This window comes from Pseudomonas sp. VMV1 (genome assembly GCF_056790235.1).
In genome coordinates, this window is the sequence record NZ_JBXGSE010000011.1 from 1 (window position 1) to 81,441 (window position 81,441).

Sequence of the window (81,441 nt, forward strand, 5' to 3'; positions counted from 1 at the left end):
AAGAAAGTCGAACGGAGTTCGGGCATGCCGTTGCTGAACCTGCTGAGTGATGGAAAATTTCATTCCGGCGTCGAGCTTGGTGAGGCCTTGGGCGTCTCCAGGAGTGCCATCTGGAAGCGGCTGAAGACGCTTGAAGAAGACTTTGGCGTCGAGGTGTTCAAGGTTCCGGGGCGGGGTTACCGCCTGGAGGAGCCCCTGTTCCTGCTCGATGCCGAGCGCATCGCTCGGCAGGGTGGGTGGCCAGTCACCGTCCTGGCTTCGATAGATTCCACCAATGCCGAGGCGCAACGCCGGCTGCACCAGCACGAGCAACCACCCTTCGTCTTGCTGGCCGAGCATCAGCAGGCCGGGCGCGGACGTCGAGGTCGTGCCTGGGTCAGCCCCTATGGCAAGAATCTCTATCTCACCGCCGTGGTGTCCAGCCAGGGTGGCATCCAGAAGCTGCAGGCACTGAGCCTGACCATGGGCCTGGCCGTGATCCGTACCCTGCAACGGCTGGGTGTCGAAGATGCCTGGCTGAAGTGGCCCAATGACGTCCTGGTTCGTGGTCGCAAGCTGGCTGGCATTCTGATCGAGCTGTCGGGTGATCCGCAGGACGTCTGTCAGGCAATCATCGGAATTGGCATCAACGTCAACATGCGCCTGGCCGAGAACATCGATCAGCCGTGGATCTCCATGGCCGAGGCGCTGGGTGGCCTGCAGGATCGCAACGAGGTCGCCAGCCTCCTGCTCCAGGAGATAGACAACCTGTGGCGTATTCATCGCCAGTCGGGATTCACCGCCCTGCGGGACGAGTGGGAGCGTTATCATGGCTGGCAAGGTCGAGCGGTAACCCTGTCTTCGGGGGTTCGCTGTATCCAGGGCACAGTGGAAGGAGTTGCCGAAGATGGGGCTATCCTCATGCGCGTAGACGGGCAGACGCAGGCTTTCAGCGGTGGCGAATTGAGCCTGAGCCTAGATCATGATTCTTGAACTCGATTGTGGTAACAGCCTGATCAAGTGGCGGCTCTTGGCCAAGGGTGGCGACGTGGTCGCTACCGGCATCGTCGACAGCGACGAAGCCCTGATCACCGCGTTGTCCCAACCGGACACACCCGCCCTGACGGCCTGTCGCCTGGTCAGCGTGCGCAGTGACGAAGAGACCCAGCAGCTCAAGGAGCTTCTCACGGCGACCTTCGGTATCGTCTGCCACCAGGCCTTGCCAGTAGAGATCTGGAACGGCGTGCGCAATGGATATCGGGACCACCAGCGCCTGGGCATGGACCGTTGGCTGGTGATCCTGGCAGCGGTGCAGTTGGCAGAAGGCAAGGCTTGTGTAGTGCTTGACCTGGGTACTGCGGTCACCGCCGATCTGGTCGACGCCCAGGGCGAGCATCAGGGTGGGTTCATCTGTCCGGGTATTCCGTTGATGCGTCGGGAACTGCAGACCCATACCCGTCGTATCCGCTACGATCCACATTGGGCCAGTGGTGAACGCTACGAGGCGCCGGGACGTACGACCATCGAGGCCGTGGAGCGTGGGTGTCTATACATGCTCAAGGGTTTCGTCCGTACTCAGTACGAACTGGCTCAGGATATGTTCGCCGAAGGTTGCGAAGTGTTTCTGACCGGGGGTGACGCAGAACTGGTCAAACATGTCGTTCCGGGTGCGCGAATCGTGCCCGATATGGTGTTTGCTGGATTGGCATTGGCGTGTCCGCTCGAGAACGAATGATGCGTTGGTTGTTTCTGCTATTGGCGGTACTGAACGTTTTCTACTACATATGGCACCAACAGCAGGCGCCTTTGTTAGGTAAGGAAATCGCCCCTCTGGCGTTGTACAAAGGCGAGCGTGAGAACATTCGCCTGTTGAACGAGACGGCATCCGGTGACGCTGTGCGGCGTCAGTGACGGCGGTACCCTTCGATGAGGAGCGAAGATGCTGACGCTAGGTAATCTCTGCCTGTTACTGGGCGCAGTCGGCATTGGTCTGTGGTTCTGGCATGCCCATGGCATTCGCGAACAGGCTCTGAGGTTGGCGGAGCAGGAGTGCCGCCGCCGCAAGGTCATCCTGCTCGATGGCGCTGTGGCTTTTTCACGTTTTCGCTGGATGGCCGATGCCAAGGGGCGCAAGCGCCTGGCGCGGCTATTCGCCTTCGAGTTCACCGTGACGGGTGAAGAGCGGCTGAACGCCTCTCTTGCGCTGTTTGGCAAGACGCTGGCCAAGGTCGAGTTCGCCTCCTTCGTGGTACCCGAGGTCGAACGGCCGTCGTCGGACTCAGTGGTGGCTTCGGCTCCCGTCTATCAGGCCAAGCCCGAGCATGGCCAGGTGGTCTATCTGGATCAGTGGCGGCAGCGCCAGCGTACCGATACCAGCAGGCGCCAAGAGCCGGAGTAAGATCCGGCGCTTCTTTCAAACCCTTTCCTTTCTTGGTCTCGACGATCAGCGCGTGCTGGTCCGTTCTGGCTTTTCGCTTCCTTTCATGTGATCCCTGATGTTCAGCCCTCTAGTTACCTTTCCTGCGCTCTATTTCGCCACCCTGTTGATGTTGGCCGGCTCCGGTCTGTTCACCACCTATATTGGCCTGAGACTCACTCAGCAGGGGGCTGGCGACCTCTGGACCGGCGCCCTGATGGCGGCCTATTACTTCGGGCTGGTGTGCGGGGGCAAGTTCGGCCACCGGCTCATCGCCGGAGTCGGCCATATCCGCTCCTATGTGGCCTGTGCCGGTGCCGCCACGGTCACCGTCCTCATCCATGCTTTGGTCGACGACCTGAACGTCTGGATCGCGCTGAGATTCGTCATGGGCATAGTGATGATGAACCAGTACATGGTGATCGAGAGCTGGCTCAACGAGCAGGCGGAGAATCATCAGCGCGGCAAGGTGTTCGCGGGCTACATGGTTGCGGTGGACCTGGGTCTGGTGATCGGCCAGGCGCTGCTGGCCTGGCATCCGCAACTGGATTACAAGCCGCTGTTGCTGGTCGCGATCTGCTTTGCCTCTTGCCTGATTCCCCTGGCGATGACGCGGCGGGTACACCCGGCCAAGCTGGTGGCGGCGCCCCTGGAGATCCGCTTCTTCTGGCAGCGTGTACCTCAGTCGCTGGTGACCATCTTTACCGCGGGACTGCTGGTGGGCGGCTTCTATGGCCTGGCACCGGTATTCGCCAGCCGTAGCGGGCTGGACACGGCGCAGTCGAGCTTCTATGTCGGGTTGTGCATCGTGGCGGGTTTCTGCGCCCAGTGGCCGCTGGGTTGGCTGTCGGATCGTCTCGATCGCTGCAAGCTGATCCGCGCCAATGCGGTATTGCTGTGCCTCGCGGCGGTGCCGCTGTGGGGCCTGATCACCTTGCCCTATCCCTGGCTGCTGGCCGCGGGATTCGTCTCGGGGATGCTGCTGTTCACCCTCTATCCGCTGGCCACGGCCTTTGCCAATGACCATGTCGAGCCCGAGCGGCGGGTGGAGTTGTCGGCGATGCTGCTGACCACCTATGGCGTGGGTGCGTGCATTGGTCCTCTGCTGGCCGGCGCCGCCATGGAGCACTTTGGCCCGGGCATGTTCTATGTGCTGACCTCGGCCTATGCGCTGATCCTGATCTTCTTCGTGCAACCGCGCTTCGTGAGTGGCGAGCACCGGCTGGACGCGGCGCCGTTGCATCACGTGGCCATGCCCGATTCGGTGAGTCCGATGGCGGCGGCACTGGACCCGCGGATCGACGAGGTGCCTCAGGAGCTGAGCGTGGACGCACCCGCCAGCATCGGGCCGGGCAGCGAAAAGATTCATTGAGCGAGCCCGGCGCAAGGCCGGGCAGGAAGGCGCGGATAAGGCTTAGGCCTGGCGGGTCTGGCCGGCCTTGATCAGGCGGTCGAGGGTCTGGGCCGACCCATTTTCAGCCACTTCATCGCTATCCAGGCGCTGTTGCTGGTCTTCGATGACCTGACCCAGTGGGCGCAGGCTGGATTCTTCGGCGACCCGGTGTTCCTGCAGCTGCCGTTGCTGCTGCTTGATGATCTGGCCCAGGGGACGCAGGCTGGATTCCTCGGCGAGGGTGTGTTCCTGCAGGCGCTGCTGCTGTTGCTTGATCAGCTGGCCCAGCGGGCGTTGGCTGGATTCCTCGGCGATCTGGGTCGCAGCGCTCGGAGCAGAGACGAAGTCCTGGGCGAAGGTGTTGAGGGCAAGAGCGGTCAGGGCAAAACCGAAGGCGATACGCAGGTTCATGGTGGTGTCCTCTGGGGAGACTGGTCTGGAGTGAGTTCAGTATCCCGAGCAGGGCCGCCCGAAAAAAATAGACTGGCGAGATAGTGACTATCAGCGCCGTCGATGGCTTTGCGAAAGTGTCTAGCCTCCTGTCGATGATTCTCGCTTTTCCGCTTCGCTCAGGTGCGCGCCACCGAACAGTTCGCGCAAGGCGGCGGCATAGTCGCGCGTGCCGATCACCATGCTGTTGGAGTGAGTGCCGCCCGGGATCAACAGCAGCCGCTTGGGCGGTTGCGCGGCTGCATAAAGCGCCTCGCTGAAGCGGGGCGGCACATAGCGGTCGTCGCCGCCGTGGACGATGAGCACCGGGATATGGATTTCCGGGATCTTGTCCAGGGAATCGAATTTCTCCGACATCAGCCAGCGCAGGGGAAAGCGGGTGTCGACCACTGCCGAGGCGGCGTCGGCCAGGGTTGTGAAGGTGGATTCGATGATCAGCCCGGCCGCGGCGGGATAGTCGCCTGCCGGATCTCCGTCGCGGGCGATGCGCCAGGCAAGGTCCACCGCCACCGCACCACCCAGTGAATGGCCATAGATGTATCTCTTGCGGGGATCGGGCTGCAGGCTCTGCAGGTGCTTCCAGGCGATGCGGGCATCTTGGTAGACGCTGCGCTCCGACGGGACGTCGCCAGGGCTTTCGCCGAAGCCGCGATAGTCGATGGCCAGCACCGAATAGCCGAGTTGTCGCAGGGTGGCGATGCGCCGGACCTGCGCCGTGAGGTTCCAGCGGGTACCGTGCAGATAGAGCAGGGTGGGGGCGTCCGGACGGCGGGCGGGCCACCACCAGGCGTGGAGGTAGTCGGTGCCGGTCAGGCCACCCGGGACGGGAAGGTTGAACTGGCGGACGCCTTCCGGCACGCCAGTGAACCAGCTGGCATTGCCGGGCTCGATGCTGAACACCCACTGACGTTCGCGATAGGCTAGTTCCGAGCAGCCATAGGGGACACCTACACCTACCAGCAGGATGACGAAGAGCAGCGGGATCCAGCGGCGGCGGAGCAGGGCGGCAAGGGACATGGCGTTCTCTGAAGACTAAGGCGGGGGACAGGAGCGTTCGTCGCCTGGCGCGAACCCCCGTTTCGGTTGGACAGTCATCCTAGAGTCAACGACTGCAATGTCTCCAACTTGAGGTGAGCCATGAGTGCCACGGCCAAGAAGAGCGACCCCGAACTCTGGGAAAAGGTGAAGCAAGAAATTACCGCGGGCGACAAAGGCGGCAAGCCCGGTCAGTGGTCGGCGCGCAAGGCGCAGCTGGCGGCCCAGGAGTACCAGAAGCGCGGTGGTGAATACCAGGGCGGCAAAGGCAAGGACAACCATCTGCAGCAGTGGACCGACGAGAAGTGGGGCACCCGCTCCGGCAAGAAGTCCGAAGCGACCGGTGAACGCTATCTGCCGGAAAAGGCACGGGATTCCCTGAGCAAGGAAGAGTACCAGCGCACCACCGCGAAGAAGCGTCGCGATACGCGACGCGGTAAGCAGCATTCCAAGCAGCCTGCCGATGTGGCACGCAAGACGGCGACCGCGCGCGAATCGGGCCTGGCCGGTCTGACCAGGGACGAGCTGATGAAGCGTGCCGCGCGCCGCGAGGTGCGGGGCCGGTCGCGCATGAAGAAAGACGAACTGGTGAAAGCGTTGCAAAAGGCAGGTGAAAAATGAGCACCAAGAAAGCTTCCGACGACGACCGGAAAGAAGTACGCAGTGAATTCAAACAGGTGGTCAACATGACCCCGAGCCAGCTGCGCAAATGGCTCAGCGGTGACACCAGCAAGGGCGTCGGCATGACCAAGGGCGGCAAGAAGGTCACCGCAGCCAACGACGGCAAGGCGGTCGGCCACGCCATGGGCGAGCGTATCCTGGAGCTCAAGGGCAAGCGCCAGGCCGAGCTGGAAGACGATGACTACCAGGCCATGCGCAAGGTCATCGGCTATGTCCATCGCCATCTCAAGCAGCGGCCGGAGGGCGATATCGAGGATTCGCGCTGGCGCAAGTCGCTGATGAACTGGGGCCACGACCCCCTGCGCGACAAGCGCAGTGCCTGATCCCGACTAACCGCAGCCCAGGCTGCGGTTTTTCTTTTGCAGAGAGTGACTGGCCGATTTTGTGGGCAACTGTGACGCCGCAGCGCGGACACAAAGGAGTAGGGTAGCCGCCTATCTATCTGAACGCGTTCAAGGAGTTGTCGATGGCACCCCGGGATCTGTTGCTGGCACTGGTCGTCATCCTGGCCTGGGGGGTGAACTTCGTCGTCATCAAGCTCGGGCTGCATGGGGTGCCGCCCATGTTGCTGGGCACCTTGCGCTTCTGCCTGGCGGCCTTTCCAGCGATTCTGTTCGTGCGGCGACCCCAGGTGTCTTGGCGGCTGCTGCTGGCCTACGGGCTGACCATCTCCCTGGGGCAGTTCGCATTCCTGTTCTCGGCCATGTACGTGGGCATGCCGGCCGGCCTGGCCTCGCTGGTGCTGCAGGCGCAGGCCTTCTTTACCCTGGCGTTCGCCGCCACGTTGCTTGGGGAAAAGGTAAGACGTGCCAGCCTGGTAGGGCTGGCGGTGGCGGCCCTGGGGCTCTTGCTGATCGGTACCGAGCATGGCGTCACCATGACCCTGGCTGGTTTCCTGCTCACCCTGGCGGCCGCAGCCATGTGGGGCCTGGGCAATATCGTCACCAAGAAGATCGGCAAGGTGGACATGCTCGGTCTGGTGGTCTGGGGTAGCCTGATTCCGCCGCTGCCCTTCCTGGCCCTGTCGCTGCTGCTGGAAGGCCCGGAGCAGATCTTCACTGCACTGACGTCGCTGTCGGGCGGGTCGGTCTTCGCCATCGTCTACCTGGCCTTTATCGCCACCCTGGTTGGCTACGGCATCTGGAGTCGGCTGCTGTCGCGCTATCCGGCCGGTCAGGTGGCGCCCTTTTCGCTGCTGGTGCCGGTGGTTGGCCTGACGTCAGCGGCCGTCGTGCTGGGCGAGCAGATGACCACTCAGCAACAACTGGGTGGGCTGGCGGTCATGCTGGGCCTGCTGATCAATGTCTTTGGCGGTCGCTGGCTGGATGCTCGGAAAAGCGTGTCACCTAACGCATGATGTTGCACGTTTGTATTTGATTGTGCATGATCTGCTGATCCTCTTGGAGTATCGGTATGAGTGCAGCCATCCATCTTCCCGAAGAACGCCAGGCCGCGATCCTGGCCCTGTTGCGTGAGCAGGGACGGGTCCTGTCCGCCGAGCTGGCCGCGACCTGGGGCATTTCCGAAGACAGCGTGCGCCGTGACCTGCGCGAGCTGGCCCGTCAGGGCCTGTGCCGACGGGTATACGGAGGGGCGCTGTCGCTGTTGACGGCGCCGGAGCCGCTGCCGACCCGTATCGGCCAGGACGAAACCGCCAAGCAGTCCCTGGGGCGGGCGGCGGCCCGGCTGGTGCAGCCGGGCCAATTGCTGCTGCTGGACGCCGGCTCGACCAACCTGGCCATCGCCCAGGCGCTACCGGGCGATCAGCAGTTGACCGTGGCGACCAATGCGCCAGTAATCGCGGCGGCGCTGCTGCAGCGCCAGGGTATCCGGGTGCTGATGATCGGCGGGCTGGCCGCTCCGGAGTCGGGCGCCTGCCTGGGTGCACGCGCGATGCGCGATCTGCGCGGTGTCCGTGCGGACCTGGCTTTCCTTGGCGCCTGCGCCCTGGCAGTGGAAACCGGGGTGACCGGCTTCGATCTGGAGGAAGCCGAATTCAAGGCAGCCGTGGCCGAGCAGAGCAGCCAGGTCGCCGTCGCGGTGACTGCCGAGAAGCTCGACAGCGTGGCCTTCTATCATGTGCTGAAGCTCGATCAGGTGAACCACCTGGTGCTGGAGCCGGGTCTGAGCGAGGGGCGCCTCCAGCCCTATCGCGACGCCGGTCTGCAGCTGCATTCGCTCGCCAGTGACCGTTAGCCTCTCGCCCTAGGATCCCCATGACCACTGCCGTCTTGCGTCGCCAGCGCCGCGCCACCTTTACCGTCTTTCTCGCCAATGGTTGCGGGATTGGCGGCTGGGCGGCGGCCATTCCCGAGCTCAAGCGCAATCTGGCACTGGGGGACGGTCAGTTGAGCCTGGTGCTGCTGGCCGTCGCCCTGGGCGCCATGCTCACCATGCCCTTCGCCGGGGTGCTGGTGCCGCGGCTCGGCGGCACCGGACGCCTCACCCGCTTGAGTATCCTGGCCTTCGTATTGGTGCTGATCTGGCCCGGAGTGGCGCCGTCACTGGCCTGGCTGCTCCTCTGCGCGCTGCTGCTCGGCGCCTGCAATGGCCTGATCGACGTGGCCATGAACGCCCATGCCAGTGATGTCGAAAGCCGTTGGGACAGGCCGCTGATGTCGTCTTTCCACGCCGCCTTCAGCCTGGGCGGCTTCCTCGGTGCCGGCCTCGGGGCGCTGGTGCTGCACCTGGGCGCCTCGGCATTGCTGGTGCTGCTGGCCGCGGCGCTGGTGGCGCTGGTGCTGGCGTTGCCGGCCGCCCTGGCGCTGGACCAAGGTGACCGCAGTCCGGTGAGCCATGCCCTGCGGCTGCCGGATCGACGGGTGCTGGCGCTGGGGTTGATCGCCCTGGGCTGCCTGATGCTCGAAGGCGCCATGACCGACTGGAGCGCTGTCTACCTGGGTCAGGTGGGTGGGGCGACGCCGGTGGTCGCCACCCTCGGCTACGCCGCCTTTTCGCTGACCATGCTGGTGGGCCGTCTGTTTGGCGATGGCATTCGCCACCGCTTCGGCGGGCCCCAGGTGATCTTTGGCGGGGCCCTCCTTGCCACTCTTGGCCTGGCACTGGCGGTGATCCTGCCGGCGCCCTGGAGCGCCATCCTCGGCTTCGCCCTGGTGGGACTGGGTCTGTCCAACGTGGTGCCCGCAGCCTTCAGTGCCGCAGGCCAGGTGGCCGAGACCCCGGCCGCCGGTATCGCCATGACCGCCACCGCCGGCTATCTGGGCTTCCTGCTCGGCCCGCCGCTGATCGGGGCCGTGGCGGGGCAGGTGGGACTGCGCGGCAGTCTGCTGCTGCTGACCCTGATCGGGGTGGCGGTAGCGCTGCTCGCCCTGCGCCAGCGCAAGGCATGACGTCTATCCAGGGAACCCCGCTGCGCTGAGCAGACCCAAGAGGGAACGGAAATCCAAGGAGGCGGCCATGACGCGCCCACGCAAGATCCTCGCCTGGCTGCTGGGAATCATCCTGCTGCTGCTCGTCCTGCTGGTGGTGGTCCTCGCCACCTTCGACTGGAATCGGCTCAAGCCAACCATCAATGAGCAGGTATCGAGCGCTTTGCACCGACCGTTCGCCATCGAGGGTAACCTGGGCGTGGTCTGGCACCGCGAGCCGGACCAGGGCGGCTGGCGTGCCTGGATCCCTTGGCCGCACATCGCCGCCGAAGATCTGACCCTGGGCAATCCGGACTGGGCCAAGGAAAAGACCTTCGTTCATCTCGACCGGGTGCAGTTGCGGATCTCGCCGCTGGCGCTGCTGGCCAAGCAGATCTATATCCCGCGCATCGACCTCACCGGGCCGGTGGTCAATGCTCAGCGGCTGGCGGATGGGCGCAACAGCTGGACCTTCGAGACCGCTGAAAAGGATCCCAAGGCCGAGCCTTCGGCCTGGACGGTGGACATCGGCACCATCGGCTTCGATGCTGGCAAGGTGGGCTTCGACGATGCCCAGACCGCCACCCGGCTAAAGGCGCGCATCACCTCCCTCGATGCTCCCATCGCCTATGCCGACCTGGTCGGCAAGCAGGGCACCTCGCGCCAGCGGTCCAACGTCAAGCAGACCCAGGCCTTCCAGTTCGCCCTGGCGGTGGAAGGCAGCTACAAGCAGGTGCCGGTCAATGGCCGTGGCCAGATCGGTGGTCTGCTGGCCTTGCAGGATGCCGACACGCCGTTTCCCATCCAGCTCGATGCCCGGGCGGGTGAGACCCGGGTGCAGGTGTTCGGGACCCTGACCGATCCGCGACGCCTGGGCGCCCTTGATCTGCATCTGGTGCTGGAAGGCAAGAGTCTGGCGCAGCTCTATCCGCTGACGGGCGTCACCCTGCCGGAAACGGCACCCTATGCCACCGACGGTCATCTCACCGTCAAGCTCAACGATCCGGCTGGCGCCCGCTTCAGCTACGAAGACTTCAACGGCCGGGTAGGCAAGAGCGATCTGCATGGCGAGGTGCTGTTCACCGGTGGTAAGCCACGACCCAAGCTCAGCGGGACGCTGCGCTCCGATCAGTTGCTGTTCGAAGACCTGGCACCACTGATTGGCGCCGATACCAAGGAGCAGCAGGCCGCCAAGGGTGAAACCAGCCAGCAGCCGACGACCAAGGCGCTGCCCGTGTCCGAGTTTCGCACCGATCGGTGGCGCGCCATGGATGCCGACGTGCGCTTCACCGGTAAGCGCATCGTGCAGAACGCGCAGTTGCCGATCACCGACCTCAACACCCATGTACGCCTGACCGATGGGGTGCTGTTGCTCGATCCCCTGCGCTTTGGCGTGGCAGGGGGCGACCTGAACACCACGGTACGTCTGGAGGGCGACAAGACCCCACTGCGGGGGCGTGTCGACCTGCATGTACGACGGGTCAAGTTGAATCAGCTGTTCCCTACTGTGGAGACGATGAAGCGCAGCATGGGTGAGCTCAATGGCGACGCCACCCTGAGCGGCACCGGCAACTCGGTGGCGGCCCTGCTGGGCACCAGCGATGGTGAGCTCAAGCTGCTGATGAACGATGGCCGCATCAGCCGCAGCCTGATGGAGCTGGCCGGCCTCAACGTCGGCAACTACCTGGTCGATCGGCTGTTCGGCGATGACGAAGTGGAGATCAATTGCGCGGTTGCCGATCTCGACTTCAAGAAGGGCCTGGTGCAGCCCCAGGTGTTCGTGCTCGACACCGAGAACGCCCTGATCAACATCACCGGCACCATCAACCTGGCGAGCGAACGACTGGATCTCACCGTCGATCCCCACAGCAAGGGCTTGCGCATCTTTTCCCTGCGCTCGCCGCTCTATGTGCGCGGTACCCTGAAGAATCCTTCGCCTGGCGTGAAGGCGCTGCCTCTGGCCGCCCGGGGTGCCGTGGCGGCGCTGCTGGCGACCTTCGCCGCGCCTGCCGCCGGTCTGCTGGCGCTGGTGGCGCCCAGCAATGAGCAGGGTGCCCAGTGCAGCGCGCTGCTCCAGCAAATGCGGGCCGCGCACTGAGGTAAAGCCGCTGAAAAGGAACTTGACAGGCGACCGTTCGGCGGCGTCGGACGAGCGGAAAAGAACCGGTTTGGTTGGTCGAGTTCTATAACAATAACCCGAGTCGGGCAGCCTTTTCGCGGAGACCCCTCATGCGTGACGACACCGATAGCCATTACGAAATTCACTACAAGTTGCTGGGCGAAAGCTATACCGACCGTATCAGCAATCTGGATGTACCCATCACCGACGTGGTCCGCGATCTGGCCTGCCGGCACCTGGATGCCATCAACGATGAGCGTTTCCAGTTGGCCGACATCGAGTCCGGTCAGGCGCTGGTGGCCCTGCATGATGTCTCCATTCATCGTGTCTCGCCGGAAGCGCCATGAGTCGCCTGGCAAGCGGTGGCGTGCTGGCCCTGACCCTCATGGGGCTGGCGGCCTGCTCCACCGAAACAGTGGTGACCCTGCAGGATGGCACCCAGTACATCACCGAGGATCGTCCCACTACCAAGACGGCTGACGGCTTTTATGAATTCACCGATGTGGCGGGTCGTCACGTGCGGGTGAAAGCCGGTGAAGTAGCCACCATCAAGGCTGAAGACTAATCGGGAGATTGCCATGCCTCGCGGCGACAAGTCCAAGTACAGCGACAAACAGGAGCGCAAGGCCGAGCACATCGAGGAGAGCTACGAGAAAAAGGGCGTCTCCAAGGATGAAGCCGAAGCGCGGGCCTGGGCGACGGTGAACAAGCAGTCCGGCGGTGGTGAAAAGGCAGGTTCCGGCAAGGCCAAGAGCGGCACCGCCAAAAGCGCGGATCGCAAGGATTCCGCCCGGCGGGCGGTGGCCACCAAACAAGGCCAGTCGCCCAACAGCGGACGTGCAGCGGCGCGTCGCTCGCGCAGTGGTAGTACCTCGCTCAGTGACCTGACCCGCGACGAACTGGTGAAGAAGGCAGCCGAGCAGAATGTGCGGGGTCGTTCGCGGATGAAGAAGGACGAGTTGATCCGCGCGCTCAGCTGAGGTTTGAACACGCACAAAAAAGCCGGACCTGGTCCGGCTTTTTCTTGGCCTGGCGTCTTAGCTGGGCAGCAGACGGCAGGTGAGGCTCTTGATGTAGCGGGTTTCCGGAATGGCCGGGTGTACCGGATGATCCGGGCCCTGGGCGCCGCGTTCGAGGATCTGCAGATTGCGATCCAGATGGCGGGCGCTGCCGAGCAGGATGTTCTGCAGGTCGTCTTCGGGGAGGTGCATGGAGCAGGAGGCACTGACCAGGATGCCGTCCTTGTTCAGCAGACGCATGGCCTGCTCGTTGAGGCGACGGTAGGCGGCCTCGCCGTTCTTCAGGTCCTTGCGCTTCTTGATGAAGGCCGGCGGGTCGGCAACGATGACATCGAATTTTTCTTCACCGGCCTTGAGTTCCTTGAGCGCCTCGAAGACATCGCCCTCGACGCACACCAGCTTTTCCGCCAGGCCGTTGAGAGTGGCATTGCGCTCCACGCCGTCGAGGGCGAAGCCCGAGGCGTCCACGCACATGACTTCGCTGGCACCGAAGGCCGCGGCCTGCACGCCCCAGCCGCCGATGTAGCTGAACAGGTCGAGCACCCGCTTGCCTTCGACATAGGGCGCCAGGCGCGCACGATTCAGGCGGTGGTCATAGAACCAGCCGGTCTTCTGGCCTTCACGCACCGGGGCCTCGAAGCGCACGCCGTTCTCTTCCAGCCCCACCCAGTCGGGGACCTCGCCGTAGGCCACTTCCACATAGCTGGAAAGGCCCTCGGCCACACGGGCGCTGCCATCGTTCTTCCACAGCACGCCCTGGGGTTTGAATACCTGCAGCAGGGCGGCGAGGATGGCGTCGCGCTGGCGCTCCATGGTCGCCGAGGCGATCTGCACCACCAGGATATCGTTGAAGCGATCCACCACCAGGCCAGGCAGGAAATCCGAATCGCCATAGACCAGGCGATAGCAGTGGCTGCCGAACAGCCGCTCGCGCAGGCTCAGGGCGACCTTGAAGCGATGCACCAGCAGCGACTTGTCCAGCAGGTAGCCGGTGTCGCGGGAGAACAGGCGGGCGCAGATCAGGTTGTTGGGCGACAACGCCACCAGGCCCAGCGGCTTGCCGCTGGTGGTTTCCAGGATGGCCTGGTCGCCTGGTTCGAAGGCGGTGAGCGGCGTGGCGACCACGTCCACCTCGTTGCTGTACACCCAGAGGTGCCCGGCGCGCAGACGGCGGTCGGCATTGGCTTTGAGGCGCAGGCGAGGCAGGGTCATGAATCACTCCAACGAAGGGGGGCAAAAGCGCGGAATTATAGCGCAAAGCCACCTGCCTGGGCCGGCCGTCAGTCCCGCTGGCTGATCTCGATGTCGCTCAGTCCGGCTTCCTGGGCGCGGCGGGCGATGCTCGGCTGGGCATGACGCTCCCAGGGTGCATCGACCACCACCTGGGGTTCCTCGACGTGCTTGATGAGCAATTGCAGCAGCGCTTCCTCCTCGGTGACCGGCTCGAAGCTCTCCAGCTCGTGGCTGAGTGGCTCGCCATTGAGGCGATAGCGGATCTGGTAGTGGTGCAGGGTCTGCATGGTGGTGCCTCGGTAGCGGGGGGATAACCGATGGACCCCGCTGGGCGGCAGCGGTTGCGTCAGCCGCCCAGGCTATCGAGGATCGGGCAGTCGGGGCTGGCATCGCCGTGGCAGCAGGAAACCAGTTCGCCCAGGGTGCTGCGCAGCCGCGTCAGCTCGGCGATCTTCTGGTCCAGCTCGGCGATGTGCCGCTTGGCCAGCGCCTTGACGTCGGCACTGGCACGCTGCCGGTCCTGCCAGAGACTGAGCAGCTGGCGGATCTCCTCCAGGCTGAAGCCCAGCTCCCGCGAGCGGCGGACGAAGGCCAGCACCCGCAGGTCTTCGGCGCCGTACTGGCGATAGCCGCTGTCGGTGCGCCCGGCGGGTGCCAGGAGGCCGATGCGCTCGTAGTAGCGCAGCATCTTGGCGGTAAGCCCGCTGGCCTTGGCGGCCTGACCGATATTCATGACGGGGAGTCTCCGGACGGGCGCCAGCGGCCGAGCAGCAGGGCATTGGCCAGGACACTGAAGCTGGAAAAGGCCATGGCGGCTCCGGCATAGACCGGGTCGAGCAGGCCGAAGGCCGCCAGGGGCAGGCCGATGACATTGTAGACGAAGGCCCAGAACAGATTCTGGCGGATCTTGCGCTGGGTACGCCGGGCGATGTCCAGCGCCGCGACTACCTGGCGCGGGTCCTCCTGCAGCAGGGTGATGCCGGCGGCATGGCGGGCGGCCGCGGTGCCCGAGCCCATGGCGATGCCCAGCTCGGCAGCGGCCAGTGCCGGGGCGTCGTTGAGGCCGTCGCCGACCATGGCGACGCCCCCCTGGGTCGCTTGCAGGCGGGCGACCACCGCGGCCTTGTCGGCGGGCAGTACCTCGGCCTCCCACTGCGCGATGCCCAGCGCCTCGGCCACCTGGCGGGCGCTGCCGCGGTTGTCACCGGTCAGCAGCCAGCTGTCGATGCCGTCCGCGCGCAACTGGGCGATGGCCTGGGTGGCGCCCGGACGGATCTCGTCGCCAAAGGCCAGCAGCCCCAGCACCCGCGCCGGGGCACCGGTCTCCAGCAGCCAGGACAGCGTGAGGCCCTGGTCTTCCCAGTCGCGGGCCGCCTCGGCCAGCGGGCCGGCAGCCAGGCCCTGTTCGGCCAGCAGCCGGGCATTGCCGAGGAGCAGCGCGCGCCCCTGCCAGCTACCGCCCAGGCCGCGGCCGGGGAGGGCGCGGACGTCGCTGGCTGGTGGCGTATCCAGGCCATGCGCGCGGCAGGCCTTCAGCACCGCCGTGGCGAGGGGGTGTTCGCTGCCCCGTTGCAGGCTGCCGGTCAGGCTCAGCAGCTCGTGTTCCTCGATTCCTGGCGCCGTGGCCCGCTGGCGCAGGCGCAACTGGCCGGCGGTCAGGGTGCCGGTCTTGTCGAACACCACGGTGGTGATGCCCTGGGCGCGTTCCAGGGTTTCGGCGTCCTTGATCAGGATGCCGTGGCGCGCCGCCACCCCGGTACCGGCCATGAGCGCGGCTGGCGTCGCCAGACCCAGGGCGCAGGGGCAGGCGATGACCAGTACGGCGACGGCGGCGAGCAGGGCGGGTTCCAGGGCGTGTCCGGTCAGCAGCCAGCCAGCCAGGGTGAGGAAGGCCAGGCCGATCACTACCGGGACGAAGATCCGGCTGATGCGATCCACCAGTTGCTGGATGGGCGCCTTGCTGGCCTGGGCGTCTTCCACCAGGCGGATGATGCCGGCCAGCACCGTCTCGCCGCCCAACGCGCTGACCTCGATGTGCAGATTGCCCTCGCCATTGATGGCGCCTCCGACCACCTCGTCACCGGGGCCTTTGGCGACCGGGCGGCTCTCGCCGGTGAGCAGGGCTTCGTCCACCTGGCTTTCGCCCAGCAGGATGCGACCGTCGGCCGGAATGCGTTCGCCCGGGCGAATCTGCAGGCGGTCGCCCAGCCGCAGCCGATTCAGCGCGACTTCTTCTTCCTCGCCGTCCGCGTTCAGGCGCCGGGCCTGCTCGGGGCGCAGTGCCTCCAGGGCGCGCAAGGCGGCACCGGTACGGCGCTTGGCGCGGGCCTCCAGGTATTTGCCCAGGCGGACCAGGGCGATGACCATGGCCGCCGTCTCGAAATAGAGATGGGGACTGTCCTTGACCAGCCAGAGGTAGAGGCTCAGGCCGTAGGCAGCACTGGTGCCCAGGGCGACCAGCACATCCATGTTGCCGCTGCGGGCGCGCAGGGCATGCCAGGCGCCGCGATAGAAGCGGGCGCCGACCAGGAACTGTACCGGTGTCGCCAGCAGGAATTGCAGCCAGGCCGGTGGCATCAGGTGCCAGCCGAAAGGTGCCAGCAGCATGGGCAGGATCAGCGGGGCGGCCAGCAGCAGTGCCAGGGCCAGCTCCAGTTGCTCCCAGGGCAGCCCCGCACGCCCCGGGGCAGGGCGGTCATCCTCGGCGAGGCGGTCCTGGGCGCCGTAGCCTGCGGCTTCCACCGCGGCGATCAGGGCGCCGGTCTCGACCGCGGCCAGGGTTTTCACACGGGCACGCTCGCTGGCGAGATTGACCTCGGCCGACAGGACCCCGGGCACGGCGCGCAGGGCCTTTTCGATGCGCCCCGCGCAGTTGGCGCAACTCATGCCGGACAGCGCCAGGTCGTGCTCGGCCTCGGCTACCCGGTAGCCGGCCGCCGTGATGGCTTCGGCCAGGGCCGGGGCCGCCTCGGGTGGTGCGCTGACGCGGGCCTTTTCGCTGGCGAGGTTGACCCCGGCCGCGCTGACCGCCGGCACCTTCTGCAGGGCGCGCTCGACCCGCCCGGCGCAGGCTGCGCAGGTCATGCCGCTGATGGAGAGTTCGAATTCGTGCATGGGCACCTCCTGACATCAGTGTTGACCTTGACCACGGGTCAAGGTCAACACTGGAACCCGGTCCTGGCGTTTGGCGTCAGGAGAGATAGGTTTCGTCAGACAGGAGCAGACCATGCATGTCATCAAGGTAGTCGGAATGAGTTGCGCCCACTGCGTGAGCGCGGTCGAGGCGGCGGTCCTCAAGGTCGATAGCCGGGCCCGGGTCGAGGTGGACCTGCAGGCGGGCGAAGTGCGCATCGACAGCGCCGAAGTGGATGCGCCTTTCCGCGCGGCCATCGAGCAGGCGGGTTATACCGTCGCTGACTGAGCCCAGTCGCGCACGATGGCGCGGAAGAAGGTGGTGAACACCTGCTCGGTGGCCAGCAGCGGCGCGAAGGTCTGTTCGTCACGCAAGAGATCGGACAGGGTGCCAAGAAACAGGCTGTGCAGCAGTCGGCTGGCCAGTTGTGGTGTCACGCCCGGCTGCAGCCGGGCCGCCTGGGCGGTGAAAAGGGCGTCGGTGATGCGGATGAACTGACGCAGGAACTGCAGATCGCGTTCCTCCGCCTCGCGCAGTTCCTCGGTGAATTCGCAGCGGTGCAGCATGATCGTCATGACCCGCTGTTCACGTCCGGGCTTGGTGAATTTTTCCATGCCTTCGATACAGAGCTTGAAGAGTCGCTGCAGGCTGTCTTCCTCGCCATCGACGCGCAGACGCTCGGTCAGTTCGTCGGCTGGGATTCTTATCTGGCTAAGCATTTCGTGGAACAGGTGGGCCTTGTTCTGGAAATGCCAGTACACTGCACCCCGGGTGACGCCGCATTCGCGGGCGATCATTTCCAAGCTGGTACGCGCCACGCCATTGCTCAGGAACAGGGCTTCCGCCGCATCGAGAATGGCTTGGCGAGTCTGTTCGGCTTCTTCTTTCGTACGACGCATGGGCGATCTGATTGGCAGTGGGTCTGCCATGCAGTTTAGCGCGCCTTGGCACTTTTACAAACATCATTGTATGTAACTGCGCGGCATTTCCGCTTCCACCGGATTGGCTTTCATGACCTTTCGCTTACTGTTGATTCTCGGGGCCCTCTCGGCCTTCGCTCCTTTCGCCATCGACATGTACCTGCCCAGCTTTCCTTCGCTGGCACTGTCGTTCGCCACCGACATCGAGCATGTGCAGCTGAGTCTGGCGGTGTATTTCGCCGGCCTCGCCAGCGGCCAGCTGTTCTACGGTCCCCTGGCAGATCGCTTCGGCCGACGGCTGCCGCTGCTGATCGGCATCGGCCTGTTCTGCCTGGCCTCGCTGGGTTGCGCCCTGGCGCCGAGCCTGCCCTGGTTGATCGCCGCGCGCTTCGTCCAGGCCCTGGGCGGCTGCGCCGGCATGGTGATCGCGCGCGCCGTGGTGCGCGATCTCTGCGAGCCGGTGGCGGCGGCACGGGCCTTCTCGCAGATCATGCTGGTGACCGGTATCGCCCCCATCATCGCGCCCTTCGCCGGCAGTCTGCTGCTGAGCACCTTCGGCTGGCAGGCCATCTTCGTCAGCCTCGCGCTGTTCGCCGCCGCCTGCGGCACCGCCGTGGCGCTCTGGTTGCCTGAATCCCTGCCGACGCACCATCCGCGGCCACCGCTGCGCGGGGCCTTGCGCAACTACCTGCGCCTGCTGCGCGATCGCGGCTTCATCGGCCATACCTTGACCGGTGGCATCGCCATGGCCGGCATGTTCGCCTACATCTCCGGCTCGCCCTTCGTGCTGATCGAACTCTATGGTGTTGCCCCCGAGCACTACGGCTGGGTGTTCGGTCTCAATGCCGCCGGCTTCATCCTGCTCGGCCAGCTCAATGCGCGTCTGGTGGTTCGCCAGGGGCCGGCCTTCTGGCTGCGTCGCGCGGTGGTGGCCTATGCCGCGGCGGGGCTGATCCTGCTGCTGGTCGGTGCCTTCCAGCCCAAGGCGTTGCCGGTGCTGATGATCCCGCTGTTCTTCGCCATCGCCCTGCTCGGCGGCATCGTGCCCAACGCCTCGGCCTGCGCCCTCGCCGGGCAGGGCGCCAATGCCGGCAGTGCCTCGGCGCTGATGGGTAGCCTGCAATTCATCCTGGCGGCGCTCGCCTCCAGTAGCGTGGGCGCGCTGCACAACGGCACCGTGGTGCCCATGTGCGCGGTGCTCGCCCTCTGCGCGGTGGTGACCGCTTTGATGGCGCGCTGGACCCACAGGCGCACGCTGGCCTGAGTCGGAGGGATTTTTCCCGGTGCGGCGGGTCAGATAGGCGAACCCTCAACTTCCAGGGACGCCGACATGACCTTTGCCTACTGGTGCATCTTCCTCGTCTACCTCCTGCCCTATGGCGCGGCCTACTATGCCAAGTTCAAGGGCAGCGGCTTCACGCCCGAGGACAACCGTGATCCGCGCGGCTTCCTCGGCAAGCTGGAAGGCGCCCGGGCACGAGCCAACGCCGCCCAGCAAAACGCCTTCGAGATCAATCCGCTGTTCGCCGCGGCGGTGATCGTCGCCCACGTCACCGGTGGCGCCGACCAGGGCACCATCAACTTTTGGGCCTTCCTCTTCCTGCTCAGCCGCATTGCCTACACCTGGCTGTATATCCGCGACCATGCCACCCGCCGTTCCATGGTCTGGGCCGGTGGTATGTTCTGCTGCCTGTGCCTGTTCATCGCCGCGGCCTGAGCAGACTGAACGCCAACGCTGCCAGTCTTGACCGGCAGCGTTGGCTGCGGCTTCATTAGCGGCCTATCTTTCCTGACGTGCCGTCATGACCGTTGCTTCGCCCGCCCAGCAGGTGCTGGAGCATTTCGCCGATCTGGCTCGAACCCGTGGCTACACCCTTGATAGCGCCCAACAGGCGGCCATCGAGCGCTTCGCCGTCTTGGCCGACGAGCTGCTGCGCCCGCGGCTGTTCCGCCGCCAAGCGCCGCGCAGCCTCTACCTCTGGGGGCCGGTGGGGCGTGGCAAGAGCTTCCTGCTGGACGGCTTCTTCGCCGCTCTACCATTCGCCGAGAAGCGCCGCGTGCACTTTCATGCCTTCTTTCGCGACCTGCACGAGCGCATGTTTCGTCAGCCAGCGGGTGGCGATGCCCTGGCCGCCAGCCTGGACGACCTGCTGGAAGGTTGCCGACTGCTCTGCTTCGATGAATTCCATGTGCATGACATCGGCGATGCCATGCTCATTACCCGGCTGTTCAAGGCGTTGTTCAGCCGCGGCGTGGTGCTGATCACCACCTCCAACTATCCGCCCGAAGGGCTGCTGCCCAATCCGCTCTACCACGAGCGCTTCCTGCCGGCGATCCGGTTGATCGAGACGCGTATGGACATTCTCTCGGTGGCCGGCCCCCAGGACTACCGCAGTGCCAGCTCCGTCGAGCCCGATCCCTTCGGCGTTGGCGCCTATCTCTGGCCGGGTAGCCCTGATCAGCGCCGCGCCCTGGGGCTGCCGCCGATGGCGGAGACGCGGGTGGAGGTAGCGGTGGGGCATCGCCATCTCCCCGCCATCAGCGCGGCGGATGGGCTGCTGCAGTTCAGTTTCGCCGAGCTCTGCGAAGGCCCCACGGCGGTCCTCGACTACCTGACCCTGAGCGAAACCTGGCACCGCTGGCTGCTCGACGAGGTACCTCCGCTGCGCGAGGCCAGCCCCGCCGCGCGACAGCGTTTCATCAACCTGGTGGATGTGCTCTACGACCGCCGGCTGGCGCTGTTCCTGGTCAGCGCCGCGCCTCTCGACGAGACCCTGGCCGACAGCGAGATCGCCGACATGTCGCGTACGCGCAGTCGGCTGTCCCAGCTGCGGCAGATCGGCCCCGGTTAGCGCTGTTGCCGTAGCTTCGCACTGTCCAGATGCCAGCGGCGCTGTTCGGCCGAGGCGCCATCGACGTCGTTGACCCGGCGCACCTGATAGCTGCCGCTAAAGGTCTGGCGAGTGCCGTCGACCAGGCGCGCCCTTACCGTGACCGGAACGCTGACATAGCTCGAGCCCGCCGCGCCCTCGACCGGACCGGGCTGACCGAGGGTCACCTGCACGCCGCGGGTCCGGGCATAGCCCTGGCGGAAGCGCTCGTAGCTGTTGCCGGGCTGGCCGTCGCTTCCCCATTGCTGCCAGGCGGTACCGTAGTCCCGGGCATCCAGCGCGCGGTAGTAGCGTGCCACCACTGCCGCAGCCGCTTCGGCGCTGCTGGGTAGCGGACCGCAACCGGGCTGCTTGGCAGCCTCGTCGTCACCGAACAGGGCGCAACTGCGGGCGATTTCGTCCTGCATCAGCGCGCAACTGTTGGCGGCGTTGCAGGGCGGATGCGTCGCGGGGGAGAGCGCCCGACAGGTCGTGGCCAGCGCCTGGGCCGGCTTTTGCCCCAGCTCCTGGGCGCAACTGCGCGGGGCACGCTCGGTGGCGGCCAGGGCACCGCTGGCAAGGGACCACAGCAGAAGAGGACAGAGCAGCAAGCGTGGGGGCATAGGTGCGATCCTTGGGCAAAGGCCCAGCCTAGCAGGCCGAGGTCGACACGGAAAAAGGCACGCGGCGGTCATCCGTCGTCTGGTCTCAGGGCTGACGTAAAAGCGTCATGCAGCCGGCGCAGGGTAGGCAGATCCCGTGTCGGAGTTCGCCCCATGCCTTCGTCCAGTCCAGCCGCCTCCCTGTCACCGCTGTCCCATCCCCTGCACAGTTCGCGCAAGCCCGGTCCGCTGCGGATCGTGCTGTTCATCGTGCTGCTGCTGACCGGTCTGGCGGTCACTCTCGGGGGTATCCACAGCGACGTCAGCGATGCCCAGTCGCCGCCCACCACCTGGCTGCCTTTCGCGGGGCTGGCGCTGGCGCTGGTGATCGCCCTCGGCTTCGAATTCGTCAACGGCTTCCACGACACCGCCAATGCCGTGGCCACGGTGATCTACACCCACTCGCTGCCGCCCAATGCGGCGGTGCTCTGGTCCGGCTTCTGCAATTTCCTCGGGGTGCTGTTCTCCAGCGGCGCGGTGGCCTTCAGCGTCATCGCCCTGCTGCCGGTGGACCTGGTGGTGGAAATGGGCGCGGGCCGGGGCTTCGCCATGATCTTCGCCTTGCTGATCGCCGCCATCATCTGGAATCTCGGTACCTGGTGGCTGGGCTTGCCGGCGTCCTCGTCCCATACCCTGATCGGCTCCATCATCGGCGTCGGCCTGATGCACGCCTGGCTGGGCGGCCTGGATGGCAGCAGCGGCGTGGACTGGGGCCAGGTGGCCAAGGTCGGCTATGCGCTGCTGTTCTCGCCGCTGATCGGCTTCGTCTGCGCGGCCGTGCTGCTGGTGCTGCTCAAGCGGATCGTGCGCGACCAGACGCTCTACCAGGAGCCGAAAAGCGCCGAACCGCCGCCGCCCTGGATCCGCGGCCTGCTGATCCTGACCTGCACCGGGGTGTCCTTCGCCCATGGTTCCAACGACGGCCAGAAGGGCATGGGGCTGATCATGCTGATCCTGGTCGGCGCCCTGCCGACCGCCTATGCGCTCAATCGCGCGGTGCCGGCCACCGCCACCCCGGCCTTTGCCGCTGTGGCCGAGGTCACCGCCAGCGGCCTGCGCCAGGCGGCGCCCCAGGCTGCGCCAGCCGATCCCCACGGCGTACTACTGGAATTCGTGCGCAAGCGGCAGAGCAATCCCGAGGTGCTGCCGGCGCTGGCGGCCATCACCGACGACATCGCGCGCGAGGTGCGTCAGTACGGCGCCCTCAACAACGTGCCGGCGCAGAGCATGCCCAACGTGCGCAATGCCATGTACCTGGCGTCGGAATCCATCCGCCTGCTGGAGAAGGAGCACCTGCCGGGCCTGGCGCCCAAGGCGCAGGAGGACCTCAAGGAATTCAAGCGGCAGATCGATCAGGCCACCCGCTTCATCCCGCTATGGGTGAAGGTGGCGGTGGCCATCGCCCTGGGCCTGGGCACCCTGGTCGGCTGGCGGCGCATCGTCATCACCGTTGGCGAGCGCATCGGCAAGACCCACCTGACCTATGCCCAGGGTGCCTCGGCCGAGCTGGTGGCCATGGGCACCATAGGCGCGGCGGATGCCTTCGGCCTGCCGGTCTCCACCACCCATGTGCTCTCTTCGGGCGTGGCCGGGACCATGGCCGCCAATGGTTCCGGATTGCAGTGGGCCACGGTGCGCAATCTGGCGCTGGCCTGGGTGCTCACCCTGCCGGTAGCCATGGCGCTGTCCGCTTCACTCTACTGGTTGCTGGTGCAGCTGTTCTGACACGGCCTCGGTCAGGCACTGGCGAAACAGCGCCACCGCCGGCAGATCGCGCCCGGCGTGGCGAGTGATGACCTGCAGTTCGCGATGGAAGGTGAGGGTGCCGAGCGATAGCCGGCGCACCCGCGCATGCTCCAGCCAGAGGCCGGCGCAGGGCACCAGGGCCACCCCCAGGCCGTGCTCCACCATCTTGACGATGGCGTCGAGCTCGTCGAGTTCGAGCACCTGGCGCACCGTCAGGCGCTGCTCGCGCAGAAAGGCGCTGACCCGGCGTCCGCCGAAGGAGTGGCGGTCGTAGCGGATGAAGGGTTGGGTCTCCAGCAACAGCCGGGGATCGTCACCTGTCAGCCCTGGCGGGACGATCAGCACGAAGGGTTCCTGCAACAAGGTGGTGGCGTGCAGCTCCTTGGGCAGCTCGAAGGGCGGGCGGATGAGGATGGCCAGGTCCAACTCGCCGGCGTCCACCTGGCTGAGCAGGGCGAGCGACACCCCAGGCACCAGGCGGGGCTCCAGGCGTGGCGCCCGCTGGCGCAGCCGCACCAGGGTGCCGGGCAGCAGGCCGGTCTGGACGCTGGCGATGGCGCCGATGCGCAACTCGCCCTGGATCTCGTCCCCGGCGCCCGCCATGCGGGCGTAGGTAGCGAGGATTTCCTCGGCCAAGGGCAGGGCGCGGCGTCCCGCGGCATTGAGCAGGGCGCTGCGTCCGTTGCGGTCGAAGAGATCCACGCCCAGGTTCTGCTCCAGATTGCGGATCTGGGCGCTCACCGCCGAAGGCGTGAGGCCTACGTGCAGACCGGCCGCGGCGAAGCTGCCATGGCGGACGACGGCGAGAAAGGTCTTGAGTTCGCGAAGCATGGCGGATGCCCGATGCCTGGATAGGGCACTGTAGCGAGCCCAGCGTCGAGCGACAAAAATTTCGATGCTCGGGGGCAGGAATATGCGCTTCATGCGCAGGAAAACTTGAGGTGAGAATGAGCCATCCATCCTCCATCAGGAATTCCACGTATGGCCCTGTCGCCCTTTCACCTCGCCATTCCCGTCTACGACCTGGCTGCCGCGCGGCATTTCTACGGGGAGGTCTTCGGCCTCGCCGAAGGCCGCTCCAGCGACCACTGGGTTGACTTCGACTTCTATGGCCACCAGTTGGTGATCCACGAGCATCCCAAGACCGCTTCCCAGGACGAAGCTCACACCAACGCCGTGGACGGCCACAACGTGCCGGTGCCGCACTTCGGCATCGTGCTGGGCTGGGACGAGTGGGAAGCCCTGGCCGACCGTCTGCGCGCCCGCGAGACTCAATTCGTCATCGAGCCCTACATCCGCTTCCAGGGCCAGGTGGGCGAGCAGGCCACCATGTTTCTGTTCGACCCCTGCGGCAACGCCCTGGAGTTCAAGGCGTTCAAGGACATGAGCCAGCTGTTCGCCAAATAGCGCGGCTCGGCCGGCCTGCCGTCGCGAAACCTAGGCAAAAGACGTGGCAACGGCCATCCTTGAGGTCTTGCCCGTCGCCCGGTCGCCGTCATGAATGCCCGCCAGCCCTTTCTCGATCCCTATCACCAGACCATTCGCCAGCTGTCCGACCGCATCGTCGCGGCCCAGGCGCCGATCCGCATCCTCGATGCGGTGAAGTGGGACGACGAGGTGCGCCAGGGTTTCCTGGATGGCAAGGGCAAGCGCCTGCCTGCGGTGGATCGCGCCTTCTACGACGGACGTCCGCTGGGGTTCGATGCCGATGCGCTCAAGGGCGAATTCCAGAGCATCGAGCGGGAGGTGACCCGCCAGCTCGGCCAGTTCAATCCGGTCGGCCAGATCATGAGGCGCATGTGCCGCGAGTACCGCATGGTGATTCGCATGTTGCAGGCGCGTGGCACCCCGGATTTCGGGCTGATCTCCCAAGAGCTCTATGGCGCCGCCTCGGACGCCTTTCATGCTGGCGATCCGACCCTGGCCGACCTGGGCATGATGATGTCCAGCTACCTGGACAACATCGCCCATCGCGGTGCCCTGGAGGACGAGCCCAAGACCCTGACCGCCAAGGACGCCGTGCCCATCCTGCAGGAACGGCTGAATCGGGTCTTCGGCGAGACGGAAGGCACCATCCGGGTGTTCGAGTCCGACGGTATCGTCGCCGACGCCGCGGCGGGCGCCGACTACATCAAGGTGCGTGCCGACGCCCTGTTCAACGAGCGTGACGTGCGCGCCCTGGAAGTCCACGAGGGCCTGGTGCACGTCGGTACCACCCTCAATGGCCAGAACCAGCCGATCTGCACCTTCCTGGCCAAGGGTCCGCCGTCGTCCACCGTGACCCAGGAGGGCCTGGCGATCCTCATGGAAGTGATCGCCTTCGCCTCCTATCCGACCCGCCTACGCAAGCTGACCAATCGCACCCGCGCCATCCACCTGGCCGAGGACGGCGCCGATTTTCTCGAGGTCTTCCGCTTCTTCCAGGAGCAGGGCTACGACTTGGAGTCGGGCTACCAGAACGCCAGCCGGGTGTTCCGCGGCTCGACGCCGACCGGGCTGCCCTTCACCAAGGACCTGTCCTATCTCAAGGGCTTCATCCTGATCTACAACTACATTCAGCTGGCGGTGCGCAAGGGCAAGCTGGAGCAGATCCCGCTGCTGTTCTGCGGCAAGACCACCCTGGAGGACATGCGCATCCTGCGCCAGCTGGTGGACGAGGGCGTGGTGGTGCCGCCCAAGTACCTGCCGGCGCAATTCCAGGACCTCAACGCCCTGGCGGCCTGGATGTGCTTTTCCAACTTCCTCAATCACCTGAGCCTGGATCGGATCGAGGCGGACTACGCCAACATCCTTTGAGAAGCTGGCAAGGATCTGAACAGGCCCTGACATGAAAAAGCCCCGGCAGACCAGGGCTTTTCTTTGCCAGGACCAGAGGTCGCCGGGATCAGTCGCCCTGGAAGGCCGCGGCGATGCTGGGTTCGCTGTCGCCTGCACGCTCCGGCAGGTGGGCCAGGGCACGGTTGAGAGCGCCGCAGGCTTCCCGGCCACTGGCGCGGGCGATGGCTTCGGCCACGGCGCTGCCGGGGATGGTCTCGTCGCGCAGCAGTTGCTCGGTGATGTCGTCCAGTGCCGGCTTGAGCTCGGTGATCAGCGCCAGGCAGCGATGATCCAGGCTGTGCAGCAGCTGATCGGCGGAGGCGATGCTGGGCGCGGCGTCGAACTCGATCCCGGCGTCGCGCAGGGCCTGCAGGCTGAGCAGCGAGCCGCTCGGGCCCATGCCCAGGGAGGCGACCATGGACAGCGCCAGCTTGGAGGCTTCCTGCAGGTCCTGGGCAGCGCCCGAAGAGACCTCGTTGAAGTACAGCTGCTCGGCGCAGCGGCCGGCCAGCAGCATCTGGATACGGCCTTCGAGTTCCGACTTCAGGTGCAGGCGCTTGTCTTCGGTGGGAGTGATCAGGGTCACGCCCAGGGCCTGGCCACGGGGCAGCAGGGTGACCTTTTCCACCCGGCCGACATTGAGCACGGCAGCGACCAGGGCATGACCGGCTTCGTGCACGGCGATGCGGGTGCGCTCGGCCGAACCCAGCGGGGTGACGCCGACCGGTTGCTCGCCGATCCGGCAGGTCTCGATGGCCTCGACGAAGTGGGCCATGGTCACGGCGCTGGCATTCTCGCGAGCGGCCAGCAGGGCGGCGTGGTTGCTGATGTAGGCGATGGCCGCCGGGGTCAGGCCCACGGTGCCGCGCGACAGGGCGGCCAGGTCCAGTTCGCCTTCGCAGGGCAGCTTGCCGGCATAGAGTTCGAACAGGGCGCGACGGTCTTCCAGGCTCGGCAGCGGCACGGCGATGGTACGGTCGAAGCGACCTTCGCGGCGCAGCGCCGGATCCAGGGAGTCGGCGAAGTTGGTGGCGCCCAGGACCAGCACGCCACTGGTGCCGTCGAAGCCGTCCAGTTCGGTGAGGAACTGGTTGATGATGCGGTTGGCTTCGGCATCGCTGGAGCGCGACTGCTCGGCGCGGCGACCGATGCCGTCGATCTCGTCGATGAAGATGATGCAGGGCGCTTTCTTGCGCGCCGTGCGGAACAGCGACTTGACCTTCTGGATGCCGACACCAAAGAACATCGAGGAGAAGTCGCTGCCGGTCACCTGAATGAAGTGGGCGTTGCACTCGGTCGCCAGGGCCTTGGCCAACTGGGTCTTGCCGGTGCCGGGCTCGCCGGTCAGCAGTACGCCCTTGGGCGGACGGGCGCCGAGGGCGGCGAAGGCCTCGGGATTGCGCAGGCAGGTGGTGACGTCTTCCAGGGCGCGCTTGGCTTCGGCGGCGCCGACCACATCTTTGAAGGAGATGCCGGTGCCCTTGCGGTGCAGCTTGAAGGGGCTGGCGAAACGCAGCGCCAGGGGCACGGCCAGCAGCAGCAGGAGCAGGTAGCCCGGCAGGTTGAACAGCAGGGCATCCAGCCAGGGGTGGCGCTGGCCGGACTCGCTCCAGGTGGCGATCGGGAACAGCGGCTCGGCTTGGGTGGCGTAGTCGGCCAGCAGCCGGTCGGTCAGGCGACCGCCATTGTCGGTCACCGCGTAGTGCTCGCCGCGGGTGGTGTCGATGTAGAGGGTATGGTCACCGATCACGGCGCCACTGATGACCTTGGCGCGCAGATCGGCCAGCAGCACGGAGAAATCGCGAGGCTCCTGGGTCCAGTGTTCAGGCGTCTGCTGCACACTGGCGAGCATGGCCGTGGCGGTCGGAGCCGGGGTGGAAGGCTTGAGCCACCACCAGCAGGCCAGGCTGACGAGGGTGACGAGGGCGAGAGCACCGGCGATCAGCAGGCGCGGATACTTGGAAACGACGGACTTCTTCATTCACATACCGTTGGGTAGGAGCGACATCGGACGCGGACTCCCGGATTATCGGCCTGTGGGAAAAAGGGTGAACCTCGGTTCCCGGGAAAACGATGAGCGGACTCACCATCCGTCGAGTATCGTCACACTTTCGGCCTTTTTAGCGGTCCGCAAGACCCCCTTGTGTTGCCTTAGATGTCAGGAGCCAGCGCCCTTATGCCCGATCCCTTCGATTGCCGGTCCGGACTCGCGCCGCTCCCCGAGGTCCTGCTCGATCGCTTGCGACAAGCCGACGAGGTGCTGGTGCTGACCGGCGCCGGCGTCTCGGCGGAGAGTGGCATAGCCACCTTTCGCGAAGCCCTGACCGGTCTCTGGGCGCGCTTCGATCCGGCGCAACTGGCCACCGCGGAGGCCTTTCAGGAGGATCCCGCGCGGGTCTGGAGTTGGTACGAGTGGCGGCGTGCCCAGGTGCTCAGGGCCGAACCCAACCCGGCCCATCGCGCCCTGGCGGACTGGGCCGACCGCCAGGGGCGATTGCGGCTGGTCACCCAGAATGTCGACGACCTGCATGAGCGGGCTGGCAGTCGCGACGTCATCCATCTGCACGGCAGCCTGCATGAACCACGCTGCTTCGATTGCGCGAATCCCCTGGCGGCGGCGCCACCCGTGGGCGCAGAGGCGCAGCTGCTGGCGCCGCCGACCTGTCCGCTGTGCGGCGGCTTGGCGCGGCCCGGGGTGGTGTGGTTCGGCGAGTCCTTGCCGGAAGCGGCCCTGGCTACCGCCTGGGCGCTGGCCGAGCGCTGCGACCTCTGCCTGGTAGTAGGCACGTCCGGTTTGGTGCAGCCAGCCGCCAGTCTGCCGGTGGTGGCGCGCCAGCAGGGGGCGACGGTGATACGCATCGACCCGCAGCCGGCGGCGGATTTCCAGGCGGACTGGCAGTTGCTGGGGGCTGCGGGCCTGATCCTGCCAGCGCTGCTGGAACGCCTCTAGGACATCAGTGCAGCGCCTGGCCGCCGGTGCCCAGGGCATCCAGGGTGCGCTTGAGCGCGGTGTAGGCCTGGCGCTGGTCCTCGTCTTCGGTCAGCAGGCCGTCGAACAGGGTGGCCACCAGCGCCGGATCCTGCGCCACGAAGCGGTCGATGAGGACATCGTTGTCCTGGCGACCCGCGGTGATCAGCAGCACGGCGAGCTGGGCGACATAGCGTGCGGCGAGCGGATAGGCCTTGAGGAAGACCTTGAAGGGTGCATCGGCCAGACCCGGCGCGAAGCCCTTGGCCAACCCCTGCTGGGCGGCGGCGATGGCCTGGCGGACGGCGTCCTGCCAGTTGCCGGCGGTTACCGCACCGGCAGGCAGGGCACGGCGCATCTGGCCGAGCAGGCTGTTGAGGAAGATGCGGCGATTGGCTTGATAGTCATGATCGGTATCGAGCAGTTCGCTGCGGATGCGCGTCAGGACGCGATCGTCTTCGGCATCGGCGGTCACCGCCTGCTTGAAGGCCAGGGTCAGCTCGCGATCCAGCAGACCCGGCTTGCGACCCTCCAGCTCGGCCTGCAGCAGCGGGCCGCTGGAGTCGGCGAAGAAGAAGCGCTCGGCATGGGGCGCCAGGCGCTCGCGCAGGCGCGGCCAGAGATCTGCGGCAAACAGCTGCTCGGCCGTACCGCCGGAGACGATGACCCGGTGCTGCGGCGCCTCGGCCAGATAGTCGAACAGCGCAGGGCTATCGAGCGCGGTGCGATCGACGATGAGATAACGGTGCTTCACGGTCACTCCTGAATACGACGGCCGGACCTTTCGAGGCGCGGCGGGATGGCCATTAGTCTATAGGAAGGCGGGAACGCTTGGCCCGGCCTTTGGCCTAATCCACCAGGGTGCAGCCCGCGACACCCTTCCTTTCGCGGCAGGAGGACACCACGATGCGCAAGACCCCGCTGATACTTGCCCTAAGCGCCGCCCTGGCTCTGGTAGCCGGCCCTAGCCTGGCCGCCAGCAACAATGACGCCGGTGTGACCGGTAATGGCATCGGCGCGCCGGGCAGCTCCAACACCGGCAAGCGCGACAGCGCCGACGATACCTCCACGGCCAATCCAACCACCCAGAAAAAGACCGGCAAGACGCCCGCCACCAAGCAGGGCAGCCAGCAGAAGCGCGAACTCAACGATTGACGGTCACGAAAAAGGCGCCTCTTGGGGCGCCTGTTCGACAGCGGTTGCCAGACTCAGGACGCGCGGGTGTAGCGCACTTGCCAGTCGAGGCGTTCGTGGGTCGCCCGCTCGATGCGGGCACGGCTGTCGCAGATGAAGGCTTCCAGCAGGGAGTTGTCGAGCAGATCGACCCGGGCGATGCGTCGCTGCAACAGTGCCGTGCCGTTGGGTGCATAGACCTCGACGTTGAAGGTCGCCTGATCCTGGGCGGTCATGGCGCACAACATGGGTTGGAAAGCGCCCTTGATAATGGTGTTCGCATCCGTGAACTTCAGCGGCTCGGCCATCGCAATCACTCCTGTCAGCTATAACGCTTCGACCGATTCTTGCGGTACCCGTTCGACTTTCGCCACGACCGGCTGGCAGATTTGTGATGCAGGTGCTAGCGCGCCTCGTGCAGAAGACAACCGGTCAGTTGATCAGGGTGCCAAAGGCCTTGTCGGCTTCGATGACCTGGGGCAGTTCGGCCAGCAGTTCGTCCAGATCCACGCCTTCCAGCAAGGCGTTGCCCAAGGCGACCTTGGCCTGTTCGTTGATGCCGCCATGGCGACGCAGGACAAAGGAGACCAGGCGGGCCTGGGCCACCAGCCGCGCCTGGGTGGGGTCGTCGGGGGCGTCCTGGGGGTGCAGCTGATAGGCGATGGCGTGCTGGATCACCACGGGCAGCTGCCAGCGGCGAGCCAGCTCGGCACCCACTTCGGGATAGCCGAAGCCGAGGGCTTCCCCTTCCACGAAGGGCGCACGCTGCTCGGCATCTATTCGCGCGGCGATGTCGGGTGCTGCCGTCCTGATCAGCAATTCGCCGATGCTGTGCAGCATGCCGCAGGTAAAGGCCGTTTCCGGATCGGCACCGACCTGGCGGGCGAGGACGCGACAGATGCTGGCCACGTCGAAACTGTGCTGCCAGAAATCTCGCGGGTCGAAGGCCGGGTTATGGCGGAAGGCTGCCGTGACCGCCGACGCCAGCACCAGGGTACGCAGGGCATCGAAGCCCAGGCGGATGGCCGCGCCTTCGATGCTGGTGGACGGGCGGACGCCGCGAAAGCGTACCGAGTTGGCCAGGCGCAAGACCTTGGCCGAGAGCACTGGATCCAATGCCAGGTTACGAGCGATGCCTTCGATGCTGCTGCGGGGATCGTCGAACTGCTGGATGAGCTCCTGCGCCACCTTGGGAATGCTGGGAAGGGTATGCAGGTGGTCGAACAGAGCATCGATTTCCATGATGGCGCCTGGTGTGTTCTATGCCGGTAGAAAAGGGGCTTGAGGTCGCTCGAAGCATGAACGACGGCTTGGGCACTGCCAAGCCTAGCCGAAAATCTCAAGCGCAGAGCTTAGCGGGAGGGGCCTGCGGGTTCGCAGGGCGAGCTGACCGGTGGCGTCTTTTCGCCGCCGTTCGTTTCGTCGGTGCGGTGGAGAAAGCGGTCCTATGCTGTCTGGTCAGAGGCAGGGTGATGTTCAGACGTCTATCGTCTTGCTTGAATCCGCTTTTCGCCGACGAAACGCAACGAATGGGATAGCATCTAATGATGTCAGTTGGCCACTAAATTTGGCGTTCGAGTTATGCAATGACCTATCAGACTCATATTCGCCAAATGCTGCAGTTGCCCAATGTGCTGGCGCAGACCACTGGCATCCTGGGTTGGTTGATCAGTGTGCTGATCAACCCCTTCCTGAGCGCTGGGGTCCCGCTGTGGGGCTGGCTGGCCTTTGGCGGGATGGTCGGCTCGTGCCTGACGATGGCCACGGCGCGGCGCTTTGTCGTCTGGCGCTTGTTCGCCTTGGTATTCGTGCTCTTCGAAGCCCTGGCCTTTCGTTTCCAGATCCTGCAGATGGGCGAGCCCGGCCAGGCCTGGATGATTCCCATGGCCATCGTCATCACCCTGGGCTCGACCATCCTCTTTTCCCATGTGCTCGACTACGGCATCGCCGCCGCTGCCGTCTGGCTGCTGCTCTTCTACGGGCAGATGGACCTGGTCGCAGCGATGGGCCTGCCGCTGTTCGTGGTGATGCTCGGCGCCAGTTTGGCCCTGGGCGTGCTGCTCAATGCCACCTTCGTGCGTATCGTCGCCAGCACCCTGGAACTTAAGGAAAACTACCGGCGGCAGGCGGAGACCGATGCCCTCACCGGCATCAGCAACCGACGGGCGCTGATGCTGGACATAGAGCAGATCTGCGAGGAGGCCTCGCCGTCCTGGTATTTCGCCATGCTCGATATCGATGACTTCAAACGGATCAACGACCGCTTCGGCCATGACGTGGGCGACCAGGTACTGAAGGAAATCGCGACCATCCTGGGCCGGCATTTCCCCGCTGGCCGCTTCGGCCGCCTGGGCGGCGAGGAGTTCGGCATGTTGCTGGAGGCCGAGGACGAGCGGCACCTGGCGCAGCGGTTGCAGGCGCTGCTCGATGACATCCGCAGCAACACCAGCACCGGTACCTGCTTTTCCTTTAGTGCGGGCGTCGCACGCCTGGCCCCGGGTTATCAGCCTTCCGATCTGCTCAAGCAGGCCGATGGCGAGCTCTACCAGGCCAAGCGCGCCGGCAAGGACCGGGTGCACTACCGCGGTGGCATGATCTGCGGCTGATCGTCGTCGGGGTCCACCGATGGGTAGGTGCGATTACGCCCCAGGTGCTTGGCGCGATAGAGGGCGGCGTCGGCATTGGCCAGCAGCTCGGCGGGCTGCGGCGGCTGCAGCCCCCCGGGTGTCTGGACGGCGAAGCCGAGGCTGACGGTGATGCGGCCGAAGGCGCTGGTGGCGTGGGGTACCTCCAGAACCTGCAGCCGCTCCTGGACCGCAAGGGCCACCTGCTGGGCACCGGCCGCGTCGCAGTTGGGTAGCAAGAGAGCCATTTCCTCGCCACCGTAGCGCACCGCCAGATCGCCCGGGCGCCGTGCTGCCGAGGCCACTACGCCAGCTACCGCCTGCAGGCAGCGATCACCCGCCGGATGACCGTAGTGATCGTTATAGGCCTTGAAGTGATCGATGTCGATCATCAGCAGGCTGAGCGGTTGATGGTTGCGCTGCGCCCGCGCCAGTTCCACCGGCAGCAGGGTGTCGAACTGCCGGCGATTGCCCAGGCCGGTCAGGCTGTCCTTGAGCGTCAGCTTGTGCAACTCATCATGGGCCAGGCGCAGGGCCACTTCGATACGTTCGCTGGCGCGGATTTCCCGCAAGAGGCTGAAGCCGAAGATCAGCATCCCAAGGATGATGAGGCCCACCACCGTCACCGAACGCAGCATGTCCTGGCGCCAGCTGACGAGGATATCGCTCTTGGAGATGCCGGCCAGGGCTACCAGCGGATAACCTTCCAGATGCTGGAAGGCATAGAGGCGCTCGCGCCCGTCGATCATGGCGCGTACCAGGGCGGTACCTGTGGACGCCTGGGTCACGTACTGGCGAAACAGCACGCTGCTGGCCAGCGGCGTGCCGACGTGCTCGGGCACATAGGGGCGCCGTACCATCAGGGTGCCGTCGTCCAGCGCCAGGGTGATGGCGCCTCGGCCGTCCAGTTTGAAGCGGGCGTAATAGTCTACGAAATACTGCAGGCGAATGGTGGCGAGCAGGACCCCGGCGAAGTGGCCAGCGCGGTCTTCCAGGCGCCGAGACACCGGAATGATCAGCTCATGAGTGCTGCGGCTTTCGATCACGGCGCCGACGTGCAGCCGGTCTTCCGGATGCTCCCGGTGAAACTGGAAATACTCACGGTCGGCGTTGCTGGCCTGGGGCGGGTTGCTGCTCTTGTCGGTCACCCGCCAGTTGCCGTCGCGATCGTAGATGAACAACCCGTGGAGCTGCGGCAGCAGAGTCGCCTGGCGTGCCAGCAGGCGATGCACCCGCGGGCGATCCAGCTGGTCGAGCGGTTGGTCCTCCAGGCGGTCACGGATGCTGACCAGCAACGAATCGGCTTCCTTGATGGCATCGTCGGCGTGCTGGGCCGCTGCCAGGGCGATGTTGCCGACATCGCTGCGCGCGCTGGCGAAGGCATTCTGGTAGTTGCGCCACACCTGCCAGGACTCCAGTGCCAGGATCACCGCGACGGCGCAGACGAGCAGCCAGAGTGCCAGGCGCTGGGTGGCCGGATTACGGGGCGGAGCGGGGTGATCGGCAGCGTCGACCATGGCGGGGCAGCTTCCTCGTCCTCGGTGTGCAGGAGACCGCAACCCGGCCGATTGAGACGTCATGAAAGTCGTAAAGTCATACAAGTCTACAGTTTCGTCGGAATCTTGCAGAGAGAACGAATCCTCTCGCCGTGCTCGTGGTCATTAGCGAAACAGCCGTCCATGGGGATGGTGAATCAGCCAGTACCTGACCAGGAGGTCACAGATGTCGCAGATCGCCGAACAAATCGTCGAAGACGCCATGCAGCGCATCGAGGAGAACGAGCTGCAGCATGCCGCCGATCCTGTACGCAGTTTTTCCCTGACCCTGACCGATCCGGCGGAAATCCAGGTCGGCGCGGAGATCTACTTTCTCTTCGAGCAGCGCCTCAAGGGCTTCTATCCCGATGCGCGCGTCGTGGTCCGTGGCCATGCGGCCGAGGGCTACAACATCACTGCCCAGGTCGAACGTCGCCGTTCGGCCTAGGCCCCGGCGTCCGCACCTCGTGCTAGGTGCGGGCGAGCTTGACCAGCTGCCGGGCCAGTAGTGGCCCGGTCAGTACCACGCCGATCAGCCGCAGTGCCTGCATGGCCAGTACCAGACCGACATCGGCATGGGCATCCACCGCGATGATGGCCATCGAATCCAGTCCACCCGGGCTGGTAGCCAGGTAGGCGGTGAGAAAATCGACGTGCATCAGCCGCGCCATCAGCAGCGCCGACAGGGCGCACAGGGCGATGAGCAGCAGCGAGGCGAAAATCATCTTGGGCAGGGCCCGCCAGACATAGCTGACGGTGGCCCGGTCGAATCTCAGGCCAACATAGCAGCCCATGGCGCCATAGGCCGCCGCGAGCAGCAGGTGGGGCAGCGTGATATCCAGCCAACCATTGAGTTGCAGCAGGGTGCCCAGGGCGATGGGTAACAGCAGGGCGCCGGCGGGAAACAGCCGTCCGCCCAACCAGCTGCCGGCCAGGGCTACTCCCAGGGTCAGCGCCAGGTTGAAGGCGAAGTGTCCGTCCAGGCTGATGCCAGTGGCCTGATGACCCGTGCCGCTGCCTTCCGCGCCCAGTAGCCGGCCCACCAGGGCACTGATGAGCACCACGCAGACCACGCGCACGTATTGCATGGTGGCGACGATACGGGGGTCGGCGCCGTATTCCTCGGCCATGGCGACCATGGCGGCGGCTGCACCTGGCGTGGTGCCCCAGGCCGCGGTGCTACCGGGCAGGCCGCCAAAACGTACCAGCAGGGCCCCGGTGAGCAGGCTGAGCAAGACGGTCAGGGCGGTGGCCAGCAGCATCACCGGCCAGTGCTCGGCAACGGTGAGCAGTACCGCGGCGGTCATGGCATGGGCGATCAGGCAGCCCACCACCCCCTGACCGGACTGGAACAGGCGCCGTGGCAGACGGATGCTGGCGCCGCTGACGCCAAAGGCGATGGCCACCAGCATGGGGCCCAGAAAGAGCGCGGCGGGCACCTGCAGCCAGCTGAGTCCGCCCCCGACCAGGGCCGAGCAAAGGATCAGGGCAAGCCATTGCAGCAGGGGAGGACAGGGCAGGTTGGCGGGCGGGATGGGCAAGACGGTCTCCAAACGGCGAGGGGCCGGCGAGGCGTACCGACCCCGGGGCCGGCACGGGGCCGACCCTGAGAGCGATTATACGACGTCTATCGCTTTCAATGGCCTTTCAGTCTACGAAAAAACCACCTTCTAGCGTACCAGGTGCAGGAACTGCAGGTGGCGTTCGTACTGATCGAGCATGTCGTTGAGGATCTGCTCGCGGTTGTAGCCCACCAAGTCGTAGTCCTGGCTGCCCTCGGTGAGGTGCACCTCGGCGCGGTAGTAGCGACGGTTCTTCAGGTGCAGCCGGCCGATGCCGGCACGGGCGAAGGAGGGCGTGAAGTAGCCCTGCATGATCACCTGGTAGATGAAGGGGTGCTCCTCGCCGTGGCCGATGGTCAGCTGCAGGTTGGCATTGGTGGAATCGAACTGGGTTTCCACCACCAGTCCCTTCTCCCGCGAGACCTCGACCATCTCTTCCATGGCCGGCCGCACGAGGCTGTCCATGAAGCGGTACACCTCGTCCCGTGAGGGGAAGTACACCGCCTGGGACAGCCGCTGGCGCCAGCCGCCGTGGCGGGCCTTGCCGTTGGTCGCCACCGGTGCCAGGGAATGCAGTCGCGCGCGCTGGCGTTGGGATTCCAGGTGCAGTGCCTTGTGCAGGCCCCACATCATCAGCAGGACGACCACCGAGAAGGGCAGGGAGGTCAGCACCACCGCCGATTTGAGCGCATCCATGCTGCCGGCGAACAGCAGCCCGCCGGTGACCAGGGCCACCGCGGCGCCCCAGAACACCCGTAGCCATCTGGGCCCGTCTTCGTCCGCCTCGCCGCCCTTGGACGACAGGGTCGACAGCACCACGGTGCCGGAGTCGGCCGAGGTGACGAAGAAGACGAAACTCACCAGCACGGCGACGCTGATCACCACGCGGCTGGCCGGATAGGTTTCCAGCACCTGGTAGAAGACCATGGCGGGATCGGTGAGCGCCGTCTGTGCCAGGCCGGTCATGCCTTGGCCGAGGACCAGTTCCAGGGCGCTGTTGCCAAAGATCGACAGCCAGGCCAGGGTGAAGCCCAGCGGGATGAACAGGACGCCAAAGACGAATTCGCGGATGGTGCGGCCGCGCGAGATGCGGGCGATGAACAGCCCGACGAAGGGCGCCCAGGCGATCCACCAGGCCCAGTAGAACACCGTCCAGCCGCCGAGCCAGTCGGAGGGCTTGTCATAGGCATAGAGGTCGAAGCTCTTGCCCGGCAGCGCGGCGAGATAGTCGCCGATGTTCTGGATCAGGGTGTTGAGCAGATGTTGGGTAGGGCCGGCGAACAGCACGAACAGTAGCAGGGCGACCGCCAGCACCATGTTGATGTCGGACATGATCCGCACGCCCTTGTCCACGCCGGACACGGCCACGGCGATGGCGGCGCCCATCATCAGCACGATGAGCACCAGCTGTACCCAGTGGCTGTGGCTGATGCCGAACAGGTAGTCGAGCCCGGCGTTGAGGTGCAGCACCCCGAACCCAAGGTCGGCGCCCAGGCCAAAGATGGTGGCGATGATGCCGAAGGCGTCCACGGCATGCCCGATGGGACCGTTGATGCGCTTGCCGATCAGCGGATAGAGTGCCGAACGCAGGGCCAGGGGCAGATTGTGCCGGTAGGCGAAATAGGCCAGGGACATGGCCACCAGGGCGAAGACGCCCCAGCCATGCAGGCCCCAGTGCAGAAAGAGGATCTGCATGGCCTGGCGGGCCGCTGCCGAATTACCGCCTTCACCTGCCGGGGGCTGGGTGAAGTGGGTAAGGGGTTCGGACACGCAAAAGAAGAACAGGGTGATGCTGATGCCGGCGGCGAACAGCATGCCGGCCCAGGACAGGTAGCTGAACTCGGGTTGGTCGTGGTCGGCACCGAGCTTGATCTTGCCGTAGCCGGACAGGGCGGTGACCACCACGAACACCAGGTAGAGCGACATGGCGAGCAGGTAATACCAGCCGACCGTGTTGGCAGCCCAGGTCTGCGCCTGCAGCAACCAGACGCCCGCTTGATCGGGCCAGCCGATGACGACCAGGGAAAACAGCAGGATCACTGCCGCCGCGCAATAGAAGGCGGGGGGATTGAGCTTTACGGTGCCGGATGAGGGCGTCGCACTCATGGGGACTCCTTACGAGCTGCCAAAGGGGATGGGGTTCTTTTTTTATTGATCGTTCAAACAAGAAAGAATATCACAGCGGGTTCTTGAGGTGAACGCCCAGGTTCAGCGAAACGCTGGAAAAATACCGCTTAGAGGGGTTGCCACTGCCGGTGGTCGACTTTGGTCGAGACTGGGCCAAGCAGCCAGAACCGCGCCTGTTTGGCAAAGTCTGTTTGTTATGACACAAGCATCTTCCCTTCTCGGCGGCTATCGTCCTCTACTGTTACTGGTGGAGGATGAGCCGTTGCTGCGGGAACTGGCCACCGAAGCGCTCGAATCCCTGGTGGACCTGCAGGTGGTGGCCGTGTCCACCGCCGATGCGGCGCTGAGCTATCTGGAGCAGAACGGCGCTCGCATCGACGTGCTCTTCACCGATGTGCGCATGCCGGGCCGGCTGGATGGCGAAGCGCTGGCCCAACTCGTCTCCCAACGCTGGCCACATATTCCGGTAATCCTCACCTCGGGTGATCGCCTGACGGTCCCACGCGGCGCCGGCCGGACCCGTTTCATGCCCAAACCCTGGCACATCGACGACATGGCCAACTGCGTCAACGAGGCGCTGGGGCAAAGCCGGGTGGCGTGAAGGGTTAGCTGACTTTCCCCCAGTGTTTGAGCCATTCCACCTTTCAAGTTCCAGCAGCGAAGCCCTTTCGTGATCCTTCCGTGAATGATGCTGCGCCGTCATCCAGGCTACGGGTCGCACTTCTGTCAGAGCAGTCGCTCGATGCGCATGTAGGAGCGGCCCATGGCCGCGATGGATTCGGCGCTGTAGCACCAGTGTGGAGAGGATAGCGGGAGGGGAAGCTTGCCTATCGCCAGCGCCCGGCCTCTTCATGATCATTTCGGCTACTGACGGCATCGCGGCCATGGGCCGCTCCTATGGATACCTCAGGAGCGACCCAGGACCGCGATCCAGAGCAACCTAAGGTTGCCACTGCGGATCCCGGCCGCTCAGTTTGCGATCCAGGAAGAAGGCGGTGCTGATCAAGGCCAGGTGCGACAGGGCCTGGGGCACGTTGCCCAGGGGATAGCCGCGCTTGTCCAGCTCCTCGGCGTACAGGCCCAACGGGTTGGCATAGCCCAGCAGCTTCTCGAACTCCAGGTGGGCTTCGTCGACCCGGCCGGCGCGGGCCAGGCACTCGACGTACCAGAAGGCACAGGCGACGAAGGCGCCTTCCTCGCCCTTGAGGTTGTCCGCCGGGGTATCGACCGGGTTGTAGCGGCGGATCATGCCATCGTAGGCCAAGTTGGTCTTGATGGCGTCCAGGGTGGCCAGCCACATGGGATCGGTGGCGCTGACGAAGCGCACCAGGGGCATCAGCAGCAGGGCTGCGTCCAGGCTCTTGCCATGGCGCGTCGAGGTGAAGTGCCCCAGCTCGGCGTTCCAGAAGTTTTCCCAGATGTCTTCCTGGATGGCGGCGCGGGCGGCGTACCAGCGCTCGTAGGGCATGGGCAGCGAGCGCTTGACCGACAGCCGCATGGCGCGGTCGATGGCTACCCAGCACATCAGGCGCGAATGCAGGAAGTGCTCGGGATCGCCACGCATCTCCCAGATACCGGCATCCGGCTGATTCCAGTTCTCGCAGACGTGATCGATCATCCGCACCACGTCCTTCCAGCCGTGATGGGAGATGGCCTCGCCATATTTGTTGGACAGGTAGATGGCGTCCATCAGCTCGCCATAGATGTCCAGCTGGACCTGCTTGTAGGCCTCGTTGCCGATGCGCACCGGACTGGAATTGGCATAGCCCGTCAGGTGGTCCAGGGTTTCCTCGGGCAGATCCAGGCCACCGTCCAGGCGATACATGATCTGCAGCTTTTCCGGGGCGTTGTGGCTGTTTTCCACGCACTGACCCACCCAATGGGTGAAGTCCTTGGCCTCCTGGGTGTAGCCCAGACGCATGAAGGCGTAGACGGTAAAGGAGGCATCGCGGATCCAGGAGGCGCGGTAGTCCCAGTTGCGTTCGCCGCCCAGGGCCTCGGGCAGGCTGAAGGTCGCGGCCGCGGCGATGGAGCCGTGCTTGCAGGAGGTCAGCATCTTGAGCGCCAGGGCGGAGCGGGTGACCATCTCGCGCCAGCGCCCCTGGTAATGGCTCTTGGCGGCCCAGCGGGTCCAGTAGGAGTGAGTCTCCTCGAAGCAGAGATCGCTCTGCCCGGTGACGACCTTGTCGTCCTCTTCGCAGCCAAAGACGAAGTCCAGTTGCTGGCCCTGTTCCAGCTCGAATTCACCGTAGGCGATATTGCTCTCCACCTGCAGGGTGACGCTGGAAGCCAGGCGCAGGGTCGGCTGGCCGTCGGCTTCGAACAGGGCGCCGCCGTCCACCAGACGCGCCCGGGTCTGGGCCCGGGCGTAGTCGTGGGCCGGGGCGCAGACGAGGCGGAAACGGCAGCTTCCGGCCACCGCCTGCACGCGGCGCACGATGCGTGGCTTGGTGTCGTCGCTGCTGCACACCGGCATCAGGTCGGTGACCTCGGCAACGCCGTCCGCCGAAAGCCAGCGGGTCTGCAGGATGTTGGTGTCCGGCAGGTAGAGCTGTTGTTCACGGGCATCCTCCCAGACCGGCGCCAGGCTGAAGTAACCGGCCTTTTCCGAGTCGAGCAGGGAGGCGAACACCGAGGGACTGTCCAGATTCGGCCAGCAGAAGTGGTCGATGGTGCCGTCGGTGGCGACCAGGGCGCAGGTGCGCAGGTCGCCGATGACACCGTGGGCGCCGATACTGCGGCGGGCGTGCACGGAGGAGGAATCAGCCATTGTCTTCGAATCCCGGATAGAGGCACATGCCGCCGTCGACGAACAGGGTCGTCCCGACGATGTAGTCGGCCAGGTCGCTGGCCAGGAAAACCGCCACGTTGCCGATATCATCGACATGGCCGACCCGCTTGTAGGGGATCAGCCTGAGCAGCTCGCGCGCCTTGGCCTCGTCACCGGTCACCTCTTCGTTGATGGCGGTGGCGATGGCGCCCGGGGCGATGCTGTTGACGCGGATGCCCTCGGCGGCGACTTCCTGGGCCAGGCTGCGCATCAGCAGATTGACCCCACCCTTGGAGGCCGCGTAGTTGACGTGTCCAGCCCAGGGAATGACCTCGTGCACCGAACTCATGTGAATGATCTTGCCGAGGGCGCGGGAAATGTTCTCGTCACGGCCCTGCTTGCGGAACTGTCGGATCGCCGCCCGGGCGCAGAGAAACTGGCCGGTCAGGTTGGTGTTGATCACCGTGTTCCAGTCCTTGAGCGACATGTCGGCGACCGCCGCATCCTTTTGCAGGCCGGAATTGGCGACCAGGATGTCCAGCCGGCCGAAGGCTTCCAGGGTTTGGTCGAACAGGGCCTGGACCTCGGCCTCGTCGCCGACGTCACCGCCGACGGCGATGGCGCGACCGCCGGCATCCTCGATACGCTTGGCTAATTCCTCGGCCGGCTCGGCGCTGGAATGGTAGTTGATGGCGACGGCGGCACCGGCCTTGGCCAGGGCTTCGGCGACGGCGGCGCCGATCCCGGAGCTGCCACCGGTGACCAGGGCGACCTGACCGTTTAGGGAAAGCTGCATGTCCAGACTCCTGTGCGGGAAAAGGTGTCTGACTGCTGACCGTCACGCTTGCCGCTAGGTTCAGCCCGGGAGCGTTGCCGGATGTTCAGGTCTGGGCGGTGCGGAACAGACTCATACGGCGTTCCAGATCCTCGGCCAGTTCTGCCAGTTGACGGCTGGCTCCGGCGATCTGCTGCGAGCCACTGGCGGTTTCCAGAGTGGCCGAGTGGATACGGTTGATGTTCTCGTTGACCTCTTCGGCCACGGCGGTCTGCTGGGCGGCTGCGGTGGCGATCTGGGCATTCATGGCGTTGACCGAGCCAACGTCGGCCCGAATGGCCGCCAGGGCCGTGACCGCGCGCTGGGTCAGCTCGGCGGTCTCATGGGCCTGGCTGCGGCTTTCTTCCATCTGCGCGGAGGCGCGGCTGGCGCCTTCCTGCAGGGTGGCGATCATGCCGCGGATCTCGCGGGTCGACTCCTGGGTGCGGGTCGCCAGGTTACGTACCTCGTCGGCCACCACGGCGAAGCCGCGGCCCTGCTCACCGGCACGAGCGGCTTCGATGGCGGCATTCAGCGCCAGCAGATTGGTCTGCTCGGCGATACCGTTGATGACGGCGACGATGTTCTCGATGCTGGCACTGTCGCTGGACACCTGCTGCACGGTCACGCTGGCCTGCTCCAAGGCCTGCACCAGCTGGCCGATGGCCTGGCCGGAGCTGGCCACCAGCTGGTTGCCGGTGTCCACCTGGGTACTGGCATTGCCGGTGGCCTGGGCGGCCTGAGCAGCGTAGCCGGCGACCTCGCCGATGGTGGCGGCCAGTTCGGTGATCGCCGCCGCCATGTGCTGGGCCTGGTTGGACTGGACATCGGTGTGCCGCTGGTTGGTTTGCGCGGTGTTCTGCAACTGGGCGGCAGCCGCGGCGACCGAAGTGGCGGTGCTACGCACCTGGACGATGGTCTCGCCCAGGTGCGCCGTAGCGCTGCCCAGGGTGCCCATGACGCTGTCCGGGTGACGCGTGGCAGGACGGTCGTCCAGGCGGCCCTCGGCCAGCCGGCGGATGGCCGCGGCCACGGCGTGGGGCTCGCCGCCCAGGGTCGCACCCATCTGGCGAATGAGCAGAATGGAGACGGTCACGCTCAGCAGCAGGGCGATGGCGCAGGTCACCAGCATCAGCCAGCGGAAGCCGCCGGCGATGGTACGAACCTCGCCCAGATGGCCGCTGGCGATGGCTTCCTCGTGATCGATGAGCGCATTGATGCGCTTGAGCCACTCGACGTAGGCCGGCGAGACGCGGTCGAGCAGGAACACCCGGGCGCCTTCCAGATCACCGGCCTGACGCAGCTGCAGCAGGCGATCGGTCAAGGGCAGGGCGATGCCTTCGATCTCCTTGATGGCCGCGAGCAGGCGCTGCTCCTCGGGGGTGGCGCCTTGGCTGGCATAGAGCTGATCCATGGGGGCGGCGGACTGGCTATAGAAGGCCTTGAGGCGATCGATGTCGGCCAGGCGGTTCGCCAGGGGGGCGGCGTCGTGGATCAGCACCGTATCGCGGATGGCGATGGCGCGGTCGTGGACGCTGCCGCGGAAGTTGATGGCGTAGCGCTGCTTGACGCTGGCGCCCTGGCTGACGGCTGTCAGGGTGTCGTCGATGACGTTGACGCGCTGGACGCCGACCAGGGTGATCAGCAGCATCAGCACCAGGATGAGGCCGAAGCCCAGACTCAGGCGAGCGGCTATGGAAAGGGGGGTACGCATGGAAACCTCAAGACTCGATCGGTATGTGACATGGATCACATTTTGCGATTAAGGTTTGCGCGATAAATGTCCCCTGGGCCGAACGGTCGTTCAGGGCGGATGAACGACCGTGGCGGTGACGGGCGGCTCAGCTGTCGACGCGGGGCTCGTGCAGGCGATCGCGTTTGGCCAGACCCGGGAACAGCTTCATCCAGGCCCCGGTGATGACCAGGGTGCCGACGCCGCCCAGCACCACGGCGGGCACCGTGCCGAAGAAGTGCGCGGTGACCCCGGACTCGAATTCGCCGAGCTGATTGGAGGCGCCGATGAACAGGCCATTGACCGCGCTGACCCGGCCGCGCATGGCATCCGGGGTTTCCAGCTGGACGAAAGAGCTGCGGATCACCACGCTGACCATGTCGGCGGCACCCAGCACCACCAGGGTGCCCAGCGAGAACCACAGCGAGGTGGATAGCCCGAAGGCGATGGTGGCCACGCCGAACAGCGCCACCGAGCCGAACATGACGCGCCCGACGTGACGATTGAGGCTGACGTAGGCGAGCAGGAAGGACATGCCCAGGGCGCCCACCGCGGGTGCCGAGCGCAGCAGGCCGAGGCCCCAGGGCCCGGTGAGCAGGATGTCGGCGGCGAACACCGGGAGCAGAGCGGTGGCGCCGCCTAGCAACACGGCGAAGAGATCCAGGGAAATAGCGCCGAGCACGTCCGGGCGACTCTTGATGAAGCGGATGCCGGCCAGCAGGTTGTCCAGGGTCGGCTTTTCCTTCTGGCTGGGCGTCTGCCGTGCCGGCAGGCTCGACACCAGCAGGATGGCGATGCCATAGAAGAGCACGGCCGGGCCGTAGACCCAGGCAGCGCCCAGGGCATAGAGCAGGCCACCCAAGGCGGGCGCGATGATGGTGGCGCCCTGCATGGCCGAGGCCGCCGCGGCGATGGCGCGGGGAAAGATCGCCGGTGGCACGATGTTGGGCAGCAGCGCCTGGGTGGTCGGCTGCTCGAAGGCGCGGGCGGTGCCCAGGCAGAAGGCCAGGATGAAGATCAGTTCGCGGGTCACCGCCTGGTTCAGGCTGCCCACCAGCAGCACCAGGGCGATCAGCCCCTGGCCGGTCTGGCAGAGGGCCGCGACCCGGCGGCGATCGTAGCGATCGGCGACATGGCCGGTGTGCAGCATGAACAGCACTCGCGGCAGGAACTCCACCAGGCCCACCAGCCCCAGGTCGAGTACGTTGCCGGTGAGGGAATAGAGGTGCCAGCCGATGGCCACGGTTAGCATCTGGAAGCTGCCGGCAGTACAGACGCGGGCGAACCAGAAGGCGACGAAGGGACGATGGTGACGCAGCTGCAGGGTATCGCCGGACATGGCTGGGGCTCGCGGGGGCAGAGGCGGCATCTTAAGCCACCTGGAGACTAATCGTCAGACAACCTGGCGGGGTGGTTCAGGCGTTCGTGAAAAATGGGCGAGCGATTTTCTGCGGTTCGGTGCTCCGCTGGCGAGGCCAGGCGCCGCGGCGGCTCATGGCAGGGCTATGGTGAGGAGTGGCAATGCCGCCGCTGCGGACGAAAAAGCCCCGCTGCAATGACGCGGTCGACGGCTCAAACAGCGCACCTGGGGTGCGACAGCCTGCCCAGTGCGACATCGAACCGCGTAAGCAAATGTATCCAAGAGGTCTACTCTAAAGCCTGACGTTGATCCACGTCAGTTTCCGGGCACGCCTGATCGGCTAGCCGCGCCACCTTTTTAGCGTCCCGCTAGAACCGCTGGCGATGCCTGGGGCTCGAACCTCGGTCAGCGTCATCTCGACCGGCTGCCCTCGACAGCCGGCGTGCCTGAGAGGAATAGCTATGTTCGGCCTCGAAGCCCTGGATCTCGCCCGGATCCAGTTCGCCTTCACCGTGTCCTTCCACATCGTCTTCCCGGCGCTGTCCATCGGTACCGCGAGCTTTCTCGCCGTGCTCGAAGGGCTCTGGCTGAAGACCGACAACCACGTCTACAAGGATCTGTATCACTTCTGGCTGAAGATCTTCGCGATCTTCTTCGGCATGGGCGTGGTGTCCGGTCTGGTGATGGCCTATGAGTTCGGCACCAACTGGAGCGGTTTCGCCGACTATGCCGGCGCCGTGACCGGTCCGCTGCTGACCTACGAGGTGCTCACCGCGTTCTTCATCGAGGCCGGCTTCCTTGGCGTCATGCTGTTCGGCTGGAATCGCGTGGGCCGCGGCCTGCACTTCTTCTCGACGGTCATGGTCGCCATCGGCACCCTGATGTCGACCTTCTGGATCCTGTCGTCCAACAGCTGGATGCACACCCCGAGCGGCTACGAGATCGTCGACGGGCGCATCGTCCCGGTGGACTGGCTGGCGGTGATCTTCAACCCGTCGTTTCCCTTCCGCTGGGCGCACATGACCATCGCCGCCTACCTGTCGGTGGCCTTCCTGGTCGGCGCCTCGGCGGCCTGGCACCTGCTGCGCGGCAACGACAACCCGGCCGTGCGCAAGATGTTTTCCATGGCCATGTGGATGGCCCTGCTGGTGGCGCCCATCCAGGCCTTCGTCGGCGACGCCCACGGCCTCAACACCCTGGAGCACCAGCCGGCCAAGATCGCCGCGATGGAAGGCCACTGGGAGAATCCCCCCGGCGAGGCGACCCCGCTGATCCTGTTCGGCTGGCCGGACATGGAGCGCGAGGAAACCCGCTTCAAGCTGGAGATCCCGGTACTGGGCAGCCTGATCCTCAAGCACAGCCTCACCGAGCCGATCCCGGCGCTCAAGGACTTCCCCAAGGAAGACCGGCCGCCGGCCTATGTGGTGTTCTGGTCGTTCCGCATCATGGTCGCCCTGGGCATGCTGATGATCGCCGCTGGCCTGTGGAGCGCCTGGCTGCGCTGGCGCGGCAAGCTGTTCGAGACCCGCGGCTTCCTGCGCCTGGTCACCTGCATGGGCCCGGTCGGCCTCATCGCCCTGTTGGCCGGCTGGTTCACCACCGAAGTGGGCCGCCAGCCGTGGATCGTCTACGGCCTGTTGCGCACCAAGGACGGGGTGTCCAACCACAGCGTCACCCAGCTGAGCATCACCCTGGTGGCCTTCGTGGTGGTCTACTTCGCCGTGTTCGGCATCGGTACCCTCTATGCCCTGCGCATGATCGGCAAGGGTCCGCACACCGGTGAAGGCGACCTGCCCACCTCCGGCGGCCCGGGCACCGATCGCCATCCCAAGCGTCCGCTGTCCGGCGCCGATGGCGGCCTGGAAGAAGAAAACCCCACCGACCAGCTGACCGGAGACCGCACATGAACGGCATCCCTGGCATCGACCTCCCGCTGATCTGGGCGATCATCATCATCTTCGGCCTCATGATGTACGTGGTCATGGATGGCTTCGACCTGGGCATCGGCATCCTCTTTCCCTTCGTCAAGGGCAAGGAAGACCGCGACGTCATGATGAACACCGTGGCGCCCATCTGGGACGGCAACGAGACCTGGCTGGTGCTGGGCGGGGCGGGGCTCTATGGCGCCTTCCCGCTGGCCTACTCGGTGATCCTGCCGGCGTTGTACCTGCCGCTGATCTTCATGTTGATCGGCCTGATCTTCCGCGGCGTGGCCTTCGAGTTCCGCTTCAAGGTCCAGGAAGGCAAGGAAGCCCTGTGGGACAAGTCCTTCATCTTCGGCTCGCTGCTGGCCAGCTTCTGCCAGGGCGTGGCCCTGGGTGCCTTCATCGAAGGCTTCCCGGTGGAGAATCGCCAGTACGTCGGCGGGCCGCTGGATTGGCTGACGCCCTTCTCGATGTTCTGCGGCCTGGGCGTGATCGTCGCCTATGCCCTCCTGGGCAGCACCTGGCTGATCATGAAGACCGAAGGCCCGCTGCAGGCCACCATGCGCCGCCTGACCAAGCCATTGCTGTTCCTGCTGCTGGCCTTCACCGCGGTGGTGAGCATCTGGACGCCGCTGAGCCAGGCGGCCATCTCCGCCCGCTGGTTCAGCATGCCCAACCTGATCTGGTTCCTGCCGGTGCCGATCCTGGTGGCCGTGGTGACCCTGGCCCTGCTGCGCGCCATTCTGCGCGAGGACTCGCACCATGCGCCCTTCCTGCTCACCCTGGCGCTGATCTTTCTCGGCTACAGTGGCCTGGGCATCAGCCTCTGGCCGAACATCATCCCGCCGGCAGTTTCCATCTGGGAGGCGTCGTCGCCGCCGCAGAGCCAGCTGTTCCTGCTCATCGGCACCCTGTTCATCATTCCCATTACCCTGATGTACACCTTCTGGGGCTACTACGTGTTCCGTGGCAAGGTCCGGACGGGGGAGGGCTATCACTGATGGTCGGCCGCTCGCGCGAACCCAATCCCGCGGACAACAAGCCGCTCTGGCAGCGGCTGGCCTGGATGGCCGCCATCTGGGCCTGCAGTCTGGTGGCCCTGGGCGTGGTGGCCTGGGTGCTGAGATTGGTGCTGACGGCGGCGGGGCTCAAGTCGCACTGACCCTTCCGTGTGTTGGTGGATGAGGCTGCGCCGTCATCCACCCTACGCGAGGTGCGATCCTGTGCTGGAAAGCTACCCTTTACGCCAGACGCCCCCTCTCCCGCTTGCGGGGGAGGGTTGGGGTAGGGGGTGGCTCAACCTGCCGAGCTGATTTGCGGTGTGCTCGGTAGGCTTTTGTTCCGCCCTCGCCGGGCGGGTTACTTTTTTCAGTCGCAAAAAAATTAACCAAAAACGCTCGCCCCGACTGGCCGGTCCTGCGCCTTGTGCAGGATGCCCTCACGTCAGCGTCGCTCCAGCGGGCCGGGGCCGAAGGGCCGTCCTGGCCCTCGGCCCCTTTCGCGGCATCCATGCCGCTCACCCGCTTCCGCGACACTGCCGTTCGGCCGGCCAGACGGGGCACTGGGGTGCCGGCTGACACTTCGAGTTATTCGGTCTGTGTTGGCCCGTCGTAGTACGTCTTCTTGGCACTATTGCTTAATGCCATACCGAAAAACGCGAAGAGCTGACCAGTTTTCAAAGGGACCTTCAGCCGGCACCCAGCGCCCTGTTCAGTAGGCCGAGCACAGCCGTTCTGTAGGTGGGTGAGCGGCAAGGATGCCGCGAAAGGCGTCGAGGGCCAGGACGGCCCTTCGACGACGGCCCGCCGGAAGGACGGCGGAGCGAGGGAACGCGGCGCGTAGCGCCGGGCCGGATGACCAGGGCAAGCGTTTTTGGTTACTTTTGCCGCGTCTGGCAAAAGTGACCCGCCCGGCGGGGGCGGAATAAGAAGCTTCCTAATACACCGAGAGTCAGCTTGGCGAGAGCCCCCCACCCCAGCCTTCCCCCACAAGCGGGAGGGGGGGCGGTCTAGTGTGGAGGAGGCATCCGGCGTACAGGGACCATCAGCACAGGGAATCCACTGGTTCCGCGAATCAGCCAAACTCCCCAAACCTACAACTTTTCCCAGTTATCCCCCTGCCACCCGCCCGCTAGCCTGACCCCGTTCCCATCCAGACGAGGAAGGCATCCATGCAGGTTCGAGAAGGCTACGCCGATTTCCAAGACCACCAGACCTGGTACCGGGTCACCGGCGACCTGGCCAGCGGGCGGCTGCCGCTGGTAGTGGCTCATGGCGGTCCCGGTTGCACCCATGACTATGTCGACAGCTTCAAGGATCTGGCCGAGCACGGCTGGCCGGTGGTGCATTACGACCAATTGGGCAATGGCCGTTCCACCCACCTGCGCGGCATCGATCCGGGGTTCTGGACGGTGGCGTTGTTTCTCGACGAATTGAACAACCTGCTGCGCCACCTGGGCATCGTCGAGTACGTGCTGCTTGGTCAGTCCTGGGGCGGGATGCTGGCTGCCGAGCATGGGGTACGCCAGCCAGTAGGGCTGAGGGGACTGATCATCGCCAATTCGCCGGCTTCCATGGCGCTCTGGCGCGCGGCGGCGGCTGGACTGCGGGCTGAGTTGCCAGCCGAGGTGCAGGCCACCCTGGAGCGCCACGAGGCGGCCGGTACCACCGCCTCACCGGAGTACCGCGCCGCCAGCGAGGTCTTCTATGCCCGCCACGTCTGCCGGGTACAGCCCCTGCCGGCCGAGGTGGCGCGTACCTTCGCCGCCATCGACGCCGACCCCACCGTCTATCACGCCATGAATGGCCCGACCGAATTCCATGTGATCGGCAGTCTCAGGGACTGGAGCGTGATCGAGCGGCTGGAGCGGATCCGGGTGCCGACATTGCTGATCTCCGGCCGCCATGACGAGGCGACGCCGGCCTGCGTGGAGCCCTTCGAGCGGCTCATACCGGACGTGCGCTGGCGCATTTTCGAAGACTCCAGCCACATGCCCCATGTGGAAGAGCGCGAGGCCTGCATGGCCCTGGTGGCAGACTTTCTCGCCGAGGTGGAGCGCGGCTAGGCGTCCGCGTCCAGGGCCGCAGCGATCTCGTCGATACGGGTCTGGCGGTCGTCGGCCTGCAGGCGCGGACGCGGATTGAGCGCCGACCATTCCGGGTGGGCCCGCGCCACCTGCACGGCGGCGGGCAGCTTGCCCTCGCGCCAGCGCTGCTCGTCAGGCGCGGCCACTTCGATGGCGCCCTGGGCGGCGTGGCCGCGGATTTCCAGCGCCGCCAGCAGCTGACGCTGCCGTAGCGCCAGCAGGCGCAGCACGGCATCGTCGATGGACAGCTCCCGCCCGCCGCGCAACTTGCCGAACAGCCGCCGGCCGTAGTGGCCGCCGGTCTGCGCCAGGCCACCGGCCAGGGCACCCAGCACCGTGGCGGCGCCCAGGGTCAGGCCACCGGCGAGCAGGTCGAGCCCGACCCCCGCCGCGGCGCCGGCCGCCACGCCGCCGCCCAGGCGAATGCCCAGCAGGCGCAGGGTTTCCGGATTGAACAGGTCATCGCCCCAGCGCCCGTCCAGCAGCGGCAGGTCGCTGGCATGGGCATCGCCCGGGCGAAAGCCGAACAACCGCAAGAGTTCTTCCACACAACGTTGTTCGCGGCTGCGCAGGGCATCGCGCAACTCGGCGGTCGCGGTGCTCACCTCGGCTTCGCCGGGCGCCACGCTGCGCCGCGCGGCGGCGGCGTCCACCAGCAGTTCGGCGATCAGGCGCACGCCCTGCTGATGGCGGCGCCGGGCCTGTTCGGCATGGTCGGCGATCAGCCGTTGCAGCGCTGGGCGGCCGCTTTCCAGCAGGGTCGCCAGGCTTTCGTAGAGACGGGCCTCGCCGTCTGCCGGCGGCGCGACGCTGTCAAAGCGCACCAGGGCATGCAGGCCGAGGCGGGCCAGGGTCGCGCGCCAGTCGTCGGCGCGGTGGCCCTCGGCGGCGACGAAATTGAGTACCGGCACCAGCGGCCGGCCGCAGCCGGCCAGCACCGCCAGCTCGTCGCGGTACTTGGCCAGCACCGGCTCGCGGGCGTCGATCACATAGAGACCGGCATCGGAAGCGCGCAACTGGCGGATCACCTTGGCTTCCTGCTCGAAACGCTGGCGAGCTTCCACGCTGTCGAGAAAGCGCTCGAGCAGGGTGGCGGCGTCCAGGCGTTCGCCGGGGCGCTCCAATTGCTCCAGATAGTCGCGCAGGGCGATGGCGTCTTCCAGGCCGGGCGTGTCGTAGAGCTCCAGCAGGGCCTCGCCATCCACCGACAGCCGCGCGCCCTCGACGTGACGGGTGGTGCTGGGGCGATGGGAGACCTCGCCGAAGTCGACGTCGCGGGTCAGGGTGCGCAGTAGCGAGGTCTTGCCGACATTGGTGTGGCCAACCAGCGCCAGGCGCAGGGGGCCGCTCATGGATTCGTCTCCAGCCAGGCCAATTCTGTTTGATCGCCTTCGCAGTGTGCCAGATGCAGGGCGTCCAGTGCCTGGCGCCAGTCATCCAGGCGGATCGGATCGAGCTTGCTACCCAGGGGTGCGGGCAGCAGCCAGATGCGGGTCGCCGTGGCGCAGCGCGACAGTTCTGCCAGCAGCGTCAGGGTACCGCGATCCGGTGAGCGGCGGGGATCGCAGGCGATCAGCAGGCGGCGGGCCGGATAGCGGGTCAGCTGTTCGAGCAGGTGCCGGCGCCCCTGACCGTCGTCGAGGACGCCGGCGTCTCGCACGCCCTCGGGCAGCGGCGGCGGCCAGATATGGTCGCTGAGCTCGATGCCTACCAGCAGCGCCTCGTCGCCGGTACGGGTAAGACCACCGGCGTCCTGCTGGGGCAGGTGCGCGGGGGCGGCGTCGTTCACGCCCAGGCGTTCGCTGGTGGGCAGCAGGCGTTCACGCAGTTGCAGATAGCCAGGGCGCTCCACGTCCAGGCGCAGCCGCTGGCGGCCGCGCTGCCAGCGCCACAGGCAGAGCAGGGTCAGCAGCAGGCGTGGCAGCAGGCCATAGACCAGCACCACCCCGAGCAGCCAGCCAGCCCAGGCCTGGCGTGCAGCGGCCAGGGGGCTGGCCGCATCGCCACTGGCGGCGATGCTGGCCGGATCGGGCAGGGGAAAGCCCAGCAGGTGGGGCAGGGCGCCCAGCACCTGGGTCAGGAGCACGAAGGTGTCACTGCCGAGCAGGGTGGTCTCCCAGACGAACAGGTAGCTGCGTCCGGAGAGCAGCGCCAGCAAGGTCGCCAGGGCACTGCCGAGGATCAGCAGCCAGAGGCCATGGACCAGGCCGCCCAGGGCCCAGGGCAGCAGGCGGGCGCGGCCGAGCAGGCCGACCAGTGCCGGCCCCAGGTGCAGGGCCCGGGCATCGCGCGCCAGGCGACCGGATAGCCACAGCCAGAGCCGCGCCAGCGGCGAGGCCAGCTGCCGTCCGCCCCCCAGCAGGCCAAGGGCCCAGACCGCGAGGCTCAGCAGATTGAGACCGAGCAGACTGCCCAGCGCCCAGAACACATTGACCGGGCGACTGCCGTCACCCAGGGCGCCAGCGGCGAGGCCGGCGCCACAGAACAGCGCCACGATGCCGAGCAGCCAGGCGGCCAGCACCGCGCCCTGGCGCCAACGGCGCCGCGCGGCCAGCAGACCGTCACGCTGGCCGAGCAGCCGGGCGCGGGTCACCAGGCGCGTCTCGAAGGCACCACCGGCCGCTCGTGCCTGGCGATTGGCCTCGGCGTCTTCCAGGGGGCCGCTGTCTTCCTCGGTCAGGCGCAGGGCTTCGGTCAGCCAGAGATCTTCGAAGGCGGGAGAAGGGGGTGCGGTCACGCGGGGACGCCCTTGCGGCAAAAACGCCGAGGACAGTCCCTGGCGTCCCTGCTGTTAACGCCTCTGTTATGCTCTGTCACCATGAAAACTTCTCTCCCCCTTAGCCTGATCGTTGCCGTGGCTGATAACGGCGTCATCGGCATCGACAATCGTCTCCCCTGGCACCTGCCGGCGGAGCTCAAATATTTCAAGGCCGTGACCCTCGGCAAGCCGCTGGTCATGGGTCGCAAGACCTGGGACTCCCTTGGCCGCCCGCTACCGGGACGGCTGAATCTGGTGGTCTCCCGTCAGACTGATCTGGTGGCCGAAGGTGCCGAGGTCCGCACCTCGCTGGCGGCGGCGGTCGAGCGCGCCGAGGCGTGGGCCCTTGAGCACCAGGCAGCCGAGATCATGCTGATCGGTGGTGCCCAGCTGTTCGCCGACGCCCTGCCCCAGGCGCAGCGCCTCTACCTGACCCGAGTCGCCCTGGCGCCGCAAGGCGATGTCTTCTTTCCCCCATGGCAGGAGAGCGACTGGCAGCTCGTCTCGCGGCAGGAGCATGCGGCCGAGGACGATCGTCCCGCCTATGCCTGCGAGGTCTGGGAGCGGCGGGGCTAGCGCCTGTCGCCTGTGTCTTTCCCGCGTCGCGTCTCCGATCTTTGCCCCGGCCTTAAGTAAAACCTAAGACGGGTATGGCATAAAGATGCTGAGGCAGGCCGCCTGGGCGGCCGGAGGGCACGACCATGAGGGCGATCGACAGCCAGACTTCGACGGCAACGACAGGGACTCAGCCTGCCAATCCGAGCGCTACCGGCAATCAGGGCGCACCCGCCGCCGATTCCGCCAGCGCGGGGGGAACCCCAGCCGGCACCGATGTCGCGGTGGACCTGTCGCCCGCCGCCCAGCTCATTGCCAGGCTGTTGCCGGGCCAGTCGAACGGTAACAGCGATCTCGACAGCTTCATGCAGATCCTCCAGCAACAGATCCGCAGCCAGGGTACCGACGCCGCCGTGCTCGGCGAGATGCCCGAGGGGGCCAGTCCCGACCGTATCCAGTTGGCGAAGCAGGCGGCCAATCACCTGCTGGTGAGCTATTACCATGACGACAGTCGCTATGCCGACGCCTCCACCCAGGATCCCTTCGCCAACCTGGACAGCGACAGCCTGACGCGTATCGCCAGCGACGATTCGGGCACCTTCACTTCGGCTGAACGTCAGCTTGCCTATTTCGAAGGCGCGCAGCGTGGCACCGATGCGGCCAACGTGGCCTTCTCCGGGCTTTCCCCGCAGGATCAGGGTGCCGCGTCCTGGAACTGGGCTCCCGCCGCCACGGAAGATGCCGGCATCCTCGGTACGCTGAATCCCGGCATGCCGGATTGGCATCCCAATCAGTTGAGCAGCCAGCTCATCGATGGCCTCAGCCCTGGCGGCGTGGCGACCGCTGCCGCTCAGGAAACCGCCCAGTTGTCGGCGCCGACCTTCAACGTCAGCACCGGTGCCGATGGTGCACCCCAGTGGACGGTGCTGCCGGCGGACGGACAGGGCGCAGGGGCAAACACCGCGCTGGATGGCAGTATCCTCACCCAGATGACCAGCAGGACCACAGCGCCAGCCCTGTCGCTCTATCGCCAGATCGCCGCGTTCGGTTGAGTGGGGCTGTTGGGCTCAGGCCTGCCTGTTGGGCTTCGACGATGAAGCCGTCTCAACCCAACCTACGAGTCGGTAGGTTGGCGCTGAGCGCAGCGAAGCCCAACATCGTGGCGCTCAGGTCTGGCTGTTGGGCTTCGACGATGAAACCGTCTCAGCCCAACCTACGGGTCGGTAGGTTGGGCTGAGCGCCAGCGAAGCCCAACAGCGTGTCGTTGCTCAGATCGCCCGCAGTTTCTTCGCCGGCAGGTAGTCGCGATGGACGCGCTCTTCCACCAGGTACAGCCAGCAGGGGCCTTCTACCTGGGGGAAGAGGCGTACTTCCTGGATGCTGCTGGGCTTGGGTTCGCCATTGCCGACCTGCACCGCCACCGTCTGGCCGAGGCGGAAGCGCGGGACCACGCCGGCGTCCACCACGCTCTGCTCGGCCTTGGTCGCCGGGCGGCCCAGGTATTCGCCCAGGTCCACCGGGCCGGAGGGGCCTTCGGCCACGGTATCCACGTGGAAGCTGTAGGCGGTGGCCAGGCCTTCGTCGCCACCGTGGGTCTCACCCTGCTTGATGCGCGACACGGCCTGGTCGAGGGCGGCGTCGAGCGTCAATTCATTGTTCGATTGCAGGGTGATGACGATGCGGCGTTCGAAGGGGTACTGGCTCATGGTTTCGACTTTTTCGGCAGATAAGGAAAAGAAGGGACATCTTGTGCCCCCTTTGGCCGGCCGCTGTCCAGCCGGGGGCGCCCGATCGGTGATCGCGTTTGCAACCCCAGGTGTCCAGGAGGCTCGACGGTCATTCGCCGATGACCGTGCTCGCTGCGCTCAGGCTAGTCATTGCGCCGCTTGAGCTGGTCCTTGAGCTGGCTGGGCACCTCGCGAATGATCAGCAGGTCCTGGCCTTCGTCGTATTCGATACGCGAACCCAGGAGGTGCGCCTCGAAGCTGATCGACAGTCCCTCGGCGCGGCCGGTGAAGCGGCGGAATTGATTGAGGGTGCGCTTGTCCGCCGGGATTTCCGGAGCCAGGCCATAGTCCTTGTTGCGGATGTAGTCGTAGAAGGCACGCGGGGCCTGGTCGTCCATCAGCTCGGAAAGGGCGTCCAGGGCCATGGGCTCGCCGCGCTTGGCCTGGCTGCTGGCGTAGTCCACCAGGGTATCGGTCTTCTCTTTGGCGGCTTCCTCGGGCAGGTCCTCGCTTTCCACGTAGTCGCTGAAGGCCTTGAGCAGGGTGCGGGTCTCGCCCTTGGCGTCGACGCCTTCCTGGCAGCCGATGAAGTCGCGGAAGTAGTCCGAGACCTTCTTGCCGCCCTTGCCGCGGATAAAGGAGATGTACTGGCGCGACTGCTTGTTGTTGCGCCATTCCGAGAGGTTGATGCGCGCCGCCAGGTGCAGCTGGCCCAGGTCCAGGTGCTTGGCCGGGGCCACCTCCAGGCTCTCGGTGACGGTCACCCCCTCGCTGTGGTGCAGCAGGGCGATGGTCAGGTAGTCGGTCATGCCCTGCTGGTACTGGGCGAACAGCACATGGCCGCCGGTGGAGAGGTTGCTGCTCTCCATCAGGCTCTTGAGGTGCTCCACCGCCTGGCGACTGAAGGCGACGAAGTCCTGCTCGCCTTCCAGGTAGGCACTGAGCCAGCCGCTGAAGGGGTAGGCGCCGGATTCCTCGTGGAACAGGCCCCAGGCCTTGTTGGGCTTGGCGTTGTAGCTGTCGTTGAGATCGGCCAGCAGGTTCTCGATGGCCTGGGAATCGGTAAGGGTGGCGTCCCGCGCGTGCAGGGTCGCGGGCTGGCCGTCGGGCTTCTTGTCGATCAGATGGACGATGGCGTGACGGATCGGCATGGCGGACTCGGGTGACGGGAAAAGTCCACCAGTCTAACGCCCCCGCGCCCTGGCGGGCAGGCCCTTGGCGCCGCAGGCTCAGCTCGCGGGCGCCGTCAGCTTTTCCTGCAGCGCGTTGCCGAGATGCAGGGTCATGAAGGCTGCCGCGTCCTCGCGGCGGCCCTCCAGCAGCAGATCGATCAGCTGCAGATGTTCCTGGCAGCGGCGCTGGGCCTGCTGGCGATCCACCGACTTCTGGTACTCGATCAGCCGGCGCAGGCGATTGAGGCGGCGCAGCGCATCGAGGATGAAGGCATTGCCAGAGCAGCGGGCGATGGTCTCGTGCAGGCGGGTGTTGGCGTCGAAGATTTCCGCGGGCGAGGCCTCGAACACCCGGCCCGCGGCCAGCAGCGCCTGCTCATCGCGGCAGCGCCGCAATTCACCGGCATCCAGGGTGAAGCCGGCGTCGCGGATGCCGGCGGGTTCGATCAGCAGGCGGAAGGCATAGCTCTGGGCGTAGGCGTCGGGCGAGGTGAGGCCTTCGACGAAACTCCAGCCATAGCCCGGCAGGCGCTCGGCCCAGCCTTCCTGGACGATGCGTCTGAGGATGTCGGCCAGTTGCCCACGAGTGACCTGGTAGCGGCGGATCAGCTCGTTTTCCGTGACCTTCAGCGGCAGTTCGCCCTCGATCCGGTCGCGGGCGATGGTCAGGTACAGGCGCTCGCTGGCGGACACCTCTTCGCGCGCCTGGGGCGTGGCGTCCAGGGCCGCGGCGGCCACGGCGAAGCCGCCTTCGGGATGGCGCGCCAGCAGGGCCTGGTCGGCCATCTGCTGCAGGGCGCTGCGCACCGGCGAGCGGGAGACGCGCAGCCGCTCGGCCAGGGTACGTTCGGGTAGTCGCGTGCCCACCGCCAGCTGGTGCGAGGCGATGTAGGTAAGGATCTCGGGGATCAGTTGGGAGGCGAGAGTGTTGCCCATGGCAGCGCTGGCGAGTCGACTGGAAAGGTCAGGATGCTAGCACGGGACCCGCCGGGCGCAGCCGGCAGGTCCCGCTGGCGGTCGCTCAGTCCCCGCTCGGACTGACGTCCATGTCCTTGAGCTTCACCAGGCGGCTGCGGTGCTTGAAGCGGTAGCCCAGCCAGACGGCGAGAAACAGCGGCAGGCTGATGTAGGTAGCGGCCAGGCCCAGCCAATCGACGCCGTTCGGCCCGAACAGGGCGGCATAGTTCTGCCCCAGGGTGATCACCAGGCAGAGGGCGAAGGCCAGCAGCGGCCCGAAGGGGAACAGCTTGGCGCGGTAGGGCAGGTCTTCCAGGCGGCGACCCTGGGCCAGGTAGCCCTGGCGGAAGCGATAGTGGGAGACGGCGATGCCCAGCCAGGCGATGAAGCCGCACATGCCCGAGGTGTTGAGCAGCCAGCTATAAAGGGCCTTGTCGCCGACCAGGGAGGTAAAGAAGCACAGGGCACCCACCGCGGTGGTGGCCAGCAGGGCATTGCGCGGCACGCCATTGCGCGAAACGCGGGCGAACAGCCGCGGCGCCTTGCCCTGTTCGGCCAGGCTGTGCAGCATCCGGGTCGAGGCGTACATGCCCGAGGTGCCGGCGGAGAGCACCGCCGAGAGGATCACCGCGTTCATCAGGCTGGCGGCGAAGGCCAGGCCGGCGCGCTCGAACAGCAGGGTGAACGGCGAGACGGAAACGTCGGTGGCATCGTTCTGCAAGAGGCGCGGATCGGTGTAGGGAATCAGCATGCCGATGACGAAGATCGCCAGCACATAGAACATCAGGATGCGCCAGAACACCTGGCGGATGGCGATGGGCACGTTCTTGCGCGGATTCTCCGATTCACCGGCGGCGATGCCGATCAGCTCGGTGCCCTGGAAGGAGAAGCCGGCGATCATGGCCACCCCGACCATGGCCTGCAGGCCGCCGACGAAGGGCGCTTCGCCCTGGGTGAACACGGAAAGTCCCGGCGGTTCGATGCCGTTGAAGATGCCGAGGATGGCAGCTAGGCCCAGGCCGATGAAGACCACCACGGTGGCCACCTTGATCAACGCGAACCAGAATTCGCTCTCGCCGAAGCCGCGTACCGACACCGCATTGAGCAGGAACATCAGTGCGAGGAACAGCGCACTCCAGATGAGCCCCGGCACCTCGGGAAACCAGAAGCCCATTACCAGCTGCGCCGCCACCAGTTCGGCAGCGATGGTCACCGCCCAGTTGTACCAGTAGTTCCAGCCCAGGGCGAAGCCGAAGCCGTCCTCGACGAAGCGACTGCCATAGATGGAGAAGGAGCCCGACACCGGCTGGTAGGCGGCCATTTCGCCGAGGCTGGTCATGAGGAAGTAGACCATCAAACCGATCAGCGCATAGGCCGCCAGGGCGCCGCCGGGACCAGCGGTGGCCACGGTGGCGCCGGAGGCGACGAACAGCCCGGTGCCGATGGAGCCGCCGATGGCGATCATGTTGAGGTGACGGGGCTTGAGCCGGCGCTGCAGACTCGGAGAGGCGGTGGACATGGAATTTCCAGCTGGCAGTTGAAGGGGCCGGACGTTGGCTCTGGCGGCCATTCTCGGTCATGGGGTGCAGGGCGGTGCACCCACCGCCTGCGGCGACCTGCACGGGCAGGTGGCAAAAAAGCGGCGAAGCTTAGCAGGCTAAGGGCGTCAGGTGGGATGGCGGTCGTCGGTGCGAAGCTGTCGCAGTCCGATCATCGCCAGGCTGAGCTTCGGCTAGCATGAGCCCAAGGTCGGAGAAGGCAGCACAGCGTGATCGATTCAAGAACCTTTGGTAGCGGTATCCAGGGCAAGAACTACCTGCAGTTGCAGTCGACGCGGCCACGGCCGGAGTTTTCCCGGCTGGTCGGCTTCATCCTGCTTGATCACTTTTCCCTGCCGTCCTTCACCCAGGCGCTGGATACCCTGGTCACCGCCAACCTGCTGGCCGCCGGGACCTTCGCCACCCGGACCTACAGCCCGACCGGCGCCGAGGTGCTCAGTGACCTCGGCATCGTCATCCGTCCGGACGGCGACTACCGCGCCGCGGAGAGCGCCCGCTTCGATCTGCTGGTGGTCTGTGGTGGCCTGCGGACGCCGCTGGAGCTGGACCCGCGGCTCAAGGCGCTGCTGGTGCGCGCGGCCAAGCAGCAGGTGACCCTCTGTGGCCTGTGGAACGGCGCCTGGCAACTGGGCCAGGCCGGGATGCTGGACGGCTATCGCTGCGCCATCCATCCCGAGCACCGCAGCGCCTTCAGCGAGCGGGTGCGTGGCTGCAAGACCTCGGCGGAAAGCCATGTACTGGATCGCGACCGGCTGACCGCCGCCAGCCCCAGTGGCGCCTTCCACCTGTTCCTCGAATGGATCGGTGCCCAGTGCGGCAGCGCCCTGGCCGATGGCCTGGTCAATATCCTGGCTTTCGAGGAATCGCGCTTCCGCCAGGTCAATCCCACCCTCAAGGTGCAGATGACGCCACCGCTGCGCGAGGTGGTGACCCTGATGGAAGCCAACATCGAGGAGCCCCTGACCATCGAGCAGCTGTGCGACTACGCCGGCCGCTCGCGGCGTCAGGTCGAGCGGCTGTTCCGAGAGCAGCTCGACACCGCGCCCATGCGCTACTACCTGGAACTGCGCATCACCGAGGGCCGTCGCCTGCTGCAGCATTCCAGGCTGTCGGTACTGGAGGTGGCGGTCGCCTGCGGCTTCACCTCAGTCACGCACTTCAGCAAAAGATATTCGGCCTACTTCGGCTATCCGCCCTCCAAGGAACGGCGACTCAAGTACTAGGCAGGTCGTTCTGGCAGCAACAATCCTTGCGGCAAAGGACCTGAATGGTCGGGCCTCTTCGTCGCGCACGGTGAACGGCCGCGCGCGGTCAGGATCGAATCATCACCCCGGTGCAACACTGCCCGCATGATGCGTCGATGGGTGTCCGAATGACTTTCAAGCCAAGGAAATCCCATGACCGATCCCCGTAACGTCGCCCACGACAAGAAAGTGCAACAAGAGAAGAAGCATCATGGCGAGGACATCGCGCCCGATGCCGAGCACGCGCCACAACCAGGCAAGAAGCCTGCGCTCAAGGATGACGACGACTAGGCCGACGACAAGGCCTGATCCGGCGCGCGCCTCGCGATGAACGAGGCGCGTGGTGATGCTGACGGCTGTCAGCATCACGCTTTCCAGTCAAAGCTTCTGCCCCGTGCCTGCCCAGGGTGGAAGCAAGGCCTGGGCCGGCATGAAAGGTCATACCAGCTTGCAAAGGCCCTGCTGACGCACCCTGAGCTGTCTTTATAAGTAGGGAAGGGTGACGCCGCATACGGCGCGGCGATGCCGTCATCTGTCCATTGCAGGCTCCAGTCGGCCAGTGCGCTCCGCCGCATTCAAACAGAGCAACCCCGCCAGGGCAAACAGCAGGCCGAGCAGCATGCCCGGTGCCAGGGGCTCGTCGAAGCAGGCCCAGGCCCACAGCAAGGCTACCGGCGGACTGAGGTAGAGAGCGCCGCTCACTGCCTGGGGGCTGCCCTGGCGCAGGCATAGCCAGTAGAGGCCGAAGCCGAGCAGGGTAGGGATCAACAGCCAGAGTACCGCCAGCGCGAAGCCGAGGGTCAGCGGAGGTGTCAGGGGACCTTCTATCCCAGCCACTCCCAGCATTACCAAGCTGCTGGCCGCGAGCTGGATGAACAGCTGGGTCCGCAGGGCCAGGCGACTGGGGGGCAGGCGACTCTGTACCAGGGTCGCCAGGGCCAGCGCCAGGGCGCCGCCCAGTGGCAGGGCATAGGCCCAGCGCGGTGCCACGCCCAGTCCCAGTCCTGCCCCGGTGGCGAGCAACACCCCCGCCAGCCCCAGGCCTAGTCCGAGCCACTGGCGTCCATTGGTGCGCTGGCTAGGCAGCAGGCAGCAACCCAGAGCCACCAGCAGCGGCGAAAGATCCGAAAGCAGCGCCGCCAGCCCAGGCGAGACGCCCAGTTCGATGGCCTTGGCCGCTGGCGCCGCCGCGCCGGCGAAGGCGAGCACTCCAATGACCGCCTGCTGACCGATGACTTTCAGTGGTAGGCGCCGCACGTCGGCCCAGGCGAAGGGCAGCAGCAGCGCGGCGGCCAGGAGCAGACGCCAGAAGGTCACCAGCAGGGTAGGGGCCTGGTCCGCGGCATAGCGATAGCCGACGAAGCCAGCGCTCCAGCACAGTACCAGGGCGAATTGACGTAGCAGGGGGGAAGAAAGGGCGCGGGTCATGGCCAGGCTCCTGGGGACGGGATGCCTTGAGCCTGGGCCAGACTGGTAATACACTCAAACGACATTATCAGCAGATATGATTCGATAAAGGTGCATCATGCCGGCTCCCCTCAACATCGACGTCCTGCGTACCTTCCACACCATCGTCCGGTTGGGGCAGTTCCGCGCAGCCTCGCTGCAGCTCAACCGCAGCCCCTCGGCGGTGAGCAGCCAGATTCGTCGGTTGGAAGAGCAGACCGGTGGTCGGCTGTTCGAGCGCGACAACCAGGCCGTGACCCTGACCCCGCTCGGGCGCCGCGTGCTGCTGGAGACCGCCGACCTGCTGCAGGCCCACGACCGTATCCTTGCGGGTCTCACCGGTCAGCCAGTGGTGGGCGAGGTGCGCCTGGGCGTGGCCGAAGACTATGCGGCCCGCTTGCTCAAGGCGGTGCTGCCGCGGTTGCAGGGCGAGCACCCGGGAATCGTGCTGGAGGTGCTGACCGGCAACAGCAGCCAGCTCCGTCGCTGGCTCGGCCAGGGACTGCTGGACCTGGCGCTGCTGGTCGGGCCGCCCCGCAGCGATCTGGCGGACGGCCAGATGTTCGCCCACACCCAGCCGGTGTGGGTCGCCGGGCCTGGGCTGCATCTGAATCCGGATGCCAGCGTGCCGCTGGCCTTGCACGGCGAAGGTTGTAGCTATCGCGAACTGGGCATCGACCTGCTGACCGGCCAGGGCCGTCGCTGGCACGCGGTAGTGACCAGCGCCGCCTCTTCAGCGCTGGAGGCCGCGGTCGAACTGGGTCAGGCGGTGGCCATCACCGACCAGGCGCGCATGACCCCGCCGATGCGCGAATTGTCGCCGGAAGAAGGCTTCCCCAGGCTGCCGGTGCACGAATTGCGCTTGGCCTCGCCACCGGGCGAACGCAGCCCCGCCTGCGCTCACCTGGCCGGGCTGATCGCCGAGGGTTTTCGGATCTGAACCCCTCTGTATCAGGCGTTTCCTTGCGATTCGGCTAGTGCCTCCGCTGTAGCCTTGCTGTCATCTTGCCCTGGCATGTTGCCTTGCGAACGAGAGGAGGCGCGATTTCGCGCTTCCTGCTTCTAAACCATCGGCAAGGGCGGCACAGACATGCAGGCTTCGCTTCGCGGTATGACGTTGGGATTGGTTCTTGGGCTGATGAGCAGCGGTCAGGCACTGGCGGCGACGCCCATTCCCTTTTGGCATTCGATGGATGCGGAGCTCGGCAAGGAAGTCGATTCCCTGGCCCAGCGATTCAACCAGGCGCACCCGGAGTTCCAGGTGCAGCCGGTGTACAAGGGCAACTACGAGCAGAACCTGGCCGCCGGGATCGCCGCCTTCCGTACCGGCAAGCCACCGGCCCTCCTGCAGGTCTACGAGGTGGGCACGGCGACCATGATGGCGTCCAACGCCATCGAGCCGGTCTACCAGGTGTTCAAGGATGCTGGCCTTGCCTTCGACGAGTCGCGCTTCGTGCCTACCGTCGCCAGCTACTACAGCGATGGCAAGACCGGGCAGCTGCTGTCGCAGCCCTTCAATAGCTCGACGCCGGTGCTCTACTACAACAAGGACGCCTTCAAGAAGGCCGGCCTCGACCCGCAGTCGCCGCCCAGGACCTGGCAGGAGCTGGCCGAGGACAGCGCCAAATTGCGCGCCGCCGGCATGAAATGCGGCTACACCAGTGGCTGGCAGAGCTGGGTCCAGTTGGAAAACTTCAGTGCCTGGAACGGCTTGCCGTTCGCCAGCCGCGACAACGGCTACCTGGGTACCGACGCCGTGCTGGAGTTCAACAAGGCGCCCCAGGTCAAGCACATCGCCCTGCTGCAGGAGATGGGCAAGAAGGGTGATTTCACCTATGTCGGGCGCAAGGACGAACCCACCGAGAAGTTCTACAACGGTGACTGTGGCCTGCTCACCACCTCGTCCGGCTCCCTGGCCAACATCCGCCACTATGCCAAGTTCGATTTCGGCGTGGCCATGATGCCCTACGACGGCGACCTCAAGGGCGCACCGCAGAACGCCATCATCGGCGGGGCCAGCCTCTGGGTGTTCAAGGGCCAGGACGCGGCGGTGAAGCGCGGCGTGGCCGAATTCCTCGCCTTCCTGGCGCAGCCGGAGATCGCGGCCGAGTGGCACCAGCAGACCGGCTACCTGCCGATCACCAAGGCGGCCTACGACCTGACCCGCGAGCAAGGCTTCTACACCAAGAACCCGGGGGCCGACATCGCCACCCGGCAGATGCTGAACAAGCCGCCACTGGCCTTCACCAAGGGCCTGCGCCTGGGCAACATGCCGCAGATCCGCGCGGTGATCGATGAGGAGCTGGAAGGCGTCTGGACCGGCAAGCAGGCCCCGCAGCAGGCGCTGGACGCCGCCGTGCAACGCGGCAATGCCCTGTTGCGTCGCTTCGAGAAGTCCAGCCAGTAAGGCTGATGTCTGCCCCGGCGCCGGCATGCTTCCTGCCGGCGCCGGCCCTTCTTCTCGCCACGACTTTCCTGCCCATGTCCACATCGCGTCAGGTCTTTCCCTCCGGCTGGCTGCCCTATGCGCTGCTCGCGCCGCAGCTGGCGATCACCGCCGTGTTCTTTCTCTGGCCGGCCGGCAAGACGCTTTGGTATTCGCTGCAGAGCCTCGACCCCTTCGGGCTATCCAGCCAGTTCGTCGGCCTGGACAACTTCAGCCAGCTATTCCATGACGCGCTGTACCTGGCCTCCTTCTGGACCACCCTGAAGTTCAGCGCCCTGGTGACCGGCTGCGGCCTGCTGGTCTCCCTGGTCTTCGCCGCCCTGGTCGATCTGGTGGTGCGCGGTAGCCGGCTGTACCAGACCCTGCTGTTGCTGCCCTATGCGGTGGCTCCGGCCATCGCCGCGGTGCTGTGGATCTTCCTGTTCAACCCCGGCCTTGGCCTGCTCACCCTGCTGCTGGAACACTACGGCTACGCCTGGAACCACGCCCAGAATGCCGGCCAGGCGATGTTCCTGGTGGTGCTCGCCTCGGTGTGGAAGCAGATCAGCTACAACTTCCTGTTCTTCTTTGCCGCGCTGCAATCCATTCCACGCTCGCTGGTGGAAGCCGCCGCCATCGATGGGGCCGGGCCGTTGCGCCGCTTCCTGCAGTTGTCCCTGCCGCTGATCGCGCCGGTGAGCTTCTTTCTGCTGGTGGTCAACCTGGTCTATGCCTTCTTCGACACCTTTCCGGTGATCGATGCGGCCACCAACGGCGGGCCGGTGCAGGCCACCACCACCCTGATCTACAAGATCTATCGCGAGGGCTTCACCGGTCTCGACCTCTCGGCCTCCGCCGCCCAGTCGGTGGTGCTGATGCTGCTGGTCATCGTGCTCACGGTACTGCAGTTCCGCTATGTCGAACGCCGGGTACGCTATCAATGATCGAGAATCGCCGTGGGCTGACGCTGCTGTGCCACTTGATGCTGGTGCTGGGCATCGCCGTTATCCTCTTTCCGCTCTATGTGGCCTTCGTTGCCGCCACCCTCGACGACCAGGCGGTGTTCGCCACGCCCATGACGCTGGTGCCGGGTCGCCACCTCTGGGACAACCTCAGCCTGATCTGGACCCAGGGCGTGGGCAACAGCACGGCGCCTTTCTGGCTGCTGCTGCTCAACAGCTTCCTGATGGCGCTGGGCATCACCCTGGGCAAGCTCTCGGTGTCCATCCTCTCGGCCTTCGCCATCGTCTGGTTCCGCTTCCCTCTGCGCAACCTGGCCTTCTGGCTGATCTTCATCACCCTGATGCTGCCGGTGGAGGTGCGCATCTTTCCCACCGTGGACACCCTCGGCCAATTGGGCCTGGTGGACAGCTACGCCGGCCTGACCCTGCCGCTGATGGCCTCGGCCACCGCCACCTTCCTGTTCCGCCAGTTCTTCCTGACCCTGCCGGATGAATTGCTGGAGGCCGCGCGCATCGATGGCGCCTCGCCCTTGCGCTTCTTTCGCGACATCGTGCTGCCGCTGTCACGGACCAACCTGGCGGCGCTGTTCGTCATCACCTTCATCTATGGCTGGAACCAGTACCTCTGGCCGCTGCTGATCGTCAGCAACCCCGACCTCGGCACGGCCGTGGCGGGCATCCGCAGCATGCTCTCGCTCGGCGAGCGGGCGCCGCAGTGGAATCAGGTGATGGCGGCCATGCTGCTCACCCTGATCCCTCCGGTGACGGTGGTGCTGGTCATGCAACGCGCCTTCGTACGCGGTTTGGTGGATAGCGAAAAGTAACCATGGCAAAACTCGAGCTAAGAGCCGTTTCCAAGAGCTGGAACGGTGGCAAGACCCAGGTGATCCAGCCCCTCGACCTGGAGGTGGCGGACGGCGAGTTCATCGTACTGGTGGGGCCCTCGGGCTGCGGCAAATCCACCCTGCTGCGACTGGTGGCCGGCCTGGAACGGGTCAGTGCCGGCAGCATCCATATCGGCGGAACCGACGTGACCGCGCTTGAACCCAAGGCGCGCGGCATCGCCATGGTGTTCCAGAACTATGCCCTCTATCCGCACATGAGCGTGGCCGAGAACCTGGCCTGGGGCCTGAAGATCGCCGGTCTCGGCCGCGCCGAGATCGCCAGCCGGGTCAAGGAGGCGGCGCGCATCCTGGAACTCGACAAGCTGCTCGAACGCCGGCCGCGGGAACTGTCCGGTGGGCAGCGACAGCGGGTGGCCATGGGTCGCGCCATGGTGCGCGATCCGGCGGTGTTCCTGTTCGACGAGCCGCTGTCCAACCTGGACGCCAAGCTACGCGTGCAGATGCGCCTGGAGCTGCAGCAGCTGCACCAGCGCCTCAATACCACCAGCCTCTATGTGACCCATGACCAGGTGGAGGCCATGACCCTGGCTCAGCGGGTGGTGGTCATGCAGGGTGGGGTGGTCGAGCAGCTCGGTACGCCAGTGGAGGTCTATGAGCGCCCGGCGACGCGCTTCGTCGCCAGCTTCATCGGCAGTCCGGCGATGAACCTGCTGGACGGCCAGGTGAACGCCGCCGGCAGCCACTGCGAATTGCCGGGTGGCCTGGGGCTACCCCTGGGTCCGGGCTATCGCCATCTGGCCGGGCGCTCGATCAGCCTGGGCATCCGGCCCGAACATCTGCAGCCCTGCGGCAATCCGGGGCAGGGGCTGCCACTGGTGGTCCGCACGCTGGAGATCCTTGGCGCCGACAACCTGGCCCATGGCCGCTGGGGCGACCAGTCGCTGGTCGTGCGCCTGCCCCATCAGCAACGCCCGGCGCCGGGTAGCCTGCTGCAGTTGCGCGTGCCGGAAGAGCACCTGCATCTGTTCGATGCCATCTCCGGGCAGCGCCTCGAATCCCAGGGTTGAACGGGCTCCGGCGAGGACGTGGCAGGGTTCCCCTCCGGCGCCCTTGAGGAGCATAAGGCGCTCCTTGTCACCTTGACCTCGCCGACCCAAGGGCAACCTTCCGCTGTGGTATCTGCCTGTCTTGACCAGCGGATCGGCCGCTGCAGTGGCGTCGTCGTGATGACGAAATCGGCCTGTTGCACGGCGACATTCCCTTCGTCAGACCGCGCGACCCGGTGCGGAGCCAGACGCCGCCTCGTTGACCGAGCGGCGTCGTAGCCACTAAGGTGCCCGCCTTGCCGCCCGCCCTGGCGCTGGTCGACCGCGACCCGCCGCAGGGGTAGGGCACCGCTCGAACGCGCCGGCGAGCCCCTGTGGCGGGCCCGCGCGCTCGTCCACCACGGCAGGTCCAGAGGGCCTCGTCGTCGCCTCCGGGGCTGGCCCCGTACCGCCTGTCTCGCCTCTCTGCCGGAATGCTTTCCTCGCCATGAATGCCTCACCCGCCATCCCTCGTCTCGTCTATCTGCTGGCCCTCACCATCTTCGCGCTGACCACCGCCGAATTCATGGTGGCTGGCATGATGCCGGCGCTGGCCACCGATCTCGGCGTTTCCATCGGCCAGATCGGCTATCTGATCTCCTGGTACGCCCTGGGCATGGCCCTGGGTGGTCCCCCGCTGACCCTGCTGCTGCTGGCGTTGCGGCTGGCGGAAAAGTCGGCGCTGCTGTGGCTGCTGTCTCTCTATCTGATCGGTGCCGTGGTGGCCGCGCTGGCCGCCAGCTATCCGGTGATGGCGGCGGGTCGAGTGCTCATGGGGGTCGCCAGTTCCGCCAGCATCGGCCTGTGCCTGACCCTGGGTGCCTCCCTGGTCACGCCGGACCGCCGCGGACGGGCGGCCTCGCTGGTGCTGTCCGGTCTCATGCTGGCGCCCGTCTTCGGTGTGCCGGGTACGGTATTGATCGAGCAACAGGCCGGCTGGCGGGCCAGCTTCTGGGCGGTCGCGCTACTGGCAGCCTGCTGCACCCTGCTGGTCGGCTGGTACGTGCCTCGTGCACCGGCCCACGCCGTCGGGCAGCTGGGACGGGAACTCCGTACCCTGCTCAGTGCCAGGCTTTGGGCCGCCTACGTGACCAGTGGCCTGATCATCGGCGCGACCTTCGCGGGGTTCAGTTATTTCTCACCCATCCTCATCAAGGTGACCGGGTTCGCGCCCACCACCATTCCCTGGTTGCTGATGGGCTATGGCATCGCCAATGTGCTGGGCAATCTACTGGTAGGTCGCTTGGCCGATCGTCACACCCTGAAGGTCCAGGGCGTTGGCCTGGCCGTGCTGGCTCTGGGTTTCGCCCTGTTCGCTCGCGGCGCTGAACAGCCGGCTGTCAGTCTGGTGGCCCTGGTACTCATCGGCGTGACCGGGGTGGCACTCAATCCGGCGATGGTCGCCCGGGTAATGGCGGCGGCGACGCCAGGGCCACTGGTCAACACCCTGCATACCTCGGTGATCACGGCGGGACTGGCGGTGGGAGCCTGGGCGGGCGGTGCGGCCATCGACGCCGGCCAGGGCCTGCAAGCCCCGCTGTGGGTCGGTCTGGGGATGGCGGTGCTGGGTCTGCTCAGTCTGGCCCCGCTGGCCGTGAGGCGGAGTCGTCGCACGGCCAGCCAGCCGTGCGAAGGATGACAGACCGGTCCGCTGCCGATCGCTCGCTAGCGGGTCGTGGCGCTCGGTATTTCCCTCCCTGCGGTGGGAGGAGGATACTGCGCCCTTTGCCGCGTTGACCTCGCCTGCCCATGGAAAACCTCCCGCTGTTCGATCTGCTCGCCGCCTCCGCGGAAAAAACCAAGTCCAAGCGCGCGCGCAAGGCCACCGCCCGTGGCGGCCTGCGCCTGCTGCACACCTCCGACTGGCACCTGGGGCAGCACTTTCTCGGCCGCACCCGCGAGGCCGAGCATCGCGCCTTTCTTGTCTGGCTGGTGGCTCAGGTGGAGGAGCAGGCGGTGGACGTGGTGCTGGTGGCAGGGGACATCTTCGATACCGCCACCCCACCGAGCTATGCCCGCGAGTTGTACAACGGCTTCATCGTCGCCCTGCGTGGCACCGGCGCCAGCCTGGTGGTGCTCGGCGGCAACCATGATTCAGCCGCGGTGCTGGCCGAGTCCCGCGAATTGCTGGCCTGCCTGGACACCCGGGTGATCCCCTGTGTCAGCGAGACGCCGGCGGATCAACTGCTGGAATTGCGTCGCCGTGATGGCGAAATCGGCGCGCTGCTCTGTGGCATTCCCTTCGTCCGGCCGCGTGACGTGGTGCAGAGCCAGGCCGGGCAGAGCGCCGATGAAAAGCGCCAGGCGCTGCAACAGGCCATCCAGGGGCACTATGCCGAACTCCATGGCCTGGCCGAGGCGCGCCGCGCCGAGCTGGGCGTCGCCCTGCCGATCATTGCCACCGGCCACCTGACCACCGTGGGTGCCAGCGCCAGCGAGTCGGTTCGGGAGATCTACGTTGGCAGCCTCGATGCCTTTCCCACCAGCGCCTTTCCGCCGGCGGACTACATCGCTCTCGGCCACATCCACCGGCCCCAGCGGGTCGGAGGGCTGGAGCAGGTGCGCTACAGTGGTTCGCCCCTCTGCCTGAGCTTCGACGAAGAGCGCGCCAAGGAGGTCCTGCTGGTGCAGTTCGGCGCGGGTCTGGAGCAGGTCACGCCGCTGGCCGTACCCTGTTTCCAGCCCCTGGCGGTGGTGCAGGGCAATCTGGATACCCTGGGCGCGGCCCTGGCTCAGGCGGCCGCCGACGGCAGTCCCGAGTGTCCGGTGTGGGTCGAGGTGGTGGTGGCCGGTGACGACTACCTGGCCGATCTGCAGCCACGCATCACGGCCCTGGTAGCCGAGTTGCCGCTGGAGGTGCTACGCGTCCGCCGGGCACGTAGCACGGTGGCGCCGACCCTGCAGGGCGTCCAGCGCGAGACGCTGGATGAACTCAGCCCGTTGGACGTCTTCAGCCAGCGCCTGGCCGAGGAGACCCTCGACGACGAGCTGCGCACCCGGCTGGAAGGCCTTTACCGCGAGGTTCTTGGCGAGTTGCCGACCTGATCGCAGCGAGACGCGTCTATCGGGCCGATTTTCCCCTTCGGAACAACGTCCCACGCGCTGGGGTCACCCTCTCTATGTAGCCCATACCGGAGGAGACCCCATGCACGACCTATCCCAACCCCTCGCCGCCACGCGCCATGAGCGTTCCGACAACCAGGTCCCCAACGTCCAGGGCACCGAACGTGTGGTTTCCCTGCTTGGCGGCGGTCTGCTGATCCTTGGCGGCCTGCGCCGCGGTGGCCTGGCCGGCTGCGTGAAGATGGCCCTGGGCGCCATGGCCCTCAGCCGGGGTGTGCGTCAGCGCTGCGAGCTCAAGGCCGCGCTGCAGCCGTCGCCCTTCGAGCAGGCCCTGGCCGAGCGCTGGGGCTGGCGCAATCCCACCGCCATCCAGCGCAGCGTCACCATCGCGCGGCCGCGTGAAGAGGTATTCGCCTACTGCGCCGACCTGCAGAAGCTGCGCGAGCTACTGCCCTTCGTCGACCGCATCGAACTGGGCGCCGATGGCGACAGCCACTGGCATGCCTCCGGTCCCCTGGGTCGCACCCTGAACTGGACCCTGGAGCAGAGCGAGCGCCGCGAGAACGAGTTCCTGCTGTGGAGTACCGTGCCCGGCACCTTCATGGCCCACAAGGCCAGCCTGACCTTCAGCGATGCGCCCCAGGGCCGTGGCACCCTGGTGCAGGTCGTGCTGGCCTGCGAAGCCCCGGCCGGCCTGCTCGGCCATGCCGTCACCGAGGGCATCAGCCGCTTCACCGGCAAGGCGGTCAACCTCGGCCTGCGCCGCCTCAAGCAGCAACTGGAAACTGGCGAGATCGCTACCCCCGAGGTCTCGCGCAGCGGTCGCCCGCTGGCGCCACCCCATCCGCCGGTGACTCGCCCGGCCGACGAACCTTCGGCTGACATCGACGCCGGCCTCGGTACTCCGGGGAGGGCGAACTGATGCGTGCCCTGACCTGGCAAGCCCCCAACCGTCTGCAGGTGGAAACCGTCCCGGATCCGGAGATCCTCAATCCGCGGGATGCCATCGTGCGCATCATCATGTCCTCGGTGTGCGGCTCGGACCTGCATCTCTTGGGCGGTTATGTCCCGGCGATGAAGCCCGGCGACATCATCGGCCATGAGTTTCTCGGCGAGATCGTCGAGTTGGGCAGTAGCCTGCGCAACCAGGGCCTGGCCGTGGGCGATCGAGTGGTGACCGTCTCCATCATCGGGTGCGGGGACTGCGAGCACTGCCAGCGTGAGGATTACAACTGCTGCGACAACAGCAATCCCAAACCCGAGATGACCGAGCTGGCCTATGGGCAGCCCTGTTCCGGCATCTTCGGCTACAGCCATGCCTTCGGCGGCTATGCCGGCAGCCATGCCACCTACGTGCGGGTGCCCTATGCCGACGTCAACCTGTTCAAGGTGCCCGACGGCGTCAGTGATGCCCAGGCAGTGTTCGTGTCCGATGCCGTGCCCACCGGCTACTACGCCGCCGACATCGCCGACATCCAGCCCGGCGACACCGTGGCGGTCTGGGGCTGCGGTGGCGTCGGCCAGATGGCCATTCGCAGCGCCTACCTGTTGGGCGCGGAGCGGGTCATCGCCATCGACCGCTTCAGCGATCGTCTGCAACTGGCGGCCGAGAAGGCCGGCGCCATCGTCCTCGACTACGAAACCACCAACGTTCACGAAGCCCTGCTGGAACTGACCGGGGGCCGTGGCCCGGATCGCTGCATCGATTGTGTCGGCATGGAGGCCCATGGCACCCAGCTGGATTACGCCTACGACAAGACCAAGCAGATGCTGCGCCTGCACACCGAACGCGGCTCGGCGCTGCGCCAGGCCATCCGCGCTTGTCGCAAGGGCGGTACGGTATCGGTGATCGGTGTCTATGGTGGCTTGATCGACAAGTTTCCCATGGGCGCCATCGTCAACAAGGCCCTGACCCTGAGGTCCGGCCAGCAGCCGGGGCAGCGCTATGTGGAGCGGTTGTTCGAACACATCCAGAAGGGCGAACTGGATCCCTCCTACCTGCTCACTCATCCGATGAGCCTGGAGGAATCGCCCTACGGCTACGAGCTGTTCAAGTCCAAGGACAAGAACTGCATGAGAGCGGTGTTCATGCCGTAATGGACAGCCCGGCGATTCTGGATCGCCGGGCTCTTTCCCGCTAGACCAGCCAGGTCAGCAGCGGCTGCCAGAGCGCGACGGTCTTGTGACTGCCACTGCAGCTGACCAGCGCCAGGATGCCCAGACCGACCAGCAGGGGCATGCCGAGGAAATCGAAGGGAGACAGGGGCGAGCGCACGGCGGATCCTCCCGGAAAAGGTAGTTGCAGAGCGATACCTTCCTGTTGAGAACCTCTGCGGGCACAAGTTCAGCAGCGGGTACGACCTCAGGTCGAGTGGTCGGTTGGCATGGGCGAGCGCGCCCAACAATGCCAGAATTGGCGGTTCGCCGAGTCGACCTGGAAAAGCCCGATGAAGATCCTCACCCTGCGCCTGAAGAATCTCAATTCCCTCAAGGGTGAGTGGAAGATCGACTTCACCGCCGAACCCTTCGCCAGCAGTGGCCTGTTCGCCATCACCGGGCCGACCGGGGCGGGCAAGACCACGCTGCTGGATGCCATCTGTCTTGCGCTCTATCACCGTACCCCGCGCATGAGCAAGGTGGGCGGCGAAAGCAACGAACTCATGACCCGCCATACCGGCGATTGCCTCGCCGAGGTGGAATTCGCCGTGCGTGGCAAGCGCTATCGTGCCTTCTGGAGCCAGCGACGGGCTCGGGATCGCGCCGATGGCGCGTTGCAGCCGCCCAAGGTCGAGCTGGCCTGGCTCGACGGCACCATCCTCGCCGAGAAGACCGGCGACAAGCTCAGGCTCACCGAAGAACTCACCGGCCTAGACTTCGAGCGCTTCACCCGCTCCATGCTGCTGGCCCAGGGTGGCTTCGCCGCTTTCCTGGAGGCCAGTGCCAGTCAACGTGCCGAACTCCTCGAAGAGCTGACCGGGACCGCCGTGTACGGCCAGATCTCCCAGCGGGTCTACGAGCGCGCGCGGGAGGCCAAGGGCGTGCTGGATGGCCTGCGCCAGCGTGTCGCCGGCGTGGAGGTATTGGACGACGAACGCCGCCAGGCGCTGGCCGCCGAGGGTGCCAGCCTGGCCGCTCGCGAGGGCCAATTGAGCGAAGACCTCAAGGCCTGGCAGACCCAGCGGCAATGGCTGACCGCATTGGAGCAGGCGGCGGCGGGGGAGCAGGAGGCCCAGGCGCGCCTGGCCGGGGCGCAGCAGGCCTGGGACGCCGCCGAGCCGCGACGCCAGCGCCTGGCGGCGGCTGAACCGGCGGCCCGGCTGCTGCCCATCGAGCAGGCCTGGCGCGAGGCCGAGGCGCGCGAACAACGCAGCCAGGAAGAACGGGCGCAACTCGATCAGCGCATCCAGAGCCTGGCCACTCGCCGCGCTGCTGCGCTGGCCGACGGCCTGGGCGCCAGTCTCGAACAGCTGCGTCAGGCCGAGACGGACCAGGCGCGCATCCTCGACGAGCAACGGCGCCTGGACGCCAGCCTGGCCGAGCGTACCGGCCATGCCGAGCTGGGCGAGCGCCTGGGCGACTGGCGCAGTCAGTTGGCCCTGCGCGACGAAAGAGCCGAGGCGCTGGCGCGTCTGACCCGGCGCCAACAGGAACAGACCCGTCAGCTGCAGCTCCTGGCCGAGGAGCGCGAGGCCCAGCAGGTCGCGGTGGCGCGCGCCCGCGAGCAGGCCACCCAGGCCCAGGCGGCGGAGCAGGCCCAGGACGAGCGCTGGCAGGCCGCGCTGGACGGGCGCGACGAAAAGGCCTGGCGCGCGCTTTGGCAGGCCGCGCTCGGACGAGTCAACGAAGTGGACCAGCTGGATCAGCTGGTCGAACGCCGGCGGCAACTACAGACCCAGCTGGAGCGTCTGGCGCGCAGCCAGGGCGATCGCCAGCGTCAGCATGGCGAACACCAGGTGCGGCTGGATGCCCTGCGCGGTCGCTACCGCGAGGTGGCCCAGCAGGTGCGCGAGCGCGAGAAGCTGCTGGAACAGGAAAGGGTCATTCGCAGCCTGGAGGCCCAGCGCGCCGACTTGCGGCCCGACGAACCCTGCCCGCTGTGCGGTTCCCGCGACCATCCGGCGGTGGCCGACTATGCCGCCCTGGACGTCTCGGCCACCCAGACGGCCCTGCAGGAGGCCCGGACCGAACTGGAGCGGCTGACCCAGGAGGGCAAGGAACTGGGCGAGGCCCTGGTCGCCCTCAAGGCGCAGCTCGACCAGGCCAATGAGCAGCAGACCGAGGCCAGCCAACAGCTGGAGCAACTGGGCGAACTCTGGCGCCAGCGCTGCACGGCGTTGGGCGCCGATCCCGAGGCGCCCGGCGCGGTGGCCGAGTTGCGGCGGCGGCAGGATCAGGAGCTGGCGCGTATCCAGCAGGTGCTCGCCACCCTGGATGGCCTGCGCCAGCAGGGCGAGGAGAATCGCCAGGAAGCCCTGCGCCTGGCGCGCCAGCAGGCCGATGCCGAACAGCGCTTGGCGCTGGCCGAGGCGGCCTGGGAGCGAGCACGTCAAGGCCTGGCCGAAGGCGCCGAGGAACAGCGCGCGGCCCAGACGCAGCAGACCACGGCGGAGCGCCAGCTGGCCGAAGACCTGGCCCTTTGGGGCTACGAGCTGCCCAGTCGCGCCGCCGAGTGGCTGGATCAGCGCGAACAGGAATGGCGTCGCTGGCAAGCCGATCGCCAGCGCGCGCAGGAGCTGCAGCAGCAATCGAAGGATATCGCTCAGCGCCTGGCCAGCCTGGCGCCCCTGGTAGCGACCTGGCGCGAGCGTGCCGCGGACATCGCACCGGCCACGGTGGCACCGGAGGCCGCGGCGATGCTTCTGGGCGAGGCCACCGCGACCTGGGAGGAATGCCGTGAACAGGGTGCAGCCCTGCAGGGTAGCCAGCAGGCCCTGAACGAGCGATTGGCCGGAGAAACGCGCCTGGCCCGAGAGGCGGGCGAACGTTGGGAAGCGGCCCTGGCCGCCAGCGCCTTCGCGGATGCCGAGGCCTGGCGCGCCGCGCAACTGGATGATAGCGAGCGCGATGCCCTGGACGAGGAGCGTACCCGCCTCGAGACCGCCCTGACCGAGTCGCGTGCCCTGGCTGGAGCTGCCCGGGAACGGCATGCCAGCCTAGGCGCCGTGCCCCTTACCGAGCGCACCGCTGCCGAGCTGGATGCCGATCTGGCCGCCGCCACTGCCGAACTCCGCACCCTTGGTCAGCGCCAGGGCGAGGTCGGTGCGACCCTGCGCGAAGACGACCGCCGACGCGACGGCCTGCAGGCCCTGCTGGGCGAGATCGCCGCCCAGGAGCGCGATCATGACCTCTGGCAGCACCTCAACGGCCTGATCGGTTCGGCCGATGGCGCCAAGTTCCGCAAGTTCGCCCAGGGGCTGACCCTGGATCACCTGGTGCACCTGGCGAACGACCAGCTCAGGCGCCTGCATGGCCGCTACCAGTTGATCCGGCGGCAGGCGGCAGAGCTGGAGCTGCAGATCCTCGATACCTGGCAGGCCGATGCCCTGCGCGACATCCGTACCCTTTCCGGCGGTGAGAGCTTCCTGGTCAGCCTGGCCTTGGCGCTGGCCTTATCGGATCTGGTCAGCCAGCGCACCGGCATCGATTCGCTGTTTCTCGACGAGGGCTTCGGCACCCTCGATGGCGAGACCCTGGAGGTCGCCCTCGATGCCCTGGACCAGCTCAATGCCGGCGGCAAGACCATTGGCATCATCAGCCACGTGGAGGCGCTCAAGGAGCGCATTCCCGTGCAGCTCAAGGTGCGCAAGGGCGTCGGTCTGGGCCATAGCGGTCTGGAGCGGCGCTATGCCGTGGAGAAAAACGCGACCGAGTGAGTACTTTTTCTGGCGCAGTGGTCGAAGGCCAGCGCGAAGCGAAACGCTGAAACTGTTAATTTAGACGGGTTTCCTCTGTTCGCCCTCGCGGTGACTCTTTTCTCCTAACCGGCCACCTACCTACCATGTCCCAATTCCTTGCCGTCGGCTTGTTCGAATACGATTCCTGCCGCGCCGAATGGCGAGCGGACGCCACCTGTGCGGCCATGCTGGAATGGGACGCCGAGCTGCTCGCCCGGGGCCTGGCGCCCGCCGAGCTGCTGGCCGGCCTGCAGAGCCGCACCGCGCCGCCCGAAGGCCTGCTGCCTGCTCCAGGAACGGTGTGGGAGGCCTGGCGCCAGGGCGCGGACGGTCAGCTGCGTTGCCTGCAATTCCAGCGCCGCGAGGCCGGTGGCGTGATGCTGGACGTTACCGCCCAGCGCCGTCACGAGGCCGAACTCTGGCAGGGTGAGGCCTTCAAGCGCAGCGTCATGGTCTGCAGTGTCGACTGCATCAAGCTGATCGATCTCGAAGGGCGCCTGGAATACATGAATCCGGGCGGCCTGATGGTCATGGAGATCGATGACTTCATTCCCTTCCAGGGCCGACCCTGGGCCGAGCTCTGGCCCGAGGGGCAGCGTCACGAGGTGGTAACCGCCATCGAGGCGGCGCGGCAGGGCGGCATCGGTCGCTTCACCGGGCTCGCACCTACCGCCAAGGGCACCCGCCGCTGGTGGGACGTGGTGGTCACGCCGATTCTCGACGATGACCAGCGTCCCATGAAGTTTCTGTCCATCTCCCGCGACGTCAGCGAGACCGTACGGGCCCGCGAAGCCCTGGACGAACTCAATCGCAACCTGGAAGAGCGTATCGAGGCGCGCAGCCGGGAGCTGGTGGCCCTGGAAGAAGAGCTGCGCCAGGCGCAGAAGATGGAAGCCATCGGCCAGCTCACCGGTGGCATCGCCCATGACTTCAACAATCTGCTGACCGGTATCGTCGGCTCGCTCGACCTTATGCGGCGGCGGGTGCAACAGGGGCGCATCCAGGAGCTGGAACGCTACCTGGACACCGCTACCCGCTCGGCGGAGAACGCCGCGGCCCTGACCCAGCGGTTGCTGGCCTTCGCTCGTCGTCAGGTGCTCGAACCCCGCGCGGTGGATGCCGGGCAGCTGGTGCAGGACATGCACGAGCTGCTGCGCCATAGCCTGGGCAAGAAGATCCGCAAGGAGGTCCAGCGCGCCGACGATCTCTGGCTGCTGCACTGCGACCCCCACCAGCTGGAAAACGCCATCCTCAACCTGGCCATCAACGCCCGTGATGCCATGCCGGACGGCGGCAGCCTGAGTATCCGTGTGGAAAACGTCAGTGGGCCGCTCAGCGTCGGCTTGCCGATCGAGACGCTGGAGGGCGATTTCGTCCGCATCCAGGTCTGCGACACGGGGACCGGGATGGATGCCGACACCCTCAAACGTGCCTGCGAACCCTTCTTCACCACCAAGCCCAGCGGTCGCGGAACCGGCCTCGGGTTATCGATGATCTACGGTTTCGTCCGCCAGTCCGGTGGCCAGGTGGAAATCCACTCGGTGGTGGGCGAGGGCACCTGCATCAACCTCTATCTGCCGCGGCTGCTGGCTCAGCCTGAGGTACAGCCCGCTGCCAACGACGCCGAAGGCCCGGTGCTGCCGGAGGTATCCGGCGATTGCGCACTGATCGTCGAGGAAGAGCGCGAGGTCCGCGTCATCATCGGCGAGGTATTGGCCGAACTGGGGTACACGCCGCTGGCGGTGGCCGACAGTGCCACGGCCGTGGCACTGATCGCCTCCGGCAGCCTGCGCATCGATCTGCTGGTGACCAGCCTTGGCCTCGCCGGGCTGGATGGCCGGCAGCTGGCCGAACAGGCCCGTGCCACCACCCCTGGGCTGCCAGTGGTCTACCTGTCCGGCCAGGCTGATCCGGCGTCCCTGCCGGAGCTGGCCGAGGAGGGCGTCGAACTCATCGGAAAACCCTTCGGCCTGGAGGAGCTGGCGCGCTGCGTGAGGCGTCTGCGACCAGGCGCCTGAGGCCGTCGCGGCGAACTGTCGCGGCGCTCCAGGGTCGATCCTTTCGTGTCGCAACGTCCGTTGCGGCTGCTGTCGTGTCGACAAGAAAAGGAGCGCTTCATGAAACGCCTGCCACCTGCGCCACCCGCGCGGATGCTCGTCCTGTCCCTGTCCATCGCCTTTCTCGCCGGCTGCGCCCATGAGGCGAGCAAGCCGGAAACCTCGACCTGGAGTTGGCGCGACGCCAGCAATGCCCGCGCAGTACCGCCGGACCAGGCCTATCCCGAGCTGTTCGCCGCGGTGCAGCAGGGCAAGCTGTTCACCGACCAGAAGCACTTCGTCGATGCACTGCCCAAGCGCAACCCGGCCGACATTCGCCAGGACTACCTGAGCCAGCGCGACAAGCCCGGCTTCGACCTCAAGGCCTTCGTCAGCGCCAATTTCGAAGAATCCGCTCCGATCAAGGCGGCACTACCCAAGCCTGGCGCCGACCTGCCCACCCACATCAAGGATCTCTGGCCGGTACTGACCCGCCACTATGAAGAAGTACCGGCCTACAGCAGCCTGCTGCCGTTGCCCAAACCCTATGTGGTACCGGGCGGGCGCTTCCGTGAGGTCTACTACTGGGATTCCTACTTCACCATGCTCGGCCTGGCCAAGGACGGACGCACCGACCTGGTCCGCGACATGGTGGACAACTTCGCCCATGAGATCGACGTCTACGGCCATATCCCCAATGGCAACCGCAGCTACTACCTGAGTCGCTCGCAGCCACCGTTCTTCGCCTACATGGTCGACCTGCAAGCCAGCCTGGAAGGCGACTCGGCCTATCGTCGCTACCTGCCGCAGCTGCAGAAGGAATACGCCTACTGGATGGCGGGCGCCGAAGGCCTGCAAGCGGGCCAGGCCAATGCCCATGTGGTCAAGCTGGCCGATGGCACCCTGCTCAATCGCTACTGGGATGCCCGCGACACGCCGCGTCAGGAGTCCTATCTGGAAGACCTGGCCACCGCCGGCCAGGCCAAGGGCCGTCCGGCCGGCGAGGTCTATCGCGACCTGCGCGCCGGCGCCGAGAGCGGCTGGGATTTCTCCTCACGCTGGCTTGGCGATGGCAAGACCCTGGCCACCATCCGCACCACCTCCATCGCTCCGGTGGATCTCAACAGCCTGCTCTATCACCTGGAACAGACCATCGCCAAGGCCTGTGAGAAGACCGGTGAGGCCAGTTGTGTCCAGGCCTACAGTCAGAAGGCCAAGACCCGCCAGCAGGCCATCGACCGCTACCTGTGGAATCCGGCCGGTTACTACACCGACTTCGATTGGCAGGCCAAGCGTCGTACCGACAAGGTCACCGCCGCGGCGCTGTTCCCGCTGTACACCGGGCTCGCCAGCCAGAGCAGTGCCGACCAGACCGCCGCGACGGTGGCCAACCAGCTGTTGCGTCCCGGTGGCATCGCCACCACGACCGTCAAGACCGGTCAGCAATGGGACGAGCCCAATGGCTGGGCACCGCTGCAATGGGTGGCCGTGGATGGTCTGCGCCGCTACAAGCAGGACAAGCTCGCCGAGGACATCGGCACCCGCTTCCTGACCCAGGTGCAGAATCTCTACGCCCGCGAGCAGAAGCTGGTGGAGAAATACGACCTTACCGGGGGCCAGGGCGGTGGTGGCGGCGAGTACGAGCTGCAGGACGGCTTTGGCTGGACCAATGGCGTCACGCTCAAGCTGCTCGAACTCTACAAAGCGCAACCCGGCTCGAAATAAGGCCAAAGAAAAGGTCCGCCACGGCGGACCTTTTTCATGATGTGAAACCCGGTAGGTTGGGCTGAGACAGCTCCATCGTCGAAGCCCAATGTCTCAGTTAATGGTGGCAACGTTGGGCTTCGCTGCGCTCAACCCAACCTACGGGCCACCATTCACCCTCTCCCTCAGGGAGAGGGCTGGGGTGAGGGCAAATCCAACTCCAGATCCATCAGACGGCATACTACGGCGTCACAGCGGATCCACGGGCGGCGCATCGTCTTCGTCCGCCGGCAGCTCCGCAGGATGCAGCCCTTCCGGATCTTCATCCTCGGGCAGCGGCAGGATGGCGTTCATCAGCTGTACTCCGGATCGCGCGGATTCTTTTGCGGCAGGCGCTCTTCCACCGGCCGGTCTTCCGGGTCATCGCCCACGGGCTCTTCGGGATCGGGCGCGATGTCCGGATCGATGTCCAGGTCGTCGGGGTTTTCCTTGATCTGATCGTTCATGCGGCCTCCGCGAGTGGTTGTTAAGGTTGGGCAGAGCGCCCTGCGCGAAGTTCGCCACCGGCGATCAGCGATACCCTCGGGCCTGCAGATCGAACAACTGGGCATAGCGACCGCCGCTGGCCAGCAATTGGTCATGGTCGCCGCGTTCGCGGATCTCTCCGCCTTCCAGCACCAGGATCTGATCGGCGTTGCGCACGCTCGAGAAGCGGTGCGAGATCAGCAGGGTCATGCGCTGCTGCGCCTGGGCCCGAAAACGCTCGAAGATCACTGCCTCCGCCGCAGCGTCCAGGGCGGCGGTGGGTTCGTCCAGCACCAGGATGTCGGCGTCTTCACGCATATAGGCCCGCGACAGGGCGATCTTCTGCCATTGCCCGCCAGACAGCTCCTGGCCACCGAGAAACCAGCGGCCCAGCTGCGTCTCGTATCCCTCGCGCAAACCGGCGATGACGTCGTCGGCCAGGCCCTGTTCGGCCGCCTTGCGCCAGCGCGCTTCGTCAGCGAAGGCGGCGGTGTCGCCGACCCCCAGGTTCTCGCCCGCGGTGAGCTGGTAGCGGATGAAGTCCTGGAAGATGACCCCGATGCGTCGGTGCAGGGCCGCTGGCTGCCACTCCTGCAGATCGCTGCCATCGAGCAGGATGCGCCCTTGGGTAGGGGCATGCAGGCGGGTCAGCAGCTTGATCAGAGTGGTCTTGCCGGAGCCGTTGGCGCCTACCAAGGCCAGGCTCTGGCCCGGTGCCAGATGAAAGCTGATGTCCTCTAGCGTCGGCGCGGTCGCGCCTGGATAGGTAAAGCCGACCCCTTCGAATCTCAGCCCGTCGCCAGGGTGGCTCCCCACCGTCAGGCTGCCGCCCTCGGCGCTGGTTGGCTGTCCGAGGTAGTCATAGAGGTTGCTCAGGTAGAGGCTGTCTTCATAGAGACCGCCAAGGGCGGTAAGGCTCGCGCTGACCGCCGCCTGGCCCTGGCGGAACAGCGTCAGATAGAGGGTCATCTGGCCCAGGCTCAGGCGACCCCGCACGGTATCGAGCACTACCCAAGCGTAGGCGGCATAGAAGGCGAGGGTGCCCAGGAGGCCAAAGACGAAACCCCAACCGTCGCGTCTCAGGGTGAGGCGGCGATCCTCGGCATAGAGTTTGGCGAAGGTGGTGCGGTAGCGCTCCAACAGCAGCGGCGCCAGGCCGAACAGCTTGACCTCCTTGATGTAGGCCTCATGGGAAAGCAGGGTTTCCAGGTAGGTCTGGCGACGGGTCTCGGGCGCGCGCCGGCTGAAGAGACGAAAGGCATCACCGGAAAAGCGCGCCTCGGCCAGAAACACCGGCAGGGCACCCACCACCAGCAGCAGTAGCGCCCAAGGCGAGAAATGCACCAGTAGCACGGCGAAGCTGACCAGGGAGATGAGGTTCTGCAACAGGGTCAGGGACTTGGTCACCAGCGCCAGCGGCCTTACCGACGCCTCGCGCCGGGCCCGCACCAGCTTGTCGTAGAAGTCGGCGTCCTCGAATTGCGCTAGCGACAGGGTCTGGGCCTTTTCCAGGATCAGCAGGTTCACCGTCTGCCCCAGGCGTACCCGCAGCAGCGATTGCTGCACCGACAGCAGACGCTGGGCACCGGCCAGGGCTGCCAGGACCCCGGCTTCCGCCAGCACGAACTTCAGCACTGGCCACAGAGGGGCCTGACCCTGCTCGGCATGCAGCCGCATCGCGGCCACCACGGCATCGACGATACGCTGACCGAGCCAGGCGGCCAGGGCCGGCAGCAGGCCGGCGACCAGAGTCGCCAGGGCCAGGCCGACCAGCAGCGCGGGGGAGGTGCTCCAGACCAGGCCGGCAGCACGGCGCATCTGCAATTGCACGATAGCGAAGGAGGTAGAGAGGGTCATGAGAGATCTTCGGCTGGAATCAGCATTAGTCGAAACGACGGTCGCGGTGTTCCCGGGGGTATGGCAAAAGGCTTACACGGCGTGGTGTCACCTGGCCATGTTGCGGTCCCG

Annotated in this window: 76 protein-coding genes and 1 pseudogene; 46 read left to right on the plus strand and 31 right to left on the minus strand. The window is 66.2% G+C overall.

All coding sequences use genetic code 11. From position 1 onward, the window contains the following. Positions 1-24: 24 nt before the first annotated feature. The 5 genes from birA to ACUCV0_RS22255 all read left to right on the plus strand — a co-directional run bounded on the left by birA (position 25) and on the right by ACUCV0_RS22255 (position 3,767). Complete coding sequence (gene birA / locus ACUCV0_RS22235; protein ID WP_271654011.1) at positions 25-972, plus strand: bifunctional biotin--[acetyl-CoA-carboxylase] ligase/biotin operon repressor BirA; 948 nt, start codon at positions 25-27, stop codon at positions 970-972. Further along, positions 962-1,714 carry a type III pantothenate kinase gene (locus ACUCV0_RS22240; RefSeq protein ID WP_482213765.1) on the plus strand — a complete coding sequence of 251 codons (753 nt, stop codon included), beginning with the start codon at positions 962-964 and terminating at the stop codon, positions 1,712-1,714. Before birA ends, ACUCV0_RS22240 begins: the two co-directional genes overlap by 11 nt. Next, positions 1,711-1,890, plus strand: coding sequence for a hypothetical protein (locus ACUCV0_RS22245; protein WP_059313754.1), 180 nt, complete (start codon positions 1,711-1,713; stop codon positions 1,888-1,890). The genes ACUCV0_RS22240 and ACUCV0_RS22245 overlap by 4 nt, the downstream gene beginning before the upstream one ends. Positions 1,891-1,918: 28 nt before the next feature. Then, a complete protein-coding gene (locus tag ACUCV0_RS22250; protein ID WP_482213766.1) occupies positions 1,919-2,377 on the plus strand; it encodes a DUF3301 domain-containing protein in 459 nt (152 codons plus the stop codon). Between the two features lie 97 nt (positions 2,378-2,474). Beyond that, positions 2,475-3,767 (plus strand): MFS transporter, encoded by a 1,293-nt coding sequence (locus tag ACUCV0_RS22255; RefSeq protein WP_059313756.1) that lies wholly within the window; start codon positions 2,475-2,477, stop codon positions 3,765-3,767. 42 nt (positions 3,768-3,809) lie between these two features. Here ACUCV0_RS22255 and ACUCV0_RS22260 read toward each other — a convergent pair whose 3' ends face one another. Beyond that, positions 3,810-4,199 carry a hypothetical protein gene (locus ACUCV0_RS22260; RefSeq protein WP_059313757.1) on the minus strand — a complete coding sequence of 130 codons (390 nt, stop codon included), beginning with the start codon at positions 4,197-4,199 and terminating at the stop codon, positions 3,810-3,812. Positions 4,200-4,319: 120 nt separating this feature from the next. Then, positions 4,320-5,255, minus strand: a complete 936-nt coding sequence (locus tag ACUCV0_RS22265) for an alpha/beta fold hydrolase (protein ID WP_313649495.1) — start codon at positions 5,253-5,255, stop codon at positions 4,320-4,322. Between the two features lie 120 nt (positions 5,256-5,375). Between ACUCV0_RS22265 and ACUCV0_RS22270 the strand changes: the two genes are divergently transcribed. From ACUCV0_RS22270 to ACUCV0_RS22310, 9 genes are all read left to right on the plus strand, one after another. Continuing rightward, complete coding sequence (locus tag ACUCV0_RS22270) at positions 5,376-5,894, plus strand: hypothetical protein (protein WP_482213767.1); 519 nt, start codon at positions 5,376-5,378, stop codon at positions 5,892-5,894. Continuing rightward, the gene (locus ACUCV0_RS22275; protein ID WP_482213768.1) at positions 5,891-6,277 is read left to right on the plus strand and encodes a DUF3140 domain-containing protein; all 387 of its coding nucleotides are present in this window, start codon (positions 5,891-5,893) and stop codon (positions 6,275-6,277) included. Before ACUCV0_RS22270 ends, ACUCV0_RS22275 begins: the two co-directional genes overlap by 4 nt. 143 nt (positions 6,278-6,420) lie before the next feature. Further along, entirely contained in the window at positions 6,421-7,311 is an 891-nt protein-coding gene (locus ACUCV0_RS22280) for an EamA family transporter (protein WP_313649492.1), read from the plus strand. Between the two features lie 56 nt (positions 7,312-7,367). Next, positions 7,368-8,150: a DeoR/GlpR family DNA-binding transcription regulator gene (locus ACUCV0_RS22285; RefSeq protein WP_482213769.1), complete on the plus strand. Its 783-nt coding sequence runs from the start codon at positions 7,368-7,370 to the stop codon at positions 8,148-8,150. A 20-nt stretch (positions 8,151-8,170) separates the two neighbouring features. Further along, entirely contained in the window at positions 8,171-9,304 is a 1,134-nt protein-coding gene (locus ACUCV0_RS22290) for an MFS transporter (RefSeq protein ID WP_059313763.1), read from the plus strand. 67 nt (positions 9,305-9,371) lie between these two features. Continuing rightward, on the plus strand, positions 9,372-11,420 hold the full coding sequence (locus tag ACUCV0_RS22295) for an AsmA family protein (RefSeq protein WP_059313764.1): 2,049 nt from the start codon (positions 9,372-9,374) through the stop codon (positions 11,418-11,420). 131 nt (positions 11,421-11,551) lie between these two features. After that, positions 11,552-11,788, plus strand: a complete 237-nt coding sequence (locus tag ACUCV0_RS22300) for a hypothetical protein (RefSeq protein WP_058765520.1) — start codon at positions 11,552-11,554, stop codon at positions 11,786-11,788. Further along, a complete protein-coding gene (locus ACUCV0_RS22305; protein WP_059313765.1) occupies positions 11,785-12,006 on the plus strand; it encodes a YgdI/YgdR family lipoprotein in 222 nt (73 codons plus the stop codon). The genes ACUCV0_RS22300 and ACUCV0_RS22305 overlap by 4 nt, the downstream gene beginning before the upstream one ends. A gap of 13 nt (positions 12,007-12,019) precedes the next feature. Further along, positions 12,020-12,421, plus strand: a complete 402-nt coding sequence (locus ACUCV0_RS22310) for a Rho termination factor N-terminal domain-containing protein (RefSeq protein ID WP_271654023.1) — start codon at positions 12,020-12,022, stop codon at positions 12,419-12,421. A 57-nt stretch (positions 12,422-12,478) separates the two neighbouring features. On the opposite strand, the gene ACUCV0_RS22315 is transcribed toward ACUCV0_RS22310, so the two are convergent. The 4 genes from ACUCV0_RS22315 to ACUCV0_RS22330 all read right to left on the minus strand — a co-directional run bounded on the left by ACUCV0_RS22315 (position 12,479) and on the right by ACUCV0_RS22330 (position 16,807). After that, positions 12,479-13,672 carry a class I SAM-dependent rRNA methyltransferase gene (locus ACUCV0_RS22315; RefSeq protein ID WP_059313767.1) on the minus strand — a complete coding sequence of 398 codons (1,194 nt, stop codon included), beginning with the start codon at positions 13,670-13,672 and terminating at the stop codon, positions 12,479-12,481. 68 nt (positions 13,673-13,740) lie between these two features. Beyond that, positions 13,741-13,980, minus strand: coding sequence for a hypothetical protein (locus tag ACUCV0_RS22320; RefSeq protein ID WP_059313768.1), 240 nt, complete (start codon positions 13,978-13,980; stop codon positions 13,741-13,743). A gap of 59 nt (positions 13,981-14,039) precedes the next feature. Further along, positions 14,040-14,426 (minus strand): Cu(I)-responsive transcriptional regulator, encoded by a 387-nt coding sequence (cueR, locus tag ACUCV0_RS22325; RefSeq protein ID WP_271654026.1) that lies wholly within the window; start codon positions 14,424-14,426, stop codon positions 14,040-14,042. Further along, positions 14,423-16,807: a heavy metal translocating P-type ATPase gene (locus ACUCV0_RS22330; RefSeq protein ID WP_482213770.1), complete on the minus strand. Its 2,385-nt coding sequence runs from the start codon at positions 16,805-16,807 to the stop codon at positions 14,423-14,425. The genes cueR and ACUCV0_RS22330 overlap by 4 nt, the downstream gene beginning before the upstream one ends. A gap of 112 nt (positions 16,808-16,919) precedes the next feature. On the opposite strand from ACUCV0_RS22330, the gene ACUCV0_RS22335 reads away from it, so the two are divergent. Then, positions 16,920-17,114, plus strand: coding sequence for a cation transporter (locus ACUCV0_RS22335; protein WP_313650215.1), 195 nt, complete (start codon positions 16,920-16,922; stop codon positions 17,112-17,114). Here ACUCV0_RS22335 and ACUCV0_RS22340 read toward each other — a convergent pair. Continuing rightward, entirely contained in the window at positions 17,096-17,725 is a 630-nt protein-coding gene (locus tag ACUCV0_RS22340; RefSeq protein WP_482213771.1) for a TetR family transcriptional regulator, read from the minus strand. The genes ACUCV0_RS22335 and ACUCV0_RS22340 overlap by 19 nt on opposite strands. 112 nt (positions 17,726-17,837) lie before the next feature. Here ACUCV0_RS22340 and ACUCV0_RS22345 point away from each other — a divergent pair, with 112 nt between their 5' ends. The 3 genes from ACUCV0_RS22345 (at position 17,838) to zapE (ending at position 20,598) form a co-directional block, all read left to right on the plus strand. After that, entirely contained in the window at positions 17,838-19,010 is a 1,173-nt protein-coding gene (locus ACUCV0_RS22345) for a multidrug effflux MFS transporter (protein ID WP_482213772.1), read from the plus strand. Positions 19,011-19,076: 66 nt separating this feature from the next. Then, positions 19,077-19,463: an MAPEG family protein gene (locus ACUCV0_RS22350; protein ID WP_482213773.1), complete on the plus strand. Its 387-nt coding sequence runs from the start codon at positions 19,077-19,079 to the stop codon at positions 19,461-19,463. Positions 19,464-19,548: 85 nt separating this feature from the next. Beyond that, positions 19,549-20,598 (plus strand): cell division protein ZapE, encoded by a 1,050-nt coding sequence (zapE, locus tag ACUCV0_RS22355; RefSeq protein WP_482213774.1) that lies wholly within the window; start codon positions 19,549-19,551, stop codon positions 20,596-20,598. Here zapE and ACUCV0_RS22360 read toward each other — a convergent pair. Then, the gene (locus tag ACUCV0_RS22360) at positions 20,595-21,239 is read right to left on the minus strand and encodes a hypothetical protein (protein WP_482213775.1); all 645 of its coding nucleotides are present in this window, start codon (positions 21,237-21,239) and stop codon (positions 20,595-20,597) included. The genes zapE and ACUCV0_RS22360 overlap by 4 nt on opposite strands. Positions 21,240-21,392: 153 nt before the next feature. Between ACUCV0_RS22360 and ACUCV0_RS22365 the strand changes: the two genes are divergently transcribed. Beyond that, positions 21,393-23,003 carry an inorganic phosphate transporter gene (locus ACUCV0_RS22365; RefSeq protein WP_271654031.1) on the plus strand — a complete coding sequence of 537 codons (1,611 nt, stop codon included), beginning with the start codon at positions 21,393-21,395 and terminating at the stop codon, positions 23,001-23,003. On the opposite strand, the gene ACUCV0_RS22370 is transcribed toward ACUCV0_RS22365, so the two are convergent. Continuing rightward, positions 22,971-23,855, minus strand: coding sequence for a LysR family transcriptional regulator (locus tag ACUCV0_RS22370; RefSeq protein WP_434775888.1), 885 nt, complete (start codon positions 23,853-23,855; stop codon positions 22,971-22,973). The two genes, ACUCV0_RS22365 and ACUCV0_RS22370, sit on opposite strands and share 33 nt — an antisense overlap. 150 nt (positions 23,856-24,005) lie before the next feature. On the opposite strand from ACUCV0_RS22370, the gene ACUCV0_RS22375 reads away from it, so the two are divergent. Together ACUCV0_RS22375 and ACUCV0_RS22380 are read left to right on the plus strand one after the other, a co-directional pair. Beyond that, a complete protein-coding gene (locus tag ACUCV0_RS22375; RefSeq protein ID WP_059313778.1) occupies positions 24,006-24,431 on the plus strand; it encodes a VOC family protein in 426 nt (141 codons plus the stop codon). Between the two features lie 90 nt (positions 24,432-24,521). After that, the gene (locus tag ACUCV0_RS22380; protein WP_059313779.1) at positions 24,522-25,820 is read left to right on the plus strand and encodes a flavohemoglobin expression-modulating QEGLA motif protein; all 1,299 of its coding nucleotides are present in this window, start codon (positions 24,522-24,524) and stop codon (positions 25,818-25,820) included. A gap of 88 nt (positions 25,821-25,908) precedes the next feature. On the opposite strand, the gene ACUCV0_RS22385 is transcribed toward ACUCV0_RS22380, so the two are convergent. Further along, positions 25,909-27,822 (minus strand): AAA family ATPase, encoded by a 1,914-nt coding sequence (locus ACUCV0_RS22385; protein WP_059313780.1) that lies wholly within the window; start codon positions 27,820-27,822, stop codon positions 25,909-25,911. Positions 27,823-28,017: 195 nt separating this feature from the next. Here ACUCV0_RS22385 and ACUCV0_RS22390 point away from each other — a divergent pair, with 195 nt between their 5' ends. Beyond that, on the plus strand, positions 28,018-28,791 hold the full coding sequence (locus ACUCV0_RS22390; RefSeq protein ID WP_482213776.1) for an SIR2 family NAD-dependent protein deacylase: 774 nt from the start codon (positions 28,018-28,020) through the stop codon (positions 28,789-28,791). 4 nt (positions 28,792-28,795) lie between these two features. Here the strand turns inward: ACUCV0_RS22390 and ACUCV0_RS22395 are convergent, their stop codons facing one another. After that, a complete protein-coding gene (locus ACUCV0_RS22395; RefSeq protein ID WP_059313782.1) occupies positions 28,796-29,563 on the minus strand; it encodes a hypothetical protein in 768 nt (255 codons plus the stop codon). A 152-nt stretch (positions 29,564-29,715) separates the two neighbouring features. Between ACUCV0_RS22395 and ACUCV0_RS22400 the strand changes: the two genes are divergently transcribed. After that, positions 29,716-29,964, plus strand: a complete 249-nt coding sequence (locus tag ACUCV0_RS22400) for a hypothetical protein (RefSeq protein ID WP_059313783.1) — start codon at positions 29,716-29,718, stop codon at positions 29,962-29,964. A gap of 53 nt (positions 29,965-30,017) precedes the next feature. Here ACUCV0_RS22400 and ACUCV0_RS22405 read toward each other — a convergent pair whose 3' ends face one another. Beyond that, complete coding sequence (locus tag ACUCV0_RS22405) at positions 30,018-30,290, minus strand: hypothetical protein (protein ID WP_059313784.1); 273 nt, start codon at positions 30,288-30,290, stop codon at positions 30,018-30,020. A gap of 124 nt (positions 30,291-30,414) precedes the next feature. Continuing rightward, complete coding sequence (locus tag ACUCV0_RS22410; RefSeq protein ID WP_482213796.1) at positions 30,415-31,227, minus strand: HDOD domain-containing protein; 813 nt, start codon at positions 31,225-31,227, stop codon at positions 30,415-30,417. 341 nt (positions 31,228-31,568) lie between these two features. Here ACUCV0_RS22410 and ACUCV0_RS22415 point away from each other — a divergent pair, with 341 nt between their 5' ends. Beyond that, positions 31,569-32,588 (plus strand): GGDEF domain-containing protein, encoded by a 1,020-nt coding sequence (locus ACUCV0_RS22415; protein WP_482213777.1) that lies wholly within the window; start codon positions 31,569-31,571, stop codon positions 32,586-32,588. Here the strand turns inward: ACUCV0_RS22415 and ACUCV0_RS22420 are convergent. Then, on the minus strand, positions 32,561-34,123 hold the full coding sequence (locus ACUCV0_RS22420; protein WP_482213778.1) for a GGDEF domain-containing protein: 1,563 nt from the start codon (positions 34,121-34,123) through the stop codon (positions 32,561-32,563). The two genes, ACUCV0_RS22415 and ACUCV0_RS22420, sit on opposite strands and share 28 nt — an antisense overlap. Before the next feature lie 205 nt (positions 34,124-34,328). Here ACUCV0_RS22420 and ACUCV0_RS22425 point away from each other — a divergent pair, with 205 nt between their 5' ends. After that, positions 34,329-34,589, plus strand: coding sequence for a hypothetical protein (locus ACUCV0_RS22425; RefSeq protein WP_059313788.1), 261 nt, complete (start codon positions 34,329-34,331; stop codon positions 34,587-34,589). A 22-nt stretch (positions 34,590-34,611) separates the two neighbouring features. Here the strand turns inward: ACUCV0_RS22425 and ACUCV0_RS22430 are convergent, their stop codons facing one another. Both ACUCV0_RS22430 and betT read right to left on the minus strand, forming a co-directional pair. After that, the gene (locus ACUCV0_RS22430) at positions 34,612-35,682 is read right to left on the minus strand and encodes an AbrB family transcriptional regulator (RefSeq protein WP_482213779.1); all 1,071 of its coding nucleotides are present in this window, start codon (positions 35,680-35,682) and stop codon (positions 34,612-34,614) included. Between the two features lie 129 nt (positions 35,683-35,811). Beyond that, the gene (betT, locus tag ACUCV0_RS22435; RefSeq protein ID WP_059313790.1) at positions 35,812-37,809 is read right to left on the minus strand and encodes a choline BCCT transporter BetT; all 1,998 of its coding nucleotides are present in this window, start codon (positions 37,807-37,809) and stop codon (positions 35,812-35,814) included. Between the two features lie 217 nt (positions 37,810-38,026). Here betT and ACUCV0_RS22440 point away from each other — a divergent pair, with 217 nt between their 5' ends. Continuing rightward, positions 38,027-38,431 (plus strand): response regulator, encoded by a 405-nt coding sequence (locus tag ACUCV0_RS22440; protein ID WP_237140569.1) that lies wholly within the window; start codon positions 38,027-38,029, stop codon positions 38,429-38,431. 339 nt (positions 38,432-38,770) lie between these two features. Here the strand turns inward: ACUCV0_RS22440 and ACUCV0_RS22445 are convergent, their stop codons facing one another. The 5 genes and pseudogenes from ACUCV0_RS22445 to ACUCV0_RS22465 form a co-directional block, all read right to left on the minus strand. Then, complete coding sequence (locus ACUCV0_RS22445; RefSeq protein WP_323149459.1) at positions 38,771-40,600, minus strand: glycoside hydrolase family 15 protein; 1,830 nt, start codon at positions 40,598-40,600, stop codon at positions 38,771-38,773. After that, positions 40,593-41,396 carry a glucose 1-dehydrogenase gene (locus ACUCV0_RS22450; RefSeq protein ID WP_454252507.1) on the minus strand — a complete coding sequence of 268 codons (804 nt, stop codon included), beginning with the start codon at positions 41,394-41,396 and terminating at the stop codon, positions 40,593-40,595. The genes ACUCV0_RS22445 and ACUCV0_RS22450 overlap by 8 nt, the downstream gene beginning before the upstream one ends. Positions 41,397-41,481: 85 nt before the next feature. Continuing rightward, positions 41,482-42,546, minus strand: a complete 1,065-nt coding sequence (locus tag ACUCV0_RS22455; RefSeq protein WP_482213797.1) for a methyl-accepting chemotaxis protein — start codon at positions 42,544-42,546, stop codon at positions 41,482-41,484. A 63-nt stretch (positions 42,547-42,609) separates the two neighbouring features. Continuing rightward, positions 42,610-43,128 (minus strand): annotated as a pseudogene (locus ACUCV0_RS22460) (MCP four helix bundle domain-containing protein); the annotation flags it as partial. A gap of 127 nt (positions 43,129-43,255) precedes the next feature. Continuing rightward, positions 43,256-44,485, minus strand: a complete 1,230-nt coding sequence (locus ACUCV0_RS22465) for an MFS transporter (protein WP_271655904.1) — start codon at positions 44,483-44,485, stop codon at positions 43,256-43,258. Positions 44,486-44,967: 482 nt separating this feature from the next. Here ACUCV0_RS22465 and ACUCV0_RS22470 point away from each other — a divergent pair, with 482 nt between their 5' ends. The 4 genes from ACUCV0_RS22470 (at position 44,968) to ACUCV0_RS22485 (ending at position 49,495) form a co-directional block, all read left to right on the plus strand. Next, positions 44,968-46,413, plus strand: a complete 1,446-nt coding sequence (locus ACUCV0_RS22470; RefSeq protein ID WP_059313795.1) for a cytochrome ubiquinol oxidase subunit I — start codon at positions 44,968-44,970, stop codon at positions 46,411-46,413. Next, positions 46,410-47,432 (plus strand): cytochrome d ubiquinol oxidase subunit II, encoded by a 1,023-nt coding sequence (gene cydB, locus ACUCV0_RS22475; protein ID WP_482213780.1) that lies wholly within the window; start codon positions 46,410-46,412, stop codon positions 47,430-47,432. The genes ACUCV0_RS22470 and cydB overlap by 4 nt, the downstream gene beginning before the upstream one ends. Next, positions 47,432-47,593, plus strand: coding sequence for a DUF2474 domain-containing protein (locus ACUCV0_RS22480; RefSeq protein WP_160923579.1), 162 nt, complete (start codon positions 47,432-47,434; stop codon positions 47,591-47,593). The genes cydB and ACUCV0_RS22480 overlap by 1 nt, the downstream gene beginning before the upstream one ends. 1,008 nt (positions 47,594-48,601) lie before the next feature. Then, entirely contained in the window at positions 48,602-49,495 is an 894-nt protein-coding gene (locus ACUCV0_RS22485) for a proline iminopeptidase-family hydrolase (protein ID WP_482213781.1), read from the plus strand. On the opposite strand, the gene ACUCV0_RS22490 is transcribed toward ACUCV0_RS22485, so the two are convergent. Continuing rightward, positions 49,492-50,868, minus strand: a complete 1,377-nt coding sequence (locus ACUCV0_RS22490; RefSeq protein WP_059313798.1) for a GTPase/DUF3482 domain-containing protein — start codon at positions 50,866-50,868, stop codon at positions 49,492-49,494. The genes ACUCV0_RS22485 and ACUCV0_RS22490 overlap by 4 nt on opposite strands. After that, a complete protein-coding gene (locus tag ACUCV0_RS22495) occupies positions 50,865-52,253 on the minus strand; it encodes a DUF2868 domain-containing protein (RefSeq protein ID WP_482213782.1) in 1,389 nt (462 codons plus the stop codon). The genes ACUCV0_RS22490 and ACUCV0_RS22495 overlap by 4 nt, the downstream gene beginning before the upstream one ends. An 81-nt stretch (positions 52,254-52,334) precedes the next feature. Here ACUCV0_RS22495 and ACUCV0_RS22500 point away from each other — a divergent pair, with 81 nt between their 5' ends. Then, positions 52,335-52,850 (plus strand): dihydrofolate reductase, encoded by a 516-nt coding sequence (locus tag ACUCV0_RS22500; protein ID WP_059313800.1) that lies wholly within the window; start codon positions 52,335-52,337, stop codon positions 52,848-52,850. A 125-nt stretch (positions 52,851-52,975) separates the two neighbouring features. Further along, positions 52,976-53,881: a hypothetical protein gene (locus tag ACUCV0_RS22505; protein WP_482213783.1), complete on the plus strand. Its 906-nt coding sequence runs from the start codon at positions 52,976-52,978 to the stop codon at positions 53,879-53,881. A gap of 216 nt (positions 53,882-54,097) precedes the next feature. Here the strand turns inward: ACUCV0_RS22505 and ACUCV0_RS22510 are convergent, their stop codons facing one another. From ACUCV0_RS22510 to ACUCV0_RS22525, 4 genes are all read right to left on the minus strand, one after another. Continuing rightward, a complete protein-coding gene (locus tag ACUCV0_RS22510) occupies positions 54,098-54,535 on the minus strand; it encodes a hypothetical protein (RefSeq protein WP_017640942.1) in 438 nt (145 codons plus the stop codon). Positions 54,536-54,699: 164 nt separating this feature from the next. After that, positions 54,700-55,707 carry a nucleoid-associated protein YejK gene (yejK, locus tag ACUCV0_RS22515; RefSeq protein WP_271654047.1) on the minus strand — a complete coding sequence of 336 codons (1,008 nt, stop codon included), beginning with the start codon at positions 55,705-55,707 and terminating at the stop codon, positions 54,700-54,702. A gap of 78 nt (positions 55,708-55,785) precedes the next feature. Further along, on the minus strand, positions 55,786-56,664 hold the full coding sequence (locus ACUCV0_RS22520) for a GntR family transcriptional regulator (protein WP_482213784.1): 879 nt from the start codon (positions 56,662-56,664) through the stop codon (positions 55,786-55,788). 85 nt (positions 56,665-56,749) lie between these two features. Next, positions 56,750-58,204 carry an amino acid permease gene (locus tag ACUCV0_RS22525; protein ID WP_482213785.1) on the minus strand — a complete coding sequence of 485 codons (1,455 nt, stop codon included), beginning with the start codon at positions 58,202-58,204 and terminating at the stop codon, positions 56,750-56,752. Between the two features lie 249 nt (positions 58,205-58,453). Between ACUCV0_RS22525 and ACUCV0_RS22530 the strand changes: the two genes are divergently transcribed. Both ACUCV0_RS22530 and ACUCV0_RS22535 read left to right on the plus strand, forming a co-directional pair. Continuing rightward, positions 58,454-59,467: a GlxA family transcriptional regulator gene (locus tag ACUCV0_RS22530; protein WP_059313813.1), complete on the plus strand. Its 1,014-nt coding sequence runs from the start codon at positions 58,454-58,456 to the stop codon at positions 59,465-59,467. 174 nt (positions 59,468-59,641) lie between these two features. Continuing rightward, complete coding sequence (locus ACUCV0_RS22535; protein WP_482213786.1) at positions 59,642-59,779, plus strand: hypothetical protein; 138 nt, start codon at positions 59,642-59,644, stop codon at positions 59,777-59,779. Between the two features lie 237 nt (positions 59,780-60,016). On the opposite strand, the gene ACUCV0_RS22540 is transcribed toward ACUCV0_RS22535, so the two are convergent. Continuing rightward, the gene (locus tag ACUCV0_RS22540; protein ID WP_482213787.1) at positions 60,017-60,916 is read right to left on the minus strand and encodes a DMT family transporter; all 900 of its coding nucleotides are present in this window, start codon (positions 60,914-60,916) and stop codon (positions 60,017-60,019) included. A gap of 97 nt (positions 60,917-61,013) precedes the next feature. On the opposite strand from ACUCV0_RS22540, the gene ACUCV0_RS22545 reads away from it, so the two are divergent. The 9 genes from ACUCV0_RS22545 to ACUCV0_RS22585 all read left to right on the plus strand — a co-directional run bounded on the left by ACUCV0_RS22545 (position 61,014) and on the right by ACUCV0_RS22585 (position 71,411). Further along, positions 61,014-61,874 (plus strand): LysR family transcriptional regulator, encoded by an 861-nt coding sequence (locus ACUCV0_RS22545; RefSeq protein WP_482213788.1) that lies wholly within the window; start codon positions 61,014-61,016, stop codon positions 61,872-61,874. A gap of 150 nt (positions 61,875-62,024) precedes the next feature. Beyond that, positions 62,025-63,341: a sn-glycerol-3-phosphate ABC transporter substrate-binding protein UgpB gene (gene ugpB / locus ACUCV0_RS22550; RefSeq protein ID WP_313649648.1), complete on the plus strand. Its 1,317-nt coding sequence runs from the start codon at positions 62,025-62,027 to the stop codon at positions 63,339-63,341. 74 nt (positions 63,342-63,415) lie between these two features. Beyond that, positions 63,416-64,303: a sn-glycerol-3-phosphate ABC transporter permease UgpA gene (ugpA, locus tag ACUCV0_RS22555; RefSeq protein WP_482213789.1), complete on the plus strand. Its 888-nt coding sequence runs from the start codon at positions 63,416-63,418 to the stop codon at positions 64,301-64,303. Next, entirely contained in the window at positions 64,300-65,145 is an 846-nt protein-coding gene (ugpE, locus tag ACUCV0_RS22560; RefSeq protein WP_271654054.1) for a sn-glycerol-3-phosphate ABC transporter permease UgpE, read from the plus strand. Before ugpA ends, ugpE begins: the two co-directional genes overlap by 4 nt. A gap of 2 nt (positions 65,146-65,147) precedes the next feature. Next, positions 65,148-66,233, plus strand: a complete 1,086-nt coding sequence (locus ACUCV0_RS22565) for a sn-glycerol-3-phosphate import ATP-binding protein UgpC (RefSeq protein WP_482213790.1) — start codon at positions 65,148-65,150, stop codon at positions 66,231-66,233. 466 nt (positions 66,234-66,699) lie between these two features. Continuing rightward, the gene (locus tag ACUCV0_RS22570; RefSeq protein ID WP_482213791.1) at positions 66,700-67,890 is read left to right on the plus strand and encodes an MFS transporter; all 1,191 of its coding nucleotides are present in this window, start codon (positions 66,700-66,702) and stop codon (positions 67,888-67,890) included. Positions 67,891-68,090: 200 nt separating this feature from the next. Further along, positions 68,091-69,296, plus strand: coding sequence for an exonuclease subunit SbcD (sbcD, locus tag ACUCV0_RS22575; RefSeq protein ID WP_482213798.1), 1,206 nt, complete (start codon positions 68,091-68,093; stop codon positions 69,294-69,296). Positions 69,297-69,396: 100 nt separating this feature from the next. Continuing rightward, positions 69,397-70,236, plus strand: a complete 840-nt coding sequence (locus ACUCV0_RS22580; protein WP_323149642.1) for an SRPBCC family protein — start codon at positions 69,397-69,399, stop codon at positions 70,234-70,236. Then, positions 70,236-71,411 (plus strand): zinc-dependent alcohol dehydrogenase, encoded by a 1,176-nt coding sequence (locus ACUCV0_RS22585; protein WP_059313823.1) that lies wholly within the window; start codon positions 70,236-70,238, stop codon positions 71,409-71,411. The genes ACUCV0_RS22580 and ACUCV0_RS22585 overlap by 1 nt, the downstream gene beginning before the upstream one ends. Positions 71,412-71,451: 40 nt before the next feature. Here ACUCV0_RS22585 and ACUCV0_RS22590 read toward each other — a convergent pair whose 3' ends face one another. After that, positions 71,452-71,589: a hypothetical protein gene (locus ACUCV0_RS22590; RefSeq protein WP_482213792.1), complete on the minus strand. Its 138-nt coding sequence runs from the start codon at positions 71,587-71,589 to the stop codon at positions 71,452-71,454. Between the two features lie 172 nt (positions 71,590-71,761). Between ACUCV0_RS22590 and ACUCV0_RS22595 the strand changes: the two genes are divergently transcribed. From ACUCV0_RS22595 to treA, 3 genes are all read left to right on the plus strand, one after another. Then, positions 71,762-75,187 (plus strand): AAA family ATPase, encoded by a 3,426-nt coding sequence (locus tag ACUCV0_RS22595; RefSeq protein WP_482213793.1) that lies wholly within the window; start codon positions 71,762-71,764, stop codon positions 75,185-75,187. 125 nt (positions 75,188-75,312) lie between these two features. After that, positions 75,313-77,226: a PAS domain-containing sensor histidine kinase gene (locus ACUCV0_RS22600; RefSeq protein WP_059313825.1), complete on the plus strand. Its 1,914-nt coding sequence runs from the start codon at positions 75,313-75,315 to the stop codon at positions 77,224-77,226. Positions 77,227-77,325: 99 nt separating this feature from the next. After that, positions 77,326-78,969 carry an alpha,alpha-trehalase TreA gene (gene treA, locus ACUCV0_RS22605; protein WP_482213794.1) on the plus strand — a complete coding sequence of 548 codons (1,644 nt, stop codon included), beginning with the start codon at positions 77,326-77,328 and terminating at the stop codon, positions 78,967-78,969. 332 nt (positions 78,970-79,301) lie between these two features. Here treA and ACUCV0_RS22610 read toward each other — a convergent pair whose 3' ends face one another. Next, positions 79,302-79,454, minus strand: a complete 153-nt coding sequence (locus ACUCV0_RS22610; protein ID WP_167348555.1) for a hypothetical protein — start codon at positions 79,452-79,454, stop codon at positions 79,302-79,304. Positions 79,455-79,518: 64 nt separating this feature from the next. After that, on the minus strand, positions 79,519-81,330 hold the full coding sequence (locus ACUCV0_RS22615) for an ABC transporter ATP-binding protein (protein ID WP_482213795.1): 1,812 nt from the start codon (positions 81,328-81,330) through the stop codon (positions 79,519-79,521). Positions 81,331-81,441 lie beyond the last annotated feature (111 nt).

Coding starts and splice junctions, on each gene's coding strand:
- ACUCV0_RS22595 (WP_482213793.1), top strand. CDS start 71,762: ATGAAGATCCTCACCCTGCGCCTGAAGAATCTCAATTCCCTCAAGGGT.
- ACUCV0_RS22540 (WP_482213787.1), bottom strand. CDS start 60,916: ATGACCCGCGCCCTTTCTTCCCCCCTGCTACGTCAATTCGCCCTGGTA.
- ACUCV0_RS22315 (WP_059313767.1), bottom strand. CDS start 13,672: ATGACCCTGCCTCGCCTGCGCCTCAAAGCCAATGCCGACCGCCGTCTG.
- ACUCV0_RS22470 (WP_059313795.1), top strand. CDS start 44,968: ATGTTCGGCCTCGAAGCCCTGGATCTCGCCCGGATCCAGTTCGCCTTC.
- ACUCV0_RS22510 (WP_017640942.1), bottom strand. CDS start 54,535: ATGAGCCAGTACCCCTTCGAACGCCGCATCGTCATCACCCTGCAATCG.
- ACUCV0_RS22375 (WP_059313778.1), top strand. CDS start 24,006: ATGGCCCTGTCGCCCTTTCACCTCGCCATTCCCGTCTACGACCTGGCT.
- ACUCV0_RS22400 (WP_059313783.1), top strand. CDS start 29,716: ATGCGCAAGACCCCGCTGATACTTGCCCTAAGCGCCGCCCTGGCTCTG.
- ACUCV0_RS22420 (WP_482213778.1), bottom strand. CDS start 34,123: ATGGTCGACGCTGCCGATCACCCCGCTCCGCCCCGTAATCCGGCCACC.
- ACUCV0_RS22505 (WP_482213783.1), top strand. CDS start 52,976: ATGAGGGCGATCGACAGCCAGACTTCGACGGCAACGACAGGGACTCAG.
- ACUCV0_RS22570 (WP_482213791.1), top strand. CDS start 66,700: ATGAATGCCTCACCCGCCATCCCTCGTCTCGTCTATCTGCTGGCCCTC.
- birA (WP_271654011.1), top strand. CDS start 25: ATGCCGTTGCTGAACCTGCTGAGTGATGGAAAATTTCATTCCGGCGTC.
- ACUCV0_RS22350 (WP_482213773.1), top strand. CDS start 19,077: ATGACCTTTGCCTACTGGTGCATCTTCCTCGTCTACCTCCTGCCCTAT.
- ACUCV0_RS22260 (WP_059313757.1), bottom strand. CDS start 4,199: ATGAACCTGCGTATCGCCTTCGGTTTTGCCCTGACCGCTCTTGCCCTC.
- ugpE (WP_271654054.1), top strand. CDS start 64,300: ATGATCGAGAATCGCCGTGGGCTGACGCTGCTGTGCCACTTGATGCTG.
- ACUCV0_RS22525 (WP_482213785.1), bottom strand. CDS start 58,204: ATGTCCACCGCCTCTCCGAGTCTGCAGCGCCGGCTCAAGCCCCGTCAC.
- zapE (WP_482213774.1), top strand. CDS start 19,549: ATGACCGTTGCTTCGCCCGCCCAGCAGGTGCTGGAGCATTTCGCCGAT.
- treA (WP_482213794.1), top strand. CDS start 77,326: ATGAAACGCCTGCCACCTGCGCCACCCGCGCGGATGCTCGTCCTGTCC.
- ACUCV0_RS22490 (WP_059313798.1), bottom strand. CDS start 50,868: ATGAGCGGCCCCCTGCGCCTGGCGCTGGTTGGCCACACCAATGTCGGC.
- ACUCV0_RS22405 (WP_059313784.1), bottom strand. CDS start 30,290: ATGGCCGAGCCGCTGAAGTTCACGGATGCGAACACCATTATCAAGGGC.
- ACUCV0_RS22615 (WP_482213795.1), bottom strand. CDS start 81,330: ATGACCCTCTCTACCTCCTTCGCTATCGTGCAATTGCAGATGCGCCGT.
- ACUCV0_RS22455 (WP_482213797.1), bottom strand. CDS start 42,546: ATGCTGGTGACCTGCGCCATCGCCCTGCTGCTGAGCGTGACCGTCTCC.
- ACUCV0_RS22465 (WP_271655904.1), bottom strand. CDS start 44,485: ATGTCCGGCGATACCCTGCAGCTGCGTCACCATCGTCCCTTCGTCGCC.
- ACUCV0_RS22450 (WP_454252507.1), bottom strand. CDS start 41,396: ATGCAGCTTTCCCTAAACGGTCAGGTCGCCCTGGTCACCGGTGGCAGC.
- ACUCV0_RS22300 (WP_058765520.1), top strand. CDS start 11,552: ATGCGTGACGACACCGATAGCCATTACGAAATTCACTACAAGTTGCTG.
- ugpB (WP_313649648.1), top strand. CDS start 62,025: ATGCAGGCTTCGCTTCGCGGTATGACGTTGGGATTGGTTCTTGGGCTG.
- ACUCV0_RS22445 (WP_323149459.1), bottom strand. CDS start 40,600: ATGGCTGATTCCTCCTCCGTGCACGCCCGCCGCAGTATCGGCGCCCAC.
- ACUCV0_RS22320 (WP_059313768.1), bottom strand. CDS start 13,980: ATGCAGACCCTGCACCACTACCAGATCCGCTATCGCCTCAATGGCGAG.
- ACUCV0_RS22310 (WP_271654023.1), top strand. CDS start 12,020: ATGCCTCGCGGCGACAAGTCCAAGTACAGCGACAAACAGGAGCGCAAG.
- ACUCV0_RS22255 (WP_059313756.1), top strand. CDS start 2,475: ATGTTCAGCCCTCTAGTTACCTTTCCTGCGCTCTATTTCGCCACCCTG.
- ACUCV0_RS22345 (WP_482213772.1), top strand. CDS start 17,838: ATGACCTTTCGCTTACTGTTGATTCTCGGGGCCCTCTCGGCCTTCGCT.
- ugpA (WP_482213789.1), top strand. CDS start 63,416: ATGTCCACATCGCGTCAGGTCTTTCCCTCCGGCTGGCTGCCCTATGCG.
- ACUCV0_RS22610 (WP_167348555.1), bottom strand. CDS start 79,454: ATGAACGATCAGATCAAGGAAAACCCCGACGACCTGGACATCGATCCG.
- ACUCV0_RS22440 (WP_237140569.1), top strand. CDS start 38,027: ATGACACAAGCATCTTCCCTTCTCGGCGGCTATCGTCCTCTACTGTTA.
- ACUCV0_RS22380 (WP_059313779.1), top strand. CDS start 24,522: ATGAATGCCCGCCAGCCCTTTCTCGATCCCTATCACCAGACCATTCGC.
- ACUCV0_RS22250 (WP_482213766.1), top strand. CDS start 1,919: ATGCTGACGCTAGGTAATCTCTGCCTGTTACTGGGCGCAGTCGGCATT.
- ACUCV0_RS22390 (WP_482213776.1), top strand. CDS start 28,018: ATGCCCGATCCCTTCGATTGCCGGTCCGGACTCGCGCCGCTCCCCGAG.
- ACUCV0_RS22480 (WP_160923579.1), top strand. CDS start 47,432: ATGGTCGGCCGCTCGCGCGAACCCAATCCCGCGGACAACAAGCCGCTC.
- ACUCV0_RS22485 (WP_482213781.1), top strand. CDS start 48,602: ATGCAGGTTCGAGAAGGCTACGCCGATTTCCAAGACCACCAGACCTGG.
- ACUCV0_RS22500 (WP_059313800.1), top strand. CDS start 52,335: ATGAAAACTTCTCTCCCCCTTAGCCTGATCGTTGCCGTGGCTGATAAC.
- ACUCV0_RS22365 (WP_271654031.1), top strand. CDS start 21,393: ATGCCTTCGTCCAGTCCAGCCGCCTCCCTGTCACCGCTGTCCCATCCC.
- ACUCV0_RS22275 (WP_482213768.1), top strand. CDS start 5,891: ATGAGCACCAAGAAAGCTTCCGACGACGACCGGAAAGAAGTACGCAGT.
- cueR (WP_271654026.1), bottom strand. CDS start 14,426: ATGAATATCGGTCAGGCCGCCAAGGCCAGCGGGCTTACCGCCAAGATG.
- ACUCV0_RS22340 (WP_482213771.1), bottom strand. CDS start 17,725: ATGCGTCGTACGAAAGAAGAAGCCGAACAGACTCGCCAAGCCATTCTC.
- ACUCV0_RS22295 (WP_059313764.1), top strand. CDS start 9,372: ATGACGCGCCCACGCAAGATCCTCGCCTGGCTGCTGGGAATCATCCTG.
- yejK (WP_271654047.1), bottom strand. CDS start 55,707: ATGCCGATCCGTCACGCCATCGTCCATCTGATCGACAAGAAGCCCGAC.
- ACUCV0_RS22290 (WP_059313763.1), top strand. CDS start 8,171: ATGACCACTGCCGTCTTGCGTCGCCAGCGCCGCGCCACCTTTACCGTC.
- ACUCV0_RS22565 (WP_482213790.1), top strand. CDS start 65,148: ATGGCAAAACTCGAGCTAAGAGCCGTTTCCAAGAGCTGGAACGGTGGC.
- ACUCV0_RS22305 (WP_059313765.1), top strand. CDS start 11,785: ATGAGTCGCCTGGCAAGCGGTGGCGTGCTGGCCCTGACCCTCATGGGG.
- ACUCV0_RS22330 (WP_482213770.1), bottom strand. CDS start 16,807: ATGCACGAATTCGAACTCTCCATCAGCGGCATGACCTGCGCAGCCTGC.
- ACUCV0_RS22535 (WP_482213786.1), top strand. CDS start 59,642: ATGACCGATCCCCGTAACGTCGCCCACGACAAGAAAGTGCAACAAGAG.
- ACUCV0_RS22415 (WP_482213777.1), top strand. CDS start 31,569: ATGACCTATCAGACTCATATTCGCCAAATGCTGCAGTTGCCCAATGTG.
- ACUCV0_RS22280 (WP_313649492.1), top strand. CDS start 6,421: ATGGCACCCCGGGATCTGTTGCTGGCACTGGTCGTCATCCTGGCCTGG.
- ACUCV0_RS22385 (WP_059313780.1), bottom strand. CDS start 27,822: ATGAAGAAGTCCGTCGTTTCCAAGTATCCGCGCCTGCTGATCGCCGGT.
- ACUCV0_RS22580 (WP_323149642.1), top strand. CDS start 69,397: ATGCACGACCTATCCCAACCCCTCGCCGCCACGCGCCATGAGCGTTCC.
- cydB (WP_482213780.1), top strand. CDS start 46,410: ATGAACGGCATCCCTGGCATCGACCTCCCGCTGATCTGGGCGATCATC.
- ACUCV0_RS22285 (WP_482213769.1), top strand. CDS start 7,368: ATGAGTGCAGCCATCCATCTTCCCGAAGAACGCCAGGCCGCGATCCTG.
- ACUCV0_RS22265 (WP_313649495.1), bottom strand. CDS start 5,255: ATGTCCCTTGCCGCCCTGCTCCGCCGCCGCTGGATCCCGCTGCTCTTC.
- ACUCV0_RS22600 (WP_059313825.1), top strand. CDS start 75,313: ATGTCCCAATTCCTTGCCGTCGGCTTGTTCGAATACGATTCCTGCCGC.
- ACUCV0_RS22245 (WP_059313754.1), top strand. CDS start 1,711: ATGATGCGTTGGTTGTTTCTGCTATTGGCGGTACTGAACGTTTTCTAC.
- ACUCV0_RS22270 (WP_482213767.1), top strand. CDS start 5,376: ATGAGTGCCACGGCCAAGAAGAGCGACCCCGAACTCTGGGAAAAGGTG.
- ACUCV0_RS22520 (WP_482213784.1), bottom strand. CDS start 56,664: ATGGGCAACACTCTCGCCTCCCAACTGATCCCCGAGATCCTTACCTAC.
- betT (WP_059313790.1), bottom strand. CDS start 37,809: ATGAGTGCGACGCCCTCATCCGGCACCGTAAAGCTCAATCCCCCCGCC.
- ACUCV0_RS22585 (WP_059313823.1), top strand. CDS start 70,236: ATGCGTGCCCTGACCTGGCAAGCCCCCAACCGTCTGCAGGTGGAAACC.
- ACUCV0_RS22335 (WP_313650215.1), top strand. CDS start 16,920: ATGCATGTCATCAAGGTAGTCGGAATGAGTTGCGCCCACTGCGTGAGC.
- ACUCV0_RS22545 (WP_482213788.1), top strand. CDS start 61,014: ATGCCGGCTCCCCTCAACATCGACGTCCTGCGTACCTTCCACACCATC.
- ACUCV0_RS22370 (WP_434775888.1), bottom strand. CDS start 23,855: ATGCTTCGCGAACTCAAGACCTTTCTCGCCGTCGTCCGCCATGGCAGC.
- ACUCV0_RS22240 (WP_482213765.1), top strand. CDS start 962: ATGATTCTTGAACTCGATTGTGGTAACAGCCTGATCAAGTGGCGGCTC.
- ACUCV0_RS22360 (WP_482213775.1), bottom strand. CDS start 21,239: ATGCCCCCACGCTTGCTGCTCTGTCCTCTTCTGCTGTGGTCCCTTGCC.
- ACUCV0_RS22425 (WP_059313788.1), top strand. CDS start 34,329: ATGTCGCAGATCGCCGAACAAATCGTCGAAGACGCCATGCAGCGCATC.